Consider the following 111,294-nt stretch of genomic DNA (forward strand, 5'->3'; position numbering starts at 1 on the left):
GGGCCCCGCTGTCGGCGCCGCCCCCCCGGCGCGGGTTCAACTGGTGGCGGGTGGTCAGGTTGCCGACCCCCCCGCCGCGCCCCGGGCCCCCCCGCCGTTCCGGAGCCGTTCCCGTGGGCGGTGGTTCAGTCGCGGTAGCAGTCGGCGACCGCGGTGAACGCGGCCTTGGGCTCCCAGGGCAGGTCCGGGTAGGCGGCACCGGGACGGCCTTCGAGGACCTTCACGACGCCGTAGCTCGCCAGGTCCAGATCCTCGCGGGGATCGCCGTCCGGGCGGTGCGGGAAGTCGTAGAGGGCGAAGGTGAACACGAAGGTGCTGTCGACGCCCCCGGCGTCGAATGCCTCCAGCAGTTCGCGCAGATAGGCGGCCTGACCGGCTTCGTCCCGGGCGTAGCTCCCGTCGAGTCGCAGCGGTACGGCGGTGCCGCCCCGGTACTCGACGATCTCCAGGCCGCGCGCCCCCCGCTCGCCGGCGCCCAGGTAGCCGGCCGAGCCGAACTCGGTGATGGCCACCGGCTTGCCCTGGGCGACGAGCTGCTCGATGCCCGCGGTGAACCGGTCGGCGATCTCGGCCGAGCGGTAGAGGTCGAGGGAGAGGAAGTCGAACGGGGTCCAGTCGACGTTCTCCAGCGGTACGGCGGCGTAGGTGACCTTGCCGCCGAAGCGTTCGCGGACCACCGCCGCGGCCTCGGCCAGGAAGGCGTTGACCCTGGCGCCGGCCGCGCCGATGTGCTCGCGCGCCTGCTCGGGGCGGCTCAGGAGCGCGACCCGCTCGTCGGTGCTCCCGCCGGGCAGGAACCCCTTGTTCATCAGGCTCAGTTCGGCGCCGGTCACGAACACGACCTCGGCGCCGCGGAGCCTGAGCCGTTCGGCGCGCTCGGCGCAGTCGGCGAAGAGCGACAGCATCTCCTCGGCGGTCAGTTCCAGCGGGTAGGGGGAGAACCAGACCTCCAATCCGAGGTCGGCGGCGTACGTGGCGGCGAGTTCGATCCGGTCCGGGTCCCCGCCCATGACGCGGACGGCGGTGCAGTGCAGGTCGTCGCGGATGACGGCCAGTTCGCGCCGCACCACCTCCGGGTCGAACCGCTCACGGCCGAGGTGGCCGTCGCGGGCGAATCCGGTGTCGTAACTGATGCCCTTGGCGCGCATGCGTCGCCCCCTCCTCGATCGCGATGATTTACGGTACTGACCGTACCTTATTTGGCGAGGGTCCCGACCGGCGGCCAAGATCGGAAGGTACGGAGAGTGCCGATGGTGAGGAGGGGCCATGCCGGAGCGACCGATGGGCCCGCCGGGTGCCGGGCAGACGCGGCGCCGCGGAGCCGCCCTGGAGGAGGCGATCCTGCGCGCGGCGGCGGACGAACTCGCCGGGTCCGGCTTCTCCGGCCTGACCATGGACAAGGTCGCCGCTCGCGCGGGCACCAACAAGAACGCCCTCTACCGCCGCTGGCCCAACCGTCTCGCCCTCGCCGTCGCGGCCTACCGGCGGATCGCCACGACGGTCCAGCCGCCGGACACCGGCAGCCTGCGGAGCGACGTCCTGGAGTGGCTGCGCCAGGCGAACCGCTACTGGAGCTCCCCCCAGGGCGCGATCCTCCGGGAACTGCTCTCCGCGGCCGGTGGCACGACCGAACTCCTGGCCCAGCTCCAGGAGCAGTCCGGCGATGCGGCGGCTGCCCCCTGGCTGACCATCCTGGGGCGCGCGATCGCACGCGGCGAGGCCTCCCCGGAAGCGCTCCACCCCAGGGTCGCCACCGTCGCCATGACCCTGCTGCGCAACGAGTTCGTCGTGCGCGGGGCTCCCACCGCCCCCGACGAGGTCCTGGTCGAGATCGTCGACGAGGTGTACCTGCCTCTGGTGCGCGGCCGAAGCGCACCGCCGGCCTGAGGGCACCACCGGTCTCGGCGCGCCACCGTCGGCGTCAGGCGGCCTCGGGAGAGGCGCGGGCGGGAGGGGCCGAGCCCTCGGCGGCGGCCGGCCCGGCTCCGTCCGACGGGCTGCTCGCCGTCCGGGCCCAGCGGCCGGCGAGCAGGGCCCCCGCCACCAGCTGGAGCTGGTGGTACATCATCAGCGGCAGTACCAGGAGCCCGGCCTGCGGGCCGAAGAGGACGGTGGCCATCGGCAGGCCGCCGGCCAGGCTCTTCTGCGAGCCGCAGAGCACGGCCGCGATCCCGGAGGCCCGGTCGAGGCCCAGCAGGCGCGCGCCGAGCCGGACGGCGGCCAAGGCGGCCGTGAGCAGGACCACCAGGACCCCGGCCAGCGTGAACAGGGCGGACGGCGTGACGGTGGACCAGACGCCCTGTGCCACCGCGCCGCTGAACGCGGTGTAGACGACCAGCAGGATCGAACCCCGGTCGACCGGGGCGAGCACCCGGCGGTGCCGGGCCAGGAAACCGCCGGTCCACGGCCGCAGCAACTGCCCGAGCGCGAACGGCGCGAGCAACTGGGCGCAGATCCGCAGCAGGCCGTCGGCCGACAGCGCCGCCCGGGCTCCCAGCAGCCAGGCCGCGAGCAGCGGTGTCAGCACCAGGCCCACCAGGCTGGAATAGGCGCCGGCGCAGATCGCGGCCGGGACGTTCCCCCGCGCGGCACCGGTGAGCGCCACCGAGGACTGCACCGTGGACGGCACCAGGCAGAGGAACAGCACGCCCGTTCGCAGCTGCTCGGTGAGCGGCCCGGGCGTGAGCGCCGTCAGGGCCGCCCCGAGCAGCGGGAACAGGACGAAGGTGGCGGCCAGGACGAGCCCGTGCAACCGCAGCCGACGCAGCCCGGCGACCGTCTCCCGGGTGGAGAGCCGGGCGCCGTAGAGGAAGAAGAGCAGCCCCACCGCGAGGTCGCAGGCCAGCTCCGCGGCGCGCGCGGCCCGCCCGGTGGCGGGCAGCAGCGCGGCCAGCGCCACCGCCCCGGCCAGCGCCGCCACATACGGGTCGAGCACGCGCCACCACGGCCGCCGCTCGCCCCCGTCCGGTGGACGGCCCCGGGCCTGCGCCGCGGGCGGCGCCCGGTGCTGACGGGCCGTACTCATTCCTCGTCCCCTTCCTCCGACTCCGGGAGCGCCAGGGCGGTGCCCAGCAGGCCGGTCGCGAGGGCGGTGGAGCCGTCGTGGTCGCTGCCGGCCGAGCCACGCCCGATCAGGAGGTCGGCCGTCCGGTCGACCTCGATGATCGAGTCCGCCCGGGAGTTGTCGATGACCGTGACGAGGCTGCGGTCGGCGGCGGACGCCTCCGGTGCGGCGGCGCACCCCAGCACGGCCCAGGCCCCGGCGAGCCCGGCCACCGCGGCTCGCCGGAGGGATCGCGGCATCCGGAGCGTCACACGCCCACCTCCTCGCGGGCGTGCGGGCGCGGGATGTTGCGCTCCAGCAGCTCGGTGGACTCCCGCACGCCGATCTCCTGCCGCTCCGCGGCGGCGGGCAGCCGCCCGTCCGCCACCTTCAGCCCGGCGAGCGCCTCGTCCATCGCCTGGTGGGCGGCGAAGAGGCAGGGCGTGCTGTAGATGGCGACGTCCACCCCGAGCGCGCTCAGCTCGGAGAGCGACAGCCGGGGCGACTTGCCGCCGGCGATCTGGTTGAACAGCAGCGGCTTGTCGCCCACCACGCGGCGGATCCGGCGGATCCACTCCTCGCTGCGCACGCCGTCGACCAGCACCACGTCCGCGTCGGTGGCGGCGAGCGCCTCGGCCCGGCGCAGGATGTCGGACTCCTCGGTGGCGTCCGTACGGGCCACCACGAGGAGGTCGGTGCGGGTGGCGAGGACCTGGTCCAGCTTCTCCAGGTACTCGTCGAGGGGCAGGACCTGCTTGCCGTCGGCGTGGCCGCAGCGGCGCGGCCGCTTCTGGTCCTCGAGGATGACACCCGAGGCGCCGATCCGCTCCAGCCGCCGCACCACGTGGCAGGCCACCTCGGGGTCGACGTAGCCGTCGTCGATGTCGACCAGCAGGTGGTGCCGGGGGAAGGCGCCGCGCAGCCGTTCGACGAAGGCGACCATGTCCGGCCAGGCGATGAAGCCGATGTCGGGCAGGCCGTAGTAGGAGGCCGCGAAGCCGAAGCCGGAGACGAACATGCCGTCGTAGTGCGCGGCCGCGATGGAGGCGGAGTACATGTCGTAGACACCGATGAGCGGGGTCGTTCCCGGGGCGGCGATCCGCTCGCGCAGTCGCTGCCCGTAGCCGTCGTGGAGGTTCCCGTGACGCAACGCCATCTCCTTCTCTGCCAGGGACCCGTGCCGGACGCGCACGGTCCTTTGCCATAAGTTGGCCATTCCTAGAGCCAACTGAGATGCCATCACTATGCGACCTTTAACGTTCCGTGGGCAAATCTTTAAATGAAGTTCCCTCGTTGGAGTGAATGCAGTCCTATGAATAAGAGAAATCTGATGAATTCACCCGGGACCGGCCCCGCTACCCGGCGACCGTGTCCCGGCACGCCTCGGCGTACGCCCGCACCAGCGGCCGGTGCTCGTCCTCGCGGCGCCAGGCCAGGGCGTAGCGGCTGGTGCCGACGCCCCGCACCGGACGGGTGGTGACACCGCCCAGGGCGATCAGCGGGGCGTTTCCCGCCGCCACCAGGCAGATGCCGAGGCCCGCGATCAGCGCCTCGTACGTCTCCTCCACACCCGCGACCTCCGCGCCGATGCGCGGCGGCCGGCCGGCCCGGGCGTCCAGGGCCAGCCAGAAGTCCCGCAGCGGGCCCGCGCTCGGGGGCAGGGCGAGGAACGGCTCGTCGAGCAGGTCCGCGAAGTCGACCTCGGCGCGGGCGGCCAGCGGATGGGCGTCGGGCAGGGCGACCAGCCGGGGCTCCTCGGCGACCACCGTCCAGCCGTAGCGCTCCCGGTCGGGCAGCGGCAGCCAGACGAAGGCGATGTCGACGCCGCCGTCCGCCAATCCCGCGGTCGGGTCCTCCCAGCTCACCTGGCGCAGCCGGGTGGTGGCGTGCGGATGCGCGGCGCCGAAGCGGGAGCGGACGGCCGGGAGCAGGCCGCCCCGGGCCGGACTGGTGCTCATGCCCACCACGAGCGTGCTGCGCTGCTCGGCCTTGGCCGCCTCCAGCGCGGCCGCGCCCTCCTCCCAGGCGGCCAGCACCTTCCGGGCGTGCGGCAACAGCGCCTCGCCGGCGGCCGTGAGCGCCGCCCCGCTCCGGTCGCGGCGGAACAGGTGCGCGCCCAACCGCAGCTCCAGCGCCCGGATCTGCTTGCTCAGCGCGGGCTGTGAGACGTACAGCCGTGCGGCGGCGCGGGTGAAGTGCAGTTCCTCGGCGACGGCGACGAAGTAGCGCAGGTCCCGGGCCCGGACGTCCATGGTCATAACCGTTGGTTATCACCGTCGGTCTTGGACGGGCAACGGCCCGGGACGGCAGGCTGATCGGCGTCGGGAGACATCGGATCGACGGGATCCACCGGAACGACGGGGAGTTGCCGTGAACAAGGTATGGCTGGTGACCGGTGCGAGCAGCGGTTTCGGACGCGCGATCACGCGGGCGGCCGTCGCCGCCGGTGACGTGGTGGTCGGCGCGGCACGGCGCCCGGAGGCGCTGGACGATCTGACGGCCGCGCATCCCGACCAGGTGGAGGCGCTGCGCCTGGACGTCACCGACACGGCCGCGATCGAGGACGCCGTGCGGGACGTGCTCGCCCGGCACGGGCGGATCGACGTGCTGGTGAACAACGCGGGCCGCACCCACGTGGGCGCTGTCGAGGAGACCACCGACCAGGAACTGCGCGACCTCTTCGACGTGCACTTCTTCGGCCCGGCGGCGCTGGTCCGGGCGGTGCTGCCGCACATGCGGGAGCGGCGCTCGGGGGCGATCGTGCAGCTGAGCAGCGTGGGCGGGCAGCTGTCCTTCGCGGGCTTCGGCGCGTACAGCGGGACCAAGTTCGCGCTGGAGGGCCTGTCCGAGGCGCTCGCGGACGAGGTGGCCGAGTTCGGCGTCAAGGTCCTGATCGTGGAGCCGGGAGCGTTCCGGACCTCGCTCTTCGAGGCCGGCCGGGCCGGGGCCAGCGCGGACGGCGGGAGCTACCCCAAGGTGAGCGGGACCCGCGCGTTCGTGGCCGGCCGGGACGGCTCGCAGCCCGGTGACCCGGACAAGGCGGCGGCGGTCATCCTGGCCGCGCTGGAGGCCGAGCGGACCCCGCTGCGGCTGCCGCTCGGCGAGGACTCGATCGACGCCGTCCTCGCCCACCTCGACCAGGTCCGGGAGGACGTCGCCGCCTGGGAGAACACGTCCAGGGCCACGGCCTTCGACGCCTGAGGAGGACCCGGCACCGGTCCCGGTTCAGAGCGCGAGCCAGCCGCCGCACACGTACCAGTGGCCGCCGGCCCGCAGGTGGTCGACCAGGGCGCGCTGGACGGCGGTGTCCCGGGGGAGCGACTCCAGCGGCCGGTCGACGTCGCCGAAGACGTACCGCAGCGGATTGGTGTCCTCGGGCTGCGGCGGCGAGCCCGGCCGCCGCAGCGGGGCGAACCGCCGCTGGAAGCGCACGATGTTCGACTCCTCCGGCAGGTGGTCGGCGAGTTGCGGGTCGAGCAGCCAGGAGAAGACGCGGGCACTGCGGTACGGCTCGCCGGGGAAGTGCCGGGGGAAGAACGTGCGGGCCCGGTCCAGCGCGCGGTCGCACGCCGCGGGGGAGAGCGGGCCGCAGTGGTCGGGGATGTGCACCTGGAGGCTCCACTCCCCGAGCCCCGCCGCCCGCGCCGCCGCGGCGTCCGCCCCGGTCAGCCGCCGGCGCTGGAACTGCAGCCGGCCGAGGTGGAACAGCTCGGCCCGGAAGTGCAGTGTCAGCCAGCGCGGATTGCCGAGCCCGGGGCGGCCGCGCCAACGGCTCACCGCGAGCTGCCGGCCGAGGTCGGCCAGCGTCGACCGGGTCACCTCCGGCGGGACGCCCAGCGCGCGGTGGTGGGCCCGGGTGCGCGGGGCCAGCGCGGTGAAGAGCAGCGTGGCGAACGCCGCGCCGTCCGCGACCCCCGCCGGCCAGTCGCGGTCGATCCCGGCCGGCTGCCCGAGCGTTCCCACGGCCGCCGCCTGCGCGTGCAGCGCCTCCTCGAACAGCACGCGCAGCCCCGCGTCCCGGGCCAGCCGGGTGCGGGCCGCCAGCAGGCCGTTCACCTCCTCGAACGGCACCGCGAGCGCCAGCAGGGCCTCGGCCAGCTCCTCGTCGGCCGGGAGGTACGGGTCGTCCGACCACCGAGAGTCCGGTCGGTCGGACAGGTGCGGCGGTCGCGGTTCCACGGGTCCTCCACGGTGCGGGATCGGTCCGCCGGTGGGATCGGCGGACCGGTCGACCCTACCGGCGGGCCACCCGCGTGGCGGGGGCGTCCGCGCAGCGGGATCGGCGCGGCAGCGTGAAGACCGGCGCGCAGACGTCGCCGAGCGCCGTCCCGGCCACCACCTGGCCGGGGTGTGCGCCCTGAGCGCCGGTCACGACCAGCCGGCCGCCGCCGGGAGCGCCGCCGCCTGATCGGTGGGGGAAACACCTGGTCAGCGCGGTGCGGCGGCCCCGCCCGGCCGGGTGCCGCGCCGTTCCCGGAGCGTCCGCAGGCCCCGCCGGACCGCCCGGGTGGCCGCCGGCGGCAGCAGCTCCAGCAGCAGTCGGCGCGGTGCCGAGCGTGCCTTGGCCGGCCGCACCGCGTTGTTCAGCCGCAGCACCCGCCGGTCCGCGATGGCGTCCTCGTCGACCGTGAACCCCTCGGCCCGCCAGTCCCGGGCCAGCAGCGCCTCGCGGAGCGGCTCCGGGTCGCCCCACGTCCCGTAGAACTTCATCGGCGTCAGCAGCACCGGCCGCAGCCCACCGGTGAACACCGCCTGCCAGACCGCCGCCGACACGCCCGGGGTGTGCTCCGAGCGGTAGTCGTCCAGCACCACCAGCCCGTTCTCCGCCAGGGCCCGCCGCGCCACCTCGATGTCCCCGGACACGTGCTCGTAGAGGTGCGAGGCGTCGACGTGGACGAACCGGCAGCTGCCGGCCGGGATGCGGCCGTCGGCCAGGACGGAGGTCGGCGCCTGGACGATCGTCGGCAGCTCCGGATGGAACGCCAGGTAGTTGGCCTCGAAGCCGCGCCTGGTCAGGGAGGCCCGGTAGGACATCGTCATCTCGGCGTCGTTGTCGGCGTCGCCCGCCGCGGAGTCGAACAGGTCGCAGACCGTCAGCCGCTCGCCCGGCCGCAGGTGGTCGCCGAGCAGGACGGCGCTGCGTCCCAGGTAGCTGCCGAGTTCGAGGACGTCGCCGGTGAGCCCGGCCTCGGTCTGGGCGGTGAGCAGGTGCCGGAAGGCCTCCTGGTCGAGCCGGAAGAACCAGCCGGGGATGTCCGCCTGGCGCGCGGGCGGAAGGGGCGCGTTCGGGGCGGCGGCGGGTCGGTCGGCGGGGCGATCGGCAGTGGCTCGATCGGAAGCGGCGGTCTCGGCACTGGGCACGGCGGTCTCCCTCGGGACGGGACGGAGCGGAGCGGGCCCGGGGTGGGCCCGCGCCCTCTGGTCACGCGCGGCGGTGCCGTGGTACCGGACGGATCGGCCGTGGTGTGTGGCGGCTCATCATAGCCACGCCGCGCCTGGCCAGGACCCCCTCGGACCGAAGTGACCGGTCCCCGTTCACGCGTGCGGAACCTCGCGCTCCAGTGCGCCGATCGTCTCCGCCAGCCAGGCCCGCTCGGCTGCTCCGGAGGCGCGAGCGACCAGCAGCATGCCGCGCCGGAACGGGTTGGGCTCCCGTTCGGCGGTGACCGGCCGGCCCTCGGCGTCGTAGAAGAAGCTGCTCGGCGCCTCCAGGAAGGCGAGCCGCCGCCGCAGCACCGCGGCCTGCCGGACCGGGTCGGCCAGCCGGTCCAGGAAGGCCGCGACGGTGAAGAAGCGGATCTGGTCGGAGATCTCGACCTCCTCCGGATCGGCCAGCCGGCGCTCCAGCTCGGTCCGCCCCTCGGCGGTCAGCTCCAGCACCTGCCGGGGGACGGCGCCGCTGCCCGGCTCGCTGCGCCGCCGCAGCAGTCCGGCCTTCTCCAACCGGGTGATGGCGGGGTAGAGCGCGCCGTCGCTGACCGGGCGGGCGTGGCCGGTCAGGCCGGTGATCAGGGACTTCAGCTGATAGCCGTGCAGCGGTTCGTCGTACAGGAACCCGAGGATCGCGAGCGTCAGCACGGTCGAGGCCTCTCCGTCGTCGTGGCGTTCCGTCCGCACCGGCGTGCGCCCCCGGTCGCGCGCCCTCGTGCGGACCCATGCTACCTCTTGTCGATGTGCATCGATTCGATGTATCTCTATTCGAGGCGGCGCGTCGGACCGGCGCGCCGCACGGACCGCTGCAACGGCGGGGACAACGGGGAGGAACCATGCGGGGGCACCTGCCGCGGCTCGTCGCACTGGCGGGACCGGTCTACGGCGAACTGCTGTCGGGGGTGGTCGCCACGATCGTCGGGACCTTCTGGGTGGCCGGTCTCGGCGCTCCCGCCGTCGCCGCCGTCACCCTGGCCGGCACCGTGGAGAACCTGCTGCTCGGCCTGGTCCTGGTGGTCGCCTCGGGGACGACCGTGCGACTCGCGCGGGCACACGGCGCCGGCGACCGGGAGGCGGCCGGGCGGGTCGCCCGCGCCGCCTGGCGGCTCTGGGCGGTCGGCAGCCTCCTCCTCGCCGTCCCCGGCTTCCTGTTCCGGCAACAGCTCGCCGCCGCCTTCCTGGACGGCGAGGCCGCCGCGCTCGCCGCCGACTGGTTCACCGTCGCCTTCCCGGCCTTCGCGCTGTTCTTCGGCCAGCGCGTCGCCGACGAGCTGTTCAAGGGTGTCGGCGACACCCGGACGCCGATGCGGACGGCCCTGCTCGCCAACGCCCTGCTGCTCGCCCTGGACCCGCTGCTGATCCTCGGGCCCGGCCCGTTCCCCGCGCTCGGCGTGACCGGCGCCGCGCTCGCGCTCGCCGCCTCCCGGGCCGTCGCGCTCGCGGTCACCCTGCTGCTCCGGCGCCGTCGCCGGCTTCCGGCACCGGCGGGCGGGCTGCTGCCCGAGGCCCGGGCGATCACCGCCGCCGGCGCGCCGTTCGGCCTGGACTTCACCGCACGGATGGGCGCCGGTACGGCGCAGCTCGCGCTGGTCTCCTCCTTCGGCGTGTCCGCCGTGGCCGGGTACGGGGTCGGCTACCGCGTCCTGCTGATCGTCACCATGGCCTTCTACGCCGTCCGGCAGGCCGCCGCGATCGAGGCCGCGCGCCTGGTCGGGGCCGGATCCGCCGACGCCGTGCGCCCCCTCGGACGCGACACCGCGAAACTGGCCGCCGCCCTCGGTGCGGGCGCCGCCGTGCTCTGCGCGGCGGCCGCGGTGCCGGTCGCGGCGCTGTTCACCGACGACCCGGCGGTGGCCGGCCAGGCGGTCGGCTTCCTGCGGATGGCCGGCCTCTCCCTGCTGCCCTACGCGCTGGTGGTCGCCCTCGGCGGTGTCCACCAGGGGGCCGGCGCCGGCCGGCCGCTGGTGCTCGCCGTGCTGCTCGGTCTCGGTGTCCAACTCGCCGCCGGCGCCGCGCTGTCGGCCCCGCTCGGCGTCCGTGGCCTCTGGGCCGGCATGGCGATCGGCGCCCTCGCCCAGCTCGGCCTGCTCCGCCTCCTGCTGCCCCGCCCGCGACCGGCCGCCGGAGGCTTCGGGACCGCCGCCGGCGGATCTGAAGGGGCGTCGGAAATTCGCTTGATCGATCGAAAGGCGCCCACGTGCGCTGCGCACGACCGATCTCCGAAAGCAAAGGTGGAGCCATCGAGCTGAGCAGTCGTCACACCGCTCTGATCGGGGCCGCCACCGCGGCGCTCGCGGCCGCCGCGGTGGTGAGCGGCGTCAGCGCGGTCCAGGATCCCGCCACCGCTCCCGGCATCGTCGTCGAGGCGCACATGGGCATGCTCGTCCAGCCCGGCGACGGCCCGGCCGGGATCGCCGTCCAGGACCACATGGCGCTCTGACGCACCACCGGACGCCACCTGTGGCCGAGTCGACGGTGCGGCCCGAACGTCCCGGCCGCCGTCCGGGCGGCGCCGTCGGTACCGCCGGCCCCGCCGACCCCACCGCCCGGACGGTCGCCGGGACGGCCGAGCGGCTGATCGGCCTCTGGGCCGACCGGTCCGAGCTGCACCACCCCGGTTGGGACCGGCCGTTCCGCCGGCTCGCCGACCTGCTGCCCGGGTCGGACGTCGAGTTCGCCGTGCACAACCCCCGGATGGTGCCGCTGCTGTGGTACCCCGCGCTGCGCGGCGGCGGCCGCGAGCGGCCGGTGATCGAGGTGTTCGACCACCTCCCCGCCGGGCTCGGCGCACCGCTGCCCCGGCGGCAGGAACTCTCCCGGATCTACAGCCGGGCCCTGGCCTCGCGCACCGCCGTGGACCGGATCGCCGACTGCCTCGACGGCCGGGGTCTGCTGGAGGTCGGCGCGGGCAGCGGCTATTGGGCCCGGCTGCTGCGCGCCCGCGGCATCGACGTGCCGGCCGCCGACGCCGAGGCCCGCACCGGGCGCAACGGATTCACCGACCGCTTCCAGTCCAGCGAGGTCCGCCACGGCCGGGCCGCCGAGGACGCCGCCGCCCACCCCGACCGGGCGCTCGCCCTGCTCCGGCCGCCGCACCGCGACCCGATGGCCGCCGACGCCCTGCGCGCCTACCGCGGCCCCGGCCTGCTCCACCTCGGCGACCGGCCCGGCGGCATGTGCGCCGACCCGGCCTTCTTCGCCGAACTCGCGGCTCAGTGGCGTGCCGTGTCGCACGGCCCCCTCACCCTCCGCCGGCTCGGCACCCGCGACACCGCCACCTTCTTCGTCCGCCGCCGGTCCGCCGGTCCGCCGACTCTCCGATCCGCCGGTCGGCCGCGCGGAGCGCACCCGGACCGGCCGGCGGCGGAGGGCGGTGGCGCCCGCTGGGCGGCGTGATCATGCGAATGGCCGGTTACCCGGATGGATCGTGTGGGAACTGTTGGCGGAGTTCCACCCCCCCCATCGAGGAGGTTCTCCCATGAGACGACTGCTCTGCGTGGCCGGTGCCGCCACGGTCCTGTGCCTGACCGGCGTCGGAGTCGCCGCCGCCGACACGGGCGTCGCCTGGCCCACGGCCGCCGAGGGCGCGAGCTGGCCCCCCGCCGGTGCCGACGCGAACTGGCTCGCCGCGAGTCCGGACGCCACCTGGTCCCCCACCGGTGCGGACGCCGACTGGGCCGCTCTCGGCACGGACGCGGCCTGGCCCGCTGCCGGAACGGAGGCCGCCTGGCCCGCTCCCGGCGCGGAAGCGGCCTGGCCGCCCGCCGCGACGAACGCCGACGCGCCGGCGCTCGGCACCCCGGCGCCGTAGGCGGGCGTCGCTGGAGGCAGTCGCCGGCTCGGACCGGCCGCGGAACCGCGGCCGGTCCGAGCCGTTGCGAAGGCCCCGAACGGCCGAGCGGCCCGAAGGCCGGACGGTCACGCAGTGCGCGCCGCCGGGAGCCGGGTGGCGAGCAGCGCGCCGCCCGCGGCGGTGGCCGCCAGGACGGCGAGGGCCGGGGTGAGGGCGTCGGCCAGGGGGCGTCCGGTGGTCAGGGTGGTGGCGACGGCCACGCCGAGGGCGGGCCCGATGTTCATCGCCGTCTGCTGCAGTCCGCCCGCCACGCCCGCGTCACGCACCGAAACGGCGCGTACGAGCGCGGCCGTCGCCGTCGCCAGCACCGCCCCGAAGCCCGCGCCCAGCACCAGGAAGGCCGCGCCGATCGCGAGTGCCGGGGTGTCCGGCCGGAAGGTCGCGACCGCGAGGGCGCCCAGGCTGATCGAGGACATCCCCGCGACGACCGTGCGGCGCGGCCCGTGACGGCGGGTCAGGGCCGCCGAGGCGGGTGCGGCGGCCACCATCGCCACCGCCAGCGGCAGCGCCCGGAGCGCACTGGCGAGCGGGTCGAGGGCGAGCACGTCCTGGAGGAAGTAGGTGGCGAGGAAGAGGGTGCCGAAGAGCGCCGCCGAGGCGGCGAGCAGCACCCCCAGCGCGGGGGCCACCGCCGGGGCGCGGAGAACGGCCGGCGGCAGCAGCGGGGACCGGGTGCGCCGCTCGTGGCGTACGAAGACCGCGCCGAGGGCGGCCGAGGCGGTGAGCCCGACGCCGGTGCCCGGTGTCGGCCCCCGCTCCGGCAGGCCGACCAGGGCGAGCACCAGGCAGGCCAGCGCGCCGCCGAGCAGCGCGGCGCCCGGCAGGTCCGGTGCGGCGGTGCGGTCGGTGGCGGCCGGCCCGGGCAGCCGGACCAGCAGGGCGGACACCCCGGCGACCGCGGCGGGGGCGACGGTCAGGAAGAAGACCGACCGCCAGCCCCACTGCGTGGTCAGAGCGCCGCCGACCAGCGGGCCGGCGGCGGCCGCGAGCCCGATCGCGCTGGTGCGCAGCGCGATCGCCCGGCCGAGCAACTCGGCCGGATACGCGGCGCGCAGCAGTCCGAGGGTGGCGGGCTGGAGCAGCGCACCGGCGGCGCCCTGGAGGATCCGCAGGCCGATCACCCAGCCGATGCCGGGGGCGAGGCCGATGCCGGCCGAGGCGGCGCCGAAGCCGAGCACCCCGACCGCGAAGACCCGGCGGTGGCCGTAGCGGTCGCCGAGCCGGCCGGCGAGGACGAGCAGGGCGGCCACCGTGACCAGGTAGGCGGTGCTGGTCCACTGCACGGCCGGGAGGGAGGCGTGCAGGTCGCGTCCGAGGTTGGGCTGGGCGACGGTGAGCACCGTTCCGTCGAGCGCGACGATCGCGGCACCGAGGATGCTGCCGGTCAGGGTGAGGCGCCGCGCGCCCGCCGCGCCTGCGGTGCTCGCCGCGCCGAGCGTGCCCGCCGGGGCCGCGCTGCTCACCGCGTCCGGCGCGCTCACCGGGGCTCCGGGCCGAGGTGGGCGTCGAGCGCGGCGCGCAGCACGGGGCCGAGGGCGTCGGTCCCGGCGGCGAGTCCGAGGCTCCCCCAGGCGCGGAGCTGGGCGAGGCCGTGCAGGTTGGCCCAGAGCGCCGCCGCGACCGCGGTCGGGTCGGGGCCGTCGGGCCCGGTGGGCGGATGGACCTCGGCGACCAGGCGGGTGAGGGCGTCGAACAGGGGGAGCGAGGTGTCCCGCAGCCCGGCGCCGCTGCCCTCCAGGACGTCGTGGCGGAACATCAGCTCGAACATGCCCGGCCGGTCGGCCGCGAAGGCGAGGTAGTCGCGGGCGAGCCGGTCCAGCCGGGTGCGCGCCTCGGCAGGGCCGTGGACGCCGGTCGCGGCGTCGGGGCCCCGGAGCCCCAGCACGTCGGCCAGCTCGCCGAAGCCGTGCCGGGCGATGGCCGCGAGCAGTTCGGCGTGGGTCGCGAAGTAGCGGCGCGGGGCGCCGTGCGAGACCCCGGCCTGGCGGGCGATCTCGCGCAGGGTGAGCGCGTGCACGCCCTCCAGGGCGAGCAGCTCGACGCCGGCCGCGACCAGGCGGTCGCGCAGGCCGGTGGGAGAGTCCTGTGCGGTCATGGGGGAGTGTCTATCAAGGCCGAGTAGACACTGTCTACTCGCATGCGGGGCCGGTCGGCGGGCACAATCGCCGCATGGACGAGGGCGGAGAGCCGGCCTGCTGGCTGGACCGGGTGTGCGAGGAGTGCGGGAAGCTGCGTGAGCGGTCCGGCCCGGGCCCCTGCGAGCACTGCGGCGACGGCGCTCGGGCCGGACGGGCCGCGGGCCCCGGGCGACGGGACACCGAGGACGGCAGCGGCCCCCGGGCGGACCACCGGAGGTGAGCCGCCCGGGGGCCGGGCGTTCGACGGGCGCGAGGGCGCGCCGTTCAGGTCGGGGTCAGCGTGACAGGCCGTCGAGCGGCTGACCCGACTGTTCGTCCACCGGATCCTCCACCGGCTCCGCGCCGTCCACCGCCGCGCCGTCCACCGTGGTGCCCTGCGCGGGGATGCGCGCCTCGGGCGCCCAGGGGCGACGGCGCCGGGCGAGGACGCCGCCCAGGCGTTCCACGGCGGGCTGGGTGTAGCGGGCCGCGAGCGGGCCGGTGACCACCAGGATCAGCACGTACGCCGTGGCCAGCGGGCCGAGGCCGGGCTCGATCCCGGCGGTGACGGCGAGGCCGGCGATGACGATGGAGAACTCGCCGCGCGACACCAGCGCCCCGCCGGCCCGCCACCGGCCGCGGGTGGCGATCCCGGCGCGGCGGGCCGCCCAGTAGCCGGTCGCGACCTTGGTGAGCGCGGTGACCACGGCCAGCAGCAGGGCCGGGAGCAGCACCGGCGGGATGCTGGTCGGGTCGGTGCTGAGACCGAAGAAGACGAAGAACACCGCCGCGAAGAGGTCCCGCAGCGGGCTGAGGAGCGTGTGCGCGCCCTCGGCGGCCTCGCCGGAGAGCGCGATGCCCACCAGGAACGCGCCGACCGCCGCCGACACCTGGAGCTGCTGCGCGATGCCGGCGACCAGCAGGGTCAGTCCGAGCACCACCAGCAGCAGCTTCTCCGGGTCGTCGTGGGAGACGAACCGGGAGATCAGCCGGCCGTAGCGGAGGGCGACGAAGAGCACCGCGCCGGCGGTGGCGAGCGCGATGGCCAGCGTGACGGAACCCGCGACCAGGCCCGCGCCGGCCAGCAGGGCCGTCAGGATCGGCAGGTAGACCGCCATCGCGAGGTCCTCCAGCACCAGGATGCTGAGGATCACCGGGGTCTCCCGGTTGCCGAGCCGGCCGAGGTCGCCGAGGACCTTGGCGATGACCCCCGAGGAGGAGATCCAGGTGACGCCGGCCAGCACCACGGCGGCCACCGGGCCCCAGCCGAGCAGCAGCGCGGCGACCGCGCCGGGTATCGCGTTGAGCAGGAAGTCGACCGCGCCGGCCGGGTACTGGGCCTTGAGGTTGGTGACCAGGTCGGCGGCGGTGTACTCCAGACCCAGCATCAGCAGCAGCAGGACGACGCCGATCTCGGCGCCGGTCGCCACGAACTCCTCGCTGGCACTCAGCGGCAGCAGCCCGCCGGTGCCGAAGGCGAGTCCGCCGAGCAGGTAGAGCGGGATCGGCGAGAAGCCGTAGCGGCCGGCGATCCGGCCGAGCAGACCGAGGACGAGGATGACCGAGCCGAGCTCGATGAAGACGGTGGCGGTGTGCACCCCCCGATCACCCCCGCTCCAGGATCGCCGCCGCCGCGTCCACACCCTCGCGGGTGCCGATCACGATGAGCGTGTCGCCGCCCGCCAGCCGGAAGTCGGGGGCGGGGGAGGGGACGGCGCCGGTGCGCCGCAGCACGGCGACGATCGAGGCGCCGGTCTCGGTGCGCATCCGGGTCTCGCCGAGCAGCCGCCCGTTCCAGTGCGAGGCGCCGTCGACCGGGAGCCGCTCGGCGACCAGGCCGAGGTCGGTGGTGTGCAGCAGGGCCGGGTTCTGGTGAGCCGGGGTCAGGGCGTCCACCAGGGCGGTGGACTCCTCGGCGGTCAGCCGGAAGGCCTGGGAGCAGGCGTCGGGGTCGTCCGAGTGGTAGACGTTGAGACTGCGTGAGCCGTCCCGGTGGGCGATCACGGAGAGGTGCCGCTGTTCTCGGGTGGTGAGGTCGTACTGGACGCCGACACCGGGAAGCGGAGTGGTCCGGACACGGGCGATCGACATGGCTGCTGTCCTCTCGTCAGGGGGGCTCCCGGGCGGCTGCACGCGGCGCGGGCACGCCGGAGCAGGGGACGCCGGCGCCTGACCGCGTATGACACGCGAACGCGCAACCGGACTAATAGTAATGAGTATGTAAAGTCTGAAAAATAGTGCCCCGGTCCGTGCGGGCGCGGGGAAGCGCGCACACGAACCGGGGCGGCGGGCCGGAGACTGCGTGACGGCCCGGGTGAGGGGAGGGGGGCTACTGCGGCGGGCGGTCGTCGCGCAGCTGGTCCTTGAGCTTCTCCTGGCCCGTGTCGACCTGGCCGCTGTACTTGCCCTGGGTGCGCTCGTCGACCATGTCGCCGGCCTTGTCGACGCCCTTCTCGGCCTGCTCCTCATGGCCCTTGAGCATGCTCTTGAGCTTATCCAACATGGACATGTGGTCACACTCCCGGATGAGACGGCCCCACCTCTCCCAGCATCGCCGCACACCGGGGTGTCCGCATCCGGTCAGCTTGTGCGCCGGGGTTGGCAAGGCGTCGAGGAACATGTCAAATCGGGAGTCCCACGGACCGTCGGAAGGACAAGCCTTGAACGCTCGGACCGGTCGCCCGGCCGCCACCCTCCGCGCCCGCACCGCCCCCACCCGCCGGACGGCGGGCGCCGCGCTGGCGGTGGCGGCGCTGGTGACCCCGCTGCTGCTGGTCGGTTCCGGCGCCGCCTCCGCCGACCCGGACCCGGCCCGGAAGGGTGCCAGGCTGGCCACCCGTTTGGTGCAGGAGAGCAGCGCGGACGACGCCTACGACACCCTGGAGGCGCTCCAGCGGATCGCCCGCCGCAACGGCGGCAACCGGGTGGCCGGCTCGGCCGGCCACGACCAGTCCGCCCGCTACGTCTACGAGCAGGCCCGCCGGGCCGGGCTCAAGGTGTCCAAGCAGGAGTTCGAGTACACGTACTTCCAGGAGCTGTCCGAGCGGTTCTCGGTGGTCTCCCCGCAGGCCGAGGACATCGCGATCAAGGCGATGACCTACTCGGTCGGCGGCCCGGAGAACGGCCTGGGCGCCCCGCTCGCGGTCGTCCCGGTCGACGCCACCACCGGCTGCGAGGCCGCCGACTACGCGGCCGGGGCGGTCACCGGGAAGATCGCGCTGATCCGGCGCGGCGGCTGCAGCTTCGCGGTCAAGCAGGCCGCGGCGGCCGACGCGGGCGCCCTCGGCGCGGTGATCTACAACAACGTCGAGGGCGACCTCAACGGCACCCTCGGCGAGCCCGACCTCGGCCGGATCCCGACCGGCGGCATCTCCCAGGCCGCCGGGCAGGCGCTGGCCGCCAAGGCGGCGGCCGGTCCGGTCACCGTCGCCCTGGACATCCGCACCCACATGGAGAAGCGCACCACCTGGAACGTCATCGCCGAGACCCGCGGCGGCGACCCGAACAACACCGTGGTGATCGGCTCGCACCTGGACTCGGTGCAGGCCGGCCCCGGCATCAACGACAACGGCTCCGGCTCGGCCGGCATCCTGGAGGTCGCCAAGAACCTCGGCGACCGGCAGGTGAGGAACAAGGTCCGGTTCGCCTGGTGGTCCGCCGAGGAGTTCGGCCTCCGGGGCTCCGCGGCGTACGTGAAGTCGCTCTCCGAGGCCGACCGGAAGAAGATCAAGCTCTATCTGAACTTCGACATGATCGCCTCGCCCAACTCCGCGCAGTTCGTCTACGACGGCGACGACTCCGACCACGTCGGCTCCGGCCCCGGCCCGGACGGCTCCGCCCAGCTGGAGCGGCACATCACCGACTACCTCGACCGGCGCGGCCTGCCGCACGAGGGCACCGACTTCACCGGCCGCTCCGACTACGGTCCGTTCATCGACGCCGGCATCCCGGCCGGCGGCACCGACACCGGCGCCGAGGTGATCAAGACCGCCGCCCAGGCCGCCAGGTACGGCGGGACCGCCGGCCAGGCCTTCGACCCCTGCTACCACAAGGCCTGCGACGACCTCCGCAACCTGGACCTGGACGCCTTCGACGTCAACATCGACGTCATCGCGGACTCGGTGGGCACCTATGCCTGGGACCTCTCCTCGCTGCGGGCCCCGGTCCCGCCGCAGCGCACCGAGGGCGGCGGCCTCCAGGAGGGCCACGCGGACGGGGTCGAGGCCTGAGGTCCGCCGGCCCGGTGCCCCCGCCCGTCCGGCGGGCGGCGGCCCCGGGCCGGCAACCCGGTCGGCCGTCCGGCGGCGGGGGTCCGATGGGTGCGCGGGGCGGTGGCCTGACACCATGGCACCGAGATCACGACACCGTGACACCCTCGGAGGAGTCAGCACCATGAGCAGCACGCACTACGACGTCGTCGTCCTCGGCGCGGGCCCCGGCGGCTACACCGCGGCCGTCCGCTCCGCCCAGCTCGGCCTGAAGGTCGCCGTCGTGGAGTCGAAGTACTGGGGCGGGGTCTGCCTGAACGTCGGCTGCATCCCCTCCAAGGCCCTGCTGCGCAACGCCGAGCTCGCGCACATCGTGACCAAGGAGGCCAAGACCTTCGGCATCAAGGTCGAGGGCCAGGTGACCTTCGACTACAGCGAGGCGTTCAAGCGCAGCCGCACCGTCGCCGACGGCCGCGTCAAGGGCGTCCACTACCTGATGAAGAAGAACGGCATCACCGAGTACGACGGCCGCGGTACCTTCGTCGACGACCGCACGCTGCAGGTCGCCCTCAACGGCGGCGGCTTCGAGGTCGTCACCTTCGACCACTGCGTCATCGCCGCCGGTGCCACCACCCGGCTGCTGCCCGGGACCAGCCTGAGCGACCGCGTGGTCACCTACGAGGAGCAGATCCTCACCGAGGACCTTCCCGGCAGCATCATCATCGCCGGCGCCGGCGCGATCGGCGTCGAGTTCGCCTACGTGCTCCACAACTACGGCGTGCAGGTCACCATCGTCGAGTTCCTGGACCGGATGGTGCCGTTGGAGGACGCCGAGGTCTCCGCCGAGCTGGCGAAGCAGTACCGCAAGCTCGGCATCCAGGTGCTCACCTCGACCCGGGTCGACTCGATCGACGACAAGGACCCGGCCGCCAAGGTCAAGGTCACCGTCACCGCCAAGGACGGCGGGCAGCAGGTGCTGGAGGCCGACAAGGTGCTCCAGGCGATCGGCTTCGCCCCGCGCGTGCACGGCTACGGCCTGGAGAACACCGGGGTCAAGCTCACCGAGCGCGGCGCGATCGCGGTCGACGGCCGCGGCCGGACCAACGTCCCGCACATCTTCGCCATCGGCGACGTCACCGCCAAGCTGATGCTGGCGCACGCCGCCGAGGCGATGGCCGTGATCGCCGCCGAGACCATCGGCGACGCGGAGACCATGGAGGTGGACTTCGCGATGATCCCGCGCGCCACCTACTGCCAGCCGCAGATCGCGAGCTTCGGCTACACCGAGGCGCAGGCCCGCGACCTGGGCTACGACGTCAAGGTCGCCAAGTTCCCGTTCACCGCCAACGGCAAGGCACACGGCCTCGGCCACCCGACCGGCTTCGTCAAGGTCATCTGCGACAACACCCACGGCGAGCTGCTCGGCGCCCACCTGATCGGGCCCGAGGTCACCGAGCTGCTGCCGGAGCTGACGCTGGCCCAGCAGTGGGACCTCACCGTGCACGAGGTCGCCCGCAACGTGCACGCCCACCCGACCCTGGGCGAGGCGGTCAAGGAGGCGATCCACGGACTGGCCGGCCACATGATCAACATGTGATCGCGTCCTTCCGGCGCCGGGCCCGTCCGGCGGGGAGCCACCCCCGCCGGACGGGCCCTTCGCCCCGGCCTCGGTGAGCGGCACCCGCCGTGTCCGCCACCGTCCCTGACGCCCCGTCGTCGACCCGGTGGGCCGGCGGGCGCGGGTGCGGCAGGATGGCCGGGTGACCGACACCATCCTCAACCTCTGGCGTCGGCACCTCGGCGCCGTGCCCGGCGACGTCTGGGACCGCACGGACCTGACGGTGCTCATCCTCGCGGACACCGGAATCACCGAAGTCCCGCCCGCCGTCGGCCGGCTGCGCCGACTGCGCACCCTCGACCTCGGGCACAACCGGATCGCCGAGGTGCCGCCGGAGATCGGCGGCCTCACCGGCCTCACCGACTTCCTCTACCTGCACGACAACGCGCTCACCGCGCTCCCGGAGGCCCTCGGTCGGCTCACCGCGCTGCGCTACCTCAACGTCGGCGAGAACCGGATCGCCGAACTCCCCGAGGCCGTCGGCGCGATGGCCGGCCTGGTGGAACTCCGCGCCCAGCACAACCGGCTCACCGCGCTGCCCGGCTCGCTCGGCGGCCTGCGGGCGCTGCGCGAACTGTGGCTGCGCGGCAACGCGCTGACCGCCCTGCCGGAGGAGCTGGCCGGGCTCACCGAGCTGCGCGAGCTCGAACTGCGCGAGAACGCGCTCCCCGAGGTGCCGCCGGTGCTGGCCGGGCTGCCGCTGCTGCGCCGGCTCGACCTGCGCGGCAACCGGATCACCGGCCTGCCGGACTGGCTGGCGGACCCGGCGGCGCTGCCCGCGCTGGAGAAGCTGGACCTGCGCTGGAACCCGGTCGAGCCGGCCCCCGCGCTGCTGTCGGCGCTGGCGGCGCGCGGCTGCGCGGTGCTGCGCTGAGGCCGCGCGGGCGGGCCCGTCCGGGGAAAACCGCTCGCCCGCCGGGGCGGTCGAGTGCTAGCGTCGTTCCTATGAAGCGCGCCGCAGCCGTCCTCACGACGACGCCGGAGAGAGTCCCGGCGCGCTGACTGCTGACCTAGTCCGAAGCCCCGGGGCGAGTGCCCCGGGGCTTCGCCGTACCGGTCCACTCGCCCGCCGACCCGAGTGGAGACCCACCGCCATGAGCAGCAACCCCGTCGCGGCCGAGGCCGCGCCCGCGTCCGCCCCCGACCACCGCCGGCTCGGCCGCGAACTCGAACTCTTCGGCACCGACCCGCTGATCGGATCCGGCCTGCCGTACTGGCTGCCCGACGGCGCCGCGATCCGGCACACCCTGGAGGAGTTCATCCGCGGCCGCGAGCGGCGCGCCGGCTACCGCCACGTCTACTCGCCGGTCCTCGGCAAGCGCGAGCTGTACGAGATCTCCGGCCACTGGCAGCACTACCGTGACGACATGTTCCCCCCGATGGACCTGGGCGCCGAGCAGGTCGTGCTGCGGCCCAGCCTCTGTCCGCACCACGCCCTGATCTACCGCTCGCGCGCCCGCAGCCACCGCGAACTCCCGCTGCGGATCGCCGAGCTGGGCGGCATGTACCGCTCCGAACTGTCGGGCGTGCTCGGCGGGCTGACCCGGGTGCGGGCCATCCAGCTGAACGACGCGCACGTCTTCTGCACCCCCGAGCAGGCCGCCGACGAGGCGGTCGCCGCCCTGGAGCTGATCGGCGAGGCGCACCGCGCCCTCGGCATCCGGCCGGTCCGCCACCGGCTCTCGCTGCCGGGAGCGGGCGGCAAGTACGTGGCCGACCCGGCGCTCTGGGAGCGGGCCACCGCGCTGCTCACCGAGGTGCTGAAGCGCTCCGGGGTGCCGTTCGAGGCGGCGGAGGGGGAGGCGGCCTTCTACGGGCCGAAGATCGACATCCAGATCGCCGACGCCGCCGGGCGTGAGTCCACCCTCTCCACCGTGCAGATCGACTTCCACCAGCCGGAGCGGTTCGGCCTCCGGTACATCGGGCCGGACGGCGCCAAGCACCGTCCGGTGATGGTCCACCGCAGCGTCATCGGCAGCGTCGAGCGGGTGGTCGCCCACCTGATCGAGCTGTACCGCGGCGCGTTCCCGGCCTGGCTGGCGCCGACCCAGCTGGTGCTGCTCCCGCTGTCCGAGGGGGAGCGGGAGCGGGCCGAGCGGGTGCGCGGGCGCTGCCTCGACCTCGGGCTGCGGGCCGAGGTCGCGGGACCGGAGCGGGGCAGTCTCGGCGCCCGGATCCGGGAGGCCCGGCTGGCCCCGTACCAGGCGGTCATCGGCCCCCGGGAGGCGGCGGACGACCTGCTCGCGCTGCGCCTGCGGGACGGCCGTCGGCCCGGGCCGCTGCCGGTGGCCGAGGCGCTGGCCCGGATCGGCGCGCTGGTCGACGCCTGCGCCCCGGAGCTGTGGGACGAGCCCCCGGCGCCGACCGGCCCCGACCGGGGCTGACGGCGGCCCCGGGCCGGGCGGGCCGGGGCGTCAGTACGACTGGAGCTCGATCAACCGGCCCTCCGGGTCGCGCAGGTGGGCGGTGCGCAGGCCCGGGCCCCACTCCGGGCGGTCGGCGGGGCCGGTGACGGGCGCGCCGCCGTGCCGCAGGCCGAGGGCGAGGGACCGCTCGACGTCGTCGACCCGGAGGACCAGCATCGCGTCGTCCTGTGCGGCGCCGGCCGGTGCGCCGGGCAGCGCCGCGGTGCCGACGGCGGCGGCCAGCTGTCCGCGGTCGAACAGCGAGAGCACGGTCCGGCCGGCGAGGTCCCAGGTGGCGTACGGGCCCTCGGGAGCGCCCTTGACCAGGACGGCGCCGGTCAGCGGCGGCAGCACGGCCCGGTAGAAGCCGAAGCAGGCGGGGAAGTCGGCGACGAGCAGGCGGTGGTACGGGGCGTCCATGGCGGCGCTTCCTCCGGGAGAACAGTAGGGCGGCACCCACTATAGGGTCGGACCCTAGACTTGTTCCATGGACTCCGAGGAACCCGCCCCCGCCGCGTCGACCCCGCCGACGCTGCTGGAGCTCAGCACCTATCTGCTCTCCCGCACCGGCAAGGCGGCGCGCGGCCGGCTGGTCGAGCGGCTGGCCCGCCGGGGGCTGCGGCTGTGGGACATGGCGGTGCTCGCCGCGCTCGCCGACTTCGGCCCGCACGCGCAGCGCGACCTGGTCCGCCGGCTGCGCGTGGACCCCAGTGACACGGCCAAGGTCGCCGACCGGCTGGCCGCCGGCGGCTACGTCGAACGGGTGCGCGACGCCGCCGACCGCCGCCGCGTCCTGGTCACCGTCACCGACGCCGGCCGCGCGCTGCTCGCCGAGCTGCGCGCCGAGGCGCACGCGGTGCAGGACGAGGTGCTGGCGCCGCTGAGCGCGGCGGAGCGGCAGGTCCTGCACGACCTGCTCGGCCGCGTCCACGCGCAGTTGCCCGGAGCCCCCTGAGCGCCGACCGCCTCCCGGACGCTCAGCCGGACGGCAGCGGGCGGCGGGCGCCGGCGAACTCGCGGGACCAGCGCGGGATGTCGAGCACGCCCTCCAGCCGGGCCACCAGGGTGCCGGTGTGCTCGGCGTGGATCATCGCGCCGTCCCCGGCCCACAGGCCCACGTGGTGCAGCGGCGCGTCGGGGCGGGAGAAGAACAGCAGGTCGCCGGGGAGCAGCGCGGACCGCTCCACCGGGGCGGAGCGGTGGTACTGGGCGACGGTGTAGTGCGCCAGTTCCACGGCGCCGGCGCTCGCCCGGTACCAGCAGTACAGCGACAGGCCGCTGCAGTCGTAGCCGACCGTGCTCTCGCCCAGGCACTGGCCGTCGAGGTAGCCGTTCTCCTCGTCGCAGAAGCCGAGGCCCGCACCCAGCCGGTCCCCGCCGCCCCAGGCGTACGGCACCCCGATCTGGGCGGTGGCCACGGCGGCGACCCGCTGGCCGAGCGCGAGGTCCGCGCCCCCGCCGCGGGGACGGGCGGCGGCCGGCCCGGCGCCCAGGGCGGGGGCGAGGCCGGACCCCAGGGCCAGGCCCAGCATCCGGCGGCGGCCCCAGGTCCTGCTGAGGTGCGGGAACGGCACGTGAACCCCCTCGGTCGGCGGCGAACCACCAGGATCCCGGCCGGAGCGGGTACCCCGCCATCACCCGCAGCGGTGAATTCACCGGCCGCGGACCCCGGTCCGCCGGGGCCGTCGTCCGGAAATCGATTGACGGTCCCGCGGGCGGTGCCAACGATGGGGCGCGGTACGAACGACCGTCCGGGAGGGACCCATGAGCAGTTCCGTCAGGCTGATCCGCAACCACCGCCTCACCCAGGCCGTCGACTACGCCTACGCGGCCGCCGTCGACGCGCCGGTCCGCTCGCTCTGGCTGGCCGGCGCCTGCCCGCTGGACGCCGAGGGGCGCACCGTGGCGGTGGGCGACTACGCGGGGCAGGCCCACCAGGTGATGCGGAACCTGGTGACCGTCCTGGAGGACGAGGGCGCCGCGCTCACCGACCTGGTGCGCACCACGGTGTACGTCGCCTCCTCCCGGCAGGCCGACCTGGTCGCCGTCTGGGACGTGTACCGCGAGTACCTCGGTGCGCACGACGTGCCGAGCACCCTGCTCGGCGTCTCCGTGCTCGGGTACGACGACCAGCTCGTCGAGGTGGAGGCGGTCGCCGTGCTGGGCTGACGTCCGGTGCCGGGGCACCGGACCGGGGGCGACCGTCCCGTGGGTATCCTCTGACACCGCGTGTCCGAGGGCCCCGCCGGGGAGCGCCGCCGGGCCGGCCGACGGTCCCGGGTAAGATACGGGCTGTTTGGTTTTGTTTCTGCGCATGTGGGCGGGGGTGGTCGTGGTGGCGCGACAGGAGCGGGCGTTGCGGACGCGGCGGCTGATTCTGGAGGCCGCGGCCTCGGTGTTCGACGAGTGCGGATACGAGCGGGCCACCATCGGCGAGGTGGTCGCCCGGGCCGGGGTCACCCGGGGCGCCGTCTACTTCCACTTCGCGTCCAAGCGCGAGCTGGCGCAGGGTGTCATCGAGGGACAGTTCGAGGCCGAGGCCGTACCGGAACGCCCGTGCAAGCTGCAGGAGTTCGTGGACACCGGGATGGTGGTCACCCATCTGGTGCCGATCGACCCGCTGGTCAGCGCCGGGGTGCGGCTCTCGGTGGACCAGGGCGCGGAGGGCCACCTGGGGTTCGACGCCGCGCCGGGGTGGATCGCCCGGCTGGAGCGGCTGCTGATCGCGGCGGGCGAACGCGGTGAGCTGCTGCCGCACGTGGTGCCGGCCGACACGGCCGGGCTGATGACGGCGTCGTGGGTGGGCGTGCAGCTCCAGTCGCAGCGGTTCACCGGCCGGGCCGACCTCGGCTACCGGGTCTCCACGCTGTACCGGCACCTGATGCCCAGCATCGCCGTCCCCGGAGTGCTGGCCTGCCTCGACCTCGCACCGGACCGCGGCGCGCGGGTGTACGCCGAGATGGTGGCCGCGCGCGGCCGGTCCGGGACGGAGGAGGCCGCGGCGGACCGCGAGGCGGACCGAACCGCCGAATGATACGGCGCGTCCGGTTTCCCCGGCCTGGTCGTCCACCGTACGGCGACTGCGGAGCGTAGCCGCCGCGGTCCGGCGACCTGGGGGCGGCCCGCCGGACCCTGAGGAACCCTCAGCGGATCACCGGCAGCACGGCGTTGCCGGGCGGCGCCGGCTCAGCGCGGAGCGGGCCGGTCGAGCGCGCGCAGGGCGTCCAGCACGTCCAGGCCGAGGTCCGGCGCGGCGTCCTCCGGCAGGCTCACCGAGACCCGGGTGGCCAGGCCCGCGTACCGGCGGTGGATCTCCCGGGCGGCCTCCTCGACCGTGCCGGTGACGGCGAAGGTGTCGAGGACCCGGTCGTCGATCAGCGCGGCCATCTCGGGCCAGCGGCCGCGCAGCGAGAGCCGGTGCAGCTCCTCGTGCAGCCCCTCCCAGCCGTGCAGGGCCAGCACCGGGCGGTAGGCGGGCGTGGAGGCGTAGAAGGCGAGCCGCTCGCGGACGGCCGCCAGGTTGGCGCCCAGCTCCTCCTCGGTGCGCCCGGTCGCCGTGAGCACGCTGCCGACGATCTCGAAGGGCCGCCCGGTCCAGGCCGCGCCCTCGGCCTCGGCGCGCCCGCGCTCCTCGGCGAGCGCGGGCAGCACCTGCCGGGCCAGGTAGTCGACCGAGGTGAAGGGGTGGCTGAGGAAGCCGTCCGCCACCGCGCCCGCGGTGCGCACCATCAGCGGACCGACGCCCGCCAGCAGGATCCGCGGCACCCCGGCCGGGACGGGATCGGGGGAGAAGACCGGCGTCATCACCGTGTGGGTGTAGAAGTCGCCCCGGAAGCGCAGCCGTTCACCGGTCTGCCAGCTGTGCCAGATCGCCCGCACCGCGTGGACGTACTCGCGCATCCGGGCGGCGGGCCGGTCCCAGGGCATCCCGAAGCGCTTCTCGATGTGCGGCTTGACCTGTGAGCCCAGCCCGATGACGGCCCGCCCGCCGGAGGCCGCGTGCAGGCCCCAGGCCTGGTAGGCGAGGGTCATCGGGGTCCGGGCGAGGGCCACCGCGACCCCGGTGGCCAGCTCGATGGAGCTGGTGCGGTCGGCGGCGCGGGCCAGCTGGAGGAACGGGTCGTAGGCGGTCTCGGAGACCACCAGCCGGTCCGCGCCCCGGCGTTCGGCCTGCTCGGCGGCGTCCAGGATGCCGGCCGGGTGCGCGGGGGCGAGCGCGTCGAGGAGGAGGGCGGGGGCCTGGGGGCGGTCCATGGGGCGGGCTCCTGGTGGGTGGCGGGTCCGGCGGGGGTGTCGCTGTCAGGGGCGGGGCCAGGGCCGCCCGTCGAGCCGCTCGATGCCGGTGTTGAAGCGTCGCAGGAACGCGGCGAAGGTCGTGACGTCCTCGGCGGGCCAGTCCTCCATCACCAGGCCGAGGGCGTGGGCGTGCGCCGCGCGGTCCTCGTCGAGCCGCCGGTCGCCCTCCTCGGTGATGCGGAACTTGCGGGCCAGCCCGCCCTCCGGGTCGGGGATCCGCTCGACCAGCCCGGCCCGGGTCATCGCGGCGGTCTGCCGGTTGAGGGTGGAGGCGTCGAGCCCGAAGGCGTCGCTGAGCTCGCCGATCGACATCGGGCCCTGGACCCGGATCCGGCTGAGCAGGATGTACGCGCTGCGGTCGAGCCGGCTGCCGTGCGGCCGGGCGCCGGCCGGGCTCAGGTAGTGGTGGCGGCTGAGCACCATGTACTCGAAGGCCACCTCGTCCGTGGGGCCACCCGGTTCGTTCGGTCCGCTGGGTCCGTTGGGTCCGCTCATGGCGTCGTCCTTCCCGTCCCTGGCTCCGGCGCCCTGACCTGCGATGTTTCCGCACAGTATGGCAGGCGTGCGCGCACTGGAGCTGATGTGCATCATGCATATCATGTGTAGGATGCATATTCGTTGCCCGCAGCGCGAACCCGAGGAGCCCCGCCGATGACAGCCCCACAGACCGCCGCCCCCGACCGGACCAGGGGGATCGTTGCCACGCTCGCCCTCACCGGCACGGTGGCGGCGATCATGCAGACCCTGGTCACCCCGCTGATCGGCGAGCTGCCGAAGATCCTGGACACCTCCGCGTCCAACGCCTCCTGGGTGATCACCGCGACCCTGCTGTCGGCCGCCGTGTTCGTGCCGATAAGCGGCCGGCTCGGCGACCTGTTCGGCAAGCGGCGGATGCTGCTGGCCTGCTGCGCCCCGCTGCTGGTCGGCTCGGTGATCTGCGCGCTGACCTCCTCCGTCCTGCCGATGATCGTCGGGCGCGGACTGCAGGGCATGGGCATGGGCGTGGTCCCGCTCGGCATCAGCCTGCTCCGCGAGGTGCTGCCGCCCGAGCGGCTCGGCTCCGCGATCGCCCTGGTCAGCGCCTCGATGGGGATCGGCGGCGGTCTCGGTCTGCCCATCTCGGCGGCGGTCGCCCAGTACGCCAGCTGGCGGGTGCTGTTCTGGGGCGCGGCCGTCCTCACCCTGGCGATCGCCGCGATGATCCGCTTCCTGGTGCCCGCCCCCGCCACCGAGCCGGCCGGCGGCCGCTTCGACGCCCTGGGCGCGCTCGGCCTCGGCGCGGGCCTGGTCTGCCTGCTGCTGCCGGTCTCCAAGGGCGGCGACTGGGGCTGGACCGACGGGACGACGCTCGGCCTGTTCGCCGCCGCCGTCGTCCTGCTGCTGGCCTGGGGCGCGTGGGAGCTGCGGATCTCCGAACCGCTGGTCGACCTGCGGGTCACCGCACGCCCCCGGGTGCTGCTGACCAACGCGGCGTCCGTGCTGGTCGGCTTCGGGATGTACGCGCAGGCGCTGATCATCCCGCAGCTGCTCCAGCTGCCCTCGGCCACCGGCTACGGCCTGGGCCAGTCGATGCTGGCCATGGGCCTGTGGATGGCCCCGTCCGGTCTGATGATGATGGTCGTCTCGCCGCTCGGCGCCCGGCTCTCGACGGCGCGCGGCCCGAAGTTCACCCTGGTCGTCGGCGCCCTGGCGATCGCCGCCGGGTACGGGCTGTCGATGCTGCTGATCGGCTCCACCTGGGGCGTGCTGATCGTGACGCTGGTCTGCAACGCCGGTGTGGGCCTCGCCTACGGCGCGATGCCGGCGCTGATCATGAGCGCCGTGCCGATGTCCGAGACGGCCTCGGCGAACAGCTTCAACACCCTGATGCGCTCGCTCGGCACCTCGGTCTCCGCCGCGGTGGTCGGCGTGGTGCTCGCCCAACTGACCACCACCACGGGCGGCCATGTGCTGCCCTCCGAGACCGGCTTCCGGGTCGGCCTGCTGATCGGCTGCGGTGTGGCCCTGGTCGCCGCCGCGGTCGCCGCGACCATCCCGGTGCCGCCCGCCACCGGCGCCCCGAAGGCCGCCACCGGCGCGCCGCAGGGCGCCGCCGCGCGCGACGCCGCCTCCGCCTGACGGGCTGACGGGCTGACGGCCGTGGCAGCGCGGGTGCGGCGGGCAGGCTCCGCCGCACCCGCACCCGCACCCGCACCCGATCGGGTGAGCCCTCGGCGCGTGCGCCGCACGCCGCGCGCCGGGGGCCGCGAGCATACGGGGACCGAACCGCCTCCCCGTGAAGGGATCCCGCCGTGGGCCGTGCTCTGATCGTCGTCGATGTGCAGAAGGACTTCTGCGAGGGCGGCAGCGTCCCGGTCAAGGGCGGCGCCGGGCGGGCCGCGGCCATCGCCGACCTGGTCCGCGGCGGTGCCGGCGACTACGCGTACGTCGTCGCCACCCGGGACCACCACATCGACCCGGGCCCGCACTTCTCCGCGCGGCCGGACTTCCGGGACTCCTTCCCGGTGCACTGCGTGGCCGGCAGCGAGGGCGGGGAGTTCCACCCGGACTTTGCGCCCGTGGTGGCCGACGGAGCGGTCGACGAGGTCTTCTTCAAGGGGGCCCGTTCCGCCTCCAAGAGCGGATTCGAGGGCTCCACCGCCGACGGCACCCCGCTGGCCGACTGGCTGCGCGCCCGGGGCGTCGACGACCTCGACGTCGTCGGCATCGCCACCGACCACTGCGTCCGGGCCACCGCGCTCGACGGCGCCACGGCCGGGTTCGCCGTCCGCGTGCTGCTCGACTACACCGCCGGGGTCGCCGCCGACTCCACCGCCATGGCCCTGGAGGACCTGCGCGGCGCCGGGGTGGCCCTCACCGGCAGGCCCGTCGTCCTGGCCTGACCGGCAGGTTCGTGGTGCGCGAGTGGGTGACGGGGCGGGACGGGCTGCGTAGACTCGGTCGCCCTGTGCCGGACGAGTCCAGGAGCCCTCGCCATGACCTCGCCCTCCCCTTCCCCGAGCATCAGCGCCGGCGGCACCTCCGTGCCGCTGCTGGACCACACCATCGGTGCCGCGCTCGACCGCGCCGTCGCCGCGCACCCCGACCGCGAGGCGCTGGTGGACGTCCCGAGCGGGCGGCGCTGGACCTACCGGGAGCTGGCGGCGGAGGTGGACCGGCTCGCGCTCGGACTGCTCGGGCTCGGGGTGCGGACCGGTGACCGGGTCGGGATCTGGGCGCCCAACTGCCCGGAGTGGGTGCTGACGCAGTACGCCACCGCGCGGATCGGCGCGATCCTGGTGACCGTCAACCCCGGCTACCGCGCCCACGAGGTCGAGTACGTGCTGCGGCAGTCGGGGATCCGCACGGTCGTGGCGGTGCCGGGCTTCAAGACCTCCGACTACGCGGGCATGCTCGCCGAGGCGGGCCCGCGCTGCCCCGAACTGCGCGACGTGCTGCTGATCGGCTCGCCCGGGTGGGCGGAGCTGCTGGCGGCGGGGGAGCGCGGCGACCGCGGGCGCCCGGCCGCGATCGGGGCGGGGCTGAGCCCGGACGATCCGATCAACATCCAGTACACCTCCGGCACCACCGGCTTCCCCAAGGGCGCCACGCTCTCGCACCGCAACATCCTCAACAACGGGTACTTCGTCGGCGAGTTGTGCGGCTACACGGAGGCGGACCGGATCTGCGTGCCGGTCCCCTTCTACCACTGCTTCGGCATGGTGATGGGGAACCTGGCGGCGCTCTCGCACGGCGCCTGCGTGGTGATCCCCGCCCCGGCCTTCGAGCCCGTCGCCACCCTGCGCGCGGTGGCCGCCGAGCGCTGCACCTCGCTCTACGGCGTGCCGACCATGTTCATCGCCGAACTCAACGACCCGGGTTTCGCGGACCACGACCTGTCCAGCCTGCGCACCGGGATCATGGCCGGCTCGCCCTGCCCGATCGAGGTGATGAAGCAGGTCGTCGACCGGATGGGCATGCGGGACGTCTCCATCTGCTACGGCATGACCGAGACCTCCCCGGTCTCCACCCAGACCCGCGCCGAGGACCCGCTGGAGCGGCGGGTCTCCACCGTCGGCCGGGTCGGTCCGCACCTGGAGGTCAAGGTGGCCGACCCGGAGACCGGTGAGACCGTCCCGCGCGGCACGCCCGGCGAACTGCGCACCCGCGGCTACTCGGTGATGCTCGGCTACTGGGACCAGCCGGACCGCACCGCCGAGGCGGTCGACGCCGAGGGCTGGATGCACACCGGAGACCTCGCGGTGATGGACGAGGAGGGCTACCTCAACATCACCGGCCGGCTCAAGGACATGGTGATCCGCGGCGGGGAGAACATCTACCCGCGCGAGATCGAGGAGTTCCTGTACACCCACCCGGACATCCAGGACGTCCAGGTCATCGGGGTGCCCGACGCCAAGTACGGCGAGGAGCTGATGGCCTGGGTCCGGCTGCGGCCCGGCGCGCCCGAGCTGACCGCCGAGGCGCTGCGCGCGTACTGCGCGGGCCGGATCGCGCACTACAAGGTGCCGCGCTACGTGCACCTGGTGGACGAGTTCCCGATGACGGTCACCGGGAAGATCCGCAAGGTCGAGATGCGCGAGCGGGCCGTCGGCCTGCTGGGCCTGGACGGAGCGGCCGGCATCGAGCACGCCTGACCGCGGGCGGGCCAGCCCGGCCGGTACCCCGGTCACGGTCGCCCGGGCCCGCGGCGGACGCGTCCGGCGGCGGGTGCCGCGCCGCGCCCGGGCCCGGACGCGGCGCGGCCGTGCCGTCAGAGCGCGGCGACCTCGGCCCGCAGGGCGGGCAGCGTGGCGTACATCGTGCCGCCGGGGCAGTCGGTGGCCAGCCAGTCGCGGTGGCCGCTGATCAGGTCGACCGGCTTGGTGACGCCGTTGACCGGGTTGACGAAGGTGACGTGGGCCTGCGGGTCCAGTCCGTGGGTGCGGGTGAGCAGGGCGAGCACCAGGGTCAGCGAGCGGCGGGCCGCGGCGGTGGGCTGCTGGCCGGTCAGGGTGCCGAGCAGGGCGACGCCGAGGTTGCCGGAGTTGAAGCCGGAGGTGTGGAAGGCGGTCACCACGTTGCCGTTGGCGTCGTGCGCCGGGAGGCCGTCGTCGCCGGACCAGCGGCCCTCGTAGATCCGGCCGGCCTCGTCGATGAGGAAGTGGTAGCCGATGTCGCCCCAGTCGTTGGTGATCGCGTGGTACTCGTATATCGCCCGCACGGTGGCGGCCGGGTCGGCGTCCGCGTTCGGGGTGTCGGTGTGGTGCACCGTCAGGGTCTGCAGCGGGTAGTACTTGGCGGGGGAGTTCTCCACGCCGTTCTTGAAGCGCTTGGACTCGTCGGCGCCCCACGCGGCGCGGCTGAGGTACTCGACGCCGCAGAAGGTGACCGGCGCGGTCGGGGAGAGCGTGGCGGTGCGGGCCGGCCCCTGGGTGGTGTCGAGGGCGGTGGAGCGCAGGTTGGCCGCGCCGTCGGGCAGCCGCAGGTCGTAGCCGACGGCGCCGCCGGCCGGGACGAGCACGGCCGCGCCCTGGGCGGAGCCGGCGCCGGCCGCCCCGGCCGGCAGGTCGGGGCCGCCCGCGCAGCCCGCGGCGAGCGGCTGCCAGGCGCCGGGACCGGTGCCCTCGTGGTGCAGCCGGATGGCGCCGCCGCGGCGGGGGCCGTCCCAGCTGACGCCGACGTAGTGGATCGGGAAGTCGGTGCGGGCCCCGGCGGCGGCGCGCCCGGCCGCCGAGCGGGACCGGGTGGCCGGCACCGTGACGGTGCGGGCGGCCTGGCCGGCCGGCGCCGGGGCGGCGGGAGCGGTCGGGGTGCCCGACGCGGCGGCGTGCGCGGCCGGGGCGGCGGCGAGTGCGGCGGCCGTGGCGCCGATGGCGGTCACCAGGGTGCGGCGGCTGACGGCGGAGCTGGGCTCGGTCATCGGGATCCTGTCTCGGGGCGTCCGGGGACACGGTCTGACTGCTCGGAAGTCGATCATGAATGTAGCGAAACGATCTATTCAGGCGGCACCTCCCGCGGGTTCGTCTGCCCGAACGGGCATTCGGTGCCCGCCTACTCCAGGACCCGCAGCGCCGCGGCCGCCCGCGGACCCACCGGCGTCGCGGCGCGCGCGAGTTCACCGAGGTACAGGCAGACGTCCGCCCGTGCCGCCCGCGCACCGGGCACCGCGAGGAAGGCCAGGGCGAGCGCCTCCGGCTCGCCGTCCCCGGCGACCAGGCCGTGCAGCAGCTTGCGCACCCCCGGCTCGAACGCGTCGCCCGGATCCTCGTACGGGCAGTCGGCGAAGGCCTCCCACACCTCCGCCGCGGCCGCCGGACCCTCCGTCAGCAACCGCAGCACCGCCACCTCCACCAGCACCGTCGAGGACGCCGCCACCTCCGGTGCCAGCCCCTCCAGCACCTCCCCGGCCTCCTCGAACCGCCCGTCGTGCCGGAGCGCCGCCGCGAGGGCGCAGCGCACCGCGACGTCCGCCGGCTCCCGGGCCAGCACGGCGGACAGGTCGGCCACCGCCTCCGCCGTGCGCCCGGCCTGCCGGTGCGCCTGACCGCGCTCGGCGAGCGCCCACGCGTAGTCCGGGTTCTGGGCGAGGGCGGCCGTGAGGTCCGCGACCGCCCCCTCGACCTCGCCCGCCTGCCGGCGCGCCTGGCCCCGGGAACCCAGCGCCCAAGCGTCGTCCGGTTCGAGCGCGAGCGCCGCCGTCAAATCGGCGACCGCCTCCTCCAGGTCCCCCGCGAGCCGGTGCGCCTCGCCCCGCAGCGCCAGCGCCCAGGCGTACTCCGGGTCGATCGCGAGGACGGCGGTCAGGTCGGCGATCGCGTCGTCCAGCCGTCCCGCCTGGCGGTGCGCCTGGCCGCGCGCCCGCAGCGCCCAGACGTCCGCCGGGTCGAGGGCCAGTGCCGCCGACAGGTCCGTCACGGCCTCCTCCAGCCGTCCGGCCTGCCGGTGCGCCTCGCCGCGCTCGGCGAGCGCCCAGGCGTACTCCGCGTCCAGCGCGAGGGCCGCTGTGAAGTCCGCGACCGCCTCGTCCAGCCGCCCGGCCTGCCGGTGCGCCTCGCCGCGCTCGCCGATGGCCCACGCGTACTCGGGGTTCAGCGCGAGGGCCGCTGTGAAGTCCGCGACCGCCTCGTCCAGCCGTCCGGCCTGCCGGTGCGCCTGGGCGCGCGAGCCGAGCGCCCAGGCGTTCTCCGGATTGAGCGCCACCGAGGCCGTGAAGTCGGCGACCGCCTCCTCCGGCCGGCCCGCCTGCCGGTGCGCCTCGCCGCGCTCCGCGAGCGCCCAGGCGTTGTCCGGGCCGAGCGCCAGCGCGGCGGTCAGATCGGCGACCGCCTCGTCCAGCCGTCCGGCCTGCCGGTAGGACTGGCCCCGGGAGCTCAGCGCCCAGGCGTCGTCGGGGTCCAGCGCGAGCGCCGCGGTGAAGTCGGCGACCGCCTCGGCCAGCCGGCCCGCCGTCCGGAAGGCCTCGCCGCGCTGGGTGAGCGCCCAGGCGTACTCGGGGTCGAGCAGGATGGCCGCGGTGAGGTCGGCGATCGCCTCCTCCAGCCGCCCGGCCAGCCGGTGCGCCTGGCCGCGCGAGCCGAGCGCCCAGGCGTCGTCGGGGTCCAGCGCGAGCGCCGCGGTGAAGTCGGCCATCGCCTCCTCGGCCAGCCCCGCCAGCTGCCGGGCCTCGCCGCGCCGGGACAGCGCCCAGGCGTACTCGGGGTCGAGGGCGAGCGCGGCGGTGAAGTCGGCCAGGGCGCGCCCGTGGTGGCCGTGCCAGTTGAGCACCCGCCCGCGGTAGGCGAGGGCCTGCGGCAGGTCGGGGGCGATCACGACGGCCTGGTCGAGATCGGCGAGCGCGTCGTCGTCGCGGTCCTCGACGAAGTACTGGTAGCCGCGGTGGGTGAGCGCCCAGGCCCGCACCCGGGTCGGCAGCCCCGGTCCGGCCAGCGCGTCCAGCGTCTCCAGGACGGGCTGCTCGCCGCCGGCGGCCGCGTGGATCCGGCGTGCCCAGCGGATCAGCTCGGCGTCGTCGCTGTCCTGCGCGGCCTGGCCGAGCATCTCCGCCCACGGCGCCAGCGCGTCGGGCGCGTCCCCCGCCGTGCGGGCGGTGTGCTCCAGCGCCAGGGCGAGATGGGCCAGCGGGTCCGCGCAGAGCAGGTGGTAGAGCTCGTTCAGCAGCTGCCGGCGCCAGCGCGGGTCGGCGCCGCGCCGGGCCGCCGGCAGGTACTGCTCGACGGCCGCCCGCGCGGCGGCGTGGTGCTCGGCGAGCCGGGTGTGCGCGGCCGTCCACTCCCGGGGGGTGTGGATCCGGCGCCGGCGCACCATGCTGGTGCGGACCACGGCGTGGTACTGCAGGAAGTCGCCGCGCCCGGTCACGAAGGGCTGGGCCGACAGCCAGGCCCAGGCGGCCGGTTCGGCGTCCGGCACGGCGCAGGCGAACAGGTCCTGGTTCAGTTGCAGCGGGAGCGCCGCCGCCAGCACGGTCTCCCGGCGCTCCTGCTCGGGGATCCACTGCAGGAAGCGCACCACCGCCTGGTCGACCATGTCCGCGCCGACGTCGGCGACCTCCTCGACCGCGCCCGGGTCGGCGGCCGCGAGCAGCGCGACCAGCAGCGGCAGCCGCATCGACATCCGCAGCACGGCGTCGACCACCAGGGGATCGGTCACCCCGCGGGCCGCCAGCAGGTCCCGGGCCTCCTGCTCGGTGAACACCTCCAGCGGGACGTCCACCAGCACCGGCCGCCAGGGCGCCCACTCGCGCTCCGCCAGCTCGTCCCGGCCGGCCAGCACGAAGACCACCTCCAGCGGCAGCGGGCCGAAGGCGTCGTCGAGGATCTCCCGCAGCCAGCCGTCGAGGTAGCGGCCGGTCAGCTCCCAGGTGTCGAGGAACAGCACGACCCACGGCCGCCGCCCGCGGTCCCGGTCGCGGTCGGACAGCCGGGCGAGCTCGGCGACGAAGGCCCGGCTGAGTGCCGACTCCTCGACGTCGCCGCCGCCGCGTCGGCGCTGGCGCACCCCGGAGATGAGCCGCTCGGCGCCCTGGGCCACGGCGTCCGGGTTGGCCATCGACGCCACCACGCCCGCGCCCGGCAGCACCGAGGCGGCCCCGAACGCCGCCTGGGCCACCAGCCGGGACGGCAGCGAGGCGCCCTCCCCGCCGGGCGGCTGCTCCGGCTCGCGGTCCGCCGCGGCCTGCAGCGAACGCCGGTACTGCTCCACCGCCTTGTCGAACTCCCGCAGCGGGCCCGCCTGTTCGGCGAGCTGGCGGACGAGGGCGGTGAGCGCCGTCTCGACGCCGTGCACATCGGTCTCGTCGACCAGCGCGGTGAGCGCCCCGGCCCGCCGGGCCGCCTCGCGCCACTGGGCGAGCAGGGTGGACTTGCCGACCCCGCCCACCCCGCGGACATGGAACAGGAAGTCCGCCGGGTCCGGCCCGCAGTCGGGGTCGGGATCGCGGGCGAGGTTGTCGGCGAACAGCGCCAACTGGGCTCTGCGGCCGATGAATTGTGCTCCGGTGCGCCGACGCACCGCCTCCGCACGCGACAGACGCCTCCGTGCCTGTGCCATGCCACCCCCTGCCGCCCCACCCGGCGGGCCGCGCCGACCACGAGTCCGGTGCCGCCGGTGCCGCTGTCGTGAGGACGACCGTAGTGAATCGGCCCCGGCGCTGTCCTGCTTTCGGCCGGTTGTCGTGTGCAGGACCACGGTGGAGGCCGTCCTGCGGTGGAGGGGTGGGGGCGGTCAGAGGACGGTGATCTCGAAGGCGGCGCTGTTGTCGGCCGGCGTCGGGTCGCCCGGCAGATCGGCCTCGGCGGTGCCCTCCAGAACCCCGGGCTCCATGCCGGAGGCGATGGAGATCCGCACGTCCGCCGTGGCCGTGGCGCCCGGCGCCAGCCCGGCCGGGAAGTCGCAGGCCACGGTGTGGCCGAACGGCAGGGTGCGGCAGCTGCCGGTGGCGGAGGTCCCGGAGCCGATCACGCCGGGCGGGAGGTGCACGGAGAGCGTGAAGGGCTCGGTGGTGGCGGCGTCCCCGGTGTTGGCCACCACCGGGTGCAGCTCGGTGCTGCCGCCGTCGGGCGCCGGCGCGGGGTTCGCGGCCGTCACCGCGAGGTCCGCGCCGCCGCAGGCCGCGCCGGCGGCGGCCGGTCCGGCCGCGAGCAGCACCGCCGCGCACGCCGCCCTGAAGGCCCTGGAAAGCAACTGTCGGGACATCGCGCTCACCCGTCTCGTCCGGTGGGCCGGCCCCGTCGCGGTGCCGGCGGCGGGCCTGCTCAGGCCGTGCCGGGACCAGCATCGGCGCGCCGCCGGTCCGCGGAGGCGTGCCGGTCCGCGGTCCCCGGCCCGGCTTCACTCTCCCGGCGTAACTTCTCACCCGCCGGGCCGCGTCGGAGTTGCGAAAGCGCCCGGCGTTACGGGTCGTGTGCCAACGTGTGTGCCGCCCGGCCGTCCCGCGTGACGGCCGGTGCAGACTGCTGACCATCCATCAAGGAGTACCTGAGATGTCGGTTCGTGGAAAGCTCCGCAAGTTCGCCGTGATCGCCACCGTCGCCGCGGCGGCCGCCGTGATCGCGCCGACCGCCGCGGTGGCGCACGGTGGGGGCGAGCAGCCCTCCTCCTCGTCGTCGTCGGGCCTCCAGGCCGGCAACGCCGCCGTCGGCCTCGTCGGCCCGCGCATCAGCTGGCTGGAGTGGTTCGAGAACACCAACGGCTGATCCCGTCCGCCGTACGCCCCGGAGCCGTCGTGGCTCCGGGGCGTACGTGTGTGTGCGCGGGCCGGGCGGAGCGCGGCGGATCGGCTCACGGTGGTGCCGATCGGCTCACGGTGACAGCGATCAGCTCACGGTGATGCCGACGACCGAGTACTGCGCGACCGTCAGCGGCACGCTGAGCACCGCCCCGGTCACCGTGAACGGCGCCGGGCGCGGCGCCGGGTCGGTCCCGTCCGGGGTGGCGACCGTGACCGCGGTGACGGTGCGCCCGGCCGGGACGGCGTACGTCAGCGTGCAGGACGCGGGCGTGCTGCGGAACGCCGCCGGCGTGTCGCCGAAGTTGGTGAAGTTCACCAGGTGGACGACGGTCTCCTCGCCCAGGCGGCGCGCCTCCAGATGGATCCGCCGGTCGCCGGACAGGCCCAGCGCCGGCGGCGCGGCCTCGCGGACCGGTGCCAGCAGCCGGTCGCCCGCGGCCTGGTCGGCGGTGCGCAGATAGGCGAGCCCGGGCAGGTCGCCGCCCAGGTACCAGCAGACGCCCGCGCCGAAGGCGTTGCGCCGGCTCGCCGGCAGCGGGTCGGCCCGGCGCAGCCCCAGGACGTCGGCCAGCGCGAACTCCGCGCGGCGCGTGCCGTACTCGTCCAGGCCGGTGGGCGCGGGCCCGGTGAGCACGATCGTGCCGCCGCCCGCGACGTACCCGCGCAGTACCGCCGCCTCCGCGTCGGAGACCGCCTGGAGGTTCGGCAGCAGCACCACCTTGAACCGCGCCAGGTCCTCGGCCACGATCCCCGGGCTGGTCACCGTGTCGAACGGGATGTGCGCGTACACCAGGGCCTTGACGGTGCCGCGGAACTCGCCCATCCACGGCATCGTGGTGCAGCTCATCTGCGGGTCGTCGCCGCCCCACCAGTCCTTGACGCCGGCGGGAGTGGTCGCGTTGGCGTACATGCCGTTGCCCTCGCCCGGGCTCACGTAGTCGCGCGAGGCGCTGGAGTGGTAGACGCCGACCTCGGCCGTCGACACCGCGTCGTAGAGCCGCTGCTGGTTGGCCTTGACGAAGCCGAACATCCGGGTGCGCATCGCGGCGTCGGTGGTGTCGTTCTTGTACGGCGTCTTCACCTCGTACGGGTTGCAGCCGGCCGCGATCAGCTCCGCCATCACCAGCGAGGCGTCGTCGGCCTTCCATCCGTAGGAGAACGCCCAGGCGGGCTTGGCGCCGCTGGCCGCCCGCGCGTACTTGTACATCGAGATCAGGCAGGTCCAGTCGGTGGCGGTGGCGTGCCGCATGCCGTCCTCGTTGGCGAGGATGTCGACCTCCCAGACCTGGCTGACGTTGCCCGGCGCCTGCCGCAGGTAGGCGCCGTCCAGGCCGATCGAGGTGGCGTAGCGGTAGTCCATCGAGACGGTCTCGACGAAGGTGACCAGGTCCGGGTTGACACTGCGCCCGGCGGCGGCGATGTCGAGCTGGAACTGGAGCAGGTTGCGGTGGCGCCACTCGACGTAGCGGCGGAAGACCGGGTCGTTGTCGTTCGCGGCCGTCGGCAGGGCGGGCAGCCCGGTGTCGGCCTTGAACGCCGCCGCGCCCCAGGTGGACGCGTCGCACCAGGAGAGCGCCCCGTCGAAGTAGATCGGCACGTCCGGCCAGATCCCGTCCACGCCGGTGCCGGCGAGCGCCTTGATCCGCTTCAGGTAGTAGTCCCGCCAGGGGGAGTTGGGGCTCACCCAGCAGCTCTCGTCGCCCGGGTCGACCCAGACCACGAGGCTGCCGTAGAAGACGTTGGGCTTGCCGTCGAGGGAGCGCTGGACCCAGGTGCGGCCCTGGTCGTTCTTGTAGAACGAGCGGCCCTTCTCGCCGCCGGGGGAGATCACCTCCAGCGACGGGTAGTACATGACGACCTTCAGACCGGCTGCGTGGGCCTTGCCGGTAAACGTCTTGACCAGTGCGGCGTGGGCGGTGAACTCGGCGTCGGTGAGCCAGTCGGACAGCACGGTGTCCAGCTCGATGACGCTGACGTTCTGGGCCTTCAGCTGGTTGATCCGGCCCTGCATGTCGGCCTCCTCGTCGAAGGTGCCGTCGGCGAGGCGGGCGAAGCGCGCCCAGTCCGGCCACGCGGCCGTGGCCGGGGCGGGCGCGTACCCCGTGGCGGGCGGACGGAGGGCGGCGGTGGGCGCGGCGCCGGCGGGCGTCGCGGGCAGCAGCCGGACGGCGGCCAGCGCGCCCCCGGTGGCCAGCCCGGCGCGCAGCAGGCGCCGCCGGCCGATCCGGGAGGCGGGGAGGGGCCGACCGGCGGAGGGCGGCGACGGCTCGGTGTACTCGGTGTATTCGGACATGGCAATCCCTTCGGCGTGCTGCGGTGCGTCACACGGGACGGGTGCACGGACGCGGTGCCGCGGTGTCGGGGCCGCGGTGCCGGGGCCGCCGCGCGGCCGCGCCCCCGAGTGACGGAGCGTCGGAGAGCGATGAGCGACGGTGAGCGGCGTGAGCAGCGGAACACCTGTGAGCAGGGGTGAACACACTGGAGCAACGGTGAACACGCTTGAGCAAGGGTGAACCGCGGTGCCCAGGGCGGCCGTACCGTGACCGGTCGCGAGAACGACGGCCGCACCGGGGACGGCGCCGGCGCGAACCCCCACCCGCGCGGCCGTCCCGGGGCCGACCCTACGCCACGATCCCGGCCCGCCGACCGCTTCGAATCGGCCGACTGCGACCGCTGCTCCCGCCGGGGCGACTGCGCCCCTCGGAGGACGCCGCGGAGTGTTGGGCCGGGCGGCGGCCGGGGCGTCCGCACATAGTGCGTCATGACCTTCTCCCGCACCGAGTCCCGTACGGCGTCCTCCCGTACCGCGTCCTCCCGCAGCGTGTTCTCCCGCGGAGGGGTGCTCGCCGCCGCCGTGCTGACCGCCGCGGCCCTGACCACCGTGGTGTTCCCCGCGGCCGAGGGCCTCGCCAAGACTCCCTCGCCCTCGCACACCTGCGTCCGCTCGGATCCCGACGCCGACCCCCGGGCCCGCGAGGTGCTCGCCGTCGCCCGCCGGGCGCAGCACGAACTCGACCTGAACTCGGTGCTCCTGCGCGTCTCGATGGACGGCCACGAGATCGTCACCGGCGCCCTCGGCGAGTCCATGACCGGTGTCGCGGCCGAACCCGCGATGCACTTCCGGGCCGGCTCGATGGCCTTCCCCTTCTTCGGCATCGTGCTGCTCCAGCTCGCCGAGGAGGGGCGGATCGGGCTGGACGACCCGATCGCCCGCTGGCTGCCGGAGGTGCCGCGCGCCGACGAGATCACCCTGCGGATGCTCGGCGACACCACCTCCGGCCTCGCCGACTACGTCACCGACCAGGGCTTCCTGAACACGCTCGCCGCCGAGCCGTTCCGCCACTGGACCCCGGAGGAGCTGGTCGGGATCTCCACCAGCCACCCCTTCTGGTACCGGCCGGGGACCAACTGGAGCTACTCGCACGCCAACTTCGTGCTGCTCGGCGCGGCGCTGGAGCGGATCACCGGCACCCGCCTGGACCACCTCCTGGAACAGCGGATCTTCGAGCCGCTCGGCCTGCGGCCGACGGTCAACCGCTTCACCCCCGACCTCCCCGACCCCGTGCTGCACGCCTTCACCACCGGGCGCGGCCTCTACGAGGAGTCGAGCTTCTGGAACCCGTCGTGGACCACCGCCCCCGGCGCGGTGCTGGCCACCGACATCTGCGACTTCGGGCGCTCCATCGAGGCCGTCGGCACCGGGGCGCTGCTCTCCCCGGAGTCCTTCCGCACCCAGCTGAACCCCGGCACCGTCGGCCTGCCGGGCCCGGCGGACGGCTGTCCGGAGGACGTCTGCCTGCTCCAGACCGAGGCCCGGCACTTCGGGCTGGGCGTCATCGTCAGCGACGGCTGGATCCTGTCCAACCCGTCGTTCTCCGGCTACGCCGCCATCGAGGCCTACCAGCCGGACACCCGGCTGACGGTCGCGGTCAGCACCACCACGGGCTGCGACAGCCCGGACGGGAACACCGCGCAGGAGGTCGCCGCGCGCATCGTCGAGCTCCTCGCGCCGGACCACCCGCTGAACGTCTCCTGAGCGGCCGTCGGGTCCCGGCCCGGTCGGCGGGCGTGGTCGCCGGGCGTGGTCGCCGGGCCCGGACTCACCCGAACGAGTGTCATCCCGCGAGGGCCGCCGGCTCCGTCGATACGGGTGCAAGGAGGTGCGGTGGCTCGGCCGCCGCACCCTCAGGGCTCGGGAGGAGAGGTGGTCGCCGTGGGGTTCGAGGAGCTGATCCGGGTGCGGTGCGCGGTCGTCGGGGAGGGAGCTTCCCCTGGATCGTCGTCGCCGCCCACCTGCCAGGTCCGGCCGTCCGGTGTGGCGCCGCGCAGGCCGTCCAGGGTGCCCGGACCGGCGAGCGTGAGCGCGAGGGCGCTGCCGGTCGACGCGAAGCCGACGGTCCGTGACGGGTCCCAGTCGGTGCTGTGCCGCAGCCGCCGGCTCATGCCCGCCCAGCCGCGCGGGCCGGCGGCCACCACCCAGGCGTCCGGCGCGGGGGCGGTGAACCGGCGTGACTGGCGCAGCCAGGAGGCGGCCTCCTCCGGCCAGTCGACGACATCGAGGACGGTCCCGCCCCCGGCCTGCCACCGCTCGGCGAACGCCCGGGCGGCGGCGACGGAGGCCTCGTCGCGGCCGTGCCCGATCACCACGGATCCGAACCGGGGCAACAGGCCGGCCAGGGCGCCGAGTTCGGCTGCCGTGTGCGGCGCGGGCGGGGTGGCGGCCGGGTCGGGGCCGCCGGCGTCAGGCGGCATCGTGGAACACCAGGCCGAGCGTGCGGCGCAGGCCGGAGCGCACCGTGCTGACGCCGTGCCGGACGGGCGCCGCGGACCAGCCGCGGGCGGAGCGCACGGGGCGGTCACGGGTGGTGAAGACCAGTCCGTGGCCCTGGGGAAGGACGACGGAGGTGCCGCGCGACTGGGCCCGGGGCCGCTGCTCGACGGTCAGGAACTCGCCGCCCGTGTAGTCGGCCCCGGGCACATCGAGGCCGATGACCACCTGGAGCGGGAACACCAGCTCCCCGTACAGGTCGCGGTGGAGCGCGTTCCAGTCGCCGGCGCGGTAGCGCAGCAGGAGCGGCGTGGGGTCGGACTGCCCGGCGGCGTGGCACCGGTCCAGCCACTCGGCGAGGCTGTCCGGCCACGGCGCGGGCCGGCGGAGCCTGGCCGCCCAGTCCCGGGCGATCGGCAGCAGCCGCGGGTAGAGCGCCTCGCGCAGCGCGGCGACCGGCGCGGGCAACGGCTCCCGGAAGTACCGGTACTGCCCGGAGCCGAACCGGTGCCGCGCCATGTCGACGGTGCTCCGGAAGCGCTCCGCCTCGTCGTACAGCCCGGCCACCTCCGCGCACTCGGCGGGGTCGAGCAGCATCGGGGTCAGCGCGCTCCCGTGCTCCCCGATCTCCTCGGTGATCGCCGCCCAGTCGGCCTCGTCGACCCGCTGTGCGGGGGCCTCGCTCATCGTGTGCACGCTCACGTCCGCTCTCCGGTCCTTCGTCCGAGCCGTCCCACGCCTCCCACTGTGCGCCGCAGGCCTCGGGCGTGGCTGGCGGAAATCGGCCCTCGCGCTCCGCCCCGGCCGAGGTTGTTGGCGGGCGGTGAGGTCCATCGCGGAGAACGCGCCGCCGTGGATGCGCAGGACGAGACGGTCGGAGTGGACAGAGGATCGGCCTTATCTGTCGTCAAACCCTGTCAGCAACCACCATCGGATCTGATGGGATTGGCGCCGCTCCGGTGTCCCGGAATATCCGGGTTCACTGGACGTGTGCGATGCCTGTCGGAAAAAGATCGTTTGATGACAAACTCCTCGGGGGTGGCGCGGTCCTGGTTCGGACCTCTGGCGGAACCAGGGCACGTGATCTTGGTGCTACTTCCGCTGGATCAGCGACCACTGTTAGCGTGCCATCCATGATCAAGGGAAACTTAGCGGGTCGAATAGGCCGGATGGCGGGGGACAGTCGGCCGGAGCGCGTGCTGGTCGCCGCCAGTTTCGCCAACCGAGTCGGCAATGGTCTGTTCAACGCGGCGTCAGCGCTCTATTTCACCTTGGTCGTGGGCCTGCCCGCGGTGCAGGTCGGTGCCGCGCTCACCATCGCCGGAGTGATCGGTCTGTGCGCGGGGATACCAGGCGGGCATCTCGCAGATCGGCGAGGGGCTCGCACGATCATGATGTTGGCCCTCGCGGTCCAGGCCGTATCGATGGCGGCCCTCGTCCTCGTCGAGAGCTGGGCCGCGCTCACGATCATCGCGACGGTCGACCAGATCGCCGCAGCGGCCGGTGGGGCGGCGTGGGGCGCGCTGGTGGTCCGGGTCGGGGGTGAGCGCCCGGCCCTGTTCCGTGCCAAGCTGCGCACGTTCGTCAACCTGGGCGTCATCCTGGGAACGGCGGGTGCGGGGCTGGCGCTGGCCGCGAACACCCGCGGCGCCTATGTCACGCTGATCCTCGGCAACGCGGCGAGCTTCGCCCTGTGCGCGGTGCTCCTGCTTCTGCTGCCCCGCTATCCGGTACTGGCAGCACCACCGAAACAGCGGCGCTGGCCCGTCCTCGCGGATCGCCCCTTCCTTGCGTTCACCGCCTTCTACGGGGCCATGGGACTGCAGTACCCGGTGGTCTCCCTACTCCTGCCGATCTGGATCTCCGAGCACACCGAGGCGCCGCGCTGGACGGTGGCCGCGCTGTTCGCCGTCAACTCCCTGTTCTGTGTGCTGATGCAGACCAGGATCGGCTCGCGTATCGAGACCCCGCACGATGGCGGCCTGGCGTTTCGCACGGCGGGGCTGCTCTTCCTCGTCAGCTGCCCGATGATGGCACTGGCGGCCTACACCCCTGTCTGGGCGGCGGCGGGACTGGTCCTGGCCGCGATCTTCGTCCACAGTCTGGGAGAGGTTTGGGAGTCATCGGCGGCCTTCGCCCTGGGCTTCGGTCTTGCCCCCGACCACGCACAGGGCCAGTACCAAGGTGTCTTCGGTCTCGGCTTCAGCGCGGGCCAGGCTCTCGCCCCCGCGATCCTCACCACGGTGGTACTCGGCCTCGGCACGACGGGCTGGCTGCTGCTGGCGGTGTTCTTCGCGGCACTGGGCGCTGTCGGTCCGTCCCTTGCCCGCTGGGGCATGCGGACCCGGCCGCAACCAGGTGTTGCTGCGGAAGTGACGGGATGACCGCGAGTCCGGTGCCAGAAGCCTTCCACCTCGTCATCCTCGTCCAGCCCCGGCGCGTCCGGGTCGCGGGCGCCCGACAGCTACCTCGCCGGTCTCCACCTGCGCGCCTCGATGATCTGGATCAAGGACCTCACCAGGACCACCCGATGATCACGACTCGATCTGCCCCTGGGTGACGCGCTGAGGTGCCGGACGCCAGGGGCGGGCAGGGGTTGGAGTCAACGGTCGACCAGCCGTGGACGCGGGGCCTCACCCGTGGATTCGGCGTCGTTGGTGTCGTCGGTGCCGACCGGGCCGCGGGGAAGCATCCGGTCCAGCCACTTCGGCAGCCACCAGTTTGTCCGGCCGAGGAGTGTCATGGTCGCCGGTACCAGCACCATGCGTACGACCGTGGCGTCGATGAAGATCGCGGTGGCCAGGCCGAGCCCGAACATTTTGGTGGAGGGGTCCTCGGAGACGGCGAAGGACAGGAAGACCGCCACCATGATGAGGGCGGCCGAGGTGATGATCCGGGCGGTGCCCGAGATGCCCTCAACGATCGCCGTGCCGTTGTCGCCGGTGTGCAGGTACTCCTCCTGTACGCGGGAGAGGAGGAACACCTCGTAGTCCATCGACAGGCCGAACAGGATGGCGAAGAGGAACATCGGGATGAACGACACGATCGGAACCGTCGCTTCCAGCCCGATGAGTGTGCCTCCCCAGCCCCACTGGAAGACCGCGACCATGATGCCGTAGGCCGCGCCGATGCTCAGCAGATTCAGCAGTACCGCCTTGAGCGGTACGAGTATCGAGCGGAAGACCAGCATCAGCAGCAGGAACGACATCGCCAGCACGGCGGCGACGAACACCGGCAGGCGTTGGCTGGTGCGTCGGCCCACATCGGACAGGCTCGCGGCGGCGCCGCCGACGTGGGCCCTGGCCGGGCCGTGCCCGACCGCGGTGGGCAGCACGTCGGTGCGCAGCCGGGCGATGGTGTCGGCCGTGGCCTTGTCCTGAGGGCTGGTGGTCGGGAACACCACGAGGGTCGCGATGCCGGTGGCCCGATCGATGTGCGTCGGCGCGACGGAGGCGATGCCCGGATCCGCCGCGACCGCCCCGACGAGTCGGTCCAGCACTCCCGGATCACCGGTGGGGTCCGCGGCGATGACGAGGGGACCGTTGGTGCCCGGGCCGAACCCCTCGGCGACGAGGTCGTAGGCCCGGCGCTCGGTACGGCTGTGGGGCAGTGAGCCGTCGTCGGGCAGGCCGACGCGCAGGCCGAGCACGGGCAGCGTCGCGGTCAGCAGCAGCCCCGCCGAGCCGACCGCGTACGGCACCGGGTGCCGGCTGACGTGCCCGATCCAGCGTCGCCACCCGGCGGCGTGGGCGGCGCCTGCCGCGGGGTCCCGCCGCCGTGCGAGTCGGCCCGGCTTCCTGGTCCGCAGTGCCCGGGCGATCCGGCCGGCCCGGGCCAGGCGTGGGCCGGCGGCGCCGAGGAAGGCTGGCAGCAGCGTCACCGACGCGAGCACCATGGTCAGGACGACGATCGAGACGGCGAGCCCGCCCACCGTCATGAACGGTACGTTCGCGACCGCCATGCCGAGGATCGATACGACGACGGTGCCGCCGGCGAAGACCACGGGCCTCCCCGCAGTGGCCACCGCTCGGCCCGCCGCCTCGCGGGGATCGAGCCCGCGCGCGAGGTACTCCCGGTGCCTGGCGAGCACGAACAGCGCGTAGTCGATGCCCACTCCGAGCCCGACCATGCTGCCCAGGACCGGTGCGAAGGCGGGGACGTCCGTCACCCCCGCCAGTACCGTCATCGTGGCGACCCCGACGGTCAGTCCGAAGACCGCCATGCCGATCGGCAGCGCGGCCGCGACGAGCGAACCGAACGCCAGGAAGAGGATCGCGGCCGCGGCGAGGAGGCCGATCAACTCGCTCACGCCGCCGTCGGGGTCGGAGAAGGCGTAGAAGAGGCTTCCGCCCATCTCGACGCGCAGGGGCAGTTCGGCGCGCAGCCGGGCGCCGAGATCGACGAGGGCGTCGAGGTCCTCGGCCGACAGCCGGCTCTGGTCGGGGTACTGCACACGGACGACCGCGATCCGCCCGTCGGCCGAGACGAGGCCGCCGCGCGCGGCGGTGTCCCCGCCCGTGTCGAGTGCCCCCGCCGGGTCGCTCGTACCGAGCACGTGCGGCAGCCGCTTCACCTCGGTCTGCAGCCGCATGAGAGCGGTGCGCGCGCTGTCGTGGTCGAAGAACGTCGCAGCGCCGTCGAGGGGGGTGACGACCACTTGGGCGGTCATCCCCTCCTGGCCGGTGCCGGCCCGCGCGATCAGCTCCGCGGCCCGCTGGGAGTCCAGTCCCGGAGCGGTCATCGAATCCGCGTTCCGCCCGCCGAAGGCGACGGCGGCGAGGACGGCGAGCGCGGCGGCGACCAGCCATGCCGCGATCACCCGCCAGGGATGGCGGGCGGCGCTTGCGCCCAGGCGCAACAGGGCTTTCGAGAGCATCGGGTCCTCCAACCACCTCGTCGGCCGTCCTTGTACGGCCGCCGATGCCGAGGCTCCTCGCCAGGGCGCTCCGCGGCATCGGCCCGCGGGCCGCGGATCCGCCGGCCCCGGGGCGGAGTGACGACCCGTCCTTTCGGCCGATGCGCGGCACGCTGCGGTCCCTAGGCTGAGAACCGTGCTACGAGACGACCTGCGAACCCTGTGGACCGAACCCCGGCCGCCCGACGCGCCCGCCCGGGTGCGGTGGGATTGGGCGCTGCCCGCCGCGGGCCTTGCCGGTGTGGCGCTGGAGGCCACTCTGCGCGAGAACGTCGTGTGGCGTCCGGTGGCGGTGGTGTTCGCCGTATGGCTGTGCCTGCTGCCCCCGTGGCGGCGGACCCGCCCACTGGCGACGGTCATGCTGGCGTTCGGCTCGGTGATCCTGCTTCAGGCGGCCGCGCTCGTCGCCGCACCGAGCGAGCCCGTCGGCCTGAACACCGGCGCGGTCGTGCTCGTGCTGGTCTACGCACTGCCCCGGTGGGGATCGGGACGGGAGATCGTACTGGGCGGCGCGATGATCGTCGCGGCGTGCGCGCTGTGTGCCTTCACGGCCGATACCCAGGTCGTCGAAAAGGTCGTGGGCTTCGTCTTCGGGCTGCTGCCCGGCGTGGTCGGGGCTGCGGTGCGGTTCCGGGTGACCGATCGCGAGCGGCAGTTGGAGCAGGTGCGCTCCCGCGAGCGCGAGCAGCTCGCCCGGGAACTGCACGACACGGTGGCCCACCACGTGTCGGCCATGGTGATCATCGCCCAGGCGGGCCGGGTGCTCGCGGGCACCGACCCGTCCGCCGCGGTCGAGGCGCTGGAGGGGATCGAGGAGGAAGGGGCGCGCACGCTGGAAGAAATGCGCGCCATGGTCGCCGCGCTGCGCGACCGAGAGGTCGGTGCCGAGCTGGCGCCCCCTGCCGGCGTCGCGGATCTGGAGCGCCTGGTGCGCACCCCCGGCGGTCGCATCAAGGTCGACCTGGGGCTCGTCGGCGAGCTGGACGCGCTGCCCCCGGCCGTGGATGCCGCCGTCTACCGGATCGTGCAGGAGTCGGTGACCAACGCGCGGCGCCACGCGGTCGACGCGACCGAGGTCGTCGTCCGGGTCGCCACGGAACGGCACACGGTACGGGTGAGCGTACGGGACAACGGCCGGCGCACCGGCCGGGGGCGCGACGGATACGGACTTACCGGACTGCGCGAGCGCGCGACCCTGATCGGCGGCACACTACGAGCCGGCCCGGGCACCGACCGGGGCTGGCATGTCGAAGCCGAGCTGCCGAGAACGAGGAGCGAGAGCGGTGTCCATACGCGTCCTCGTCGCTGACGACCAGACGATCATCCGCACCGGGCTGCGGATCATACTGAACGCCCAGCCTGGCATCGAGGTGGTCGGCGAGGCCGCCGACGGACAGGAAGCGGTACGTCTGGCCCGCGAACTGCGCCCCGACGTCTGCCTGTTCGACATTCGCATGCCTGTCCTCGACGGGCTCGAAGCCACCCGGCTGCTCGCCGGCCCGGGCGTCGCCGACCCGCTGGCCGTGGTCGTCATCACCACGTTCGACCTCGACGAGTACGTCTACGGCTCGCTGCGTGCCGGCGCCCGCGGATTCCTCCTCAAGGACACGGGACCGGACCTTCTGGCCCAGGCCGTACGGTCGGCGTCCGACGGGGAGGCGCTCATCGCGCCCAGCGTCACCGTCCGTCTGCTCCAGGCATTCGCGGACCTGCCCGCCGGTCGGCCCGCGGCCCAGCCGGTCTCACCCGTCACCGCCCGCGAGGAGCAGGTGCTCCTCGCCGTCGCCCGCGGGCTGACCAACACCGAGATCGCCGATGCGCTGCACATCAGCCTCAGCACGGTGAAGACGCATCTGGCCAGCCTGATGGCCAAACTCGGCGCCCGCAACCGGGTCGAGATCGCGATGTGGGCCTACGAAACGCGCCGCATCCTCCCCGGAACCTGAGCCGGGTGCCGGGCCGTGTCCCATGAGTCCCCGCCCGGATATCAGTGAGCCGGTCGGCTCACATCGGCTGCCCCTGGCCACGGCCTCGGTCGCTCAGCGGGGCTCAGGAGAACGCACGGGATGTCGTACAGACCTGGCTGACCAGTCCGGCCGGCCGCCGACCCGCGCGCGGGTCGCCGGGTGTTCGCCGGGCCGTCCGATCGCGGTGCTGGCAGGATGGCGGCCATGGAACGTGTGCTTGGAATCGGCGGGTACTTCCTGCGCGCCGCCGACCCGGCGGCCCTGAGCGCTTGGTACCGGGACTGCCTCGGCCTGGACGCCGACGAGAACGGTCTGTGGCGGCAGGACGCCGGGCCGACGGTGTTCGCGGCCTTCGACTCCGGGACCGACTACTTCGGCTCCCGCGAGCAGCAGACAATGCTCAACTTCCGGGTCCGGGACCTCGATGCCATGCTCGCCCAACTGCGCGACAAGGGGGCGGCGGTGGACGAGGAGACACAGGACATGGAGGGCATCGGCCGGTTCGGCTGGGTCACCGACCCCGAGGGCCGTCGGATCGAGCTCTGGCAGCCCGCCTGACGGCCCGCAGGGCGGAAGCGATGACGGCGCGGGCGTCCTCGCCGTACACCGCGGACTCGCGCAGTCGGTCGAAGGCGCGGCGGAAGAGGTCGACCCGCCGGTCGGTGATCGTCTCACCGCCCCGGTAGCCCTCGACCTCCACGCGGGTGCCGTCGAAGATCCCGAAGCCGTCGCCGGGGTGGACGGTCAGCCGGGCGCGGGCGGGGATGACACCGAGCGTGAGGCCGGGCAGGGAGAGCGCGTCCAGCAGGCGTTCGAGTTGGGGGCCCATGACGGCGGGTCCGTCGATGCCGGTGCGGAGCGCCTGCTCGCCGAGCAGCACGTGGTAGGTGCGTCCGCCCGTGCCGGTGCCCTGCTGGAGGAGGGCGGGCCAGTCGGGTACGGGGGTGGCGGAGTCGGATATGCGGCTCCTCGTGGGGTCGGTGGTCAGCCGTGGGCGAGCGGGACGGTCGCCACCGGGGCCCAGGAGAGCTGCCAGGCCGTCTCGGCGCCGGGGCGGGGGTGTTGGCGGAAGCGGACGTCGAGCAACTGGACCTCGCGGATGCGGACGGGTGCGTGGCCGGGGGAGATGTGACGGAGGGCCGTCCGGAGGTCCTCGGAGGAGGCCTCGGACCAGGCGTAGCCGAGTGAGATGTGAGGGCGGCCGCCGTCGTGCAGCAGGGCGCCGGGGCCGCGGGTCCGGCGGATGGCGTCGCGGACGCGTTCGCGCAGGTCGAGCAGGAGGTGGTGGGGGGAGAGGTGCAGGACGGCCCCGGCCCGATTGGCGACCGGGGCGCCGGCGGTGGCCTCGAACGGCGGGGTGGCGGCGAGGTGTTCGCGCAGGGCCGTGACGAGGTCGGCGCGTTCCGCGGCCGTGATCCGGTCGGAGGTGGTGTCGGCGATCATGTCGAGGGTGCAGTGCAGGGTGTCGTCGCCGATCGGGGTGATCGGGTAGGGGCGCATCGCCGTTCGGCACGCGCCGACCAGGTCCGCCAGCTCGCGGTCGGTCCGCAGGTCGGGAACGGCGTAGACGTGCAGGACGCGGGCGCCGTCGGGCCACGGCGCGCCCTGGAACTTCGGAACGAACTTCTCCACGGTCGTCTCCTCCGTCGCACAGCGGGGCGGGGCGGGGTCGGCGCGTCGGGTACGGGGTCGTCGGTGTGCTGGAAACGGTAGTCGTCGGGGAGGCGGTCCCAGAAGTACGCCTCCCCGGGGCGGGGCCGGTCGGTGGGCGGTGGGGTCAGTGGAAGCGGAAGGAGGGTGTCGTGGCGTTGGCCCGGGCGGCGAGGTAGAGCGGCCAGGCGAGGGCGAGGTCCTGCCAGGGGAGGCCGATCGGCGCGAAGACGGTGGGGCGGTCGTCGGGGCGGGCCGGCGCGGTGCCGCGCAGGATGTCGGAGAGCGGCGTGGCGAGGGCCGGGTCCAGGGCGGCGCTGTGCAGGACGCCGGAGGCCGTGGCGAGGGCGGGGTCGTCCACGACGAGGCGGCTCGCGCGCAGCAGGGCGGGGGAGAGCTCCGCCTTGCCGGGCTCGTCGAAGCCGAGGCTGGTGAGGTGGAGGCCCGGCCGCAGCACGTCGGCGTCGAGCAGTGGCTCGCGCGACCAGGTGGCGGTGAGGACGATGTCCGCGGCTTCGACGGCCGCCCGCGCGGTGGGCACGGCCGTGCCGACGGCCGCGGCGCGCTCCGGGTCGAGGTCGTAGGCGTACACCTCGTCGATCGGCCGCAGGGTGCGCAGGGCCCGGAGCGCGGTCCGGTTCTGGGCTCCGGCGCCGATGACGGCGACCGTCCGCGCGCGTTCCGGCGCGAGCGCGTGGGTGGCCAGCGCGGCGGCCAGCCCGGTCCGCCAGGCGGTGACCGAGGCGGAGTCGAGCAGCGCGAGCAGTTCGCCGTCGGCCAGCGCGTGCAGGCAGACGATGCCGCGCAGGGCGGGTGTGGCGGCCGGGAACTTGGCGTTGACCTTCACGGTGTACGCGGGCACGTCGGGGAGCAGCCCGGGGACGAGGCACATGGCGGTCCCGGGGCCGGGCAAGCGGGCGCCGACCCGCTGGGCGGGCGGGAGCCGGTCGGCGGTGCGGAATCCCGCGTCGAGCGCCGCCAGGGCGGCCGGGATGTCCAGGGCGGCTTCGACGTCCGCGCGGGAGAGCAGCAGGGTCACGGGAGAAGTCCCCTTCCGGAGCCGGAGCCGAGCCCGGGGCCGGCGGAAGCAGAACGGGGGCGGCACCCGTCACACGGATGCCGCCCCCGTTCATCGGAGCGCCGGGCCCGAATCGAACGAACTCTTCCCGCTGAAAGCGGGCGTGCTGCCAATGCACCACCGACGCCTGGCCGACCGGGCTTTCCGCCGCCTGCGCGGCCCGCCCTCTCGACGAGGAAGAACGTACCAACGGATGATCAGAAACCGAAATCGACGGGTCAGGCCGGGAACAGGTGCCCGAGGCGCGGTCCGCCCCGCCGCTGGAGGCGGCGCAGGAAGCCGAGCACGCCGGGCGTGCCGACGGCCCAGGCGGGGGACTCGGCGGCGGGGTCGCCGCCGGGCAGGAGCGGGCGGCCCCACGGACCACCGCCACGGGCCAGGATCAGGCCCGCGACCTCCTCGGCGGCGTGCCAGTGCCGTTCGTCCCCGGTGGCCGCCGCCAGGTCGACCAGCAGGTCGCCGACGCCCGCGAGGCCGCAGCACTGGCCGGTCATGCCCATCCTCGGGGCGAGCGTGCGGCAGGCGGCCGCCGCCTCGGCGGCGCGGGCGAGGAGCGCCGGTTCGCGGTAGTGGCGGGCGGCCTGGACCAGCACCGTGCCGATCCCGGCGAGCCCGCGGCACCAGGAGCCGTAGCGCCGGGTCGCACCGGGGGCGCCGACAGCCGACGCGAGCCGGGGGACGTCGGAGGCGAGGCCGTCGACGAGGCGCCGGGTGGCCTCCGGGATCGGAGAGGTCCGCGCGGCGGACTGGGCGGCGGTTTGGGCGAGGAGGAAGTGGGCGAGACCGGCCCGGCCGTGGGCGAAGCCCTCCACCAGGGCCGCCGTGCCCGGGTTGGGGGTCTCCCGGGGGCCGGTGGGTCGGCCGTCGGTCAGCCGTCGGGCGCACTCGGCGGCGACGGCCAGGTGCCGTTCGGCCTCCTCCGGGCGGCCGTCGGCGCGGGAGGAGCGGGCCAGCAGGAGCCGGGCGGTGCCGATCCCGGCGGCGCCGGAGACCTGGTCGGCCGGGAGGTCGTCGGCGAGCGGTTCGCCCGGCACGGCGGGCCGTTCGGTGCCGAGCAGACGGGCCGCCCCGGCGAGGAACAGGTCGACGCCGGCCCGGCCGTCGTGCAGCCCGGGGCCGAGCCGCCCGAGGGCGGGATGGGCGGCGGTCCACCGGGCGAGGGCGGCCGCGGCCGTGCGGACCTCGGGCCGGTCCGGGTGCTGGAGCAGTTCGAGGCCGAGTCCGGCGGCGCCGTCGTAGAGCGACAGCAGGGTGCGCGGCCGCCCGCCCCCGGGGGCCGTGTCGACCAGCTCGTGGGCCATTCGGACCGAGCGGTCGAGGGTGTGCCGGACGGCCTCGCCGAGCAGGTCCCCGGTCACCGCCGGCGGTCGGTGGGCGGCGGCGGGGCGGACGGGGCGGGTGGGGCGGACAGCGCGGACAGCGCCGGCGGGGACGCCGGACCGCAGCTCGGCGGCGGCCTCGGCGCGCTCCCCGGCGTCGAGGCTGAGCAGGCCGGCCACCGCCGCCACCACCGCGTCCGCCGTCTCCCGCCCGCCCGCGGGCAGTGCGGGCAGCGCGGCGGCCAGGCAGGCGAGGGTGCGCTCGCGGTTGACGGCCGGGTCCGGGTCGATCACCACGGGGTCCAGTCCGGTGGCGGCCCAGTGCAGGGTGGCCCCGAGCGCGTAGTGGTCGTCGGCGGGCCGCGCCTCGCCGGTGCCCGGCAGGCCGTAGCCCCGGGTGGCGCCCTCGGGCCGTTCCCCGGCGAGGGAGCTGACGCCGAAGTCGACCAGCGAGCAGCCGCCCGAGCCGTCGAGCACGACATTGGCGGGCTTGAGGTCGCGGACGACCACGCCGCGCGCGTGCACGGCGTCCAGGACGGCCAGCAGCCCGCGCGCCAGCGCCCACCAGTCCCGGCCGGTCGCGCCCCTGCCGTCCGGACGGTACGGACCCGACCCGAGGACGTCGCGGCGCAGGTCGCGCGGGCCCCGCGCGGTGCTGACCAGGTACTCGTCCTCGCCGTGCCGGAAGTAGTCGACCAGCTGCGGCACTCCGGGCACGCCGTCGAGCGCGGCGAGCACCCGCCGCTCGTGCCGGAGCCGGCCGCGCGCGTCGGTGCCGGACGGGTCCTCGGCGACGAAGGCGCGGGCCTGTTTGACCACCACCGCCCGCCCGGTGGCGAGTTCGACCGCCCGGTAGACGTGCCCGTTCGGCGAGCGGGCGATCCCGGCGGTGATCCGGTAGCGGCCGTCGCCGACCCGGGTGGTCGCCTCCGGTGGCGGGGCGTCCGCGGCGAACGGGTCCGCCGCCCACGGCGGTTGGCGGTAGGACGCGTCGGCGAGGCCGCGGAAGGTCTCCCCGGCGGGGCCGGTCATGACGAGGTCCGGGTCGTCGCCGTCGGCGCGGAAGGGGCCGTAGCGGTAGTAGACCGGGGCGTCCGCCCGCAGCCGCCGGTCGCTGACCACCCGCGGGCCGGGGCGGCCCGCGAGCGCCTCGGCCAACTCGGCCGCCAGCGCGGTGATCCCGCCCGGCGCCGGGTAGACCGTGACCGCCTTGCCGACGGCGGCGGCGCCGCGCAGCCCGGAGTTGAGCTGCCCCAGCACGGCGGCGCCGGCGGCGAACTTGGCGTCGCAGCGGTGCCGGAGCAGGACGGGGAGCACCAGGTCGACCAGGTCCGCCAGGTGCTTGGGCCGGGCGGAGAGGTGGAGCTTCCAGCCGTGGGCGAGCGCCGGCATCTCCGGGTCGTGCAGGTACAGCCAGCCGTCGCCGGCGTGCAGCCCGTGCCGAGCGGCGGTCGGCGCGGCCAGGTGGGCGGCGATCCGGGCCCGCACGTCCTCGGCCGTCCCGTGGCCGGACCCGGGGCCCGTCGGTGCCGCTTCCGCCATCGCTGTGCCACCCCTCCGCGGGTCCGTGCGGTGCTCCGTGTCCCGTGTTCCGTGCGGGCCCGTGAAGCCCGGTTCGGTGCGGCGCCGTCCCGCGCCGGCAACGGTCCTCCCGGTCCGGAACGGCGTGGCCGCCGTGCGGTCGCCCGCCCGGCGGCCACCCTCCTACGCGGACCGCTCGGTGGAGGTCAGGAGTCGAACCCGCACTCGAAGCGGGTGGGGACGTAGGTGACCCACGGGTCGGCGAGACACGCCACCGGGGCGAGGTCCGCGTCGAACGCGTCCTCGAAGACGATGGTCTCCTCGTCGATGTCCAGCAGGCCGGCGTCGCGGATTTCCAGGACCTGTGCGCTCATGAGGGGCTCCTCCCGTAGAGGGTTGGCGGATACCTTGCGACGGCATGCTCATGCTAGCCAGCTCCCCGCGTTCACCATAGGGCCGCGACATCGCCACCAACCGAACACCGGAAGCCGACCGGCCACTTGACGGCGGGTGATCTGACGTCGTGCGGGGGACCGACGGATTCCGCGGTGCTACGGTCGGCCCCATGTCCAAGACCGAGATCGACCAGCTCACCGCCGAGTTCTTCGGCGCCTTCGACAACCGCGACGGCCGGGGCGCCGACGTGGCCAGGCTCCGGCGGCTGATGCTCCCGCAGGGGGTGATCGTCAGCACCGCCCCGACGTTCGCGGTCTACTCCGTCGAGGAGTTCATCGAGCCGCGCGAGCGCCTGCTGAACGACGGCCGGCTGGTCGGCTTCTCCGAGTGGGAGACCTCCGAGCGGACCGAGATCGTCGGGGACATCGCCTCGCGCACCGGCGAGTACCGCAAGTCCGGGACCCTGGACGGACAGCCGTACGGCGGCGGCGGGACGAAGACCTTCCAGTTCGTCCGCACGCCCGAGGGCTGGCGGATCGCCGCCTTCTCCTGGTACGACGAGGTCTGAGCCGGCACCGCTCGCGGGCGGCGGCCCGGCTGCGGGGTCCGGGCGGCGGCGTGGCAGCATCCCGGGTGTGGTGATCTACGACGAACGACTCTCCGTCCCACTGCGCTGGTGGCTGGCCGCCCTGACGGCCGCCGCCGCGCTCACGGCCGCGCTGCTCCCGCTCGGCCCGCTGCCCGCCCTGGCCGTCGGCGCCCTCCTGCTGGCGATGACGGCTCCGGCGCTGAACGGCTACGGCGGGGTCCGGATCCGGGTCTGCGACGGCGTCCTGGTGGCCGGGCCGGTCGTGCTGCGCGGCGAACACGTGGGCGCGGTCGAAGTCCTCGACCAGGCCGCCGCCTTCGCCTGGCGCACCCGGCTGGCCGGCCCCAGGGCCCGCCTGCTCATCCGCGGCTACCTCCCGCGCGCGGTGCGCGTGGAGGTCGCCGAGCCCTCCCTGCTCTGCCCCTACGTCTACCTCTCCACCCGCCGGCCCGAGGCCCTCGCCGCGGCCCTGGCCGAAGCCCGCGACCACTGCGCGCTGCCGACCGCCGCCGGCCGCTGACTGCCGGCCGCTGACTGCCGGCCGCTGACCGCTGGGTGGTACGGGTGTGGCCCGGGAGCCGGATGCGCCGCATACTGCTGGCGGCACCGCCCGGGACCGGTGGCGCGGTGTGCGACGCACGGGGGAGAGCCACCATGACACACGAGACCGCCGGCCGCGCCGCACGGGCGGCCTGGGGCGCCCTCGGGGCGCTGTTGCTCGCCTGGACGGTGTTCGAGGCGGTGGAGCACGCGGGCCTCACCGTCCCGCTCGCCGCGCTCGGCCTGCTGGTCCCGTGGCCGGCCGCAGGCGCCCCGCTACCGCCCGCCGTCCGCCGCGCGGTGGCGCGGGTTCGGACACCGCTCGCCGTCATGGTGGTCTGCTCCCTCGTCCCCGGCCCCGCCGGCAACACCGCCGCGCCGTTCACCTTCGGCATGGCCTGGCTGACCCACCTCGCGCTGCGCCGGGCCCTGGCCCGCGACCGGTCCTGACCCGGCGTCCGGCCACGCGCGGACTGTCGTCCGGGGGCGCCCGGCTCGGTGCCGCGCCGCGCCGTGCCCCCGTGCGCCGTGGGCGGCGCCGGGACCGGCCGGTCGGGGCTGGGCATCATCCCGCCCGGACGGCGGCACGATTCGACGGGGGCCGGAGCCGGTGGTGCGGGCGTGGGCGCGGGGGCGGGTGCTGGTGGGGTTCGCCGTGTTCGGGGTGTTCTGGGGCACCTGGGGCGCGCTGATCCCGGAGGTCCAGCGGCGGGCGCGGGTGGACGACGGCGAGCTCGGGGTCGCCGTCCTGATGATCGGTCTGGGTGCGCTCTGCTCGATGCGGCCGGCCGGTGCGGCCGTGGACCGCTTCGGCCGCTCCGCCGTCGCGGCGCTCCTGCTGCTGATGGCGGTGACGGCCGTACTGCCCGGCCTGGCGCGCGGCGCACCGGCGCTGATGGCCGCGCTCGCCGCGGTCGGCGCGGCCTCGGGGGCCGTCGACGTGGGGGTGAACGCGCTGGCGAGCGCGGAGGAGAGCCGGTCGGGACCGCTGATGAACGCCGCCCACGCCTGCTTCTCCGCCTGCGTGGTGTGCGGTGCCCTCGCGACGGGCCTGGCGCTCGGCCGCGGCCTCGCGGCCGTCGCGGTCCTGCTGCCGGTGGCCGTGCTCCTCGCCGCCGCCGCGGCCGTGATCGGCCGTCCGGGCCCGGCGCGGGAGCGGCCCGAGCCGGGCCCGGAGTCGGAGCCGGAGTCGGCGCCGGCGTCCGGGCCGAGGTCCGGGCCCGTCCGGCGGCGGGCAGGCGTCGCGGACCGGCCGCTGCTGCTGCTCGGGGTGCTGTGCGCGCTCGCGTTCCTGGTCGAGAACGCCTGGCAGAGCTGGAGCGCCGTGATGCTGCGCGCCGTCCTGCACACCGGCCCCGGCGCGGCCGCGGCCGGCCCGGTGGTCTTCGCGGCCTCCGCGGCCGTCGGCCGACTGGCCGGGCACGGGCTCGCCGCCCGGCTGCCGCGGCGTCACCTGCTGGCGCTGGGCGCGGCGGTGGCGGCGGTCGGCACCCTGGGCGCCGCCCTGGCCCCCGGCCCGGGGGCGATGCTCGCCGGGCTCGTGGTGGCGGGCCTCGGCACCTCGGTGTGCGCGCCGACGATCCTCTCCCTGGCCGGGGCCCGGGCCCGCCCCGAGGTGCGCTCGGCCGCCGTGGCCGTCGTCGCCTCCGTCGGCTACGGGGGCTTCCTCCTCGGGCCCGCCGCCGTCGGCCTGACCGCCTCGGTGGCCGGCCTGCGGACGGCCCTCGCCGCCGTGGCCGGGGTGGCGGCGGCCCTGGCTCTCTCCGCGCTGCTGACCCGCCCTGCCCCGCCGGCCCCGCCGGCCACGGCGGGCGGACCGGGCCTCCCGGACAGTCCGTCTGTTCGGTCGGGGTCCGGAGAACCGAAGCTGTGATGTGATGGACGGATGTTCGACGAAGGATTCGCCGCGGAGTGCCTGGGCCCGGTGGAGGAGGCGGTCCGCCGGACGGCGGCCGCCGAGATCATGCCGCGCTTCCGTGCGCTGACCGCCGACCAGGTGGCCGAGAAGAACGGCCCGCACGACCTCGTCACCGTCGCCGACCGGGACGCCGAGGCACACCTGACGGCCGCTCTGACGGCGCTGCTCCCCGGCTCGGTCGTGGTGGGGGAGGAGACGGTCGACGCCGACCCCGGCCGCTACGCGGCGCTGGCCGGCGACCGCCCGGTCTGGATCGTCGACCCGATCGACGGCACCCGCACCTTCGTCCGCGGCGACGAGGGCTTCTGCACCCTGGTCGCCCTCGCCCACCGCGGTGAGCTGCTGGCCTCCTGGACGTACGCGCCGGTCCACGACCGGATGGCGACGGCCCTGCGGGGCGGCGGCGCCCGCCTGGACGGTGCCGAGCTGCGGGCGGGCTCACCGGACGACGGCGCGCCGCTGAGGATCGCCGCCTCCTACCCCTTCCACACCACGCCAGGGGCGAAGCGCGCGCTGCTGCGCCTGCGCACCGAGGGCGTGCGCGCCGGGGCCGTGCGGGCCCGGCCGTGCGCGGGCTCGGCCGGGCTGGAGTACCTGGAGATCGCCCGCGGCGCCCTGGACGCGACCGTGTTCGGCTGGGAGAACGCCTGGGACCACGCGGCCGGGCTGCTCCTGGTCGCCGAGGCCGGCGGCGCCCACGCCACGCTCGACGGCACGCCCTTCCGCCTGGCCGGCGGCAACGCCCTGCCGTTCACCACGGCCCGCGACGCGCAGACCGTCGCCCGGATCCGCCGGCTCCTCCTCGGCGACCACCCCGCTGCGTAGCGGTGCGCGGTGGCGGGGTTTCCCGGACCGGCTCCCGGACCTTCTCCCGGACCGGGTAGCCGGGAGGCCCGGGACGGCCCGGAGGCGGTGTCCGCCGGGGAGGCGCCAGCGGGCGCGTCGCCGAACGGTCGGGGGACGGCGGCGAGGCGTTCGGCCCCGGTGGGGCGCGGCCGGCCCGGGTGAGCGGGCGGGACCGCGCCGCCCCGCCCCGGGCGGCGCAGCGCGGCACGGCGCCCCGCGGGCCGGTCAGCCGCCGACGTGGTCCCGCACGGCGTCCGGCAGTCGGCGGCCGGTGACCGAGCGCCAGGCCCGTTCCACGGCGCGCGGACCGAGGTCGCGCGCCAGGAGCCCGAGGTTGACCACACTCGGCCAGGTCAGCGGATGCGGGAACTCCTCGAAACAGGTGATGCTGCGGACCAGCCACTCCATCGCCTCGCGCGGGCGGCCCTGCTCCGCGGCGAACAGCCCGAACTGGCCGAAGGTCCGCACCAGCCCCGGGGTGTCGCCGATCCGGTGCGAGACGTCCAGCGCCTTGCGGTACCGGGCCTCGGCGTCCGCCGCCCGGCCGCCGGTCTGGGCGGCCAGACCGAGCTGGTGGTAGCTGATCGAGACCCCCGCCTGGTCGCCGAGCTCCTCGCGGACCGCCAGGGCCCGCGCGTACCAGGTCTCCGCCTCGGCGAGGTCGCCGCGCCGGGCGGCGACGACGCCGAGCTGGTGCTGGCTGGCGGCCGTGCCGTGCCGGTCGCCGAGGTCCTGCCGGATCTCCAGCGCCTTGCGGTGCAGGGACTCGGCCTGCGCGAACCGCTCCTGCGCCGACGCCAGGACGCCGAGCTGGTGGTAGCCGCGGGCGGAGTCCGGCAGGCTGCCCGACTCCTCGGCGAGGGCCAGCGCCTCCGTGCACCACTTCTCGGCCGCGGTGAGGCGCCCCAGTTCGGCGGCGACGGCGGCGAGCCGGTGGTGCAGGTCGGTCGCGAGCGGCAGGTCGGCCGGCTGCTCGGCGCCGTCCAGCGCGCGCCCGTACCAGAGATAGGCGTCCTCGAAGCGGCCCTGTTCCTGGGCCAGGACGCCCAGCTGGTGCCGACAGGACGCCGCCCGCCCGGACTCGCCCAGGCGCTCGAAGGCGTCGAGCGCCTCCCGGGTCCGCCGCTCGGCGTCGTCCACCCGCCCGAGGCGGTGGGCGATCACCCCCAGCTGGTGGTGGCCGAGCGCGGTGCCGTGGGCGTCGTCGAGCTGCTCCAGGAGGCCGAGCGAGCGCAGGTACCACTGCTCGGCCTCGGCGAAGTCGTCCCGGTCGACCGCGATCCGGCCGAGCTGCTGGTAGCCGTCCGCGAGGTCGTCCAGCTGGTCGGTGCCGGGCGTCCGCTGCTCCACCGCGCGGTGGATCTCCCGGAAGGACCGCTCGGCCTCCTCCGTCCGGCCCGCCCGCACCAGGCGCCGGGCGTCGGCGCCGACCACGGACAACCAGAGCGCGCCGGCCGGGGTGTCGGCCCCCGGCGGGACGCCGCCGGGGGTCTCCAGGGCGGTGCGCACCCGGTCGGTCCAGCCGCGTGCCTCGGCGTCCAGCCCGTGGGCGTTCCAGTACGCGGACAGCGGCCGGACGAGCGCCAGGCCCTGCAACCACAGGCCGTGCTCGACGGCCCTGACCAGCAGGCCGCCGATGGTCCGCCGCTGGAGGTCCAGCGCGGTCAGGGCGAATGCGGAGCTGCCCCCGGCCAGCTCGCGGGTGAGCAGCAGGCAGAAGTTGACCTGGGCGCCGAGCAGCGCCTGCAGGGCGGCGGCGTGCTGCTCGGCGAAACCGGGCTCCTCGGCGCGCCAGCGGGCGGTCAGGACGGCCGCGATCTCCGGGTGGAGCCGGAAGGCGGTGCCCGGCGCGGCGGTGCCGTGCGCGGCGGTGAGCAGGCCGAGGCCGGCTGCCCGCTCCAGCAGCCGCTGCCAGTCCTCGGTGCCGCGGTCCCGGAAGCGCTCGGGCACGAGCGGCTGACGGGAGAGCAGGGCGAGCACCGTGGCGTCGGCGGTCCCGTGGAACAGCGTGACGGCCGCCAGCGCCCGCCGGTCGGCGGCGCCGAGCCGGTCCAGCGCGTAGGCGGTGCTCACCGCGAGCACCGCGTGCCAAGAGTCCCCGGGCTCCCCGGGCGCCACGGTCTCCGCCGCCTCGGCGCGCAGGAGGGTGTCCAGGGTGTGCCAGGGTTCGTGCGCTTCGAGCGAGGACAGCACGAGCCGCATGCCCAACGGGTGGCCGTCCAGCCACTCCAGCAACTGGCCGAACACCCGCAGCCCGCGCTTGCGGACGGTGTCGGGGTCCGGGGCGAGCAGCCGGTCGGCGTACTCGACGGCCTCGTCCGGGTCCAGGCGGGGCACCTCGATCCGCAGCGGCTCCGGGCCGAGCCAGTCCTCACGGGTCCGGCTGGTGAGGACGACCGCGCCGCGCCCGCGCCGGACCGCACGCTCCAGGAACGCCCTCAGACCGGCACGCTCCTCCTCGGTGGGGGCCGGGGTGGCCGCCGCCGGATCGTTCCCGGTGTGCAGGGACTCGACGCCGTCCCAGATCAGCAGCACGTCCCTGGTGGCGAGTTCCCGCTCGACGGCCTCCAGCCGCTCGCCCGGCGCGAGCGGGTCGAAGTCCTCCGGGGCGAGCAGCCGGCGGCCGATCCGGTCGACCACCCCGGCCGGGCCGAACGAGGCCGTGCCCGGTTCGAAGGAGTGCAGGACCACGGCCTCCGGCCCGTCGACCGCCCCGGTGTCCCGGCACCAGCGGCCGAAGGCCTTCGCCAGCTCCGTCTTGCCGACGCCCGCGGGGCCGTGGAGGACGACCGCCCGGTGGAGCCGGGCTCCCGCGTCCAGGTCGAGCAGCAGTCCGTCCCGTCCGACGAACGCCCCGACGGGCGCGAGACCCTCCAGCCCGTCCCGGGCGTCCGGGTCCGTGGCGGTGCCGGACCCGGAGGTGGCGGCGTCGGGGAGCCGGCCGGGCTCCGGTGCGCCCTGCTCGGCCCGCAGCCCGGGGAACGCCACCTCGCTGCGGCGGTAGAGGGCCGGGACCGTCCAGTCGGCCAGCGGCAGCGGGCCCTTGACGGAGACGCGCCGGTCCTGTTCGGCGAGCTGCCGACGACCGGCCGCCACCGCCCGCGCGATCCGGTCGCCGCGGCGGAGGCGTTCGTAGACGGCGGTCAGGAACGCCGTGGCGGCCGTCGCGCCGAGTCGGTAGGGCAGGGCGAGCACGGCGCCGGCGCCCTCCTGGAGCAGTTGGAGGGCCGCCGCGGCCTCGGCTTCGCCGGCCGGGTTCCCCGACCGGTGGGCGCTCAGGACCACCAGCGGGACCTCGGCGGCGGCCAGCAGCCGGGCCACGCGCCGGACCGGCACCGGTTCGGCGCCGCCGTCCGGCCGCTCGAACACCAGCACGTCCTCGGGGTCGTGCCCCCGGAAGGCCTGCGGCCGCGGGGCGGTCGTGGCGGCGTCACCGGCTCGGGCCCCGGGGAGCACGCCGGGCCCGTCGAAGTGCACGATCTGGAACGGCCTGCCCTCCTCGCGCGCCTCGCGGAGCGTCTCGCCGAGCCCGGCGAGCGTCGGCGGGCGCAGCACCCGGAGCTCGACCGCGTCCCGGCCCGGCCCGAGCCGCCGCAGCAGGGGGAGGGCGCTCGTCCGCGGAGCGGCGTCCGCGGCGCCGTCCGGCCGGGTGACCACCAGCAGCACCCGCAGCCGGGAACCGTCCGCCTCGGTGACCGCGTCGAACGGGTCGGCGGCCGACGGGCAGCGGGTCACCACCACGCCGTCGAGCGCCGGCGGAATCGGGCGGGCCGGATCCGCCATCAGTTCCCAGGGCAGGCCGAGCAGCGGCGCGGAGTCCGAGCGCAGCACGAGCTCCAGACCGCCGCCGCGGGCCCGCGCCCGTCGGTAGGCGTCATGGCCGGGGCCGTCGCCGAGCAGGGCGTCGAACATCCGCGCGCCCCAGCCCGGGAGCTGGCGGGCGATGTGCGGGCCCCGCTCCCCGTACGCCCCGAACGGGGTCCCGAGGTGGTCCTCCAGGTACCAGCGCAGGTCCTCCAGGGCGGTGTCGTCCAGGGGTCTGCGCAGCCATCCGGCGTCGGCGGCGGGCGCCGGGACGTCGGCCCCCGGCGGCCACTCCGTCACGGACATCCGGCCGTCGGCGTGGAGATCCACCACCAGACGTTCGACCACAATCGCCCCCAGCGAGTGCTTGGCGGCCGGTCGGCCGTTCCGCTGCGGAGCACAGGGTAGCGGCGTCGCCACCGCACCGGGCGCCCGGGTGCGAACTGCGCGGTAACGACCGCTCGAAGCCCGGTGGGCCGGGGAGCGGCACGGAAGGGGCAACCGGTCTGCCCCAAGGGGCAGACCGAACGTTCCGTCGGGACCGCCGGGTCCCCGTTCGTCCTTCCGGGTGGAAGGCTCCGTTCACCCGGGGGACATCGACGGCCGTGGCGTTGACCAGCGATGTCGCGCTCGCGTCAAGGTGGTTCCGGCGGGCCGAGGGGGCGTCAAACCCGCGAGCCTGTCGATCGTGCGGGTGACCTGCGTCACTTGACCGTGTTTTCGGGCTGGGATTCACTTTTTCCGGCGGCGGAAAGCGGAGCGCGGAATTCTGCCGGGCCCACCGGGGATTGCGCGCAGCGCGGGCCGTCCGCCGAAGAGTTGTTCGTCATCGTTCCCTTTCGAGATGGAGGTGCTGTCATGAAGCTCGTTCACTTCGTGAAGAAGGTCATGCCGGAGAAGAGCCTGAAGGCCTACGCCTGGTACGGCTGGATCTAGTCCCGCGCGGTTCTTCCGCTGTCGGACACGTGCCCGGCGAGTGCCACCCGCGCTCGCCGGGCACGGCCCGCTCGTCGCGAGCCGGCCGCCACGGCCGCTCACCCTTGGAGTCATGGATGGCTATGTCCAGCACCGGCCGGAGCACCCGCGTCACTCTCTTCGCCCCGCGGATCGACGAACTCCTGCGCAGGTACCGAGGTCAGGACCTGTTCCGCCTGGAGGCGGACACCGTCGGGGTCGCCGGCGTCGACCTGATGGACGGACTGCTGCGCAGCAGGCCGGCCAACGCCGAGGAGCGCCCGACCTTCAAGCCCGTGCGGGGCCGGCTCGTGACGCGCGCCGACGCGTCCGCGCTCATGCAGGCCGTCTCGGCCGACGTCCGGACCGCGCTGAAGAAGCCCCTGGACGAGGGTGCGGACCTCGCCGGGAAATGGCCGCACACCCCGCACGTGTATCTCCGGGACCTCGTTTTCGGACGGGAGAGTTTCCGTTTCCGGGTCCTCGTCGACCGTCGGCTGGAACTCACCCCGAAATTGACCTGGATGGCCGTCGCGGCCGGAACGGCGATGCTCGGAAAACCGGGCACGGAAATCCCGTTGTCGAATCTGGCGGCCCGGGTGCTGGACGCCGAGACGTACGACGACCGTCGCTACGCGATGTACCTGTACCGGCGGGTGGCGGCGCCGATCTGCTTCACGGTGGCCGCGCTGGTGACCAACGCGGTCTGGCTCGGCGCGCCCTTCGACGACGACGTGCCCAACCGGGACGTGCTGCTGGAGGCGCTGCGGCTGCTGCCGCCCTCCTGGAACATCCTGCGGGTCGCCTCCCCGGAGTTCGGTGCCGTCGACGGCCGGATCGGCCGTGCGGACGACATCCTGATGCTCCCGCTGCTGAGCCACCGCGACCCCCGGCTGTGGGACGACCCGGAGGCCTTCCGCCCGGAGCGCTGGAAGGACCTCGACCCCGAGACCCACCCCGGCTACCTGCCGTTCGGGCACGCCGGTGAACGGTGCTGGGGGCGCCACATGGTGATGCCCCTGGCCGAGCGGATCCTCGACGTCGTCCGCCGCGACGGCCTGGTGGTGAGCCCGGAGCAGCGGGTCGGCCGGGTCGAGCTCGACGGCCTGCTGGAGGTCTCGGGCGTCCGCATGGTCCGTCGCTGAGGGCGTGCGCGGCCGGGCGGGGGCGCGTCCGACACCCGGACCCGCCCCCGCCCGCACCGCCCCGAACCGCGGCGACGACAATGGCGCGGTGAACGACACGAACGACCTGAAGGATCCGGACCGCCCGGGCGGTCCGGACGACCCGAACGGCACCGGCGCGGCCGTGGACCACCGGGCCGTGGACCACCAGGCCCTGGTGCGCGAGGCCATGGCGGCCGCCGTGCGCTCGCCGCTGCGCGGCCGGGTCGCCGACTACATCCCGGCGCTCGCCGAGGCCGACCCGACGGCGTTCGGCATGGCGATCGCCACCGTGGACGGCCGGGTCTTCGGCGCGGGGGACTGGCGGCGGCCGTTCTCCGTCCAGTCGGTGTCGAAGCTGTTCACCCTCGCCCTGGCGCTCGCCGAGGGCGGTGACGCGCTGTGGACCGGCGTCGGCCGCGAGCCCTCCGGCAACCCGTTCAACTCCCTGGTCCAGCTGGAGTCCGAGCACGGGATCCCGCGCAACCCCTTCATCAACGCCGGCGCCCTCGTGGTGACCGACCGTCTGCTGGACCTCACCGGCGACGCGGTCGGCGCCGTCCTGGGCCTGCTGCGCGCGGAGTCCGGCGACCCGACCGTCGACGTGAACCGCGCGGTGGCCGCCTCCGAGGCCGAGCACGGGCACCGCAACGCCGCCATGGCGCACTTCATGGCCGGCTACGGCAATCTGCGCAACCCCGTCGAGGACGTGCTCGCCCACTACTACGCGCACTGCGCGATCGAGGCCGACTGCCGCGACCTGGCGCTGGCCGGCCTCTTCCTCGCCCGCCACGGCGTGCGCGCCGACGGCTCGCGCCTGCTCTCGCGCAGCGAGGCCAAGCGGATCAACGCCGTGCTGCTCACCTGCGGCACCTACGACGCGGCCGGCGAGTTCGCCTACCGGGTGGGCCTGCCGGGCAAGAGCGGCGTCGGCGGCGGCGTCCTCGCGGTCCTGCCCGGCCGGGGCGCGGTCTGCGCCTGGAGCCCGGGCCTGGACGCCGCGGGCAACTCGGTGCTCGGCGTCGCCGCCCTGGACGCCCTGACGACGGCCACCGGCTGGTCCGTGTTCTGACGGCGGCGGGGCGCGGCGGCTCCCGGGCCACCCCGGCGGTCCCGGCGGCTCCGTCCGGTGACGGGTCGGAAGCTGACGGTCACGAAGTTGTTATGTCCTCTTCACCGGGCCGATGGCCGGACGGGACATGCTCTGCACCGGCGGAAGCCACCGCCGAAGACGCGCCGGCCAGCAGGCGCACTGACAAGGGGATTGACACCGTGACCGTCCGCCGTACCCTCATCGGCACCCTCACCGCCGGGCTGCTCGCCGCGGCCGCCGTCGGCCTGCCCGTCGGCGGCGCCGCGCAGGCCGCCGGCGGGAGCGCCGCCCCGGGCGAGTTCCCGTTCGCCTCCGCGACCACCGTCGGCCTGCACAACACCTACGACCCGGCCGCCTTCGGCTACCTCGCCCAGGGCCTGGACACCGGCACCGGCATGATCGAGCTGGACGCCTGGCCGAACGCCATCACCAAGGAGTGGAAGGTCAGCCACTCCAACCCGCTGGGCAACACCAACAACTGCGTCAGCGCCACCACGCCCGCCCAGCTCTACTCCGGCAGCGGCAACAAGAACCTGGACGCCTGCCTGGACGACGTGCGGATCTGGCTCGGCGCCCATCCCGCCGCCGGCCCGCTGGTGATCAAGCTGGAGCTCAAGCCGGGCTTCTCCGGGAACCTCGGCATGGGCCCCGCCCAGCTCGACGCGCTGATCGCCGCCCACCTCGGCTCCGCCGCGCTGCGCCCGGCCGACCTGCTGGCCAAGCCGGGCGGCGGCTCCTACCCGACCCTCGACGACGCCGTCCGGGCCGGCAACTGGCCGACCAGGTCGGCGCTGGCCGGCCGCGCCCTGGTCTACGTCATCCCCGGCACCGTCGAGCTGGACAACCCGTTCGACACCCTGCACACCGACGTCGAGTACGCGCGCCACCTGCGCGACCTGGCCGCGACCGGCCGGGTCGGCGAGGCCCGGATGTTCCCCACGGCGCTCGGCGCGGCGGCCGGCGACCCGCGCACCCGGTACGGCGAGACCTCGATCCGCCCCTGGTTCGTGGTCTTCGACGGTGACGCCGCCACCTACGTGAACGGCATCGACACCGGCTGGTACGACACCAACCACTACCTGCTGACGATGACCGACGCCCACAACGTCGCCCCCGCCATCAGCAACACCGCCCCCACCGCCGACCAGGCCCGCGCCCGCACCGAACAGCTCGCCCGCGCCCACGCGAGCATCGTCTCCAGCGACTGGCGCAAGCTCCCCGAGGTCCAGTCGCTGGTCCTCGCCCGCGGCTGACCCGCCCGCAGCTGCCCGCACGGCCCGGCCCCGTCCCCCGGGGCCGGGCCGTCCGGCCGTGGACGAGGGGCGCCCCCGGTCCCGGGTCAGTCCGCCGCGGCGCCCCGGTCCGGCCCCATCGGGCCGTCCGGCGACCCGGTCAGCGAGGCCACCAGCGACCGGAACGCGGCCCGGTACACGCTCGGGGTCGTGCCGGTGTACCGCTGGAAGTGGTGGCGGAGATTGGCCGGGGTGCCCAGCCCCGTGCGGGCGGCGATCCTCGCCACCGGCTCGTCGCCGCGCTCCAGCAGGCGCTGCGCCCGCTGGATCCGCACGCGCAGCAGGTACTGCAGGGGCGGCAGACCGGTCTCCGCCCGGAACCGCCGGCTCAGCCCCCGCACGGTGAGCCCGGCGTGGCCGGCGATGTCGTCCAGCGTCAGCGGGCGGTCGAGCCGGGCCTCCAGCCAGCCGAGCGTGGGCCCGAGCGCGCCGTCGGACACCGGCACTCCCGGGGCGCGCGCGTCGTCGGCGGGCAGCTCCAGGAAGAGCTGCCGCTCCGTCTCGACGGCCACCGCCACGCCGTGGTCCGCGGTGATCAGCCGCAGGCAGAGGTCGACCCCGCCGAGGACACCGGCGGAGGTGTGGAACGGGCCGTCCTCCACCACCACCCCGTCCGGGTCCACCGCGATCCGGGGGTGGCGCCGCGCCAGCTCGGCGGCGAGCCCGCGCGCGGTCGCGGCCCGGCGGCCGTCCAGCAGGCCGGTCGCGGCCAGCGTGAAGGTCCCCGCGCCGAAGGCCCCGATCCGGCACCCCCGTTCGGCGGCCGCCCGCAGCGCCCCGACCACCTCGGGCGGCGGACCGTCGAGGTGCCCCTCGTGGCCCGGTACCAGGACGGTGTCGGCCTCCGCCAGCCCTTCGAGTCCCCACGGTGCGGCCAGGCCGAAGGCCGCGGGACCGCCGGTCGACCGGAACCCCGGCGCGGCGCAGAGCCGCACCTCGTACGAGACCCGCGGGTGGCAGCGGTCGGCCGTGCCGAAGCAGACGGCCGGCGTGGTGACGTGATGCCCGGGCACCCCGTCGAGCAGCAGGGCGGCGATCACAGGCATGTCCAGAATTTAGCCCAGGGTGACATCGGCGCCGCTGTCGGCCCCGGGGCCGGGAACGAAGGATGGGACGTACCGACGCCGCAGGTCAACGACCCTTCCGGTGGCCGGTTCCCCGCCTTCCGGGCGTGCCGGCGCACGTCCTCGAACGAACGGAACACCCATGTCCCGCAACGTCTCCCGGGCCCGCCGCGCGGCGCGCCTCGCCACCGTCGCCGTGGCCGCCGCGGCCTGCACGGCCACCCTGGCCGGCCCGGCCGGGGCCATCGTCAACGGCCGCACGGCCACCGAGCGCTACCCCTTCATGGCCTCGATCCCGATGACCGTCCCCGACGCCGGCCTGGACGACGGCGTGTGCGGTGCGGCCCTCGTCCACCCCCGCTGGGTGCTGACCGCCGCGCACTGCGTCGACACCACGCTGGTGCGGCCCGACGGCATCGTGCGCATCGCCTCCGACCGGCGCACCGCCGGCGGCACCGTGCGCGGCATCGAACGGACCGTCACCCACCCCGGCTACACGCTGGGCGCGGCGGCGGGGGCGAACCGGGACGACCTCGCCCTCGTCCGTCTGGACCGGGCCGCGCCGCAGAAGCCGATCCCGATCGCGAGCCGGGCCGGAGCCCCGGGGACGCCGACCCGGCTGCTGGGCTTCGGCACCACCGTCGACACCACCGACATCACCAAGGCGGCCTTCTCCGACCGCCTGCGGCAGCTCGACACCCGCATCGGCGCGGTCAACGAGTGCGACCCGGGCAGGGCCGGCCTGACCCGGCTGTGCACGGTGAGCCCGGTGCCCGGCGCGATGGCCTGCATCGGCGACTCCGGCGGCCCGCAGATCCAGCGCGGCCGGGGCGGCCGCTGGGAGCTGGTCGGCACCACCTCCGGGGACGGCGACAGCGACCCGACCTGCTCGACCGGCCCCGGGCTCTACACCAATGTGCCCGCCTACGCCGACTGGATCCGGGCCACGCTCCGGGCCTACGGCGACTGATCCCGCACCGGCCCGGCGCACCTGCACACCGGCGCGCCCGGCGCATCGCGCCGCCCGTGCGCCGGGCCGTCGCCCCACCTGCCCCCACCCCGTCCCGTCCCGCCTCCGCCCTCGGACTACGCTGCCGCCATGCCCGTGATCGCCGTCCTCGCCCTCGACGGCCTGCCCGGCCACCACCTCACCACCCCCGGACTCGTCTTCGGCACCGCCGTCCGTGAGCACCCGGGCATCGCCTACGACGTCAGGCTCTGCGCCGTCGGCGCCCCCGGCACCGTCCGACTCGGCGCCCCGGCCCCCGCCGACGCCGTGCTCCCGTACGGCCTCGACGACGCCGCCGAGGCCGACGTCCTCCTGCTGCCCTCGCACGGCGACGGCGACAGCGAGGGGGACGGCGGCGACGGCCCGGCGCCCGCACTGCTCGACACGCTCCGCGCGGCCGCCGCCCGAGGCGCCCGGATCGGCGCCTGCGGCAGCGGCGTGCTCGCCCTCGCCGCCACCGGCCTGCTGGACGGGCGCCGCGCGACCACCGCCTGGCGCCACACCGGGGAACTCGCCCGCCGCCACCCCCGGATCGAGGTCGACCCCGGCGGCACGCTGGTCGCCGACGGCCCCTTCCGCACCTCCGGCGGGGTGTTCGGCGGGCTGGACGTCTGCCTGCGCCTGCTGGCCGAGGACCACGGCGAGCGGATCGCCGACCGGACCCGCCGGGCACTGCTCAGCCCCCTGCTGACCCATGCCGAACGCGTTGCCGAGTCCATCGACCGCACCCTCGCCGAGCGCGGCGGGCTCGACGCGACCCTGGAGTGGCTGGAGCGCAACCTCCACCTGCCGCTCACTCCCGCCGACATCGCCGCCCACGCGGGCGTCAGCGTCAGCAGTCTCAACCGGCACTTCCTGGCCCGCACCGGCCTCAGCGCCCCGCGCCACCTGCTCCGTCGGCGCCTCGAACGCGCCCGCGACCTGCTCGAAGGGACCGACGAGCCGGTCGAGGCGATCGCCGCCCGCGTGGGCTTCGCGTCCCCCGCGACCCTGCGCCCGCACTTCGCCCGCCTCACCGGCACCACCCCGCGCGCCTACCGCGCCCGCCACCGGCGGCGGTGACGCGGGAGTCCGTTCGCGGTCCGGCGGCCCGATCCCCGGGGGAGCCGCCCGCCGATCCGACGCGAATCGTCAGGCGCACCCCGGCATTCCCGTCATGCCACCCTTGGCGGAGAGCGGCGAGCAGTGGAACACCGTGCTGCCCGAGACGCCGTCACGGATCAGGGCACCGCGGACCTCGCGGCGGCCTCCGGTGGGGGACGGCGTCACCGCACCCGGATGCTCGCCCACCTGCACGGACGGCTGCCGGCCCCCGACACCCGGGGCACCCGCCGCAGCGGAGGACGGGAACGGCCGGCGGCACGTGCCGATGTCCCGGCCGCGCGGCAAGGAACCCACCCCGGCCCGGGCCGGGGTGACGGCCGGTGACCGCGAGCGGATCGCCACCGGGGCCGGGGAGGCACTGCAGGCGCCGCACGCGATCGACCCGCGGCCGGGGGTCAGACGCCGTCGGCGGCCTCCGCCGACTCCGGCCCGCCGGTCCACTCCGAGGCCAGCAGCCCGAGCACGACCTCGTCCTCGAACGTCCCGTACACCCAGGCGGCCCGGCGCAGGGTGCCCTCGATCACGAAACCCGCCCCCGTGGCGGCCTTGATCATCGGCAGGTTGTCGGCCAGCGTGTCGACCTGCAGCCGGTTCAGCCCGCGCACCGTGAACCCGTAGTGGCAGAGCAGCCGCACGATGTCGCCGGCCAGGCCGCGCCCGCGGAACCCGGGCCGCAGCGCGAGGCCGAGGTGGGCGCGCCGCTGGTGGGCGTCGATGCCCCAGAGCAGCGCCTCTCCGGCCAGCTCGCCCGACGCCACGTCCACCACCGAGAAGAAGGCGACCCCGTCGTCGCCCGGCCCCACGACGAACGGGGACTCCGGGGAGTCGGCCGCCAGGGGCCGCCAGGGGCGGGTGTCGGCCCGTGAGCGGGTGACGACGTCGTCGTAGAGCTCGGTGTGGAGCACGGGGACGTCGCTGTCGTGGCGGGCGCGGAACGCGATGCGGGCAGTCTGTAGCATGTCACATTGCTAACAGTGGTCACTGGCGTCCCGCAAGCGGATTTCCGCCCGGCGCCCCGCTCGGTAACGTCCTTCGGCTCCCCGGGGAATGACGGCGCCGCGGTCGGCCGTTGGCACCGGGGTGACCGCCGCGCCCGCCCTCCGCCTCTCCGTACTGGACCGCTCCCGCACACGCCGGGGCGAGGAGCCCGCCCGGGCGCTGCGGGACACCGTCGCGTTCGCGGTGGAGGCCGAACGCCTCGGCTACCACCGGTTCTGGGTCTCCGAGCACCACGGCGTCCCGGGGGTGGCCGGCTCGGCGCCGACGGTGCTGGCCGCCGCCGTGGCCGCCGCGACGTCCCGGATCCGGGTCGGCACCGGCGGGGTGATGCTCCCCAACCACCAGCCCCTCGTCGTCGCCGAGCAGTTCGGCGTCCTGGAGTCGCTGTTCCCGGGCCGGATCGACATGGGCCTGGGCCGGTCGGTGGGCTTCACCGACGGCGTGCGCCGGGCGCTGGGCCGGGAGAAGGACGCTGCGGACCGCTTCCCCGGGCAACTCGCCGAACTGCTCTCCTGGTTCGACCCCGCCGCGCGCGGCCCCGGCGGTGTGCGGGCCCGGCCCGCCGAGGGTCTGGACGTGCCCGCGTTCGTCCTGGCCACCGGCGCCGGCGCGGAGGTGGCCGCCGAGGCGGGACTGCCCCTGGTGATCGCGGCGGCGCGCGGGGAGGAGGCGATGCTGGCGGCGATCGACCGCTACCGCGAGCGCTTCCGCCCCTCGGCCCGGGCCGAGCGGCCCTACGTCGTCGTCTCCGGGACGGTCGCCGTCGCGCGGACCGAGGAGCGGGCCCGCGCGCTGCTCGTCCCGGAGGCCTGGTCGAGTGCCCACAGCCGGACCCACGGGGAGTTCTCCCCGCTCGAACCGGCCGAGGAGATCCTGGCCCGCCCGATGACCCCGCGCGAGCGCGCCGCCTTCGAGCAGGCGCTCACCGGCCATATCGCGGGCACCCCCGAGCGCGCCCTCGCCGACCTCACGGCCCTCGTCGGGCGCACCGGCGCCGACGAGTTCCTGCTGACCACCAGCACCTACGACCGGGCGGAGCTGCTGGACTCCTACCGCCTGCTCGCCGAGGCCGCCGGGCCGGCCTGAGCGCAGTCGGCCGCGCGACCCCGCCCGGTCAGCCGTCAGCCGTCAGCCGTCGGCCCGCTGCGCCTGGGCCCGGTGCGCGGCGACCCGCACCCGGGTGGCGCAGCGCGGCGTGCAGTAGCGCTGCGGCGTGCGGCGTCCGGTGTCGACGAAGAACCGCTCGCAGCCGGGCGCCGCGCACCGGCCCCAGGCGCACCGGCCGCGTTCGCTCAGCCAGAGGCTGAGGGCGAGGGCGGCCGTCGACAGCAGCCAGTGGGTGAGGCCGGCGTCCGGCGGCGCCTCGGTGTGCAGCGACCAGGGCCGGCCGGGCAGCCGCACCAGCCGGGGCCGCGCGGGGTGCCGGTCGAGCAGGGCGTTGATCTGCTCGGCCGCCCGGTCCGCGTCCTCGGTGCCCAGCAGGCGGACGAGCGGGGCGGCGGCCTCCCGGAGCTCACGGGCGTCCGCCTCGGTGAGCCGGAACGGCGGGCCCTGGTGGCGTTCCAGCAGCGCCTGGAGTTCGGCGGCGCCCACCTCGGGGTCCTGCCGCACGGTGTTGGCGAGTTCGGCGACGAAGAGCAGCCCGCGCGGATTGCCGCCCTGGGGGTCGTCGGTCATGCGTCCGTCCCTTCCGGTCGTGTCGGACACCCTCATGGTAACGTCAAAAACAAAGTTGAGCGTTACGACCCGAGGGGGCAGTATGCCGTCATGGCCGACGAACACGTCCGTGCTGGTGGTGGGAGGAGGCCCGGTCGGCCTGACGCTCTCGCTGCTGCTCTCCCGGCACGGCGTGCGCCACCTGCTGGTCGAGGCGCACCCGGCGACCTCCCGCCACCCCAAGGCCCGGGGCGTCTCGGCGCGGTCGGCCGAGGTCTTCCGGCGGCTGGGGCTGGAGGCGGACCTCCGCCGGGCCGGGCTCCCGCCCGAGCACGTCTTCTTCTACCGGGGCCGGGACCTCGTCGACCCGGACTTCGTCCGCACCGGCGTGGCGGCCGAACCGCGACCGGGCGCCGAGCGCACCCCCGCACCGGGGCTGATCTGCTCCCAGGACGCCCTGGAAGCCCTGCTGCTGCGACACGCCCGGGAGCGCACGCCCGCGGACATCCGGTTCCACACCCGGCTGCTGGCCTTCACGCAGGACGACGGGGGCGTGCGCGCCGAGCTGGAGGAGCGGGACACCGGCGCCCGGCACACCGTGCACGCCGACTGGCTGATCGGCTGCGACGGCGCGGCGAGCACCGTGCGCGACGGCGCCGGCATCGCCATGGAGGGCCCGACCGGCCTCGGCCACTTCCTCAGCATCCGTTTCGAGGCCCCGCTCGGCGAGGTCGTGGCCGACCGGGCCAGCGCCTCCTACTTCCTCACCGCCCCGGGCCGCGGCGGCTTCCTGGCCGTGGACAACGACCGCCACTGGGTGTACCAGCACCCCTACGACCCCGCGCGCGAGGACCTCGGCGCGCTCCTGGCCGACCCCGCGGCGCTCGCCCGGCTGGTCCGCGACGCCGCAGGCCTGCCCGGGCTCGACGTCACCGTCCGCGACACCATGACCTGGCGGATGGACGCCCGCCTCGCCGCCGCCTACCGCCGCTCCCGGGTGCTGCTCGCGGGCGACGCGGCCCACGTGGTGCCGCCGACCGGCGGCCACGGCATGAACACCGGCATCGGCGACGCCGACAACCTCGCCTGGAAGCTCGCCGCCGTGCTCGACGGCCGCGCCGGCGAGCGGCTGCTCGACAGCTACCAGGACGAACGCCGCCCCGTCGCCCGCCAGGTCGTCGACCTCTCGCTGGCCAACTCCCGGGCCCGCGCCGGCTACCGGATCGACGACGAACTGCTGCTCACCGCCGTCTACCGCTCGACCGCCGTGCTCGACGAGCCCGGCGCCCCCGCCCGGCCGCCGCTGGACCCGGCCTGCGAGCACGGGAGCGCCGTCCCCGGCGGCCGCCTGCCGCACGTGGGCCTGGCCGGAGCCCCCGGCGCCGCCTCCACCCTGGACCTCGTCGGCCCCGGCTTCACCCTCCTCACCGCCGCCGCCGACGCCGGCTGGCTCCGGCAGACCGACACCGCCGCGGCGGCGGGCCTGCCCGTCACCCCGCGCCCCGTGCCGGTCGACGCGGCCCGGTGGACGGACCTGTCCGGCCTCCCCACCACCGGCGCGCTCCTCGTCCGCCCGGACGGCCACCTCGCCTGGCGCGCCCCGCACCCGCCCGCCGACGACGCCGAACTGCTCGGCGTGCTGCGCCGGGTCCTCTCGGCGGAGGGGGCCGCGCCGCCCCGGGGGTGACCCCGGTCCTCACGGCCGCCCCGCCGCGCGCCTGCCCGCCTCCCTCGGTTCGAACGGTCCGTCGAGCGCGGCGAGTTGGGAAGCGTCCGGCACCAGCTCGGCGGCGATCGGCCTGGTGCAGTGCGCGAGCCGGCCGGTGAAGTACCGCGCGCCGTCCTCCGGCACAGCCGAGCTGTCGACCGGGCGTGCCCTCGGGGGCGTGAACGGGCGGGGCCGCCCCGGAGCTTCGGACGTGGAAGCCCTGACGCTTCGGCCGTGGCCGATGGCCGGATCTGACAGAACCCGGTCATTGCGGACACCGCCCGGGCGGCGGAAGGATCACGGTATGCCCGAACCGCGCACCGTCGTCATCGCCGCCTTCCCCGGAGTCGAGTTGCTGGAGGTGACCGGCCCGGCGGAGGTGTTCTCCGTCGCCTCCCGCCTGGTGGGAGGCGACGCACCCGCGTACCGGGTCGAGATCGCCGCCGCCCGGACCGGCCCGCTGCCCACCGCCGCCGGGATCAGCCTGGTCGCCGAGCGGGCGCTGGCCGAGGTGGGCCCGGGCACCGACACCCTGCTCGTGGCCGGCGCCATGGACAGCGACGGCGGCCGCTACCGGGCCGTCGTCGACCCCGAGGTCGTCCGATGGCTGGCCACGGCGGCTCCGGCCGCCCGGCGCGTCGGCGGTGTGTGCGCCGGCGTCCACCTGCTCGCCGAGGCCGGACTCCTCACCGGCCTGCCCGCCACCACCCACTGGCTCACCGCCGGCCAACTGGCGGCGCGGTACCCGGACATCGCGGTCGACCCGGAGCCGATCTTCATCCGCGCCGGGCGGATCTGGACTTGCGCGGGCGTGACCGCGGCCCTGGACCTCGCGCTCGCCATGGTGGCCGAGGACCACGGACCGGCGATCGCGCTCGACGCCGCCCGGGCCATGGTGATGTACGTCAAACGCCCCGGCGGGCAGACCCAGTTCAGCGTGCCGCTCTCCCTCCAGGCGAGCGCCGACGACCGGGTCGACGAGCTCCGCCGCTGGATCGACGACCATCTCGGCGAGCGGATCCCGGTCGAGGCCATGGCCGCCCGGATGAACCTGAGCGTGCGTCACTTCGCCCGGGTCTTCCGGACGTGCACCGGCCGCACCCCGGCCGACTACCTGGAGGCGGTCCGGGTGGAGGCGGCCCGCCGCCTCCTTGAGGAGTCCGCGCGCAGCCTGCCCGACATCGCGGCCGCCAGCGGGCTCGGGTCGGTGGAGACCCTGCACCGGGCCTTCCGCCGCCGCCTGGGCGCCACCCCGGCCGAGTACCGGCGCCGGTTCCGGCCGCACGCCACCGCCCGCTGAACCACCCCACCACCCGCACCCCTGCCCCGAGGAGCACCGAGTTGTCCCGCACCGAGGTCATCCCCGTACCGGTCCTGGGCCGGCACGCCGTCAACGCCTACCTGCTGCTCGGCCGCCACCCGGTCATCGTCGACGCCGGAACGCCCGGCAGCGGCCGGCGCATCGTCGAACAGGTCGCCGCCCGCGGCGTCGACCCGGCCGACATCCGCCTCGTCGTCGTCACCCACGGCCACATCGACCACTTCGGCTCCGCCGCCGAGCTGCGCCGCCTCACCGGCGCGCCGATCGCCGCGCACGCTGCCGACCTGGGCCCCTACCGCAGCGGCCGGGTCCGCGAACCGTACCTGCCCACCGGCCCGATGGGACGGTTCATGGCGCGCAGTCCGAAGCTCCACGAACAGGTCGAACCCTTCGAGCCCGACCTCCTCCTCCACGGCGAGACCGCTCTCGCGGACTTCGGCGTGGAGGGCCGCATCATCCCCACCCCCGGTCACACCGCCGGCTCGGTCGCCGTCCTCACCGACGACGGCGACCTGGTGGCCGGCGACCTCATCGCCAACTCCTTCATGGGGCTCATCAGGGGCCGCCCGGCCAACCCGCCCTTCCACGACGACCCGCTCGCCAACCTCGCCAGCCTCCGCGCGATGCTCGACCTCGGGCCCACCCGGCTCCACGTCGGCCACGGCACCCCCCTCGACCCGACCCGCGCCGCCCGCTGGGCGGCGGCGGAACAGCGCAGGCTGGAGCGCCGAGCGGCCCGCGGCCGCCTGCGGGTCAGGCCGCAGGAGCCGGCCGGCGCGTCGGACGAGGAGACGGCCGGGGCCGCCGAGCGGACCTGAGGCCGGGGCCGCGTCCTCAGGCCAGCAGGTCCGACTGGAGGGTCGCCACCTGGCGGAACGCGGCGGCGGGTACGCCCGTGGGGTTGGTCATGGTGACCACGCCCACGATGTCGCCCGCGGCCACGTACGCGAGCCGGGCGGTCGGCGCGTCATCGGCTCCGGAGACCAGAGTCGCGATGGCGATGTCGGAGATGGCCTCCCAGCCCGGGGACTTGGCCGTCCCGATGGTGGAGATGTCCCTCGGGCCCATCCCGTCGCGCAGGCCGACGAAGACCGACCACGCCTCGTCGTCGGAGCCGAACGAGAGGAGGCGGATCTGCGTGCGGGTGCCGTCGGAGGCGGTCCACTCGCGGGCGGCGGTGGCCCGGCAGGCGTTCTGCAGCAGCAGGGCGCGGACCCGGGTGGAGTCCTGCTGCTCGGCGGCGAGGGCGCCGCAGTCGGCCGGCCCGGTTGCAGGCGGGGCACTGGCGGACGTTGGCGCGGGGGAGGTCGAGGTACCGGCCGTGGCGGACGGGCCGGAACTCGCGGAGGGCGCCGGGGCGCCCGTCGTGGTGGCCGGGCCGCCGGCTTCCACCGGTGCGGGGAGGAGGAGCTGTCGCAGGTCCGCCGCGTGCCGGCCCCGGTTGTCCTTCGGGGCGGGCTTGCCGGAGGGCAGCGGCGGCAGCACCAGCGGGGCGAAGGTGTAGCGTCCGTCGCTCTTGGTGGCCAGCCCCGGGAGGTCGGTGCGCTCGGCCGCCGTCACGGCGAGCGCGCTCCCCGTACCGGCCAGCGCGCACACCACGGCGGCGGCGCTCCACCGCAGCCCGGCCCTGCGACGCCGGGTCCGGCGGGCGGCCCGCTCCTCGTCGGTCGGCGCTTCGGCCACGGGCGCCGCGACCGGGAGGTCCGGCGCCGCGGCGTCCGGCACGGCGGGGGTGTCGCTGCTGTCGGTCATACGGAGGCTCCCGGGCGGGCGAGGCGGTCGAGCTGCTGGGTCAGGAGGGCGACGATCTTGTCCTTGGGCAGCGGCGCCACACCCTCGGCGTTCAGCACCACCAGGAGGTCTCCCTCGGCAGCCGAGCACTCCATGCGGTCGATCGCCGCAGCCGGCGGCGCCGGCATCAGGTAGCAGTGCGCCTCGGGGTGGCCCGGGACGGCAGGGCCGAGCCGGAAGACGCCGGTGTCACCAGTGAACATGGCCGTGTACTCGTTCATCTTCTGCACCTCCTGCTGGTTGAACTGCCGCAGCCTGACCCCGATGACGAGGTCGTTGCCGGTGCTCGTGTAGGTGCGCACACCGCCGGCCTTGACGTGCAGGTCCTTCCAGAACTGGCGGAGCTTGTCCTGCTGATCCTTGGGGACCGGCCCGAGGTCGTCGTCGAACGCGGCGGACAGCTGGTCGGCCGTCAGTTCGGTGTTGTTGCCGTCCGCACCGTCGTCCGGCCCGAGACGGTAGCCGTCCGGGACGGGCAGCAGCAGGTCGAGGACGGAGCCGAAGTGGTTGCCGTTGGACTTCGCGCCGAACGGGGTGGTAGTCGCCGTGGGAACGGGAGCGGCGGCGGAGGGCGCGGCGGCCGCGACGGGTGCCGGATCGTCGTACCGCACCTCGATGATCCCGACGCCGATGACCACGCCGACCAGCGCCGCGGCCACGGTCGCACCGCCGGCGCGCAGGACACGCCGGGAAGCGGTGGAAGTCGATGGCGTGGGCGGCGCGCTGTCGCCGGTCACGGGGGGTTCGGTGTCGGAGGTCCCGGTCGGCGGCTCGGGGACCACGGGGTCGGTCATGCTGCTGTCGGTCATACCAGCCGCTCCCACTGCTGCTTGGCGAGGCCCTTCACGATCTCGGCGTCCACCGGTTTCGTCCCGAACACCTGGATCTCCATCTGCACGGTGCCGCGCTGTGCGTACGCGACACCGAGGTAGTACTCCTCGGTGGTGTCGGCCCAGAACGAGGGCTTGGTTTCGATCCGGTAGCCGCCGTTGGCATCGGCGGCGAACGACCGCAGGTCGGGCATTCTGCGTTGGGGACGTTCGGCCGAGGACGAGGAGTCGGGCGCGAACTGGGTCAGCGAAATCCGGACCTTCAGGTCCTGCTGTTTCCAGTTGACCTCGACGGCCCGCCGGAAGTCGCTGTCGTTGAGGCTTCTGAAGACGTCGGCGGTCTTCCCGCTCCGCTCGGCGAGCTCGCCGACCGTGATCCAACTCGGTGTGTCCGGGTATTCGTTCCAGACCTTGCTGCCGCTCGGCGCGGTGATCAGCAGCTTCCGCAGGTCGCCGTCGATGGCGAGCGGCGGGGGCGTGGCCGCGGCGGCGGCCGCCGGGTCCAGCACTTCGGCGGGGTACGTCGGCAGTGCCACCTGGATCGGCGGCAGCGGCGTCGGGGGCCGGCTCGCCTGGACGGCGTAGCCGATGCCGCCGCCGGCCGCGGTCCCGAGCACCAGCCCGGAGACCAGCAGAAGGACCGGGCGCGGTCGGCGCGGGCGCCGGACGGGTGCCTGCGTGGCGTCCGGCTCGGTGGCGGGATCGGCGACGGGCGGTACGGGCGGTTCGGTGGGCGGGGGCGGCGGCGCGTCGACGGGCGACGGCGCCACGGGTTCGGTGGTCACGCGAGGACTCCAGGGGAAGAGGGGAGGGGCGGTGAGGTCAGCGGCCGGAGACGAGCCAGTCGCGCTGGCGCTTCATCAGATCGCTGAGCAGCGCCTTGTCCGGTTCGCCCTTCACCTCGACGTCGACCGTGTACTCCACGTCGCCCTGGCTGGAGATGCCGCTCATCGAGCCGGTGTAGGCCGCCTGCTTGGGCTTGCTGATGTACCCGCGGGCGGCGGGGTCGCCGGTGACCTCGATGGCGGGGAGGTCCCTGGTGTCGTACTTGGCGTAGAACGCCGCCTCCGCGGCGCTCCCGAAGCGCAGCAGGGTGACCGTGACCTCGGCCTTGCCGTCCGCCGTGCGGTACGTCCGGGTGACGGCGTCCTTGTAGCCGAGCGAGCGGAGGGCGCGCATGGCCTCCGCTCCGCCGTCGAACTCCTCGATCATCTCCTGCTCGGACAGCGGTATGCCGTCGGCCGGGCCGTAGGACTCGCCGCCCGCGGGGATGGGGAGCAGGAAGTACCGCAGGTCGCCGTCGTGCCGGCCGTCCTTGACGGTGCCCGTGACGGTGCTCGTCGGAACGGGAGCGGGCGCGGGCGGCGCGGCGCTCGCCGAAACGGTGGCGGTGGGCGAGGCCGAGGGCGACGCGGTCGGGCTCGCGGAAGTCGGCGCGCCCGCCGCGGCGGTGACGGCCGGTCGGCTGTCGGGCTTGCCGACGGCCACCGTCACGGTGGCGCTGACCGTGGTGACGGCGAGCAGGCCCGTGGTGGCCAGCGCCACGGCGGCGGCGCGCGGCAGTCGCCGTCCGGCGGCGGGGCCGGGCTCGGCGACGGGGCCGGGGCCGGGTTCGGTGACCGTACCGGGTTCGGCGACGGGTGGCACGTGATCGTGCGCGGACAAAGGGATTCCCCCAGGGAAGGTCGGGAAGTGTGCGCACGGGCCTCTCAGGGGCACCCCACGGCGGCCCTCACGGCCGCTCGTCGCGCGCGTCTGGCTGGAATTATGAGAGCGCGCCGCTTCCGTCGCCAACAAGATCAATCACCGCACTCCCTCCCAAGGCCCGACCAAAGGGACACGCCGTGATCGAACCGAAATCGTTCTTCGGGTTTCCGCGTGCTCTCCCGGTGCTCGGACCGGTCGCAGCGGGTGGGTTCAGGCCGAAAAAATACCCCCACCCGTATACTGGAAGGAGAGGGAGCGTCCCGAGCGTCCCTCTTCCCCCCTGATGCGAGGAGTCCTGAGATGTGTCGACGTACGACGTGCCGGAACTGCGGCAAGGCGAGCTACGCGGGGTGCGGCATGCACGTCGACCAGGTGCTCGCCGGAGTCGCCAAGGCGGACCGCTGCGCCTGCGACCGCGACGCGCAGAAGGGCGGGGGCTTCTTCGCGAGGCTCCTCGGCCGTCGCTGAACCTGAGGAGCCGCTCGATCGGGCCGTGCCGGGAATCCCCGGCACGGCCCGTTTCCGTGTCCGCGCAGGGCACCGGGCTCCTCCGCACGCAGAACGCCGAAGGCCCGGACCGCCACAGGGGCGGGCCGGGCCTTCGAGGTGGGGCCGGACGGCTCAGTCGTGCGAGAAGGAGATCTTCGGCAGCACGCGGTCGAGCCAGGCCGGGGTGCGCCAGGCGGCGGCCCCGGTCAGGCGGAGCAGGACCGGCAGGAGCACCAGGCGGACCAGCGCGGCGTCCAGGAGGACGGCGACGCCGAGCACGATGCCCATCTCCTTGGGCGGAAGGGGACCGGACAGGGCGAAGGTGAAGAACACCGCGACCATCACACCCGCCGCCGCGAAGATCACCCGGCCGGAGTGGGCCAGCGCGCCGACCATGGCCTCGCGCGGATCGCCGGTGCGCTCGTAGTGCTCCTTGGCGGAGGCGAGCAGGAAGACCGTGTAGTCCATCGCGATGGCGAAGATCATCGCGAAGAAGAACACCGGTGCCCAGCCGTCGAGGAAGCCCTGCGGCGTGAAGCCGAGCAGCCCCGCGCCGTGGCCGTCCTGGAAGACCAGCCGGGCGACGCCGAAGGCCGCGCCGGTGGACAGCAGACTGGCGGCCGTGCCGAGCGCCGCGATCAGCGGGGCGCGCAGGGCGACCAGCAGGAGCAGGAAGCCGAGGCCCATCACCACGCCGATGACCAGCGGGGTCTTCTCGGTCAGCAGGTGCTGGAGGTCCAGGTTCTCCACCGCGGCGCCGCCGACCAGGGCGTCGGACGGCAGGTCGGCGCGCAGCGCGTCGACGGTGCGGGCGAGGTCGGGGCTGGACGGGTCCACGGTGGGAACGGCCTGGACCATCGACCAGCCGGAGCCGTCGGCGGCCGGCTGCGCGGGCATCACACCGGCGATCCCGGGGGTGGCGGCGACGCCGGCGGCGACGTCCGCGGCCCCCTCGGCCGGGGTGAGGATCTGCAGGGTGCCGGGCGCTCCGGGGCCGAAGGCCTGCTGGACGGCGGTGTAGCCGGCGCGGGCGCTGGCGTCCCCCGGCAGCACGGTGATGGAGGGCATGGCGGTCCGCAGCCCGATGACGGGCGCGGCGAGCGCGATCAGGGCGGCGAGGGCCAGGGCGCCGTAGCGCAGCGGGTGCTTCCACAGCCGCTCGCCCCAGGCGGCGAAGCGCGGCGAGCGGTGCTCGCCGGTCCTCACCCACGGCAGGGCGAGGGCGTCGACGCGGTGGCCGAGCCGGCCGAGGACGGCGGGCAGCAGGGTGAGGGTGGCGGCGAGCACGAACAGGACGGCCAGCATGATGCCGCCGGCCATCGAGCGGAACGCGGGGGACGGCACCAGCATCACGGCCGAGAGGCTGACCAGGACCGTCGCGCCGGACAGCAGGACGGCCTTGCCCGCCGTGTCCATGGTCTCGGCGACCGCGGCGGTGCTGCTGGTCCGGCTGTCCCGCGCCGGGTTCCGGCGGGCGGCGGCCGCCCGGGCGCTGCGGAAGCGGACCACCAGGAAGAGCGCGTAGTCGATGCCGAGGGCGAGGGCGAACATCATCGCGAAGTTCATCGCCCAGATGGAGACCGGGAACAGGTGGCTGATGAGGACCAGCGAGCCGGCCGAGGCGGCGAGTCCGGCCATGGTCAGGATCAGCGGCAGGCCGGCGGCGACCAGGGAGCCGAAGGCGAGCACCAGGATGGCCAGGGTGACCGGCCAGGACATGATCTCGGACTTCATCATGGCGTCGTGGTTGGCCTTGTTGAAGTCGCTCCACAGCACGGACGCGCCGGTGGCGTGGACGTCGACGCCGTCGCCGGAGAGGGCGTTCAGCGGGCCCTTGAGGTCGTCGGCGGCGCGGACCATGTCGTCGGGGGAGGCCTTGGCGCCGGCGAGCAGGACGGCGGTCCGGCCGTCCTGGGCGATGGTCGCACCGGGCTGCGGCGCCACCACGGTGGAGACCCGGGGGTCGGCCGCCGCGATCTCGCCCGCCCGGGCGATCACCTGCTGGACGTCCGGTTCGGTGATCGGCCGGTCGGCGGCGACCACGATCTGCAGCGCGGAGGAGGCGTTGCCGGCGAAGTGCTGTTCGGCGATCTGGCGGACCTTCACCGACTCGGAGCCGTCGGCCTGCCAGCCGGCCCCGGAGAGTGCCGAGGTCACCTGCGGGGCGAACGCGCCGAGGCCGACGACGACCAGCAGCCAGCCGGCCAGCACGGCCTTGAAGTGGCGGACGGACCAGATGCCGAGCCGTCCGAGCAGGCCCGGGGGAGGGGCCGGCTCGGACGGCGCGGCGGTGGCCGGCCGGCCGAGAGTGGTGTCCGGGTGCTTCACGGGGTGCTCCGTTCCTGCTGCGCCCGGTGGGGGCGCGGGCGCGAAAATACGGGTGGGGGTATATGGGAGGCCAAAGGGAGGGGCCCGCGCGGGCGGGCCCCGTCGTTCGTCCGGCCGGTCGGTCGCTCAGCGGGCCGGCGCGGCCAGCGCGGCCAGTGCGCCGCGCAGCCGGGTGGCCGCCTCGTCGGCGACGGCCTGGAGCGCGGGCTGCCCGGTGACCCGGACCATCAGCTGCGGGTCCATCGCCTCGACGACCGTGCGGCCGCCGTCGGCGCGGACCACGACGTTGCACGGCAGCAGCAGCCCGATACGCCGGTCGGCCTGGAGGGCGCGGTGCGCCAGCGGGGGGTTGCAGGCGCCGAGGATCAGGTAGTCCTCGATCTCCTCGCCGATCTTGGCCCGCAGGGTCGCGCGGACGTCGATCTCGGTGAGGATGCCGAAGCCCTGCTCGGCGAGTGCGGCGCGCACGCGCTCGACGGCCTCGGCGAAGGGCAGGTCGAGGGTGACGGGGATCCCGTAGTCCATGGGGTGCTCCATTCCTGGCTTCCTGGTGGGGGGTGGCGGGTCAGGCAGTGGCGGATCAGGCGAGGGCGAGGAACAGCTTCTCCAGTTCGGTCTCGCTCATCGGCGGTGTGCCGCCGTCCGCGGCCGTGCACTGGCGCATGCCGCTGGCCACGATCTTGAACCCGGCCCGGTCGAGGGCGCGGGAGGCGGCGGCGAGTTGCGTCACGATGTCCCGGCAGTCCCGCCCGGCCTCGATCATCGCGATCACGCCGCTGAGCTGGCCCTGGGCCCGGCGCAGCCGGTTGAGCACCGCGCCGACCGCGTCGTCGTCGACCTTCACGGTCCGTTCCTCCGACATGTCCTTCTCCTTGCTCGTCCTGCCCGCGGCTCAGACCGCCGAGGGCCGGTGCGCCGCGGCCCAGGCGGCGTAGCCGCCCAGCAGGTCGGCGACCTGGTCGCGGCCGTGGTGGCGCAGCAGGCTGGCGGCGATCGAGGAGCGGTGGCCGCCGGCGCAGTGGAGCACCAGCGGCCGGTCCGCCGGGATCTCCGCGAGGCGGCCCGGGAGCTCGTTGAGCGCGATGTGCACGGAGCCCTCGACGGCGCCTTCGGCGCGCTCGCCACAGGTGCGGACGTCGATCACCAGCGGGGGGTGCTCGGCGGCGAGGACGGCGCGCAGCTGCTCGACGGTGAGCCGCGCCGCGGGGGTGAGCTGGTCGGCGAGGGCGGGCAGGGTGCTGTCGGGGTCGGCCAGGTGGCCGAGCGTGCGGTCGAAGCCGATCCGGGCGAGCCGGGTGACGACCTCGCTCTCGCGGCCGTCGGGCGCGACGACGAGGAGTGCGGCGTCCGGTGCGAGCACGGCGCCGGCCTGCTCGGCGAAGCGGCCGTCGGCGGGGACGTTGACGGCCCCGCGCAGGTGTCCGGCCGCGAACTCCTGCGGGCTGCGGGCGTCGACCACCACCGCGCCGTCGCGCCGGTGGGCCGCGAACTCCTCGGCGGTCAGCGGGCGGTGGGCGAGTGCGGGGTCGAACAGGCCGCGGTCCTGCCGGTTGAGGGCGGCGTCGTGGCCGAAGTAGCCGGGGGCGGCGGACTGGCCGGTCGTGACGATCGCCACGAACGCGTCCTCGCTCATCGGCGCGCAGGCGTAGTTGGTGGCGCGCTGCGCGCCGATGGTGGACTGGCGCTCGGTGGACAGGTTCTTGCCGCAGGAGGAGCCGGCGCCGTGGGCGGGGAAGACCCGGACCTCGTCGGGCAGGGCCATCAGCCTGTGCTGGACGCTGTGGTGGAGCATCCGGCCGAGCTCCTCGGCCGTGGTGCCCGCCGAGGCCAGCAGGTCGGGGCGGCCGACGTCGCCGATGAACAGCGCGTCGCCGGTCAGGACGCCGTACGGGACGGTGTCCGCGGCCTGCTCGAACACCAGGACGCTGATCGACTCGGGGGTGTGCCCGGGGGTCTCCATGATCTGCAGCGTGACCTCGCCCAGGCCGATCCGCTCGCCGTCGGCGAGCGCGCGGATCGGGTACTCGGTGACCGCCCGGCGGCCGTAGCCGATCCACGCGCCGGTGCGGGCCGCCAGCTCCAGGTGGCCGGCCAGGAAGTCGGCGTGGAAGTGGGTGTTGATGACGGCCTCGACGGTGAAGCCGTGCGCCTCGGCGTCGGCGACGTACTCGTCGATGTCCCGGCGCGGGTCGATCACGACCGCACGGCCGGTGGTCTCGTCGGCGACCAGGTAGGAGGCCTGCGAGAGACAGTCGAGGTAGTACTGGGCGAAGAACACGTGGATCGCTCCTGCATCCGTTTCCAAAATACCCAGTGGGGTATCCGTTCGCTTCCCACCATACCCCCGGGGGTAAATTTCGGCGAAGCGGGAAGCCGGGGGTGCGGGCGGAGGGGGCGGGTGGATTCGGACGGCAGTTCGTCCTCCGGCGGGTATTGTCAGGAAACTTTACTTTCTACTACCCTCCGGATGGGGCGTGCCGCGCTCAGTGAGAGCCCTGGTCCAGCCGCTGCGGTGGTGCGGTGACCGCATGGTGTGCACCGGAGTCCGGCTCTCACCGTTGCTCAAGGTCAGGGAGGACAAGGATGCGTTCCGGTGTCTCGGTAAGGCCTGTCCATGTCGGTGTGTTCGCCGCCGTGCTCGTCCTGCTCGGCGGTCTGGTGCTCGGTTGGCCCGGGCGGGCGGGAGCGGCGGCCGACCCGCTGCTCTCGCGCGGGAAGGCCGCGACGGCCTCCTCCACGGAGGGGTCCTCGTACGCGGCGGGGAAGGCGTTCGACGGCAGCGCCACCACGCGGTGGGCGAGCGAGGAGGGCAAGGACCCGCAGTGGCTGCGGGTGGACCTCGGGGCGAACGCCACCGTCTCGCGGGTGAAGCTGAGCTGGGAGGCCGCGTACGCCAAGGCGTACCGGCTGGAGGTGTCGGCGGACGGGGTGACCTGGACGGCGATCGCGGAGGAGAAGGCCGGCAACGGCGGGACCGACGACTGGGCGGGCCTGGCCGGCAAGGGCCGCTACGTCCGGATGTACGGGACGGCGCGCGGCACGGCGTACGGGTACTCGCTGTTCGAGCTGGAGGTGTACGGGGCCCTGAGCGGCGGCCCGTCGCCGACCGGCTCGCCCACCGGGCCGTCGGGCGGGGCGTTCACCGTGGTGGCGGCCGGCGACATCGCCGCCCAGTGCACCGCCTCGGACAGCGGCTGCGCGCACCCCAGGACGGCCGCGCTGGCCCAGCAGATCGACCCGAGGTTCTACCTGACGATGGGTGACAACCAGTACGACGACGCCCGGTTGGCGGACTTCAAGAACTACTACGACAAGAGCTGGGGCGCGTTCAAGGCCAAGACCCACCCGGTGCCGGGCAACCACGAGACCTACGACCCGGCCGGATCGCTGGCCGGGTACAAGGCGTACTTCGGCAGCATCGCCTACCCGCAGGGCAAGAGCTGGTACAGCTTCGACGAGGGCAACTGGCACTTCGTCGCGCTGGACTCCAACGCCTTCGACCAGAGCGCCCAGATCGACTGGCTGAAGGCCGACCTGGCGGCCAACGCGAAGAAGTGCGTCGCCGCCTACTGGCACCACCCGCTGTACTCCTCCGGCGGCCACGGCAACGACCCGGTCTCCCGGCCGGTGTGGCGGATCCTCTACGACGCCAGGGCCGACCTGGTGCTGAACGGGCACGACCACCACTACGAGCGGTTCGCCCCGCAGAACCCGGACGGCAAGGCCGCCGCGGACGGCATCGTCGAGATCGTCGGCGGGATGGGCGGCGCCGAGCCCTACCCGATCGAGCAGGTCCAGCCCAACAGCCAGAAGCGGATCAGCGGTGACTACGGCGTGCTGAAGCTGGACTTCACCGACTCCGGCTACGGCTGGACCTACGTCGGCGCGGACGGCCAGGTCAAGGACACCGGCCCGACGTACAGCTGCCACTGATGATGTACCTGGCCACCACCGGCCGCCGCTCGGACGCGCCGCCCCGCCCCGCCGGGGTGGGGCGGCGCGTCCCCGGCACGGTCGTCGCGCTCGGCGCGGTCAGCCTGGTCACCGACGTCTCCTCGGAGATGGTCACCGCCGTGCTGCCGCTCTACCTGGTGCTGGGCCTCGGCCTCTCACCCCTCCAGTTCGGTTTCCTCGACGGGCTGTTCAACGGCGCCACCGCGCTGGTCCGGCTGCTCGGCGGCCGGCTCGCCGACCGGGGCGGCGGGCGCCACCGGACGGTCGCCGGGGCGGGCTACCTGCTGTCGGCGCTCTCCCGGCTCGGGCTGCTGCTGGCCGGCGGCGCGGCCGGCGGGATCGCCGCCGCGCTGGCCGCCGACCGGCTCGGCAAGGGCGTGCGGACCGCCCCGCGGGACGCCATGATCACGCTCAGCGCGCCGCCGGAGGCGCTCGGCCGGGCCTTCGGCGTGCACCGGGCGATGGACACCACGGGGGCGCTGCTCGGGCCGCTGGTCGCCTTCGCGGTGCTGTGGGCGACGGCGGACGCGTACGACGCCGTCTTCGTGGTCAGCTTCGCCACCGGGCTGCTCGGCGTCCTCGTCCTGGTCCTCTTCGTCCCGGCCGGCGCGGGCCCGGCCGGGACGGGGCTGTCCGGGACGGGGCTGTCCGGCGCACCGGTGCCGGTCGCGGCCGCCCCGAAGCCAGCCCGGCCGAAGCCCCGGGTGCTGCGCGACCCGGTGTTCCGCCGGGTGACCGCGGCCGCCGCGCTGCTGGGCGCCGCGACGATCGGCGACTCCTTTCTCTACCTGCTCCTCCAGCGCGGCCTGGACCTCGAACCGGTGCTCTTCCCGCTGCTGCCGCTCGGCGCGGCGGCGTGCTACCTGCTGCTGGCCGTCCCGGCCGGGCGGATCGCGGACCGGGCCGGGCGGCGGACCCCGTTCCTCCTCGGACACGTCGCCCTGCTCGCGGCCTACCTCACCCTGCTGGCGCCGCTCGGCTGGCCGAGCGCCGTCGTCGTCCTCGCCCTGCTCGGCGTCTTCTACGCGGCCACCGACGGCGTGCTGATGGCGCTGGCCGGGCCGGTGCTGCCGGCCGGGGGCCGGGCGGGCGGGCTCGCGGTGCTGCAGACCGGGCAGGCGCTGGCCCGGCTGGTCGGGGCCGCCGGGTTCGGCGTCGCCTGGACCTGGTGGGGGCCGCGCCCGGCGCTGCTGGCGGCCGCCCTGGCGCTGGCCGCCGCGCTCGCCGCCGCCTGGCGGATCCTGCCGGGAAGGGAGAACCCGTGAACCCGCGGGCGACACTCAAGGCGCGCTCGACCGTGCTGGTCCTCGCCGTCCTCGTCCTGCTGGGCGGCTCGCTCGGCTACGTGCTGCACGCCCGCGAGCGCGGCGGCGGGCCGCGCCTCGTCGCGGCGGAGGCCTCGTTCACCCTGCGCGAGGCGGGCCTCTACTACCGCGACACCGCCACCGGACGGGTCGCCCGCACCCCGGGCGCGCCGGACGGGCCGTCCTGCGCGCGGTTCTACGCGGCGGGGGAGCGGGCCCTGTGCCTGCGGGCGCTGCCCGGCACCCCGGCCCGCACCCAGGCGGTGGTCTACGACCGGGGCTTCACCGAGCTGCGGACGGTGACCGTGCCGGGGATCCCGAACCGGGCCCGGGTGTCGCCCTCCGGGCAGGTGCTCTCCTGGACCACCTTCGCGGTCGGCGACTCCTACGCGAAGAGCGGCTTCTCCACCCGCACCTCGATCCTGGACCTGCGCACCGGCTACCTGGTCAAGTCGATCGAGGAGATCCCGCTGACCATGGGCGGCGGCCGGTACCACGCCGCCGACGTCAACTACTGGGGCGTCACCTTCGCGGCCGACGACAACCGCTTCTACGCCACCGTCGCGACCGGCGGCCGCACCCACCTGGTCGAGGGCGACCTCGCGGCGTGGTCGGCCCGCACCCTGCGGGAGAACGTGGAGTGCCCCTCGCTCTCCCCGGACGGCACCCGGATCGCCTTCAAGAAGAAGGTCTCGGACGACCCGGCCGCCCCCTGGCGGCTGTACGTCCTCGACCTGGCGGACCTGCGCGAGCACCCGCTGGCCGAGTCGCACAGCGTCGACGACCAGGCGGCCTGGCTGGACGACGCCACCCTCGCCTACGCCCTCCCGGCCCGCGAGGGCAAGGGCAGCGACCTGTGGTCCGTCCCCGCGGACGGGACCGGCGCACCGCGCCTGCTGGTCCCCGGCGGCTCCTCACCGGTCGCCGTCCCGCCGGCGCCGCCGCGGTGACCGGAGGGGTCGGCCCGCACGCACCGCGCGGGCCGACCCGGGCCGCACCGGGCGGACGGGGCACCACCCGGATCCGTGCCAGGGGGAGCGGGCCCGGGCACGGGCCCACCCGCCCGGACACCGTCCGCCGAGCCGGTCAGCCGAACTGGCCGGGCTGGTACGCCCCGGCGGGCTGGCGGTTGATGACGTTGATCCGGTTGTAGGCGTTGATCACGGCGATCAGCGAGATCAGCGCGGCCAACTGGTCCTCGTCGTAGTGCTTGGCGGCGTTCGCCCAGGCCTCGTCGGTGACGCCGCCGGCGGCGTCCGCGATCCGGGTGCCCTGCTCCGCCAGCTCCAGCGCCGCGCGCTCGGCGTCCGTGAAGACGGTGGCCTCCCGCCAGACCGCCACCAGGTTGAGCCGCAGGGCGGTCTCTCCCGCGTGTGCGGCGTCCTTGGTGTGCATGTCGGTGCAGAACCCGCAGCCGTTGATCTGGCTCGCGCGGATCTTCACCAGCTCCTGGGTCGCGTGCGGCAGCGCCGAGTCCGCCAGCGCCTTGCCCGCCGAGTTGATGTGCCGCAGGACCTTGGCCCCGACGCCGTTGCGGAAGTAGTCGAGACGGGCGTCCATGGTGTGCTCCTCGCTGTCGAAGGGATTCACCCTGTTGACCGGGAAGCCCCCCGGAATGTGACAGCGCTCCGATGTGTCCTGCGTCACACGGCGGGTCGGAGCGGGCCGGTCACCCGCCCTCGGTGAACGCCTCGCGCAGCCGGGCCTCCTCGTCGGCCGACAGGTTCGTCTCGATGAGTTCGGCGTGCTGTCCCTCGAACGCGGACCTGACCCGGTCGAGCGCGGCGTCGGCGCTGAGGACGAACAGGGCGGAGCTGCCCGGTGTCACCGTCCGCCGGACCTGCCGGACGAAGTCGTCGTCGATGCCGACGTGCGCCAGATGGCCCCCCAGCGCGCCGCCGGCCGCGCCCACCGCCGCGCCGAGCACGGGGACGAAGAAGATCATCCCGAGGAGGAACCCCCAGAAGGCCCCGCCCAGGGCGCCCATGCCGGCCAGGTCGCCCAGGTGGCGGGTCCTGGGCTTGCGGGTGTCCCCCGGCCAGCTGACCACGGCCCCGTCCTGGAGCGTGATCAGCTCCTGGCGCTGCAGCTTCTTCAGCGTGTCGAGGGCTTCGTCCGCGCCGGCCGCGGTGGGGAAGCGCCATACCGTCAGGGTCGCCATCATGGCCTCCGGCCGCGGGGGAGCGTACGACAGGCCCATCGTCGGCCCGGACCTCGGGCGCCGCCACGCACGGCGGCCGGACGGGCGACCGGGGACCACCGGAAGGACGCCGCCGGATTGCCGCGGGCACCGGCGGGCCGGAGCGTGGCAGCAGCACTCTCCCGCACGGCGGGACCCACTTGGCCTGCGCGGGTGACGGGCACTCGACGGCGCGGACCGCGAGGGGACGGGCCGGCCCGCCCCGCGCGGGCGTCCCCGGCCGGGTCCTCGGCGCAAGGATTCCGGATCGTGAGGAGCGACGATGGCGGAGCAGCCCGGCCCTTCGGGGCGAGGGGAACCGGAAGCGTGGTACGCCCGGACCCCGGAGGAGGTCGCGGCGCGGCTCGGGGTGGACCCGGCGTTCGGGCTCACCGCCGCCCGGGCGGCCGAACTGCTCGCCGTGAACGGGCCGAACGCGCTCCCCGAGGAGAAGCCGCGGCCCGGCTGGCTGCGCTTCCTCGACCAGTACCGCAGCTACATGCAGATCATCCTGGTGGCGTCGGCGGTGGTCTCGCTCGCCATCAAGGAGTGGACCACCGCGGTGCTGCTCCTCGTGCTGACGCTGTTCAACGCGGTGGTGGGCCTGCGCCAGGAGGGCAAGGCCGAGAGCGCGATGAACGCGCTGAAGTCGATGATGGAGGCGACGGCGCGGGTCCGGCGCGACGGGACCGAGACCGAGATCCCGGCGGAGCGGCTGGTCGTGGGCGACGTCGTGCTCGTCTCGGCCGGTGACGAGGTCCCGGCGGACGGACGGATCGTCGAGGCCAGCGCCCTGCAGATCGACGAGTCGGCGCTGACCGGCGAGAGCGTTCCGGCGGTGAAGGACGCGGGGACGGTGACGGCCGACCGGCCGGGGCCCGGTGACCAGACCAACATGGCGTTCATGAACACCCCGGTCACGCACGGCAGCGGACTGCTCGTCGTCACCGCGACGGGCGCCGGCACCGAGCTGGGGAAGATCTCCGGGATGCTGTCGGCCACCGAGCGGGAGCAGTCGCCGCTGACCAGGGAGCTCAACACCCTGACGCTGTGGATCGCGGCGGCGGCCGGTCTGACCATGGTCGTCATGTTCGCCCTCGGCCGCAGCCGCGACCAGGCGTGGGACGCGCTGTTCGTCAGCGCGGTCTCGCTGGCCGTCGCCGCCATCCCGGAGGCGCTGCCGACGGTCAGCCAGGTGATCCTCTCCGTCGGGAGCCTCAATCTGGCCAAGCGCCACGCGATCGTGAAGGAGCTGCCGTCGGTCGAGACCCTCGGCTTCACCTCGGCCATCAACTCGGACAAGACCGGCACGCTGACGATGAACCAGATGACCGTCGTCGAGGTCCTCAGCCCCACCGACCGCTACACCGTCTCCGGCACCGGCTACCGCCTCGACGGGAAGGTGCACCACGCGGCGGGCTCCTCGGCGGGCATCGAGGACGCCGTCCTGCCCTACCTGATCGCCAACGACGCGAAGCTGGTGGACGGCCGGGTCGTGGGGGACCCGACCGAGGGTGCCCTGCTCGTCCTGGGCCACAAGGCCGGGCTGGACATCGAGGGAACCAGGGAGCGCCTCCCCAGGCTCGCCACGCTGCCGTTCGACCCGGGCTACAAGCTGATGGCCACCTTCAACGCGGCGAAGGACGCGGACGGCCGGCCGGTGGTGCGGTGCTTCGTGAAGGGCGCCGCCCCGGCGGTGACGGCCCGCGCCGGCTCCGCGCTCGCGGACGGCGCCGGCATCCCCTGGGACCGCGACCTCGGGGCGCGGGCCCTGGCGCAGACCGAGCGGATGGGGGGCGAGGGGCTGCGGGTGATGGCCGGGGCCGTCCGGGACCTGGACCCGGCGGACTTCGACCCGGACGGCGACCTCCTGGCGCTCGTCACCGACCTGCGGATGACCAGCCTGGTGGGCATGGTCGACCCACCGCGCGAGGAGTCCCGGGCCGCCGTCGCCAGTGCGCAGGCCGCCCACATCCGGGTCCGCATGGTGACGGGGGACGACGTCACCACCGGCGCGGCCATCGCCCGCCAACTCGGCATCCGGGGCGAGGCCGTCCTCGGCGCCGACTTCGCCGCCCTGCCCGAGCGGGAGCGGCTGGCCCGGATCGACGCCATCGGCGTGGTCGGCCGCGTCGCGCCGGAGCACAAGGTCCTGCTGGCCGACACGCTCAAGCGCAAGGGCGACGTGGTCGCGATGACCGGTGACGGGGTGAACGACGCGCCCGCCATCAAGGCCGCCGACATCGGGATCGCGATGGGCAGCGGCACCGACGTCGCCAAGAACGCGAGCCGGATGGTCCTCGCCGACGACAACTTCGCCACCATCGTCCACGCCGTGGCGGAGGGCCGGAAGCTCTACGACAACCTCACCAAGTACATCCGGTTCGTGCTGGTGCTCCTGGTGACCTTCGTACTGACCTTCCTCGGGGCCGCGGTCTTCGACCTCGCGGCGGGGGAGCCGTTCACGCCGGCGCAGGTCCTGTGGATCCACTTCGTCGTCAACGCCCCGTTCGGCTTCGCCCTGGGCTTCGACCGGGAGAGCCCGGGCCTGATGCGGCGCATCCCGCGCCCGCGGGGCGAGACGGTGCTGACCGGGCCCGTGGTGGTCACCGTCGGGCTCGCCGGGCTGGCCGTCACGATCGCCCTGCTCGCGCTGATCAAGCTGGGCGAGGCGCACTACGACAGCCTGCGGGTCGGCAACTCGATCGCGTTCACCGCCTTCGCGCTCTGCCTGATCGTGGCGGCCTACGAGTGCCGCAGCGAGCGCGCGTCGGTGCTGGCCGTCAGCACCTTCGACAGCAAGCAGATGAACATCGCCGCCCTGGCGGAGTTCGTCCTGGCGGTGCTGGTCACCCAGATGGACGCGTTCCACCGCCTCCTCGGGACCACCGACCTCGACGCCCGGCAGTTCGGCTGGGCCCTGCTGGCCGCCGTCGCGCTGCTGCTGCTGTGGGAGCTGGGCAAGCTGACGGCCCGTCGGTCGCCGGCCGCCGGCGGAACTCCGGTCCGCGCGGCGGGTCCTGGAGGCTGACGGCGGGTCAGGGGCCGGTGTCGGTCGAGGCGCGGACGACCAGCTGGGGCTGGAAGCGCTCGACGCGCTCGGTCCGCTCGCGGGCCGGCGCCTGAAGCAGGGTCAGCGCGCGTTCGGCCATGGCGGACAGCGGGTGGCGGATCGAGGTGATGGGCGGGTCGAAGAGTTCGAGTATCTCGGTGTCGTCGAAGCCGGTGACGGCGATCTCCCCGGGCACGGCGACCGACGAGCGGTGCAGCGTGCTGACGAGCCCGACCGCGAGCACGTCCGCCCCGCAGACGACGGCGTCGATCCGGTCGCGCTGCTCGACGATCCGCCGCCCGGCCGTCCGCCCGGCGTCGGTGGTGAAGTTGGGCAGCAGGACGGTGGTGGCGCCCTCGCCCTGCAGCTCGGTGAAGGCCGCGAGCCGCTCGGCGCCCGAGGAGGAGGCCTGGTCCGCCGCGACCAGCGCGATCCGGTGACGGCCCGTCCGTTCCAGGTGGTCGACGAGCAGTCGGACGGCCGCCGCGTTGTCGAGGGTCACGGCGACGGTGCCGGATCCCGTGGCCCAGCGGTCGAACAGCACGACGGGGTGGCGGGCGGCGGCGTTGCGCAGGGCGGGGCCCGACTCGGTGGCCGACACCGGGACGACGAACAGGCCGTCGACCCGGCCGGCGAGCAGGGTGTCGATCTGCTCGGCCTCGATCGCCGGGTCGTTCGCCGCGTCGGAGACCATCAGCGTGCCGCCGGCGGCCCGGACGTGCTGGGCGATGGCGTCGGCGAGCTGGACGAAGTACGGGTTGGCGAGCGTGGGGACCACGATGCCGATGGCGCCGGTGGTGCCGGTGCGCAGGGCCCGGGCGGAGTGGTTGGCCTGGTAGCCCAGCCGTCGGGCGGCCTCCTCGACGCGGCGGGCGAGCTCGGGGTCGACGTTGCGCGGGGTTCCGGCGAGTACCCGTGAGGCCGTCGCGCGGGAGACGCCGGCGGCCTCGGCCACGTCGAGGAGTCGGGGCGCTGTCACGTGGGTGTCCTTCGGGAGGGGTGGGCGGTCGGAGGCCACGACATCGGGGCGGTCTTTTCACGAGGAGGCTACTTGACGGCCGGGGGGTGCTGGTACAGCATGTCGGAAATCGATCTCCCAAAGGAGCGCCAATGCCGTCCATCACCGTCGTCGGTTCGGTGAACCGCGACCTCGTGCTGAGCGTCGAGGGCCTGCCGCACCCCGGCGAGACCGTGCTCGCGCGGCACTTCGCCGAGGGGGCCGGCGGCAAGGGCGCCAACCAGGCGGTCGCGGCCGCCCGCCTCGGATCGCGGGTGCGCCTGGTGGCCCGGGTCGGCACGGACGCGGCCGGCCCGCTGGCCGCGCTCTCCGCCGAGGGCGTGGACGTCACCGCGGTACGGACGGACGAGCGGCACCCGACCGGACTCGCCGCGGTGGTCGTCGACGGCGCGGGCGAGAACACCATCGTGGTGAACCCGGGGGCGAACGCCGCCCTCGCGGTCGAGGACCTGCCCGAGCGGCTGGTCCGCTCGCTCGGCGAGGTCGTCCTCGTGCAGAACGAGATCGCCCCCGAGGTCGTCGACCTCGCGGTCCTGCGGGCCCGCGAGCAGGGCGGGACCGTCGTGTTCAACCCCGCCCCGGCCCGCCCGGTCGATCCGCGGGTGCTGGCGGCGGTCGACGTCCTGGTCCCCAACCTCGGCGAACTCGCCTCCCTGCTCGGCGCCGCCCGGCCCGCCGGCCTGAACGAGGCGCGGGAGCTGCTGGAGCACGCCGCGCTCCCGTGCCGGGCGGTCGTGGTGACTCTCGGGGCCGACGGCGCCCTCCTCAAGGAGGCCCACGGCGCCGGCGTCGCCCACGTCCCCGCGCCGCGCGTGGACGCGGTGGACACCGTCGGCGCCGGCGACACCTTCTGCGGCGCCCTCGCGGACTCCCTCGGCCGCGGCACCGCCCTGCCGGCCGCCGTCGAACGGGCCGTGCGCGCCGCGTCGCACGCCGTCACCGGCCTCGGCGCCCAGTCCTCCATGCCCTACGCGGCCCAGCTCGACGCCCCCTCCCTCCCCTCCGCCCCCTGACACCTCCCCCCCACGGGACCCTCACAGCACTACGGAGAACCACCCATGAAGAACCTCAAGATCGGCCTGTTCGAGAACGCCCAGACCAACGCGAGCGGCACCGCCACCTGGCGCCACCCCGACAGCCGCCGGCACCTCTTCGACACCCTCGGGTACTGGCGCGAGCTCGCCGCGATCTGCGAGGACGCCAAGCTGGACTTCCTCTTCCTGGCCGACGCCTGGGGCTGGTCGGAGATCGACGGCAGCCGCCCGCCGATCGCCACCGAGGAGACCCTGGACCTGCCGCGGCTCGACCCGGTCGTGGTGGCGTCCGCGCTGCTGTCGACCACGACCCACCTGGGCCTGGTCATGACGGGCTCCGTCCTGGTCGAGCCGCCGTACGCCTTCGCCCGCCGGATGGCCACCCTCGACCAGCTCTCCGGCGGCCGGATCGGCTGGAACGTCGTGACGACGGGCACGGCCGACACCGCGGTCAAGGCCTTCGGCATGGACATGGTGGCGCACGACGACCGCTACCGGATGGCCGAGGACTTCCTCGACCTCGTCTACAAGTACTGGGAGGGCGCCTGGGAGCCGGACGCGCTGGAGAAGGACAAGGACGGCCGCTTCGCCGACCCCGCCAAGGTCCACCTGGTCAGCCACGAGGGACCGTTCTTCCGCTCGCACGGCTACGGCAACACCGCGCGCTCCCCGCAGGGCACGCCCGTCCTCTTCCAGGCCGGGGCCTCGCCCGCCGGCCGCCGGGTCGGCGGACGCCACGGCGAGTGCATGTTCGTGGGCAGCGGCTCGGTCGCGCAGCTCGCCGGGCACACCGCCGCCATCCGCGAGGAGGCCGTCAAGGCCGGCCGCCGGGCCGACGAGGTCAAGGTGATGTCGGCGTTCTCCTGCGTCGTCGGCGCCACCACCTCCGACGCCGAGCGCCGCTACCAGCGGATCCTCGACGCCCAGCGGCCCGAGGTCACCGTCGCCAGCTACGCCATGTTCACCGGGCTCGACCTCTCCTCCTACGCGCCCGACACGCCGATGACCGAGCTCTCCACCGAGATGTCGCAGACCCAGGTGGCCCGCTTCGCCGGCAAGACCGTCGGCGACGTCCTCGCCGACTGGCACACCCACGGCGTGGGCGCGCGCCCGGTCGTCGGCACGCCGGAGGAGATCGCCGACGAGATCTGCGCCCTCGCCGAAGGCGCCGACCTGGACGGGTTCCTGCTCTCCCCGGCGGTCCAGCCGGCCTCGACGACCGAGTTCGTCGAGTCGGTGCTGCCGATCCTGCGGGCCCGCGGCGTCTTCCGCGGCGAGTACACCGAGGGCGAGAGCCTGCGCGAGCGGCTCACCGGGTCGGGCGGCCCCGCGCTGCCGGCCAGCCACCCGGCGACGCGGTACCGGCACTGAGCACCGCACCCGCGACGAGAGGATGACGAGAGGATGTCGATGACCATGGCCACCCTTGCCGACGACCCGGCCGGGACGTCCGTGCCGGCGCAGCTGGACGCGGCGACCCTGCGACAGGCCTTCGGGGCCTACCCCACCGGCGTGGTCGCGATCAGCGCGCTGCACGGGGACGAGCCGGTCGGCTTCGCCGCCAGCTCCTTCGTCTCGATCTCCCTTGAGCCGCCCATGGTCGCCGTCAGCGTCGCCCGCACCTCCACCACCTGGCCGCGCCTGGCGCAGGCCCCGGTGGTGGGGCTGAGCGTGCTCAGCAGCGGCCAGGGCGCGCTCTGCCGGCGCCTCGCCTCCCGCGGGGCCGGGCGATTCGACGGTGTCGGCTGGACGGCGACGCCCGAGGGCGCGGTCCTCATCGAGGACGCCGCGCTCTGGCTGACGGCCAGGGCCGGCGCGACCTACGACGGCGGCGACCACGAGATCGTGCTCCTGGAACTGCTGAGCGTCGAACTCTTCGCCGGCGTGGAGCCGCTGGTCTTCCACACCAGCCAGTTCCGCGAGCTCCTGCCCCATGCCTGAGACCCCCGGGCCCGGCACCCCGGCCGCCCGCCCGCACCTCACCGGCACGGTGGTGCACGGCGCCGGCCGGGGCCACGGGCTCGGGTTCCCCACCGCCAACATCGCGGCCGGTCCGGACTCCCCGGTCCCGCCGGCCGCGGTGTACAGCGGCTGGGTGGTCCGCCACCGCACCGGCGCCGCCCACCCGGCGACGATCAGCGTCGGGTCCAACCCGACCTTCTGCGACACCGCCGACGTCCACGTCGAGGCGTACTGCCACGACCTCGACGAGGACGTCTACGGCGAGCGGGTCACCGTGTGGTTCGCCGAACGGATCCGCGACACCGTGAAGTTCCCGTCCCCCGCCGCGCTGGTGCGCGCCGTGCGGGAGGACGTCCGGCGCTCCGAGGCCGTCCTCGCCTCGGACCGCGGCCGGCGCGTCCGCGAGGACGCGCTCGCCGCGCACCGCAGTACCGGCACCGCTCCCTGAGGCTCCCTCCCCGTGCACGGCCCTTCCCCCACGGCCGTGCCCCCACGCCTCGTCACCGGCCCCGTCCCGGGCCGCAGCTCACACCCAGGCTTGTTCCCCCAGCAAACAAAGGTGTTGGTCATGAGCGCTCTCGAATGGTTGAACGAGCAGTTCAGCTTCTTCGGCATCCCCGTCTACTGGTCCGACTTCTTCGGCAACATCCTGGCGCTCGCGACCGTCTGGCTCGCCCTGCGCCGCTCGCTCGTCGCCTGGCCCGTGCAGATCCTCGGCTCGGTCCTGCTGCTCATCGCCAGCCTCAACGTCCACCTCGGCGGCAACGCCGCCCGGCAGGTCGTCATCATCGCCTCGGCGTCCTGGGGCTGGGCCACCTGGCGGCGCAGCAGGCAGCAGGAGGGCACGATCAACGTCCGCTGGGCCTCCTGGCGGGAGCGTTCGGCGCTCATCGCCGTCATGGCCGTCGGCACCTTCGCGTTCGCCGCCCTGCTCAAGTCGACCGACGCCTCGTTCTACCCCGGCGCCCCCTGGTGGATGGTCCTCGCGGACGCCTGGATCTTCGTCGGTTCGATCCTGGCGATGTACACCCAGGCCCGCCGGTACGTGGAGTTCTGGTTCGTCTGGCTGGCCGTCGACCTGGTCGGCGTTCCCCTCGCCATCCACTCCGAGCTGTACTTCTCCGGCATCGTCTACGGGATCTTCTTCGTCATGGTCCTCGTCGGCATCCGCGACTGGGCCGCGCACAGCAAGGGCCAGGAGATCGCCTCCCCGCTGGAGCCGGCCGTCGTCCTGGAGGGCCGCACCGACAGCACCACCGGGGCGTAGGCCCCGCAGCGCCGCCGCGTCCTGCGAGCTGTTCCCCGGCTCGCAGGACGCGGCATCGCGCTCAGGAGTGCGGCGTGACCTTGACGGGTCGAGGAACAGGTCCGCCAGCTCGCCGTGCGGGAGTTGGCCGGTGAGCTGGTAGTGGCCCAGCAGCACGCCGTCCCGCTCCGCGACGACGACATGGCCGTCCCGGATGGCGGCCGAGATCGGCGGTTCGCAGTACGACCTCGTTCATGGGCGGATTCTCACCCGCTCCGCCCCTTGGGGCAGAGGGCTTTCAGGGCCGGACGAGCTGGGTGCACGGCGGCTGTAGCGGCGTGGGCCCCCTCCCGGAAGAGGGGGCCCGCAGGGTCAGCGGCTCACTGGTGACGCCCCGAGGCGGAGGAGGCGCGGCGGCGGGCGGTGACGACGGCCGCGGCGCCGGTCGCGGTCAGGAGGGCGGCACCGGCGGTCAGCGCGATGGTCTGGGTACCGGTGTCGGCGAGGCTTCCGCTGCCGGTCCGGGCGACGGGGGCGACGGTGGGGGAGCTTCCGGTGCCGGCCGGGGCAGCGGTAGTGGCGGAGGTGCCATGGGCCGTAGCGGTCGGGCGGGCGGTCGGGCTGCCACTGGGACTGGTGGAGGCCGTGGCCGTGGCGGATCCGGTGGCCGTCGCCGTGGCGGTCGGGGTGCGGGTGGCGGTCGGAGTCGGCGTGGTGGTGGGGGTCGCCGTGGCAGTCGGCGTCGTCGTCGGCGTGTCCGTGGCGGTGGGCGTGGGCGTGGCGGTCGGGGTCGGCGCACTGACCTGTGTGCTGGCGGTGTCGGTGCCGATCGACTGTTCGAGGATGTTGATGGCCTCGGCCCGGGCGGTGACGGTCCCGCCCGCGGTGGGGACGACGGTGAGGGTGATCGACACCGGAGTGCTGGCCGTCGCCAGGTGCCAGCAGCTACCGGACGAACCGGCGGCGAAGTCGCACCACCAGTTTTCGTCCGAGGTCGGTGCGGAGGTCACGGTGGCCGCGGCGCCGGACAGGGCGATGTTGACCCGGGGGGTCCTGGACCTGGGGTCGGGATTGGTGTTGGGGAGGTCGACGGTGACGGTGTAGGGCGTGTTCACCGGGACCGGGCCGGCCGGGCCGGCGATGCGGACGGCGGCGTCGGCGTGGGCGGTGCCCGCGAAGGCCAGCAAGCCGAACGCGGTGGCCGCCCCGGTGAGCAGGACCGGCAGGCCGCGCCTGCCGCGGCGGGACGGTATCGCGATGACGGTGGAGCGGGGCATGGGTGAGGTTTGTCCTTCGTACAGGGGCGCCGGGGCGCGGCGCGGCAGGGAAGGGTGCTCGTGCTGAACGTTGGTCAGTGACGGAAACGTGTGGCGCGCGGGCCCTCACCCAGGTGGCATGCGGGCGACCTCGGGACCGAGCCGCACACGCCGATGTGGTCATCGCACCAGGGAATCGCCCGCGCAACGTGTGTTTCCGGCTTCCGATCCTGTCACAACATCCACAAGCGGACTCCCGCTTTCTCAAATCCAGTGAGCCGGACATGACCTGACGATCGTACGAACCCGACCGCTCCAGGGTTCATGTGGCTGGAGTCCCTGACTCCAGCCACATGAACCGAACCTGAACAGCTCCTAGGTGGGTCTGCCGATGAGCCGCTGGACGGAGTCGGGCGGGTCGGCCCCCTTGTCCTTGACGTGCGAGTCGGGGACGGCGGGGCCGTAGACCAGGCGCATCGGGAGCAGGCCGCCCCAGGCGTTGCCGTGGTCCCAGTCCCAGTCCTGCTGGCTCTCGTGCTCCGGCTCGGCGGCGTGGTGCCGCTTGAGACGCACCGTCGCGTTCTCGGTGAGGCTGACGGAGAGGACGCCGACGGTCGGGGTGTGCTCGCCGTCGGTGTCCAGTTCGCCGCCCTTGCCGTCCTTGATCGGGCGGAGTTCGGGCCACCGGCCCGGGATGACCTGGTTGCTGAGCGCCTCGAACGCCTTCGCGCGGTCCGCCGGGTCGACCTTCCGCGCGACGCCGTCCACCACCACGGAGCGGTAGTTGAGGGAGGTACTGATCGCCGCCCGGCCGACGAGGAGGCTGTCGAGGAGGGTGACGGCCAGACAGACGGTGACCCCGTCGTCGTTCCACAGCTGCCGCAGCGAGGGGTTCAGCTTCGTCTGCGGCGGCCAGTAGATCGAGCCGTGCAGGTAGAGGAGCTTCTCGTCCCCCTCCTCGTGGTACGCGTAGACCATGGGCACGCACCTCGGCCTGCCCGTCACGGGGTCGACGTGGGCGAGGCTGCAGACGTAGCCCTCCCTGAGGACCGCCGCGGCCGCCGCCAGGTCGTCGGTCTCCTTCGTCCTCTTGAAGTGCCCGCTCACGCCGTCTCCTTGTCGGCGTCCTCCTGGGCCTTGGCCAGGATGGCCCGGGCAACGCTCTCGGGGTCCTGGCCGTGGAACGGGCGGTCGAAGAGCCAGTTGTAGAGCATCTCCCGGGAGATCTGCGGCTGGTAGGCCGGCACTTCGTGCCCGGAGTCGGGAACGGCGACCTGGGTGACGTTCCTCAGAGTGCGGACGAAGCCCTTCGGGTTCCCCTGCGCCTGCTTCCAGATCAGCCGCTCGGCGCTGCGCCAGCCGTCCTTCATGATCCCGTCGAGGATCTCCTCGGTGCTCCGGTAGCCGCAGGCGGTGTCGAAGTCCCCGGTGTAGAGCAGGACCTTGTAGTTCTCCTTCGCCTGGATGAGTTCGGCGTACCACGGGGAGGCGTCGGCCATGTTGTCGGCCTTCAGCGCGTCGGCCACCGGGCCGGAGTTGTCGGCCGACTGCCACGCGTGGTCGACGTGCAGGGCCTTCTTGACGTCGGCCCTCTGCAGGTAGACGGGCAGCGCCCCCGCGGACAGGTCGTCCCAGCGCCGCACGTCGTAGAGGTCGAAGTCGCCGCCGTAGGCCAGGATGGCGTTGACCAGGCCGTTGCCGAGGTCGGTGGCCTGCTTGAGCTTCTTGGGGTCCTTCGTCTTCTCCCCGTCCTCCAGGACGCTCGTGAACGTCGTGTAGGCGTCGTCCAGGACGGCTCGCTGGCCCAGTCCGAGGAGCCCGGACGCGTAGGCGTAGTCGATCATGACGCGGATCGACAGTTCCGGCCTGATCCAGCCGTTGCCGACGGAGATCCCCTTGAGGTTGAGGTGTGTCCTGGGCTTCTTGCGGTTCTTCTCCCCGATCTTCAGGGCGATGGCCGGCACGTACTTGCCCGCGTAGCTCTCGCCGCAGATGTAGAGGGGGCACTGCTGGTACTCCGGGTACGTTTCGACGAACTGCAGCAGCGCCCGGTAGAACATCTCGCTGAGTTCGTCCTCGTCCTGGACGTACGTGTCCGACTGCTCGCAGTAGCTGTATCCCGTGCCGACGGGCTGGTCCCAGTAGAGGACATGGGCCTCCTGGTTCCAGGTGTCGGGGCTGACCGAGACGGTCCCGGCGGCGTCGTCGCCGACGCGCAGCGGTCCGTTCTCCAGGAACAGCCCCAGGAGCGACGAGGCGCCGGGGCCGCCGTTGAGCCAGACCAGCAGGGGCGTCTGCTCGATCAGCTCCTTCTGCTTGTCGGCGTCGACGTGGGGATCGCAGGTCTGGCTCTCGAAGAACCAGTAGAACAGATGGCTCTTCGCCGTTTTCGGACCGTCGACGTCCGCGTATCCGGCGTAGGATCGGACGGTCTTCGGGACCCCCTCATCCTCCGGCTTGTCGGGGTCGGGGTAGAAGTGGATCGTCTGCGTGCCGGCGGCGTTGGCCGGGATCGAGTAAACGGGTTGACGGGGCATGGTGCACCTTCCGTTCGGGATCGGGATCGGGATCAGGACGCCGGCGGGAAAGGCCCGGGCTGCGGCCGGCGGTAGCGCTCCATGTGGCGCTGGGTGTGCGCGACCTCTTGGAGAACCCCGATGCGCTGGCCCATGAGCAGCTGGAGCGCGGGGAACCGGTTCGCCTCGAACAGCAGGATGTTCAGCGAACCGCCGTACTGGAAGTAGCCGATCTCGTCGCCCTTCCTCACCTCGACCGGCGCCGACTTCTCCGTGATGTTCCGGAACTTCTCGAGGAACCGCACGGAGCCGATCGAGTTGAGGCCGACGGGCACCAGGGCGACATGGCCCTCGCCGTCCGGATCCCCCTTGTGGTCCAGGTACGGCGTCTTGATGATGACGTAGCCGCGGCGGAAGTCCTCGAACAGGCTGTAGTCGTACCCGTAGCCGACGTTCCCCTTGTTGAGCAGGTCGGGGAAGTCCCGGATCCCGTAGTAGACGCCGCCGATGTCGTCGCGGGCCTCGACCACCTCGCCGCCGACCGGGGCGTGGTAGCGGTGGTAGGTGTCGGGCATGAGGATGCACGACACGGCCGTGCCGCCGGTGAACTTCTCGGCGTACTCGGAGCCGGCGAGCAGCCGGCCGACGTTCATGGTGACGCCCCCCTTGATCGGGAGCGGTGTCTCGTCCGTCAGGTCGTCGACGATCATGTTGATGACGCAGTCGGTCGGGGCGACCACGACACTCGGGTCGAGGCTGTCGTCGATCCACCGGGAACCGGGCTTCAGCTCCCTGATGAAGAACTTGTTGAGGGTCGACCAGTCCCCGTCCTTGAAGTCGGCCATCCGCTTCGGACCGAGTTCGTCGATCCACTTCCGGACGAGGTTCTCGGAGTCCGGGTCGTCCATCTGGAGGCCCTGAAGGTTCGTGAAGTCGGCCAGCACGTCGCGCCCGGAATCGCTGTGCACGAACGCGAGCCCCGCGTCGTTCTTGTAACTGATCCAGCTGAACTTCCGGATGTACAGCAGCCCGTCGGCGATGGGCTGGCCCCACGCCCAGCGGTACCACTCGCCGAAGAACTCCGCCAGCGTTTCGCCGGTCGCTCCTCGCCAGTCCTTGTAGATGTCGGACTTCGGGTCCACCGGGGGCGGCTGAAGGCCCTCGATCGCCGCGTCGAACTTGACCCTGAATTCGCCGGTCTTGTCGTCGTAAAGCTCCTTGATCTTGCCCTTGAGTTCGTCGATGGTCTTCGAGGTCATGCTCTGCTGCCTTCCGAGAAGTGGGCCGTCCTGGGCTGCTGCGCCCTCATCAGTACGTCCCGGTCAACGAAGGACCGCGCCCGCGGATACGCCCTTCGTCCAGAAACCATCTCCACCCGGTGGTGTGCCGCGTGTCGCGCCGGCCCGCCCGGCCGCCGGTGACGCGTGGTCCTGAAGTAGCAGAGGGGGAGGGGTACTTCGGCGGGGGAGGGCCGGTACCGGTGGTGGACGCGCCCGCCGGGCGGCCACGCCTACCGTCGCCCCGACGGCTCGCCGAACCACCCGAGGGGAAAGACCCGTGATCCGCGCCGCAAGGCCGGCCGCCGCCCTGGCGGCGCTGGCCCTGACCATCCTCGCCGCGTCCGCCGTACCGGCGGCCGGTGTCACCGCGCCGCCGCCTACCGCGGCGGCCACCGCCGACCCGCTCGCCGCGCTGCGCGGACAGCAGCCGTCCTGGCACGCCTGCGCCACCGGCCCGGACGACACCGCCGGCGCCGAGCTCGACGCCGCCGGCGCCCGCTGCACCGAGGTCGTCGTCCCCCTCGACTACCGCCGCCCGGGCGGGCGGACCACCGGCGTCGCCCTCGCCCGGCTGCCCGCCGCCGACCCGGCCCGCCGCCTGGGCACCCTGTTCTACAACCCCGGCGGCCCCGGCGTCCCCGCCCGCGACCTCGCCCTCGCCCTGCGCCGGGCCGCGCCGGACCTGGCCGCCCGCTACGACATCGTCGGCATGGACCCGCGCTTCGTCGGCGCCAGCACCCCCCTGGACTGCGGCTGGCCCACGGCCGGCCCTGGCTCGGCGGGCCCCGACCGGCTGACCTTCGACCGGTCGGCCGAGGTCGCCAAGGACCTCGCGGCCCGCTGCGCGCCGTACCGCGAGCTGCTGCCGCACATCTCCACCCGCAACACCGCCCGGGACATGGACCTGGTGCGCGCCGTCCTCGGCGAGGAGACGATCGCCTACCTCGGCTCCTCCTACGGCAGTTACCTCGGCGAGGTCTACCTCCAGCTGTTCCCCGGGCGCGTGGGGCGGGCGGTGTTCGACGCCGCCATGGACCCGGACCGCTTCGGCCCCGACCTGACCGCCACCCAGGGCCCCGCGATGGCGGCCGCGCTCACCGCGTGGGCCGCCTGGGCGGCCCGCCACGACGACCGCCACCACCTGGGCGCGACCACCGCCGAGGTGCTGGCCGCGGTCGAGCGGGTGCGCCTGGCCGCCGGGCGCGCGCCGCTGGCGGTCGGCACCCACCGGGTCGACGCCCGGGCCCTGCCGCAGGTGCTGTGGACGGTGGCGGCCGGGGACGACGCCGCCGCCTACGAGGAGTTCTCCGCGCTGGTCCGCGTCCTGGCCGACGCGGCCGAGGGGCGTCCGGCGGAGCCGACCGCGCTGCTGGAAGCGGTGCTGGGCGGCCTGACGGCCCCCGACACGGGCGGCTACGCCGCCGTGCAGACCGCGATCATGTGCGCGGACCGCGCCGCCTCGCGCGATCCGCTCGGCTACTACCGCGACATCCAGGCCCACCGCGCCGACGAGCCGCTGTTCGGCCCGCTCACCCGCAACCTCACGCCGTGCACCTTCTGGCCCGCGGAGCCCGCCGAACCGCCCACCCGGGTGCGCAACGCCGTGCCGGTCCTGCTGGTCGGCGCCGACGGCGACCCGGCCGCCACCTACCCCGGCCAGCTCTCCGCCCACCGCGCGCTGACCGGCTCCCGCCTGGTGACCCTGCGCGGCGCCTTCCGGCACACCGTCTACGCGGGCCTGTTCGCGCCGCGCGACACCTGCGTGGACACCGCCGTCGACCGCTACCTCCTGGACGGCGTCCTCCCCGCCCAGGACACCGACTGCCCCGCCACCCGGCCGTAGGTCCCGCGGCGAGTACGGGCGACGGCCCGGCGCGGGAGCCTCCCGCGCCGGGCCGTCCGGGTGGTCCGGGGTCGGATCACCCCTGCCGGTCGAGCCGGATCACCCCTGGCGGCGGTCGAACAGCGGCACCCGCACCGGCTCCGGCCGTGCGGCATCCACCCGGCCCGAGAGCGAGGAGTCCTGCGGCGACAGCATCAGCGCGATTCCGCCGAGCGCGAGCAGGACGAGGATCGCCACCGCGAGCGGGGTGATGAACTGCGAGGCCGGCAGCCCGCCGGCCGGGGTGCGGCCGTCCAGGGTGACCGAGACCGAGGCCATGCCGGTGTAGTGCATGGCGACCACGGCGACCCCGGCGATCAGCGCCGAGGCCAGCGAGGCCAGCAGGCCGGTGATGTTCAGCGTCATCCACAGCGCTGCGGTGGACGCGGCCACGGCGATCGCGATCGAGGCCGCCACGATGAGCGTGTCGTACGACACCCGGCCCTCGACGTGCATCGCCGCCATGCCGAGGTAGTGCATCGCCGCGACGCCCAGGCCCATGACGGTGCCGCCGATCAGCAGCGTGGCCAGGCCGCGCGGCCGGTAGCCGACGTAGAGGATGCCGAGGCCGCAGACCACGATCGCGAGCAGCAGGCTGCACAGCGTCAGCGGCACGTTGTAGAGGATGGTCGAGCCGGTGACGGTGAAGCCGAGCATCGCGAGGAAGTGCATCGTCCAGATGCCGCAGCCGATCTCGGCGGCGCCGAGCAGCAGCCAGCCGAGCCGCCGGCGGGGCGGCAGGTCCAGGGCGCGGACGGTGCAGCGGAGGCCGAGCGCGGCTCCGATGCAGGCGACCACGTAGGAGAGGACCGGGTTGATCCAGCCGTAATGGAAGCCGTCGATGGGGGCGGTATGGGGGTGCATGGAGGTACCTGAGCAGACGTGTCGTTGGTGGATGCGGACGGGAACGGCCCGCGCCGGGAAAGGGGCGGCGCGGTTCTCCCGGGTCCAGGGGTACGCGAACGATCGGAACCCCGGGGGAATACGGGCTGACGGGGAGTGGTCCACCGGTCGGCGGGGCCCAGGTACCGGGCCGCGGCCGCACCCGCCCCGGTCGGTGTACCGTCACATCGCTCCTCGTCGGCCCTGGTTCGGCGACCCGCGCGGCCCGCCCGGCGTCGAGGGTCGCGGGCGGCGTCGCGGGGTGTCGGCAGACGGACGGGGCACGCGGCAGGGGGCGTCGTCGGCCCGGTGCGTGCGACGGGAAGCCGTCTGCCGGGCCTCACGTGCGGGTACATACTAACGACCCCCTCGGTCAAGGGCCGAACGGGGGGGTTCTTCGGGGATATTTCGTGAAGGTGCGTACGGTCTGCCGTTCGTCCGGGGCTCGGGCGCGGCCCCCGGCCGGCCGGTCCCGCCGGTGCACCGGGCGGGCGGAGTCTTGTCGCCGAAAACCGGACACTGTACTGTTTCCGTCACTTCCCGCCCTGACGTGCAGCCGGGGCGGCGAGGCGCGCGCCGGTCGGCCGCCAACTCCCCGGCGGCGCGCCGCAGTCGGCGGCCCTCGGCGGCCCGGCCTCCCGCACCACTCCGCGGCCGCCGCTCCGCCCTCCGCGCGGTCCCGTGACGGCACTTCCCCGAGGACACCCATGGACACGGACGTCATCATCGTCGGAGCCGGCCTGGCCGGACTCACCGCCGCGCACGAACTGACCTCCCGGGGCCGCCGGGTGATCCTCGTCGACCAGGAGAACGCCGCCAACCTCGGCGGCCAGGCCTGGTGGTCCTTCGGGGGCCTGTTCCTGGTCGACTCGCCCGAACAGCGCCGGATGCGCGTCAAGGACTCCTTCGAGCTCGCCTGGAGCGACTGGCAGGGCAGCGCGCAGTTCGACCGCCAGGAGGACGAGGACCGCTGGGCGGTGCGCTGGGCCCGGGCGTACGTCGAGTTCGCCGCCGGGGAGAAGCGCTCCTGGCTGGCCGGGCACGGGCTGCGCTTCCTGCCCACGGTGGGCTGGGCCGAGCGCGGCGACCTGCGCGCCGACGGCCACGGCAACTCGGTGCCCCGCTTCCACGTCGCCTGGGGCACCGGGACCGGGGTGGTCGAGCCCTTCGTCCGCTCCGCCCGGCGGGCCGCCGCCGCCGGGCTGCTGACCTTCCGGCACCGCCACCGGGTGGACGCACTCGTGGTCACCGACGGCGCGGTCACCGGCGTGCGCGGCCGCCTCCTGGCCGCCGACGACGCGGCCCGCGGCGCGGCCTCCAGCCGCGAGGAGACCGGTGACTTCGAACTCTCCGCCCAGGCCGTCGTGGTGGCCGCCGGCGGCATCGGCGCCAACCACGACCTCGTCCGGCGCCACTGGCCCGCCCGGCTGGGCACCCCGCCCGCGCACCTGGTCACCGGCGTCCCCGCCTACGTCGACGGCCGGATGCTCGGCATCAGCGCCGGGGCCGGGGCACGGCTGGTCAACAGCGACCGGATGTGGCACTACACGGAGGGCCTGCACAACTGGGACCCGATCTGGCCCGGCCACGGGATCCGGATCCTGCCCGGCCCCTCCTCGATGTGGTTCGACGCCCTCGGCCGCCGCCTGCCCGCGCCCTGCCTGCCCGGCTACAACACCCTGGGCACCCTGCGCCACCTGCGCACCGCCCCCGGGCTGGCCGGTCACGACCACTCCTGGTTCGTGCTCACCCAGAGGATCATCGAGAAGGAGTTCGCCCTCTCCGGCTCCGAGCAGAACCCCGACATCACCGCCGGGGACCGCAAGGCCTTCGTGCGCGAACGCCTGCTCGGCAAGGGCGCGCCCGCCCCGGTCGAGGCGTTCAAGCGCCACGGCGAGGACTTCGTCACCGCCGCCACGCTGGAGGAACTGGTCGCCGGGATGAACGCGCTGACCGAGGCCCCGCTGCTGGACGCGGCGGCGATGCGCCGCCAGATCGAGGCCAGGGACCGGCAGCTGGCCAACCCCTTCGGCAAGGACGCCCAGGTGCAGGGCATCCACAACGCCCGCCGCTACCTGGGCGACCGGCTCGGCCGCACCGCCGCCCCGCACCGCCTGCTGGACCCGGCCGCCGGCCCGCTGATCGGCGTCAAGCTGCACGTGCTCACCCGCAAGACGCTCGGCGGCATCCAGACCGACCTCGACTCCTGCGCGCTCGGCGCCGACGGCACCCCGGTGCCCGGCCTCTACGCCGCCGGCGAGACCGCCGGATTCGGCGGCGGCGGGGTGCACGGTTACAACGCCCTGGAGGGCACCTTCCTCGGCGGCTGCCTGTTCTCCGGGCGCGCGGCCGGCCGCGCGGCGGCGGAGGCCACCGCCTGACCGGCCCGGACCCTCAGCCGGGGCGGTCGGGGCGGACCGCGGGCCCCCGGGCGGGAGCCTGCGGCTCCACCTCCAGCAGCAGGTCCGGATCCACGGTCAACACCGCGCGCCGCCCCCGGGCGAGCGCGTAGGGCGCGGCGTGCGCGAGGAAGGCCTCGACGGCCGGCCACAGCGCACGGAGCCACGGCCCGGGCGCCGCGGCCCCCGGCCGCTCCACCGCCCACCGCAGCGCGGCGAGGACGGCGTCCGGATCGGCGGCCGCGCCCTCCCCCTCGGCGAAGCACACGTCGTCGGCGAGGAACCGGAACGCGAACGCGACCGGTGGCGCGGGGGCCGGGTCCACCGGTGCGCGGTGGGCCTCGTCCGGGTGTGCGGCCTCGTACCGCTCCACCAGCGGGCCGGGGACGCGTCCCCGCGGGTTCACCTCGTACCCCTGCGCCCGCAGCCACTCCCGCACCGTGCCCTCGTCCGCCACCCCGCCCCCCTCGCCCGCTCCGCAGTCCGTCGACGGCCACCCTCTCACCCGGCACCGACAGCGCGCGCACCCAGGCCGGTCCGCCGCCGCCGGGGCCGCCCGGCCGCGCCCAGGAGCAGGCAGTTCATCGCACTGTTCACTCTCGGGGGTGACTTCGATCCGTGGCCGGATCCGGTGGTCGACTATCATCGGTTTGCTGTGACTAGTCGTCAGAACGCGGAAGCAGCAACCGACATGACCGACGGCTCGGCCGAGGTGGTGATCCTCGGCGCGGGCCCGGCCGGTCTCGTTCTCGGCAACCTCCTGCACCGGGCCGGCATCGACTGCGTCGTCCTGGAACGCGCCGACCGCGCCCGCCTCCACGCCCGCGCCCGGGCCGGCTTCCTCGCCCAGCACACCGTCCGCGTGCTGGACCGCCACGGCCTCGCCGGCGGCCTGCACCGCCGCGGCCGACCCCATGCCACCTGCGAGTTCCGCACCGGCGACGGCCGCTTCCGCCTCGACTACGGCGCCCTCGGCCGCGGCGAGCGGCACACCGTCTACCCGCAGCAGCACCTCGTCGCCGACCTGCTCGCCCGCTACCTGGAGGCCGGCGGCCGACTGCACTTCGCCACCGAGGCCCACCGGGTGACCGGCACCGACGGCGACCGCCCCGTCGTCGAGGCGAGCGGGCCGGACGGCCGCCCGGTCCGCTGGCGGGCCCGCTACGTCGCCGGCTGCGACGGCCGCCACGGCGCCGCCCGCCGCTCGCTGCCGCCCGGCGCCGTCGTCCACCACCACGACCACGGCCTGTCCTGGCTGGGCCTGCTCGCCGAGGCCCCGCCCAGCCTGGACGCCGTCGGCTACGCCGTGCACGAGCACGGCTTCGCCGGCCACATGGCCCGCACCCCGGAGATCACCCGGTACTACCTCCAGTGCGAACGCGGCACCCCGCCCGAAGCGTGGTCCGAGGAGCACATCTGGCGCGAACTCGACCTGCGGATGCGGGCGGCCGAGCACGGCCCGCTGCACCGGGGGAGCATCGTCCAGCGCACCGTCGTCGACCTGGAGTGCGACGTCGTCGAACCGCTGCGGCACGGCGCGCTGCTGCTCGCGGGCGACGCCGCGAGTCTCCTCACCCCGTCCGCCGCCAAGGGAGCCAACCTCGCCGTCCTGGAGGCGGAGCTGCTGGCCGCCGCCCTCGTCGACGACCTCGCGCACGGCGACGGCCGGGCCCTGGCCGACTACTCCGACCGCTGCCTGGAGTACATCTGGCGGGCCCAGGAGTTCTCGCACTGGATGGTCCGGCTGCTGCACGCCGCGCCCACCCCGCACGGCGGCCCGTCGTCCTTCGACGAGGGGCTGCGCCGCGCCCGCCTGGCGGCCCTGCGCACCTCGCG

At 74.8% G+C, this 111,294-nt stretch carries 103 protein-coding genes and 1 tRNA gene (1 of these 104 running past the window's edge); 51 read left to right on the plus strand and 53 right to left on the minus strand.

The window, feature by feature from the left end:
* Positions 1 to 125: 125 nt before the first annotated feature.
* The gene (locus ACFC0B_RS02880; RefSeq protein ID WP_376081225.1) at positions 126 to 1,148 is read right to left on the minus strand and encodes a hypothetical protein; all 1,023 of its coding nucleotides are present in this window, start codon (positions 1,146 to 1,148) and stop codon (positions 126 to 128) included.
* A 118-nt stretch (positions 1,149 to 1,266) separates the two neighbouring features.
* Here ACFC0B_RS02880 and ACFC0B_RS02885 point away from each other — a divergent pair, with 118 nt between their 5' ends.
* On the plus strand, positions 1,267 to 1,887 hold the full coding sequence (locus ACFC0B_RS02885) for a TetR/AcrR family transcriptional regulator (RefSeq protein ID WP_376081228.1): 621 nt from the start codon (positions 1,267 to 1,269) through the stop codon (positions 1,885 to 1,887).
* Positions 1,888 to 1,921: 34 nt separating this feature from the next.
* Here ACFC0B_RS02885 and ACFC0B_RS02890 read toward each other — a convergent pair whose 3' ends face one another.
* From ACFC0B_RS02890 to ACFC0B_RS02905, 4 genes are all read right to left on the minus strand, one after another.
* Positions 1,922 to 3,025 carry a bile acid:sodium symporter family protein gene (locus ACFC0B_RS02890; protein ID WP_376081231.1) on the minus strand — a complete coding sequence of 368 codons (1,104 nt, stop codon included), beginning with the start codon at positions 3,023 to 3,025 and terminating at the stop codon, positions 1,922 to 1,924.
* Complete coding sequence (locus ACFC0B_RS02895; RefSeq protein ID WP_376081234.1) at positions 3,022 to 3,303, minus strand: hypothetical protein; 282 nt, start codon at positions 3,301 to 3,303, stop codon at positions 3,022 to 3,024. The genes ACFC0B_RS02890 and ACFC0B_RS02895 overlap by 4 nt, the downstream gene beginning before the upstream one ends.
* 8 nt (positions 3,304 to 3,311) lie before the next feature.
* Positions 3,312 to 4,199, minus strand: a complete 888-nt coding sequence (locus tag ACFC0B_RS02900; RefSeq protein WP_376081236.1) for an oxaloacetate decarboxylase — start codon at positions 4,197 to 4,199, stop codon at positions 3,312 to 3,314.
* A gap of 199 nt (positions 4,200 to 4,398) precedes the next feature.
* On the minus strand, positions 4,399 to 5,301 hold the full coding sequence (locus ACFC0B_RS02905; protein ID WP_376081239.1) for a LysR family transcriptional regulator: 903 nt from the start codon (positions 5,299 to 5,301) through the stop codon (positions 4,399 to 4,401).
* A 112-nt stretch (positions 5,302 to 5,413) separates the two neighbouring features.
* On the opposite strand from ACFC0B_RS02905, the gene ACFC0B_RS02910 reads away from it, so the two are divergent.
* Positions 5,414 to 6,244 carry an oxidoreductase gene (locus ACFC0B_RS02910; RefSeq protein ID WP_376081241.1) on the plus strand — a complete coding sequence of 277 codons (831 nt, stop codon included), beginning with the start codon at positions 5,414 to 5,416 and terminating at the stop codon, positions 6,242 to 6,244.
* Positions 6,245 to 6,268: 24 nt separating this feature from the next.
* Here the strand turns inward: ACFC0B_RS02910 and ACFC0B_RS02915 are convergent, their stop codons facing one another.
* From ACFC0B_RS02915 to ACFC0B_RS02930, 4 genes are all read right to left on the minus strand, one after another.
* Positions 6,269 to 7,222: an acyltransferase domain-containing protein gene (locus ACFC0B_RS02915; RefSeq protein ID WP_376081244.1), complete on the minus strand. Its 954-nt coding sequence runs from the start codon at positions 7,220 to 7,222 to the stop codon at positions 6,269 to 6,271.
* Between the two features lie 55 nt (positions 7,223 to 7,277).
* Positions 7,278 to 7,415, minus strand: coding sequence for a hypothetical protein (locus tag ACFC0B_RS02920; protein WP_376081247.1), 138 nt, complete (start codon positions 7,413 to 7,415; stop codon positions 7,278 to 7,280).
* Between the two features lie 56 nt (positions 7,416 to 7,471).
* Positions 7,472 to 8,404 (minus strand): class I SAM-dependent methyltransferase, encoded by a 933-nt coding sequence (locus ACFC0B_RS02925; protein ID WP_376081250.1) that lies wholly within the window; start codon positions 8,402 to 8,404, stop codon positions 7,472 to 7,474.
* 174 nt (positions 8,405 to 8,578) lie between these two features.
* Positions 8,579 to 9,121, minus strand: a complete 543-nt coding sequence (locus ACFC0B_RS02930) for a PadR family transcriptional regulator (RefSeq protein WP_376082379.1) — start codon at positions 9,119 to 9,121, stop codon at positions 8,579 to 8,581.
* Positions 9,122 to 9,309: 188 nt separating this feature from the next.
* Between ACFC0B_RS02930 and ACFC0B_RS02935 the strand changes: the two genes are divergently transcribed.
* From ACFC0B_RS02935 to ACFC0B_RS02950, 4 genes are all read left to right on the plus strand, one after another.
* Positions 9,310 to 10,722: an MATE family efflux transporter gene (locus tag ACFC0B_RS02935; protein ID WP_376081252.1), complete on the plus strand. Its 1,413-nt coding sequence runs from the start codon at positions 9,310 to 9,312 to the stop codon at positions 10,720 to 10,722.
* A gap of 59 nt (positions 10,723 to 10,781) precedes the next feature.
* Positions 10,782 to 10,913 carry a hypothetical protein gene (locus ACFC0B_RS02940; RefSeq protein ID WP_376081254.1) on the plus strand — a complete coding sequence of 44 codons (132 nt, stop codon included), beginning with the start codon at positions 10,782 to 10,784 and terminating at the stop codon, positions 10,911 to 10,913.
* A gap of 20 nt (positions 10,914 to 10,933) precedes the next feature.
* A complete protein-coding gene (locus ACFC0B_RS02945) occupies positions 10,934 to 11,869 on the plus strand; it encodes a hypothetical protein (protein WP_376081257.1) in 936 nt (311 codons plus the stop codon).
* Between the two features lie 82 nt (positions 11,870 to 11,951).
* On the plus strand, positions 11,952 to 12,284 hold the full coding sequence (locus ACFC0B_RS02950; RefSeq protein WP_376081260.1) for a hypothetical protein: 333 nt from the start codon (positions 11,952 to 11,954) through the stop codon (positions 12,282 to 12,284).
* A 107-nt stretch (positions 12,285 to 12,391) separates the two neighbouring features.
* On the opposite strand, the gene ACFC0B_RS02955 is transcribed toward ACFC0B_RS02950, so the two are convergent.
* Positions 12,392 to 13,807 (minus strand): MFS transporter, encoded by a 1,416-nt coding sequence (locus ACFC0B_RS02955; protein ID WP_376081263.1) that lies wholly within the window; start codon positions 13,805 to 13,807, stop codon positions 12,392 to 12,394.
* Complete coding sequence (locus tag ACFC0B_RS02960; RefSeq protein ID WP_376081266.1) at positions 13,804 to 14,421, minus strand: TetR/AcrR family transcriptional regulator; 618 nt, start codon at positions 14,419 to 14,421, stop codon at positions 13,804 to 13,806. Before ACFC0B_RS02960 ends, ACFC0B_RS02955 begins: the two co-directional genes overlap by 4 nt.
* Before the next feature lie 74 nt (positions 14,422 to 14,495).
* On the opposite strand from ACFC0B_RS02960, the gene ACFC0B_RS02965 reads away from it, so the two are divergent.
* Complete coding sequence (locus tag ACFC0B_RS02965) at positions 14,496 to 14,684, plus strand: hypothetical protein (protein ID WP_376081267.1); 189 nt, start codon at positions 14,496 to 14,498, stop codon at positions 14,682 to 14,684.
* 55 nt (positions 14,685 to 14,739) lie between these two features.
* Here the strand turns inward: ACFC0B_RS02965 and ACFC0B_RS02970 are convergent, their stop codons facing one another.
* The 3 genes from ACFC0B_RS02970 to ACFC0B_RS02980 form a co-directional block, all read right to left on the minus strand.
* Positions 14,740 to 16,041, minus strand: a complete 1,302-nt coding sequence (locus ACFC0B_RS02970; RefSeq protein ID WP_376081269.1) for a cation:proton antiporter — start codon at positions 16,039 to 16,041, stop codon at positions 14,740 to 14,742.
* Positions 16,042 to 16,048: 7 nt separating this feature from the next.
* Positions 16,049 to 16,534 carry a cation:proton antiporter regulatory subunit gene (locus tag ACFC0B_RS02975; RefSeq protein ID WP_376081272.1) on the minus strand — a complete coding sequence of 162 codons (486 nt, stop codon included), beginning with the start codon at positions 16,532 to 16,534 and terminating at the stop codon, positions 16,049 to 16,051.
* Positions 16,535 to 16,772: 238 nt separating this feature from the next.
* Positions 16,773 to 16,952 carry an antitoxin gene (locus ACFC0B_RS02980; RefSeq protein ID WP_376081273.1) on the minus strand — a complete coding sequence of 60 codons (180 nt, stop codon included), beginning with the start codon at positions 16,950 to 16,952 and terminating at the stop codon, positions 16,773 to 16,775.
* Positions 16,953 to 17,181: 229 nt separating this feature from the next.
* Between ACFC0B_RS02980 and ACFC0B_RS02985 the strand changes: the two genes are divergently transcribed.
* The 4 genes from ACFC0B_RS02985 (at position 17,182) to thrS (ending at position 22,653) form a co-directional block, all read left to right on the plus strand.
* A complete protein-coding gene (locus ACFC0B_RS02985; RefSeq protein ID WP_376082382.1) occupies positions 17,182 to 18,672 on the plus strand; it encodes a M28 family metallopeptidase in 1,491 nt (496 codons plus the stop codon).
* 163 nt (positions 18,673 to 18,835) lie between these two features.
* A complete protein-coding gene (gene lpdA / locus ACFC0B_RS02990; RefSeq protein ID WP_376081276.1) occupies positions 18,836 to 20,248 on the plus strand; it encodes a dihydrolipoyl dehydrogenase in 1,413 nt (470 codons plus the stop codon).
* Positions 20,249 to 20,411: 163 nt separating this feature from the next.
* Positions 20,412 to 21,143: a leucine-rich repeat domain-containing protein gene (locus ACFC0B_RS02995; RefSeq protein WP_376081279.1), complete on the plus strand. Its 732-nt coding sequence runs from the start codon at positions 20,412 to 20,414 to the stop codon at positions 21,141 to 21,143.
* A gap of 220 nt (positions 21,144 to 21,363) precedes the next feature.
* Entirely contained in the window at positions 21,364 to 22,653 is a 1,290-nt protein-coding gene (gene thrS, locus ACFC0B_RS03000; protein WP_376081282.1) for a threonine--tRNA ligase, read from the plus strand.
* A gap of 30 nt (positions 22,654 to 22,683) precedes the next feature.
* Here thrS and ACFC0B_RS03005 read toward each other — a convergent pair whose 3' ends face one another.
* The gene (locus ACFC0B_RS03005; RefSeq protein WP_376081284.1) at positions 22,684 to 23,094 is read right to left on the minus strand and encodes a glyoxalase/bleomycin resistance/extradiol dioxygenase family protein; all 411 of its coding nucleotides are present in this window, start codon (positions 23,092 to 23,094) and stop codon (positions 22,684 to 22,686) included.
* Positions 23,095 to 23,161: 67 nt separating this feature from the next.
* Between ACFC0B_RS03005 and ACFC0B_RS03010 the strand changes: the two genes are divergently transcribed.
* The gene (locus tag ACFC0B_RS03010; protein ID WP_376081286.1) at positions 23,162 to 23,629 is read left to right on the plus strand and encodes a MarR family winged helix-turn-helix transcriptional regulator; all 468 of its coding nucleotides are present in this window, start codon (positions 23,162 to 23,164) and stop codon (positions 23,627 to 23,629) included.
* Between the two features lie 22 nt (positions 23,630 to 23,651).
* Here ACFC0B_RS03010 and ACFC0B_RS03015 read toward each other — a convergent pair whose 3' ends face one another.
* Positions 23,652 to 24,248, minus strand: coding sequence for a C40 family peptidase (locus ACFC0B_RS03015; protein WP_376081289.1), 597 nt, complete (start codon positions 24,246 to 24,248; stop codon positions 23,652 to 23,654).
* A 190-nt stretch (positions 24,249 to 24,438) separates the two neighbouring features.
* On the opposite strand from ACFC0B_RS03015, the gene ACFC0B_RS03020 reads away from it, so the two are divergent.
* On the plus strand, positions 24,439 to 24,843 hold the full coding sequence (locus ACFC0B_RS03020) for a RidA family protein (RefSeq protein ID WP_376081292.1): 405 nt from the start codon (positions 24,439 to 24,441) through the stop codon (positions 24,841 to 24,843).
* Between the two features lie 187 nt (positions 24,844 to 25,030).
* A complete protein-coding gene (locus tag ACFC0B_RS03025) occupies positions 25,031 to 25,708 on the plus strand; it encodes a ScbR family autoregulator-binding transcription factor (RefSeq protein WP_376081293.1) in 678 nt (225 codons plus the stop codon).
* Positions 25,709 to 25,860: 152 nt separating this feature from the next.
* Here ACFC0B_RS03025 and ACFC0B_RS03030 read toward each other — a convergent pair whose 3' ends face one another.
* Both ACFC0B_RS03030 and ACFC0B_RS03035 read right to left on the minus strand, forming a co-directional pair.
* Positions 25,861 to 26,928, minus strand: a complete 1,068-nt coding sequence (locus ACFC0B_RS03030) for a TIGR03617 family F420-dependent LLM class oxidoreductase (RefSeq protein WP_376081296.1) — start codon at positions 26,926 to 26,928, stop codon at positions 25,861 to 25,863.
* A 45-nt stretch (positions 26,929 to 26,973) separates the two neighbouring features.
* A complete protein-coding gene (locus ACFC0B_RS03035; RefSeq protein ID WP_376081298.1) occupies positions 26,974 to 27,465 on the minus strand; it encodes a MarR family winged helix-turn-helix transcriptional regulator in 492 nt (163 codons plus the stop codon).
* A 156-nt stretch (positions 27,466 to 27,621) separates the two neighbouring features.
* Between ACFC0B_RS03035 and ACFC0B_RS03040 the strand changes: the two genes are divergently transcribed.
* The 3 genes from ACFC0B_RS03040 (at position 27,622) to ACFC0B_RS03050 (ending at position 31,604) form a co-directional block, all read left to right on the plus strand.
* A complete protein-coding gene (locus ACFC0B_RS03040) occupies positions 27,622 to 29,088 on the plus strand; it encodes an MFS transporter (RefSeq protein ID WP_376081300.1) in 1,467 nt (488 codons plus the stop codon).
* A gap of 173 nt (positions 29,089 to 29,261) precedes the next feature.
* Positions 29,262 to 29,852 (plus strand): isochorismatase family protein, encoded by a 591-nt coding sequence (locus ACFC0B_RS03045; RefSeq protein WP_376081302.1) that lies wholly within the window; start codon positions 29,262 to 29,264, stop codon positions 29,850 to 29,852.
* A gap of 93 nt (positions 29,853 to 29,945) precedes the next feature.
* The gene (locus tag ACFC0B_RS03050; RefSeq protein WP_376081305.1) at positions 29,946 to 31,604 is read left to right on the plus strand and encodes an AMP-binding protein; all 1,659 of its coding nucleotides are present in this window, start codon (positions 29,946 to 29,948) and stop codon (positions 31,602 to 31,604) included.
* A gap of 116 nt (positions 31,605 to 31,720) precedes the next feature.
* Here ACFC0B_RS03050 and ACFC0B_RS03055 read toward each other — a convergent pair whose 3' ends face one another.
* The 3 genes from ACFC0B_RS03055 to ACFC0B_RS03065 all read right to left on the minus strand — a co-directional run bounded on the left by ACFC0B_RS03055 (position 31,721) and on the right by ACFC0B_RS03065 (position 37,140).
* Positions 31,721 to 32,869, minus strand: coding sequence for a peptidoglycan recognition family protein (locus tag ACFC0B_RS03055; RefSeq protein WP_376081307.1), 1,149 nt, complete (start codon positions 32,867 to 32,869; stop codon positions 31,721 to 31,723).
* 131 nt (positions 32,870 to 33,000) lie between these two features.
* Positions 33,001 to 36,411, minus strand: a complete 3,411-nt coding sequence (locus tag ACFC0B_RS03060; RefSeq protein WP_376081310.1) for a tetratricopeptide repeat protein — start codon at positions 36,409 to 36,411, stop codon at positions 33,001 to 33,003.
* A gap of 258 nt (positions 36,412 to 36,669) precedes the next feature.
* A complete protein-coding gene (locus tag ACFC0B_RS03065; protein ID WP_376081312.1) occupies positions 36,670 to 37,140 on the minus strand; it encodes a hypothetical protein in 471 nt (156 codons plus the stop codon).
* A gap of 287 nt (positions 37,141 to 37,427) precedes the next feature.
* Between ACFC0B_RS03065 and ACFC0B_RS03070 the strand changes: the two genes are divergently transcribed.
* The gene (locus ACFC0B_RS03070) at positions 37,428 to 37,640 is read left to right on the plus strand and encodes a hypothetical protein (RefSeq protein ID WP_376081314.1); all 213 of its coding nucleotides are present in this window, start codon (positions 37,428 to 37,430) and stop codon (positions 37,638 to 37,640) included.
* A gap of 120 nt (positions 37,641 to 37,760) precedes the next feature.
* Here ACFC0B_RS03070 and ACFC0B_RS03075 read toward each other — a convergent pair whose 3' ends face one another.
* On the minus strand, positions 37,761 to 39,968 hold the full coding sequence (locus ACFC0B_RS03075; RefSeq protein WP_376081317.1) for a hypothetical protein: 2,208 nt from the start codon (positions 39,966 to 39,968) through the stop codon (positions 37,761 to 37,763).
* A 468-nt stretch (positions 39,969 to 40,436) separates the two neighbouring features.
* Here ACFC0B_RS03075 and ACFC0B_RS03080 point away from each other — a divergent pair, with 468 nt between their 5' ends.
* Positions 40,437 to 41,711 carry a serine hydrolase domain-containing protein gene (locus ACFC0B_RS03080; RefSeq protein WP_376081319.1) on the plus strand — a complete coding sequence of 425 codons (1,275 nt, stop codon included), beginning with the start codon at positions 40,437 to 40,439 and terminating at the stop codon, positions 41,709 to 41,711.
* Between the two features lie 149 nt (positions 41,712 to 41,860).
* On the opposite strand, the gene ACFC0B_RS03085 is transcribed toward ACFC0B_RS03080, so the two are convergent.
* Both ACFC0B_RS03085 and ACFC0B_RS03090 read right to left on the minus strand, forming a co-directional pair.
* Positions 41,861 to 42,427 (minus strand): hypothetical protein, encoded by a 567-nt coding sequence (locus ACFC0B_RS03085; RefSeq protein ID WP_376081322.1) that lies wholly within the window; start codon positions 42,425 to 42,427, stop codon positions 41,861 to 41,863.
* On the minus strand, positions 42,417 to 43,130 hold the full coding sequence (locus ACFC0B_RS03090; RefSeq protein ID WP_376082384.1) for a 2OG-Fe(II) oxygenase: 714 nt from the start codon (positions 43,128 to 43,130) through the stop codon (positions 42,417 to 42,419). Before ACFC0B_RS03090 ends, ACFC0B_RS03085 begins: the two co-directional genes overlap by 11 nt.
* Before the next feature lie 446 nt (positions 43,131 to 43,576).
* Between ACFC0B_RS03090 and ACFC0B_RS03095 the strand changes: the two genes are divergently transcribed.
* Positions 43,577 to 44,827, plus strand: coding sequence for an MFS transporter (locus ACFC0B_RS03095; protein WP_376081325.1), 1,251 nt, complete (start codon positions 43,577 to 43,579; stop codon positions 44,825 to 44,827).
* A 218-nt stretch (positions 44,828 to 45,045) separates the two neighbouring features.
* Here ACFC0B_RS03095 and ACFC0B_RS03100 read toward each other — a convergent pair whose 3' ends face one another.
* Entirely contained in the window at positions 45,046 to 47,319 is a 2,274-nt protein-coding gene (locus ACFC0B_RS03100; protein WP_376081327.1) for an MMPL family transporter, read from the minus strand.
* Between the two features lie 175 nt (positions 47,320 to 47,494).
* Here ACFC0B_RS03100 and ACFC0B_RS03105 point away from each other — a divergent pair, with 175 nt between their 5' ends.
* From ACFC0B_RS03105 to ACFC0B_RS03115, 3 genes are all read left to right on the plus strand, one after another.
* Positions 47,495 to 48,667: a sensor histidine kinase gene (locus ACFC0B_RS03105; RefSeq protein ID WP_376081330.1), complete on the plus strand. Its 1,173-nt coding sequence runs from the start codon at positions 47,495 to 47,497 to the stop codon at positions 48,665 to 48,667.
* Positions 48,642 to 49,304: a response regulator gene (locus ACFC0B_RS03110; protein ID WP_376081333.1), complete on the plus strand. Its 663-nt coding sequence runs from the start codon at positions 48,642 to 48,644 to the stop codon at positions 49,302 to 49,304. The genes ACFC0B_RS03105 and ACFC0B_RS03110 overlap by 26 nt, the downstream gene beginning before the upstream one ends.
* A 225-nt stretch (positions 49,305 to 49,529) precedes the next feature.
* Entirely contained in the window at positions 49,530 to 49,883 is a 354-nt protein-coding gene (locus ACFC0B_RS03115) for a VOC family protein (protein ID WP_376081336.1), read from the plus strand.
* Here ACFC0B_RS03115 and ACFC0B_RS03120 read toward each other — a convergent pair.
* The 6 genes from ACFC0B_RS03120 to ACFC0B_RS03145 form a co-directional block, all read right to left on the minus strand.
* Complete coding sequence (locus tag ACFC0B_RS03120; RefSeq protein ID WP_376082387.1) at positions 49,837 to 50,361, minus strand: Scr1 family TA system antitoxin-like transcriptional regulator; 525 nt, start codon at positions 50,359 to 50,361, stop codon at positions 49,837 to 49,839. The two genes, ACFC0B_RS03115 and ACFC0B_RS03120, sit on opposite strands and share 47 nt — an antisense overlap.
* A complete protein-coding gene (locus ACFC0B_RS03125) occupies positions 50,310 to 50,957 on the minus strand; it encodes a 2'-5' RNA ligase family protein (protein WP_376081338.1) in 648 nt (215 codons plus the stop codon). Before ACFC0B_RS03125 ends, ACFC0B_RS03120 begins: the two co-directional genes overlap by 52 nt.
* Before the next feature lie 145 nt (positions 50,958 to 51,102).
* Positions 51,103 to 52,014: an ornithine cyclodeaminase family protein gene (locus tag ACFC0B_RS03130; RefSeq protein WP_376081341.1), complete on the minus strand. Its 912-nt coding sequence runs from the start codon at positions 52,012 to 52,014 to the stop codon at positions 51,103 to 51,105.
* Between the two features lie 97 nt (positions 52,015 to 52,111).
* Positions 52,112 to 52,180, minus strand: a tRNA-Glu gene (locus tag ACFC0B_RS03135).
* A 91-nt stretch (positions 52,181 to 52,271) separates the two neighbouring features.
* Positions 52,272 to 54,914, minus strand: a complete 2,643-nt coding sequence (gene lanL, locus ACFC0B_RS03140; protein ID WP_376081344.1) for a class IV lanthionine synthetase LanL — start codon at positions 54,912 to 54,914, stop codon at positions 52,272 to 52,274.
* A 185-nt stretch (positions 54,915 to 55,099) separates the two neighbouring features.
* Positions 55,100 to 55,267, minus strand: coding sequence for an SflA family class IV lanthipeptide (locus ACFC0B_RS03145; RefSeq protein ID WP_376081347.1), 168 nt, complete (start codon positions 55,265 to 55,267; stop codon positions 55,100 to 55,102).
* A gap of 191 nt (positions 55,268 to 55,458) precedes the next feature.
* Between ACFC0B_RS03145 and ACFC0B_RS03150 the strand changes: the two genes are divergently transcribed.
* The 5 genes from ACFC0B_RS03150 to ACFC0B_RS03170 all read left to right on the plus strand — a co-directional run bounded on the left by ACFC0B_RS03150 (position 55,459) and on the right by ACFC0B_RS03170 (position 59,161).
* Entirely contained in the window at positions 55,459 to 55,857 is a 399-nt protein-coding gene (locus tag ACFC0B_RS03150; protein WP_376081349.1) for a nuclear transport factor 2 family protein, read from the plus strand.
* Between the two features lie 67 nt (positions 55,858 to 55,924).
* On the plus strand, positions 55,925 to 56,398 hold the full coding sequence (locus ACFC0B_RS03155; protein WP_376081352.1) for a DUF3093 family protein: 474 nt from the start codon (positions 55,925 to 55,927) through the stop codon (positions 56,396 to 56,398).
* A 134-nt stretch (positions 56,399 to 56,532) separates the two neighbouring features.
* On the plus strand, positions 56,533 to 56,868 hold the full coding sequence (locus ACFC0B_RS03160; protein ID WP_376081354.1) for a hypothetical protein: 336 nt from the start codon (positions 56,533 to 56,535) through the stop codon (positions 56,866 to 56,868).
* Positions 56,869 to 57,031: 163 nt separating this feature from the next.
* Positions 57,032 to 58,291 (plus strand): MFS transporter, encoded by a 1,260-nt coding sequence (locus ACFC0B_RS03165; RefSeq protein ID WP_376081357.1) that lies wholly within the window; start codon positions 57,032 to 57,034, stop codon positions 58,289 to 58,291.
* A 12-nt stretch (positions 58,292 to 58,303) separates the two neighbouring features.
* Complete coding sequence (locus ACFC0B_RS03170) at positions 58,304 to 59,161, plus strand: inositol monophosphatase family protein (protein ID WP_376081359.1); 858 nt, start codon at positions 58,304 to 58,306, stop codon at positions 59,159 to 59,161.
* Positions 59,162 to 59,407: 246 nt separating this feature from the next.
* On the opposite strand, the gene ACFC0B_RS03175 is transcribed toward ACFC0B_RS03170, so the two are convergent.
* Entirely contained in the window at positions 59,408 to 63,316 is a 3,909-nt protein-coding gene (locus ACFC0B_RS03175; protein ID WP_376081362.1) for a tetratricopeptide repeat protein, read from the minus strand.
* Between the two features lie 384 nt (positions 63,317 to 63,700).
* Here ACFC0B_RS03175 and ACFC0B_RS03180 point away from each other — a divergent pair, with 384 nt between their 5' ends.
* From ACFC0B_RS03180 to ACFC0B_RS03195, 4 genes are all read left to right on the plus strand, one after another.
* Entirely contained in the window at positions 63,701 to 63,922 is a 222-nt protein-coding gene (locus tag ACFC0B_RS03180; protein ID WP_376082389.1) for a tryptorubin family RiPP precursor, read from the plus strand.
* A 116-nt stretch (positions 63,923 to 64,038) separates the two neighbouring features.
* The gene (locus ACFC0B_RS03185) at positions 64,039 to 65,085 is read left to right on the plus strand and encodes a cytochrome P450 (RefSeq protein ID WP_376081364.1); all 1,047 of its coding nucleotides are present in this window, start codon (positions 64,039 to 64,041) and stop codon (positions 65,083 to 65,085) included.
* Between the two features lie 178 nt (positions 65,086 to 65,263).
* Complete coding sequence (locus tag ACFC0B_RS03190; protein WP_376082391.1) at positions 65,264 to 66,175, plus strand: glutaminase; 912 nt, start codon at positions 65,264 to 65,266, stop codon at positions 66,173 to 66,175.
* A 200-nt stretch (positions 66,176 to 66,375) separates the two neighbouring features.
* Positions 66,376 to 67,449 carry a phosphatidylinositol-specific phospholipase C domain-containing protein gene (locus tag ACFC0B_RS03195; protein WP_376081367.1) on the plus strand — a complete coding sequence of 358 codons (1,074 nt, stop codon included), beginning with the start codon at positions 66,376 to 66,378 and terminating at the stop codon, positions 67,447 to 67,449.
* 86 nt (positions 67,450 to 67,535) lie between these two features.
* Here the strand turns inward: ACFC0B_RS03195 and ACFC0B_RS03200 are convergent, their stop codons facing one another.
* Entirely contained in the window at positions 67,536 to 68,534 is a 999-nt protein-coding gene (locus ACFC0B_RS03200; protein ID WP_376081370.1) for a GlxA family transcriptional regulator, read from the minus strand.
* Between the two features lie 160 nt (positions 68,535 to 68,694).
* Here ACFC0B_RS03200 and ACFC0B_RS03205 point away from each other — a divergent pair, with 160 nt between their 5' ends.
* Together ACFC0B_RS03205 and ACFC0B_RS03210 are read left to right on the plus strand one after the other, a co-directional pair.
* A complete protein-coding gene (locus ACFC0B_RS03205; RefSeq protein WP_376081373.1) occupies positions 68,695 to 69,522 on the plus strand; it encodes a trypsin-like serine protease in 828 nt (275 codons plus the stop codon).
* 129 nt (positions 69,523 to 69,651) lie between these two features.
* Positions 69,652 to 70,623: a GlxA family transcriptional regulator gene (locus tag ACFC0B_RS03210; protein ID WP_376081375.1), complete on the plus strand. Its 972-nt coding sequence runs from the start codon at positions 69,652 to 69,654 to the stop codon at positions 70,621 to 70,623.
* Positions 70,624 to 71,060: 437 nt separating this feature from the next.
* Here ACFC0B_RS03210 and ACFC0B_RS03215 read toward each other — a convergent pair whose 3' ends face one another.
* Positions 71,061 to 71,624: a GNAT family N-acetyltransferase gene (locus tag ACFC0B_RS03215; protein WP_376081377.1), complete on the minus strand. Its 564-nt coding sequence runs from the start codon at positions 71,622 to 71,624 to the stop codon at positions 71,061 to 71,063.
* An 88-nt stretch (positions 71,625 to 71,712) separates the two neighbouring features.
* Between ACFC0B_RS03215 and ACFC0B_RS03220 the strand changes: the two genes are divergently transcribed.
* Positions 71,713 to 72,750 carry an MsnO8 family LLM class oxidoreductase gene (locus tag ACFC0B_RS03220; protein ID WP_376081380.1) on the plus strand — a complete coding sequence of 346 codons (1,038 nt, stop codon included), beginning with the start codon at positions 71,713 to 71,715 and terminating at the stop codon, positions 72,748 to 72,750.
* A 42-nt stretch (positions 72,751 to 72,792) separates the two neighbouring features.
* Here the strand turns inward: ACFC0B_RS03220 and ACFC0B_RS03225 are convergent, their stop codons facing one another.
* Positions 72,793 to 73,341, minus strand: a complete 549-nt coding sequence (locus ACFC0B_RS03225; protein WP_376081382.1) for a CGNR zinc finger domain-containing protein — start codon at positions 73,339 to 73,341, stop codon at positions 72,793 to 72,795.
* An 82-nt stretch (positions 73,342 to 73,423) separates the two neighbouring features.
* Between ACFC0B_RS03225 and ACFC0B_RS03230 the strand changes: the two genes are divergently transcribed.
* Positions 73,424 to 75,007: an FAD-dependent monooxygenase gene (locus ACFC0B_RS03230; RefSeq protein WP_376081385.1), complete on the plus strand. Its 1,584-nt coding sequence runs from the start codon at positions 73,424 to 73,426 to the stop codon at positions 75,005 to 75,007.
* Positions 75,008 to 75,016: 9 nt separating this feature from the next.
* Here ACFC0B_RS03230 and ACFC0B_RS03235 read toward each other — a convergent pair whose 3' ends face one another.
* A complete protein-coding gene (locus ACFC0B_RS03235; RefSeq protein WP_376081387.1) occupies positions 75,017 to 75,172 on the minus strand; it encodes a hypothetical protein in 156 nt (51 codons plus the stop codon).
* A 160-nt stretch (positions 75,173 to 75,332) separates the two neighbouring features.
* Here ACFC0B_RS03235 and ACFC0B_RS03240 point away from each other — a divergent pair, with 160 nt between their 5' ends.
* Positions 75,333 to 76,328, plus strand: a complete 996-nt coding sequence (locus ACFC0B_RS03240; RefSeq protein ID WP_376081390.1) for a GlxA family transcriptional regulator — start codon at positions 75,333 to 75,335, stop codon at positions 76,326 to 76,328.
* A gap of 41 nt (positions 76,329 to 76,369) precedes the next feature.
* The gene (locus tag ACFC0B_RS03245; protein ID WP_376081393.1) at positions 76,370 to 77,167 is read left to right on the plus strand and encodes an MBL fold metallo-hydrolase; all 798 of its coding nucleotides are present in this window, start codon (positions 76,370 to 76,372) and stop codon (positions 77,165 to 77,167) included.
* Positions 77,168 to 77,183: 16 nt separating this feature from the next.
* Here ACFC0B_RS03245 and ACFC0B_RS03250 read toward each other — a convergent pair whose 3' ends face one another.
* From ACFC0B_RS03250 to ACFC0B_RS03265, 4 genes are read right to left on the minus strand one after another with little or no spacing between them, the layout of a single operon-like run.
* The gene (locus tag ACFC0B_RS03250) at positions 77,184 to 78,101 is read right to left on the minus strand and encodes a hypothetical protein (RefSeq protein ID WP_376081395.1); all 918 of its coding nucleotides are present in this window, start codon (positions 78,099 to 78,101) and stop codon (positions 77,184 to 77,186) included.
* The gene (locus tag ACFC0B_RS03255; protein WP_376081398.1) at positions 78,098 to 78,949 is read right to left on the minus strand and encodes a hypothetical protein; all 852 of its coding nucleotides are present in this window, start codon (positions 78,947 to 78,949) and stop codon (positions 78,098 to 78,100) included. The genes ACFC0B_RS03250 and ACFC0B_RS03255 overlap by 4 nt, the downstream gene beginning before the upstream one ends.
* Entirely contained in the window at positions 78,946 to 79,755 is an 810-nt protein-coding gene (locus ACFC0B_RS03260; protein ID WP_376081400.1) for a hypothetical protein, read from the minus strand. Before ACFC0B_RS03260 ends, ACFC0B_RS03255 begins: the two co-directional genes overlap by 4 nt.
* Positions 79,756 to 79,792: 37 nt before the next feature.
* Entirely contained in the window at positions 79,793 to 80,635 is an 843-nt protein-coding gene (locus tag ACFC0B_RS03265; RefSeq protein WP_376081401.1) for a hypothetical protein, read from the minus strand.
* Positions 80,636 to 80,977: 342 nt separating this feature from the next.
* Here ACFC0B_RS03265 and ACFC0B_RS03270 point away from each other — a divergent pair, with 342 nt between their 5' ends.
* Positions 80,978 to 81,145, plus strand: a complete 168-nt coding sequence (locus ACFC0B_RS03270) for a hypothetical protein (protein ID WP_376081403.1) — start codon at positions 80,978 to 80,980, stop codon at positions 81,143 to 81,145.
* Between the two features lie 153 nt (positions 81,146 to 81,298).
* Here the strand turns inward: ACFC0B_RS03270 and ACFC0B_RS03275 are convergent, their stop codons facing one another.
* The 4 genes from ACFC0B_RS03275 to ACFC0B_RS03290 all read right to left on the minus strand — a co-directional run bounded on the left by ACFC0B_RS03275 (position 81,299) and on the right by ACFC0B_RS03290 (position 85,772).
* A complete protein-coding gene (locus ACFC0B_RS03275) occupies positions 81,299 to 83,494 on the minus strand; it encodes an MMPL family transporter (protein ID WP_376081405.1) in 2,196 nt (731 codons plus the stop codon).
* Positions 83,495 to 83,620: 126 nt separating this feature from the next.
* Entirely contained in the window at positions 83,621 to 84,019 is a 399-nt protein-coding gene (locus ACFC0B_RS03280) for a DUF302 domain-containing protein (RefSeq protein WP_376082393.1), read from the minus strand.
* Between the two features lie 55 nt (positions 84,020 to 84,074).
* On the minus strand, positions 84,075 to 84,356 hold the full coding sequence (locus ACFC0B_RS03285; RefSeq protein WP_376081408.1) for a metal-sensitive transcriptional regulator: 282 nt from the start codon (positions 84,354 to 84,356) through the stop codon (positions 84,075 to 84,077).
* A 30-nt stretch (positions 84,357 to 84,386) separates the two neighbouring features.
* Complete coding sequence (locus ACFC0B_RS03290; protein WP_376081409.1) at positions 84,387 to 85,772, minus strand: rhodanese-like domain-containing protein; 1,386 nt, start codon at positions 85,770 to 85,772, stop codon at positions 84,387 to 84,389.
* Positions 85,773 to 86,116: 344 nt separating this feature from the next.
* On the opposite strand from ACFC0B_RS03290, the gene ACFC0B_RS03295 reads away from it, so the two are divergent.
* The 3 genes from ACFC0B_RS03295 to ACFC0B_RS03305 are packed head-to-tail and all read left to right on the plus strand — an operon-like array spanning position 86,117 to position 89,702.
* A complete protein-coding gene (locus ACFC0B_RS03295) occupies positions 86,117 to 87,427 on the plus strand; it encodes a discoidin domain-containing protein (protein ID WP_376081412.1) in 1,311 nt (436 codons plus the stop codon).
* Positions 87,428 to 87,429: 2 nt separating this feature from the next.
* A complete protein-coding gene (locus ACFC0B_RS03300) occupies positions 87,430 to 88,713 on the plus strand; it encodes an MFS transporter (protein WP_376082396.1) in 1,284 nt (427 codons plus the stop codon).
* Positions 88,710 to 89,702 carry a hypothetical protein gene (locus ACFC0B_RS03305; protein ID WP_376081415.1) on the plus strand — a complete coding sequence of 331 codons (993 nt, stop codon included), beginning with the start codon at positions 88,710 to 88,712 and terminating at the stop codon, positions 89,700 to 89,702. The genes ACFC0B_RS03300 and ACFC0B_RS03305 overlap by 4 nt, the downstream gene beginning before the upstream one ends.
* 136 nt (positions 89,703 to 89,838) lie before the next feature.
* On the opposite strand, the gene ACFC0B_RS03310 is transcribed toward ACFC0B_RS03305, so the two are convergent.
* Both ACFC0B_RS03310 and ACFC0B_RS03315 read right to left on the minus strand, forming a co-directional pair.
* The gene (locus ACFC0B_RS03310; protein ID WP_376081418.1) at positions 89,839 to 90,312 is read right to left on the minus strand and encodes a carboxymuconolactone decarboxylase family protein; all 474 of its coding nucleotides are present in this window, start codon (positions 90,310 to 90,312) and stop codon (positions 89,839 to 89,841) included.
* A gap of 109 nt (positions 90,313 to 90,421) precedes the next feature.
* Positions 90,422 to 90,913 (minus strand): DUF1269 domain-containing protein, encoded by a 492-nt coding sequence (locus ACFC0B_RS03315; protein ID WP_376081421.1) that lies wholly within the window; start codon positions 90,911 to 90,913, stop codon positions 90,422 to 90,424.
* 301 nt (positions 90,914 to 91,214) lie between these two features.
* Between ACFC0B_RS03315 and ACFC0B_RS03320 the strand changes: the two genes are divergently transcribed.
* Positions 91,215 to 93,962, plus strand: coding sequence for a cation-translocating P-type ATPase (locus ACFC0B_RS03320; protein WP_376081424.1), 2,748 nt, complete (start codon positions 91,215 to 91,217; stop codon positions 93,960 to 93,962).
* Positions 93,963 to 93,969: 7 nt separating this feature from the next.
* Here the strand turns inward: ACFC0B_RS03320 and ACFC0B_RS03325 are convergent, their stop codons facing one another.
* The gene (locus ACFC0B_RS03325; protein WP_376081427.1) at positions 93,970 to 94,962 is read right to left on the minus strand and encodes a LacI family DNA-binding transcriptional regulator; all 993 of its coding nucleotides are present in this window, start codon (positions 94,960 to 94,962) and stop codon (positions 93,970 to 93,972) included.
* A 131-nt stretch (positions 94,963 to 95,093) separates the two neighbouring features.
* Here ACFC0B_RS03325 and ACFC0B_RS03330 point away from each other — a divergent pair, with 131 nt between their 5' ends.
* The 5 genes from ACFC0B_RS03330 (at position 95,094) to ACFC0B_RS03350 (ending at position 99,264) form a co-directional block, all read left to right on the plus strand.
* Positions 95,094 to 96,014 carry a ribokinase gene (locus tag ACFC0B_RS03330; protein WP_376081430.1) on the plus strand — a complete coding sequence of 307 codons (921 nt, stop codon included), beginning with the start codon at positions 95,094 to 95,096 and terminating at the stop codon, positions 96,012 to 96,014.
* A 45-nt stretch (positions 96,015 to 96,059) separates the two neighbouring features.
* On the plus strand, positions 96,060 to 97,406 hold the full coding sequence (locus tag ACFC0B_RS03335) for an NtaA/DmoA family FMN-dependent monooxygenase (RefSeq protein WP_376081432.1): 1,347 nt from the start codon (positions 96,060 to 96,062) through the stop codon (positions 97,404 to 97,406).
* Between the two features lie 33 nt (positions 97,407 to 97,439).
* Entirely contained in the window at positions 97,440 to 97,976 is a 537-nt protein-coding gene (locus ACFC0B_RS03340) for a flavin reductase family protein (protein WP_376081434.1), read from the plus strand.
* Positions 97,969 to 98,445: a riboflavin kinase gene (locus ACFC0B_RS03345; protein WP_376081436.1), complete on the plus strand. Its 477-nt coding sequence runs from the start codon at positions 97,969 to 97,971 to the stop codon at positions 98,443 to 98,445. Before ACFC0B_RS03340 ends, ACFC0B_RS03345 begins: the two co-directional genes overlap by 8 nt.
* A 120-nt stretch (positions 98,446 to 98,565) precedes the next feature.
* Positions 98,566 to 99,264 carry a nicotinamide riboside transporter PnuC gene (locus tag ACFC0B_RS03350; RefSeq protein WP_376081439.1) on the plus strand — a complete coding sequence of 233 codons (699 nt, stop codon included), beginning with the start codon at positions 98,566 to 98,568 and terminating at the stop codon, positions 99,262 to 99,264.
* Between the two features lie 359 nt (positions 99,265 to 99,623).
* Here ACFC0B_RS03350 and ACFC0B_RS03355 read toward each other — a convergent pair whose 3' ends face one another.
* The 4 genes from ACFC0B_RS03355 to ACFC0B_RS03370 form a co-directional block, all read right to left on the minus strand.
* Positions 99,624 to 100,520 (minus strand): hypothetical protein, encoded by an 897-nt coding sequence (locus tag ACFC0B_RS03355; RefSeq protein WP_376081442.1) that lies wholly within the window; start codon positions 100,518 to 100,520, stop codon positions 99,624 to 99,626.
* A 354-nt stretch (positions 100,521 to 100,874) separates the two neighbouring features.
* Positions 100,875 to 101,606: a pyridoxamine 5'-phosphate oxidase family protein gene (locus ACFC0B_RS03360; RefSeq protein ID WP_376081445.1), complete on the minus strand. Its 732-nt coding sequence runs from the start codon at positions 101,604 to 101,606 to the stop codon at positions 100,875 to 100,877.
* Positions 101,603 to 103,036: a hypothetical protein gene (locus tag ACFC0B_RS03365; protein WP_376081448.1), complete on the minus strand. Its 1,434-nt coding sequence runs from the start codon at positions 103,034 to 103,036 to the stop codon at positions 101,603 to 101,605. The genes ACFC0B_RS03360 and ACFC0B_RS03365 overlap by 4 nt, the downstream gene beginning before the upstream one ends.
* A 32-nt stretch (positions 103,037 to 103,068) precedes the next feature.
* Complete coding sequence (locus ACFC0B_RS03370; protein ID WP_376081451.1) at positions 103,069 to 104,274, minus strand: phosphatidylserine decarboxylase; 1,206 nt, start codon at positions 104,272 to 104,274, stop codon at positions 103,069 to 103,071.
* Between the two features lie 298 nt (positions 104,275 to 104,572).
* Here ACFC0B_RS03370 and ACFC0B_RS03375 point away from each other — a divergent pair, with 298 nt between their 5' ends.
* Positions 104,573 to 106,138, plus strand: coding sequence for an alpha/beta hydrolase (locus ACFC0B_RS03375; protein ID WP_376081454.1), 1,566 nt, complete (start codon positions 104,573 to 104,575; stop codon positions 106,136 to 106,138).
* Positions 106,139 to 106,237: 99 nt separating this feature from the next.
* On the opposite strand, the gene ACFC0B_RS03380 is transcribed toward ACFC0B_RS03375, so the two are convergent.
* A complete protein-coding gene (locus tag ACFC0B_RS03380; protein ID WP_376081457.1) occupies positions 106,238 to 107,041 on the minus strand; it encodes an MHYT domain-containing protein in 804 nt (267 codons plus the stop codon).
* 725 nt (positions 107,042 to 107,766) lie between these two features.
* Here ACFC0B_RS03380 and ACFC0B_RS03385 point away from each other — a divergent pair.
* Positions 107,767 to 109,440: an FAD-binding dehydrogenase gene (locus ACFC0B_RS03385; RefSeq protein WP_376081460.1), complete on the plus strand. Its 1,674-nt coding sequence runs from the start codon at positions 107,767 to 107,769 to the stop codon at positions 109,438 to 109,440.
* A 13-nt stretch (positions 109,441 to 109,453) separates the two neighbouring features.
* Here ACFC0B_RS03385 and ACFC0B_RS03390 read toward each other — a convergent pair whose 3' ends face one another.
* Complete coding sequence (locus ACFC0B_RS03390; RefSeq protein WP_376081463.1) at positions 109,454 to 109,915, minus strand: hypothetical protein; 462 nt, start codon at positions 109,913 to 109,915, stop codon at positions 109,454 to 109,456.
* A gap of 234 nt (positions 109,916 to 110,149) precedes the next feature.
* Between ACFC0B_RS03390 and ACFC0B_RS03395 the strand changes: the two genes are divergently transcribed.
* A protein-coding gene (locus ACFC0B_RS03395; RefSeq protein ID WP_376081466.1) for a 4-hydroxybenzoate 3-monooxygenase crosses the window boundary here: on the plus strand, positions 110,150 to 111,294 show its 5' portion. The gene runs 43 nt beyond the window's last position; the window shows 1,145 of its 1,188 coding nt (coding positions 1-1,145); its start codon is at positions 110,150 to 110,152; the stop codon falls past the right edge of the window.

This window comes from Kitasatospora sp. NPDC056184 (assembly GCF_042268405.1).
Taxonomy (GTDB): Bacteria; Actinomycetota; Actinomycetes; order Streptomycetales; family Streptomycetaceae; genus Kitasatospora.

What these genes read in the sequence shown, in the direction of transcription:
- ACFC0B_RS02880 (WP_376081225.1), bottom strand. Translation starts at nt 1,148, where the DNA reads ATGCGCGCCAAGGGCATCAGTTACGACACCGGATTCGCCCGCGACGGC.
- ACFC0B_RS02885 (WP_376081228.1), top strand. Translation starts at nt 1,267, where the DNA reads ATGCCGGAGCGACCGATGGGCCCGCCGGGTGCCGGGCAGACGCGGCGC.
- ACFC0B_RS02890 (WP_376081231.1), bottom strand. Translation starts at nt 3,025, where the DNA reads ATGAGTACGGCCCGTCAGCACCGGGCGCCGCCCGCGGCGCAGGCCCGG.
- ACFC0B_RS02895 (WP_376081234.1), bottom strand. Translation starts at nt 3,303, where the DNA reads ATGCCGCGATCCCTCCGGCGAGCCGCGGTGGCCGGGCTCGCCGGGGCC.
- ACFC0B_RS02900 (WP_376081236.1), bottom strand. Translation starts at nt 4,199, where the DNA reads ATGGCGTTGCGTCACGGGAACCTCCACGACGGCTACGGGCAGCGACTG.
- ACFC0B_RS02905 (WP_376081239.1), bottom strand. Translation starts at nt 5,301, where the DNA reads ATGACCATGGACGTCCGGGCCCGGGACCTGCGCTACTTCGTCGCCGTC.
- ACFC0B_RS02935 (WP_376081252.1), top strand. Translation starts at nt 9,310, where the DNA reads ATGCGGGGGCACCTGCCGCGGCTCGTCGCACTGGCGGGACCGGTCTAC.
- ACFC0B_RS02950 (WP_376081260.1), top strand. Translation starts at nt 11,952, where the DNA reads ATGAGACGACTGCTCTGCGTGGCCGGTGCCGCCACGGTCCTGTGCCTG.
- ACFC0B_RS02960 (WP_376081266.1), bottom strand. Translation starts at nt 14,421, where the DNA reads ATGACCGCACAGGACTCTCCCACCGGCCTGCGCGACCGCCTGGTCGCG.
- ACFC0B_RS02965 (WP_376081267.1), top strand. Translation starts at nt 14,496, where the DNA reads ATGGACGAGGGCGGAGAGCCGGCCTGCTGGCTGGACCGGGTGTGCGAG.
- ACFC0B_RS02975 (WP_376081272.1), bottom strand. Translation starts at nt 16,534, where the DNA reads ATGTCGATCGCCCGTGTCCGGACCACTCCGCTTCCCGGTGTCGGCGTC.
- ACFC0B_RS02980 (WP_376081273.1), bottom strand. Translation starts at nt 16,952, where the DNA reads ATGTCCATGTTGGATAAGCTCAAGAGCATGCTCAAGGGCCATGAGGAG.
- lpdA (WP_376081276.1), top strand. Translation starts at nt 18,836, where the DNA reads ATGAGCAGCACGCACTACGACGTCGTCGTCCTCGGCGCGGGCCCCGGC.
- thrS (WP_376081282.1), top strand. Translation starts at nt 21,364, where the DNA reads ATGAGCAGCAACCCCGTCGCGGCCGAGGCCGCGCCCGCGTCCGCCCCC.
- ACFC0B_RS03005 (WP_376081284.1), bottom strand. Translation starts at nt 23,094, where the DNA reads ATGGACGCCCCGTACCACCGCCTGCTCGTCGCCGACTTCCCCGCCTGC.
- ACFC0B_RS03010 (WP_376081286.1), top strand. Translation starts at nt 23,162, where the DNA reads ATGGACTCCGAGGAACCCGCCCCCGCCGCGTCGACCCCGCCGACGCTG.
- ACFC0B_RS03020 (WP_376081292.1), top strand. Translation starts at nt 24,439, where the DNA reads ATGAGCAGTTCCGTCAGGCTGATCCGCAACCACCGCCTCACCCAGGCC.
- ACFC0B_RS03030 (WP_376081296.1), bottom strand. Translation starts at nt 26,928, where the DNA reads ATGGACCGCCCCCAGGCCCCCGCCCTCCTCCTCGACGCGCTCGCCCCC.
- ACFC0B_RS03035 (WP_376081298.1), bottom strand. Translation starts at nt 27,465, where the DNA reads ATGAGCGGACCCAACGGACCCAGCGGACCGAACGAACCGGGTGGCCCC.
- ACFC0B_RS03040 (WP_376081300.1), top strand. Translation starts at nt 27,622, where the DNA reads ATGACAGCCCCACAGACCGCCGCCCCCGACCGGACCAGGGGGATCGTT.
- ACFC0B_RS03050 (WP_376081305.1), top strand. Translation starts at nt 29,946, where the DNA reads ATGACCTCGCCCTCCCCTTCCCCGAGCATCAGCGCCGGCGGCACCTCC.
- ACFC0B_RS03055 (WP_376081307.1), bottom strand. Translation starts at nt 32,869, where the DNA reads ATGACCGAGCCCAGCTCCGCCGTCAGCCGCCGCACCCTGGTGACCGCC.
- ACFC0B_RS03065 (WP_376081312.1), bottom strand. Translation starts at nt 37,140, where the DNA reads ATGTCCCGACAGTTGCTTTCCAGGGCCTTCAGGGCGGCGTGCGCGGCG.
- ACFC0B_RS03070 (WP_376081314.1), top strand. Translation starts at nt 37,428, where the DNA reads ATGTCGGTTCGTGGAAAGCTCCGCAAGTTCGCCGTGATCGCCACCGTC.
- ACFC0B_RS03075 (WP_376081317.1), bottom strand. Translation starts at nt 39,968, where the DNA reads ATGTCCGAATACACCGAGTACACCGAGCCGTCGCCGCCCTCCGCCGGT.
- ACFC0B_RS03080 (WP_376081319.1), top strand. Translation starts at nt 40,437, where the DNA reads ATGACCTTCTCCCGCACCGAGTCCCGTACGGCGTCCTCCCGTACCGCG.
- ACFC0B_RS03085 (WP_376081322.1), bottom strand. Translation starts at nt 42,427, where the DNA reads ATGCCGCCTGACGCCGGCGGCCCCGACCCGGCCGCCACCCCGCCCGCG.
- ACFC0B_RS03090 (WP_376082384.1), bottom strand. Translation starts at nt 43,130, where the DNA reads ATGAGCGAGGCCCCCGCACAGCGGGTCGACGAGGCCGACTGGGCGGCG.
- ACFC0B_RS03095 (WP_376081325.1), top strand. Translation starts at nt 43,577, where the DNA reads ATGATCAAGGGAAACTTAGCGGGTCGAATAGGCCGGATGGCGGGGGAC.
- ACFC0B_RS03100 (WP_376081327.1), bottom strand. Translation starts at nt 47,319, where the DNA reads ATGCTCTCGAAAGCCCTGTTGCGCCTGGGCGCAAGCGCCGCCCGCCAT.
- ACFC0B_RS03115 (WP_376081336.1), top strand. Translation starts at nt 49,530, where the DNA reads ATGGAACGTGTGCTTGGAATCGGCGGGTACTTCCTGCGCGCCGCCGAC.
- lanL (WP_376081344.1), bottom strand. Translation starts at nt 54,914, where the DNA reads ATGGCGGAAGCGGCACCGACGGGCCCCGGGTCCGGCCACGGGACGGCC.
- ACFC0B_RS03145 (WP_376081347.1), bottom strand. Translation starts at nt 55,267, where the DNA reads ATGAGCGCACAGGTCCTGGAAATCCGCGACGCCGGCCTGCTGGACATC.
- ACFC0B_RS03150 (WP_376081349.1), top strand. Translation starts at nt 55,459, where the DNA reads ATGTCCAAGACCGAGATCGACCAGCTCACCGCCGAGTTCTTCGGCGCC.
- ACFC0B_RS03160 (WP_376081354.1), top strand. Translation starts at nt 56,533, where the DNA reads ATGACACACGAGACCGCCGGCCGCGCCGCACGGGCGGCCTGGGGCGCC.
- ACFC0B_RS03170 (WP_376081359.1), top strand. Translation starts at nt 58,304, where the DNA reads ATGTTCGACGAAGGATTCGCCGCGGAGTGCCTGGGCCCGGTGGAGGAG.
- ACFC0B_RS03185 (WP_376081364.1), top strand. Translation starts at nt 64,039, where the DNA reads ATGGCTATGTCCAGCACCGGCCGGAGCACCCGCGTCACTCTCTTCGCC.
- ACFC0B_RS03200 (WP_376081370.1), bottom strand. Translation starts at nt 68,534, where the DNA reads ATGCCTGTGATCGCCGCCCTGCTGCTCGACGGGGTGCCCGGGCATCAC.
- ACFC0B_RS03205 (WP_376081373.1), top strand. Translation starts at nt 68,695, where the DNA reads ATGTCCCGCAACGTCTCCCGGGCCCGCCGCGCGGCGCGCCTCGCCACC.
- ACFC0B_RS03210 (WP_376081375.1), top strand. Translation starts at nt 69,652, where the DNA reads ATGCCCGTGATCGCCGTCCTCGCCCTCGACGGCCTGCCCGGCCACCAC.
- ACFC0B_RS03215 (WP_376081377.1), bottom strand. Translation starts at nt 71,624, where the DNA reads ATGCTACAGACTGCCCGCATCGCGTTCCGCGCCCGCCACGACAGCGAC.
- ACFC0B_RS03220 (WP_376081380.1), top strand. Translation starts at nt 71,713, where the DNA reads ATGACGGCGCCGCGGTCGGCCGTTGGCACCGGGGTGACCGCCGCGCCC.
- ACFC0B_RS03225 (WP_376081382.1), bottom strand. Translation starts at nt 73,341, where the DNA reads ATGACCGACGACCCCCAGGGCGGCAATCCGCGCGGGCTGCTCTTCGTC.
- ACFC0B_RS03230 (WP_376081385.1), top strand. Translation starts at nt 73,424, where the DNA reads ATGCCGTCATGGCCGACGAACACGTCCGTGCTGGTGGTGGGAGGAGGC.
- ACFC0B_RS03240 (WP_376081390.1), top strand. Translation starts at nt 75,333, where the DNA reads ATGCCCGAACCGCGCACCGTCGTCATCGCCGCCTTCCCCGGAGTCGAG.
- ACFC0B_RS03250 (WP_376081395.1), bottom strand. Translation starts at nt 78,101, where the DNA reads ATGACCGACAGCAGCGACACCCCCGCCGTGCCGGACGCCGCGGCGCCG.
- ACFC0B_RS03255 (WP_376081398.1), bottom strand. Translation starts at nt 78,949, where the DNA reads ATGACCGACAGCAGCATGACCGACCCCGTGGTCCCCGAGCCGCCGACC.
- ACFC0B_RS03270 (WP_376081403.1), top strand. Translation starts at nt 80,978, where the DNA reads ATGTGTCGACGTACGACGTGCCGGAACTGCGGCAAGGCGAGCTACGCG.
- ACFC0B_RS03280 (WP_376082393.1), bottom strand. Translation starts at nt 84,019, where the DNA reads ATGGACTACGGGATCCCCGTCACCCTCGACCTGCCCTTCGCCGAGGCC.
- ACFC0B_RS03285 (WP_376081408.1), bottom strand. Translation starts at nt 84,356, where the DNA reads ATGTCGGAGGAACGGACCGTGAAGGTCGACGACGACGCGGTCGGCGCG.
- ACFC0B_RS03300 (WP_376082396.1), top strand. Translation starts at nt 87,430, where the DNA reads ATGTACCTGGCCACCACCGGCCGCCGCTCGGACGCGCCGCCCCGCCCC.
- ACFC0B_RS03310 (WP_376081418.1), bottom strand. Translation starts at nt 90,312, where the DNA reads ATGGACGCCCGTCTCGACTACTTCCGCAACGGCGTCGGGGCCAAGGTC.
- ACFC0B_RS03315 (WP_376081421.1), bottom strand. Translation starts at nt 90,913, where the DNA reads ATGGCGACCCTGACGGTATGGCGCTTCCCCACCGCGGCCGGCGCGGAC.
- ACFC0B_RS03320 (WP_376081424.1), top strand. Translation starts at nt 91,215, where the DNA reads ATGGCGGAGCAGCCCGGCCCTTCGGGGCGAGGGGAACCGGAAGCGTGG.
- ACFC0B_RS03330 (WP_376081430.1), top strand. Translation starts at nt 95,094, where the DNA reads ATGCCGTCCATCACCGTCGTCGGTTCGGTGAACCGCGACCTCGTGCTG.
- ACFC0B_RS03335 (WP_376081432.1), top strand. Translation starts at nt 96,060, where the DNA reads ATGAAGAACCTCAAGATCGGCCTGTTCGAGAACGCCCAGACCAACGCG.
- ACFC0B_RS03340 (WP_376081434.1), top strand. Translation starts at nt 97,440, where the DNA reads ATGTCGATGACCATGGCCACCCTTGCCGACGACCCGGCCGGGACGTCC.
- ACFC0B_RS03345 (WP_376081436.1), top strand. Translation starts at nt 97,969, where the DNA reads ATGCCTGAGACCCCCGGGCCCGGCACCCCGGCCGCCCGCCCGCACCTC.
- ACFC0B_RS03350 (WP_376081439.1), top strand. Translation starts at nt 98,566, where the DNA reads ATGAGCGCTCTCGAATGGTTGAACGAGCAGTTCAGCTTCTTCGGCATC.
- ACFC0B_RS03355 (WP_376081442.1), bottom strand. Translation starts at nt 100,520, where the DNA reads ATGCCCCGCTCCACCGTCATCGCGATACCGTCCCGCCGCGGCAGGCGC.
- ACFC0B_RS03365 (WP_376081448.1), bottom strand. Translation starts at nt 103,036, where the DNA reads ATGCCCCGTCAACCCGTTTACTCGATCCCGGCCAACGCCGCCGGCACG.
- ACFC0B_RS03370 (WP_376081451.1), bottom strand. Translation starts at nt 104,274, where the DNA reads ATGACCTCGAAGACCATCGACGAACTCAAGGGCAAGATCAAGGAGCTT.
- ACFC0B_RS03380 (WP_376081457.1), bottom strand. Translation starts at nt 107,041, where the DNA reads ATGCACCCCCATACCGCCCCCATCGACGGCTTCCATTACGGCTGGATC.
- ACFC0B_RS03385 (WP_376081460.1), top strand. Translation starts at nt 107,767, where the DNA reads ATGGACACGGACGTCATCATCGTCGGAGCCGGCCTGGCCGGACTCACC.